At 64.2% G+C, this 107,935-nt stretch carries 116 protein-coding genes, 1 tRNA gene and 1 other RNA gene (1 of these 118 cut by a window edge); 63 read left to right on the top strand and 55 right to left on the bottom strand.

What is annotated here, in order from left to right; translation table 11 throughout:
• From MRBLMA1_RS00005 to MRBLMA1_RS00040, 8 genes are all read right to left on the bottom strand, one after another.
• Window positions 1-127, bottom strand: a 127-nt coding sequence (locus MRBLMA1_RS00005; RefSeq protein WP_363735348.1) for an FAD-dependent oxidoreductase, incomplete at its 3' end; no start/stop codon positions are given.
• The gene (locus MRBLMA1_RS00010) at window positions 124-1,083 is read right to left on the bottom strand and encodes a carbon-nitrogen hydrolase family protein (RefSeq protein ID WP_363734391.1); all 960 of its coding nucleotides are present in this window, start codon (window positions 1,081-1,083) and stop codon (window positions 124-126) included. The genes MRBLMA1_RS00005 and MRBLMA1_RS00010, both read right to left, overlap by 4 nt.
• Window positions 1,084-1,214: 131 nt before the next feature.
• The gene (locus tag MRBLMA1_RS00015; RefSeq protein WP_363734392.1) at window positions 1,215-1,814 is read right to left on the bottom strand and encodes a GNAT family N-acetyltransferase; all 600 of its coding nucleotides are present in this window, start codon (window positions 1,812-1,814) and stop codon (window positions 1,215-1,217) included.
• Window positions 1,811-2,215, bottom strand: coding sequence for a ketosteroid isomerase-related protein (locus tag MRBLMA1_RS00020; protein ID WP_363734393.1), 405 nt, complete (start codon window positions 2,213-2,215; stop codon window positions 1,811-1,813). The genes MRBLMA1_RS00015 and MRBLMA1_RS00020 overlap by 4 nt, the downstream gene beginning before the upstream one ends.
• Window positions 2,215-2,526, bottom strand: a complete 312-nt coding sequence (locus tag MRBLMA1_RS00025; protein WP_363734394.1) for a 2Fe-2S iron-sulfur cluster-binding protein — start codon at window positions 2,524-2,526, stop codon at window positions 2,215-2,217. The genes MRBLMA1_RS00020 and MRBLMA1_RS00025 overlap by 1 nt, the downstream gene beginning before the upstream one ends.
• Window positions 2,527-2,529: 3 nt before the next feature.
• Window positions 2,530-3,372: an S-formylglutathione hydrolase gene (gene fghA / locus MRBLMA1_RS00030; protein WP_363735349.1), complete on the bottom strand. Its 843-nt coding sequence runs from the start codon at window positions 3,370-3,372 to the stop codon at window positions 2,530-2,532.
• Between the two features lie 9 nt (window positions 3,373-3,381).
• Window positions 3,382-3,789 (bottom strand): VOC family protein, encoded by a 408-nt coding sequence (locus MRBLMA1_RS00035; RefSeq protein WP_363734395.1) that lies wholly within the window; start codon window positions 3,787-3,789, stop codon window positions 3,382-3,384.
• Window positions 3,790-3,822: 33 nt separating this feature from the next.
• The gene (locus MRBLMA1_RS00040) at window positions 3,823-4,935 is read right to left on the bottom strand and encodes an S-(hydroxymethyl)glutathione dehydrogenase/class III alcohol dehydrogenase (protein ID WP_363734396.1); all 1,113 of its coding nucleotides are present in this window, start codon (window positions 4,933-4,935) and stop codon (window positions 3,823-3,825) included.
• 191 nt (window positions 4,936-5,126) lie between these two features.
• Between MRBLMA1_RS00040 and MRBLMA1_RS00045 the strand changes: the two genes are divergently transcribed.
• Window positions 5,127-6,023 (top strand): LysR family transcriptional regulator, encoded by an 897-nt coding sequence (locus MRBLMA1_RS00045; RefSeq protein WP_363734397.1) that lies wholly within the window; start codon window positions 5,127-5,129, stop codon window positions 6,021-6,023.
• 67 nt (window positions 6,024-6,090) lie between these two features.
• Here MRBLMA1_RS00045 and MRBLMA1_RS00050 read toward each other — a convergent pair whose 3' ends face one another.
• The gene (locus MRBLMA1_RS00050; RefSeq protein WP_363734398.1) at window positions 6,091-7,107 is read right to left on the bottom strand and encodes an LLM class flavin-dependent oxidoreductase; all 1,017 of its coding nucleotides are present in this window, start codon (window positions 7,105-7,107) and stop codon (window positions 6,091-6,093) included.
• 251 nt (window positions 7,108-7,358) lie between these two features.
• Between MRBLMA1_RS00050 and MRBLMA1_RS00055 the strand changes: the two genes are divergently transcribed.
• Window positions 7,359-8,123 carry a FadR/GntR family transcriptional regulator gene (locus MRBLMA1_RS00055; protein WP_363734399.1) on the top strand — a complete coding sequence of 255 codons (765 nt, stop codon included), beginning with the start codon at window positions 7,359-7,361 and terminating at the stop codon, window positions 8,121-8,123.
• A 63-nt stretch (window positions 8,124-8,186) separates the two neighbouring features.
• Here the strand turns inward: MRBLMA1_RS00055 and MRBLMA1_RS00060 are convergent, their stop codons facing one another.
• The gene (locus MRBLMA1_RS00060) at window positions 8,187-9,491 is read right to left on the bottom strand and encodes a sugar MFS transporter (protein WP_363734400.1); all 1,305 of its coding nucleotides are present in this window, start codon (window positions 9,489-9,491) and stop codon (window positions 8,187-8,189) included.
• A gap of 175 nt (window positions 9,492-9,666) precedes the next feature.
• On the opposite strand from MRBLMA1_RS00060, the gene MRBLMA1_RS00065 reads away from it, so the two are divergent.
• From MRBLMA1_RS00065 to MRBLMA1_RS00075, 3 genes are all read left to right on the top strand, one after another.
• Window positions 9,667-10,764, top strand: a complete 1,098-nt coding sequence (locus tag MRBLMA1_RS00065) for an aldose epimerase family protein (RefSeq protein ID WP_363734401.1) — start codon at window positions 9,667-9,669, stop codon at window positions 10,762-10,764.
• Between the two features lie 13 nt (window positions 10,765-10,777).
• Window positions 10,778-11,635, top strand: a complete 858-nt coding sequence (locus MRBLMA1_RS00070; RefSeq protein ID WP_363734402.1) for an SMP-30/gluconolactonase/LRE family protein — start codon at window positions 10,778-10,780, stop codon at window positions 11,633-11,635.
• Between the two features lie 91 nt (window positions 11,636-11,726).
• Window positions 11,727-12,740: a 50S ribosomal protein L11 methyltransferase gene (locus MRBLMA1_RS00075; protein ID WP_363734403.1), complete on the top strand. Its 1,014-nt coding sequence runs from the start codon at window positions 11,727-11,729 to the stop codon at window positions 12,738-12,740.
• A 114-nt stretch (window positions 12,741-12,854) separates the two neighbouring features.
• Here the strand turns inward: MRBLMA1_RS00075 and MRBLMA1_RS00080 are convergent, their stop codons facing one another.
• From MRBLMA1_RS00080 to MRBLMA1_RS00095, 4 genes are read right to left on the bottom strand one after another with little or no spacing between them, the layout of a single operon-like run.
• Entirely contained in the window at window positions 12,855-13,397 is a 543-nt protein-coding gene (locus MRBLMA1_RS00080) for an NUDIX hydrolase (protein ID WP_363734404.1), read from the bottom strand.
• Window positions 13,394-14,071, bottom strand: coding sequence for a TPM domain-containing protein (locus tag MRBLMA1_RS00085; RefSeq protein ID WP_363734405.1), 678 nt, complete (start codon window positions 14,069-14,071; stop codon window positions 13,394-13,396). Before MRBLMA1_RS00085 ends, MRBLMA1_RS00080 begins: the two co-directional genes overlap by 4 nt.
• Window positions 14,071-14,886 carry a TPM domain-containing protein gene (locus MRBLMA1_RS00090; protein WP_363734406.1) on the bottom strand — a complete coding sequence of 272 codons (816 nt, stop codon included), beginning with the start codon at window positions 14,884-14,886 and terminating at the stop codon, window positions 14,071-14,073. Before MRBLMA1_RS00090 ends, MRBLMA1_RS00085 begins: the two co-directional genes overlap by 1 nt.
• A gap of 7 nt (window positions 14,887-14,893) precedes the next feature.
• Complete coding sequence (locus MRBLMA1_RS00095; protein ID WP_363734407.1) at window positions 14,894-15,496, bottom strand: LemA family protein; 603 nt, start codon at window positions 15,494-15,496, stop codon at window positions 14,894-14,896.
• Window positions 15,497-15,597: 101 nt separating this feature from the next.
• Between MRBLMA1_RS00095 and mscL the strand changes: the two genes are divergently transcribed.
• The 11 genes from mscL (at window position 15,598) to MRBLMA1_RS00150 (ending at window position 24,164) form a co-directional block, all read left to right on the top strand.
• A complete protein-coding gene (mscL, locus tag MRBLMA1_RS00100) occupies window positions 15,598-16,026 on the top strand; it encodes a large conductance mechanosensitive channel protein MscL (protein WP_363734408.1) in 429 nt (142 codons plus the stop codon).
• Between the two features lie 135 nt (window positions 16,027-16,161).
• Window positions 16,162-16,437, top strand: coding sequence for a hypothetical protein (locus MRBLMA1_RS00105; protein ID WP_363734409.1), 276 nt, complete (start codon window positions 16,162-16,164; stop codon window positions 16,435-16,437).
• Window positions 16,438-16,581: 144 nt separating this feature from the next.
• Complete coding sequence (locus tag MRBLMA1_RS00110) at window positions 16,582-18,972, top strand: chemotaxis protein CheA (RefSeq protein ID WP_363734410.1); 2,391 nt, start codon at window positions 16,582-16,584, stop codon at window positions 18,970-18,972.
• Entirely contained in the window at window positions 18,969-19,406 is a 438-nt protein-coding gene (locus MRBLMA1_RS00115; protein WP_133654786.1) for a chemotaxis protein CheW, read from the top strand. The genes MRBLMA1_RS00110 and MRBLMA1_RS00115 overlap by 4 nt, the downstream gene beginning before the upstream one ends.
• A 98-nt stretch (window positions 19,407-19,504) precedes the next feature.
• Complete coding sequence (locus tag MRBLMA1_RS00120; protein WP_133654787.1) at window positions 19,505-19,870, top strand: response regulator; 366 nt, start codon at window positions 19,505-19,507, stop codon at window positions 19,868-19,870.
• A gap of 78 nt (window positions 19,871-19,948) precedes the next feature.
• Window positions 19,949-21,028 (top strand): chemotaxis protein CheB, encoded by a 1,080-nt coding sequence (locus MRBLMA1_RS00125; protein ID WP_363734411.1) that lies wholly within the window; start codon window positions 19,949-19,951, stop codon window positions 21,026-21,028.
• A complete protein-coding gene (locus MRBLMA1_RS00130; RefSeq protein WP_363734412.1) occupies window positions 21,028-21,936 on the top strand; it encodes a CheR family methyltransferase in 909 nt (302 codons plus the stop codon). The genes MRBLMA1_RS00125 and MRBLMA1_RS00130 overlap by 1 nt, the downstream gene beginning before the upstream one ends.
• 124 nt (window positions 21,937-22,060) lie before the next feature.
• The gene (locus MRBLMA1_RS00135; protein WP_363734413.1) at window positions 22,061-22,759 is read left to right on the top strand and encodes an N-acetylmuramoyl-L-alanine amidase; all 699 of its coding nucleotides are present in this window, start codon (window positions 22,061-22,063) and stop codon (window positions 22,757-22,759) included.
• 58 nt (window positions 22,760-22,817) lie between these two features.
• An RNA gene (rnpB, locus tag MRBLMA1_RS00140) (RNase P RNA component class A) lies at window positions 22,818-23,204 on the top strand.
• Between the two features lie 100 nt (window positions 23,205-23,304).
• Window positions 23,305-23,853, top strand: coding sequence for a J domain-containing protein (locus MRBLMA1_RS00145; RefSeq protein ID WP_133654790.1), 549 nt, complete (start codon window positions 23,305-23,307; stop codon window positions 23,851-23,853).
• Window positions 23,826-24,164: a (2Fe-2S) ferredoxin domain-containing protein gene (locus tag MRBLMA1_RS00150; protein WP_363734414.1), complete on the top strand. Its 339-nt coding sequence runs from the start codon at window positions 23,826-23,828 to the stop codon at window positions 24,162-24,164. The genes MRBLMA1_RS00145 and MRBLMA1_RS00150 overlap by 28 nt, the downstream gene beginning before the upstream one ends.
• Before the next feature lie 2 nt (window positions 24,165-24,166).
• On the opposite strand, the gene MRBLMA1_RS00155 is transcribed toward MRBLMA1_RS00150, so the two are convergent.
• Entirely contained in the window at window positions 24,167-24,613 is a 447-nt protein-coding gene (locus MRBLMA1_RS00155) for a hemerythrin domain-containing protein (protein ID WP_363734415.1), read from the bottom strand.
• A 122-nt stretch (window positions 24,614-24,735) separates the two neighbouring features.
• Entirely contained in the window at window positions 24,736-25,350 is a 615-nt protein-coding gene (locus MRBLMA1_RS00160) for a superoxide dismutase (protein WP_363734416.1), read from the bottom strand.
• A 214-nt stretch (window positions 25,351-25,564) separates the two neighbouring features.
• Between MRBLMA1_RS00160 and MRBLMA1_RS00165 the strand changes: the two genes are divergently transcribed.
• Window positions 25,565-26,122, top strand: coding sequence for a urate hydroxylase PuuD (locus MRBLMA1_RS00165; RefSeq protein ID WP_363734417.1), 558 nt, complete (start codon window positions 25,565-25,567; stop codon window positions 26,120-26,122).
• A gap of 176 nt (window positions 26,123-26,298) precedes the next feature.
• Here the strand turns inward: MRBLMA1_RS00165 and ispZ are convergent, their stop codons facing one another.
• The 5 genes from ispZ to MRBLMA1_RS00190 form a co-directional block, all read right to left on the bottom strand.
• Complete coding sequence (gene ispZ, locus MRBLMA1_RS00170) at window positions 26,299-26,949, bottom strand: septation protein IspZ (protein WP_363734418.1); 651 nt, start codon at window positions 26,947-26,949, stop codon at window positions 26,299-26,301.
• Between the two features lie 101 nt (window positions 26,950-27,050).
• The gene (ftsY, locus tag MRBLMA1_RS00175; RefSeq protein ID WP_133654796.1) at window positions 27,051-27,983 is read right to left on the bottom strand and encodes a signal recognition particle-docking protein FtsY; all 933 of its coding nucleotides are present in this window, start codon (window positions 27,981-27,983) and stop codon (window positions 27,051-27,053) included.
• Window positions 27,984-28,037: 54 nt separating this feature from the next.
• Window positions 28,038-29,297, bottom strand: a complete 1,260-nt coding sequence (gene mtaB, locus MRBLMA1_RS00180) for a tRNA (N(6)-L-threonylcarbamoyladenosine(37)-C(2))-methylthiotransferase MtaB (RefSeq protein ID WP_363734419.1) — start codon at window positions 29,295-29,297, stop codon at window positions 28,038-28,040.
• A 1-nt stretch (window position 29,298) separates the two neighbouring features.
• Window positions 29,299-30,099, bottom strand: coding sequence for a diaminopimelate epimerase (gene dapF, locus MRBLMA1_RS00185; RefSeq protein WP_363734420.1), 801 nt, complete (start codon window positions 30,097-30,099; stop codon window positions 29,299-29,301).
• 41 nt (window positions 30,100-30,140) lie between these two features.
• The gene (locus tag MRBLMA1_RS00190; RefSeq protein WP_363734421.1) at window positions 30,141-31,541 is read right to left on the bottom strand and encodes an amino acid permease; all 1,401 of its coding nucleotides are present in this window, start codon (window positions 31,539-31,541) and stop codon (window positions 30,141-30,143) included.
• Window positions 31,542-31,653: 112 nt separating this feature from the next.
• Here MRBLMA1_RS00190 and MRBLMA1_RS00195 point away from each other — a divergent pair, with 112 nt between their 5' ends.
• The 9 genes from MRBLMA1_RS00195 to MRBLMA1_RS00235 all read left to right on the top strand — a co-directional run bounded on the left by MRBLMA1_RS00195 (window position 31,654) and on the right by MRBLMA1_RS00235 (window position 39,784).
• The gene (locus tag MRBLMA1_RS00195; RefSeq protein ID WP_363734422.1) at window positions 31,654-32,118 is read left to right on the top strand and encodes a hypothetical protein; all 465 of its coding nucleotides are present in this window, start codon (window positions 31,654-31,656) and stop codon (window positions 32,116-32,118) included.
• 282 nt (window positions 32,119-32,400) lie between these two features.
• Window positions 32,401-33,873 (top strand): signal recognition particle protein, encoded by a 1,473-nt coding sequence (ffh, locus tag MRBLMA1_RS00200; RefSeq protein WP_363734423.1) that lies wholly within the window; start codon window positions 32,401-32,403, stop codon window positions 33,871-33,873.
• 44 nt (window positions 33,874-33,917) lie between these two features.
• Entirely contained in the window at window positions 33,918-34,370 is a 453-nt protein-coding gene (gene rpsP / locus MRBLMA1_RS00205; protein ID WP_133654801.1) for a 30S ribosomal protein S16, read from the top strand.
• 5 nt (window positions 34,371-34,375) lie between these two features.
• Window positions 34,376-34,855: a ribosome maturation factor RimM gene (rimM, locus tag MRBLMA1_RS00210; protein WP_363734424.1), complete on the top strand. Its 480-nt coding sequence runs from the start codon at window positions 34,376-34,378 to the stop codon at window positions 34,853-34,855.
• A gap of 102 nt (window positions 34,856-34,957) precedes the next feature.
• On the top strand, window positions 34,958-35,230 hold the full coding sequence (locus MRBLMA1_RS00215) for a hypothetical protein (protein ID WP_363734425.1): 273 nt from the start codon (window positions 34,958-34,960) through the stop codon (window positions 35,228-35,230).
• Window positions 35,227-35,958 carry a tRNA (guanosine(37)-N1)-methyltransferase TrmD gene (gene trmD / locus MRBLMA1_RS00220; protein WP_363734426.1) on the top strand — a complete coding sequence of 244 codons (732 nt, stop codon included), beginning with the start codon at window positions 35,227-35,229 and terminating at the stop codon, window positions 35,956-35,958. The genes MRBLMA1_RS00215 and trmD overlap by 4 nt, the downstream gene beginning before the upstream one ends.
• An 11-nt stretch (window positions 35,959-35,969) precedes the next feature.
• Complete coding sequence (gene rplS, locus MRBLMA1_RS00225) at window positions 35,970-36,338, top strand: 50S ribosomal protein L19 (protein WP_022681436.1); 369 nt, start codon at window positions 35,970-35,972, stop codon at window positions 36,336-36,338.
• 341 nt (window positions 36,339-36,679) lie between these two features.
• Window positions 36,680-39,157, top strand: a complete 2,478-nt coding sequence (locus MRBLMA1_RS00230) for a TonB-dependent receptor plug domain-containing protein (protein ID WP_363734427.1) — start codon at window positions 36,680-36,682, stop codon at window positions 39,155-39,157.
• A gap of 90 nt (window positions 39,158-39,247) precedes the next feature.
• Window positions 39,248-39,784, top strand: a complete 537-nt coding sequence (locus tag MRBLMA1_RS00235; RefSeq protein WP_363734428.1) for a GNAT family N-acetyltransferase — start codon at window positions 39,248-39,250, stop codon at window positions 39,782-39,784.
• Here the strand turns inward: MRBLMA1_RS00235 and MRBLMA1_RS00240 are convergent.
• The 4 genes from MRBLMA1_RS00240 to rph form a co-directional block, all read right to left on the bottom strand.
• Window positions 39,756-41,075 (bottom strand): MFS transporter, encoded by a 1,320-nt coding sequence (locus tag MRBLMA1_RS00240; RefSeq protein ID WP_363735350.1) that lies wholly within the window; start codon window positions 41,073-41,075, stop codon window positions 39,756-39,758. The genes MRBLMA1_RS00235 and MRBLMA1_RS00240 overlap by 29 nt on opposite strands.
• Window positions 41,075-41,875 carry a TrmH family RNA methyltransferase gene (locus MRBLMA1_RS00245; protein WP_363734429.1) on the bottom strand — a complete coding sequence of 267 codons (801 nt, stop codon included), beginning with the start codon at window positions 41,873-41,875 and terminating at the stop codon, window positions 41,075-41,077. The genes MRBLMA1_RS00240 and MRBLMA1_RS00245 overlap by 1 nt, the downstream gene beginning before the upstream one ends.
• A gap of 110 nt (window positions 41,876-41,985) precedes the next feature.
• Entirely contained in the window at window positions 41,986-42,615 is a 630-nt protein-coding gene (gene rdgB, locus MRBLMA1_RS00250; protein WP_363734430.1) for an RdgB/HAM1 family non-canonical purine NTP pyrophosphatase, read from the bottom strand.
• A 47-nt stretch (window positions 42,616-42,662) separates the two neighbouring features.
• Window positions 42,663-43,379: a ribonuclease PH gene (gene rph, locus MRBLMA1_RS00255; RefSeq protein WP_363734431.1), complete on the bottom strand. Its 717-nt coding sequence runs from the start codon at window positions 43,377-43,379 to the stop codon at window positions 42,663-42,665.
• Between the two features lie 96 nt (window positions 43,380-43,475).
• Between rph and MRBLMA1_RS00260 the strand changes: the two genes are divergently transcribed.
• Genes MRBLMA1_RS00260 through grpE form a run of 3 tightly spaced genes read left to right on the top strand, consistent with a single transcriptional unit; the run spans window position 43,476 to window position 45,630 of the window.
• Entirely contained in the window at window positions 43,476-43,991 is a 516-nt protein-coding gene (locus MRBLMA1_RS00260; protein WP_363734432.1) for a DUF6438 domain-containing protein, read from the top strand.
• Between the two features lie 44 nt (window positions 43,992-44,035).
• Window positions 44,036-45,079, top strand: a complete 1,044-nt coding sequence (gene hrcA, locus MRBLMA1_RS00265; protein WP_363734433.1) for a heat-inducible transcriptional repressor HrcA — start codon at window positions 44,036-44,038, stop codon at window positions 45,077-45,079.
• Window positions 45,076-45,630: a nucleotide exchange factor GrpE gene (grpE, locus tag MRBLMA1_RS00270; RefSeq protein WP_363734434.1), complete on the top strand. Its 555-nt coding sequence runs from the start codon at window positions 45,076-45,078 to the stop codon at window positions 45,628-45,630. The genes hrcA and grpE overlap by 4 nt, the downstream gene beginning before the upstream one ends.
• 18 nt (window positions 45,631-45,648) lie before the next feature.
• Here the strand turns inward: grpE and MRBLMA1_RS00275 are convergent, their stop codons facing one another.
• The gene (locus tag MRBLMA1_RS00275) at window positions 45,649-45,906 is read right to left on the bottom strand and encodes a hypothetical protein (protein WP_363735429.1); all 258 of its coding nucleotides are present in this window, start codon (window positions 45,904-45,906) and stop codon (window positions 45,649-45,651) included.
• Here MRBLMA1_RS00275 and MRBLMA1_RS00280 point away from each other — a divergent pair.
• Both MRBLMA1_RS00280 and MRBLMA1_RS00285 read left to right on the top strand, forming a co-directional pair.
• Window positions 45,862-46,482 (top strand): PadR family transcriptional regulator, encoded by a 621-nt coding sequence (locus tag MRBLMA1_RS00280; protein WP_363734435.1) that lies wholly within the window; start codon window positions 45,862-45,864, stop codon window positions 46,480-46,482. The genes MRBLMA1_RS00275 and MRBLMA1_RS00280 overlap by 45 nt on opposite strands.
• A 2-nt stretch (window positions 46,483-46,484) precedes the next feature.
• Window positions 46,485-46,763, top strand: coding sequence for a DUF2218 domain-containing protein (locus MRBLMA1_RS00285; protein ID WP_363734436.1), 279 nt, complete (start codon window positions 46,485-46,487; stop codon window positions 46,761-46,763).
• Window positions 46,764-46,859: 96 nt separating this feature from the next.
• Here the strand turns inward: MRBLMA1_RS00285 and MRBLMA1_RS00290 are convergent, their stop codons facing one another.
• Window positions 46,860-48,191, bottom strand: a complete 1,332-nt coding sequence (locus tag MRBLMA1_RS00290; RefSeq protein WP_363734437.1) for a methyl-accepting chemotaxis protein — start codon at window positions 48,189-48,191, stop codon at window positions 46,860-46,862.
• 345 nt (window positions 48,192-48,536) lie between these two features.
• Between MRBLMA1_RS00290 and sdhC the strand changes: the two genes are divergently transcribed.
• The 3 genes from sdhC to sdhA are packed head-to-tail and all read left to right on the top strand — an operon-like array spanning window position 48,537 to window position 51,072.
• Window positions 48,537-48,869: a succinate dehydrogenase, cytochrome b556 subunit gene (gene sdhC / locus MRBLMA1_RS00295; protein WP_414714622.1), complete on the top strand. Its 333-nt coding sequence runs from the start codon at window positions 48,537-48,539 to the stop codon at window positions 48,867-48,869.
• Window positions 48,869-49,258, top strand: coding sequence for a succinate dehydrogenase, hydrophobic membrane anchor protein (gene sdhD, locus MRBLMA1_RS00300; protein WP_133654817.1), 390 nt, complete (start codon window positions 48,869-48,871; stop codon window positions 49,256-49,258). The genes sdhC and sdhD overlap by 1 nt, the downstream gene beginning before the upstream one ends.
• On the top strand, window positions 49,258-51,072 hold the full coding sequence (gene sdhA / locus MRBLMA1_RS00305; protein ID WP_363734439.1) for a succinate dehydrogenase flavoprotein subunit: 1,815 nt from the start codon (window positions 49,258-49,260) through the stop codon (window positions 51,070-51,072). The genes sdhD and sdhA overlap by 1 nt, the downstream gene beginning before the upstream one ends.
• A gap of 360 nt (window positions 51,073-51,432) precedes the next feature.
• Here sdhA and MRBLMA1_RS00310 read toward each other — a convergent pair whose 3' ends face one another.
• The 7 genes from MRBLMA1_RS00310 to MRBLMA1_RS00340 form a co-directional block, all read right to left on the bottom strand.
• The gene (locus MRBLMA1_RS00310) at window positions 51,433-52,428 is read right to left on the bottom strand and encodes a sensor domain-containing diguanylate cyclase (protein WP_363734440.1); all 996 of its coding nucleotides are present in this window, start codon (window positions 52,426-52,428) and stop codon (window positions 51,433-51,435) included.
• Between the two features lie 118 nt (window positions 52,429-52,546).
• Window positions 52,547-52,819 carry an HPr family phosphocarrier protein gene (locus tag MRBLMA1_RS00315; RefSeq protein ID WP_363734441.1) on the bottom strand — a complete coding sequence of 91 codons (273 nt, stop codon included), beginning with the start codon at window positions 52,817-52,819 and terminating at the stop codon, window positions 52,547-52,549.
• Entirely contained in the window at window positions 52,816-53,220 is a 405-nt protein-coding gene (locus tag MRBLMA1_RS00320; RefSeq protein WP_363734442.1) for a PTS sugar transporter subunit IIA, read from the bottom strand. The genes MRBLMA1_RS00315 and MRBLMA1_RS00320 overlap by 4 nt, the downstream gene beginning before the upstream one ends.
• A 32-nt stretch (window positions 53,221-53,252) precedes the next feature.
• On the bottom strand, window positions 53,253-54,185 hold the full coding sequence (gene rapZ, locus MRBLMA1_RS00325) for an RNase adapter RapZ (protein WP_363734443.1): 933 nt from the start codon (window positions 54,183-54,185) through the stop codon (window positions 53,253-53,255).
• Window positions 54,182-54,631, bottom strand: coding sequence for an HPr kinase/phosphorylase (locus MRBLMA1_RS00330; RefSeq protein ID WP_363734444.1), 450 nt, complete (start codon window positions 54,629-54,631; stop codon window positions 54,182-54,184). Before MRBLMA1_RS00330 ends, rapZ begins: the two co-directional genes overlap by 4 nt.
• A gap of 137 nt (window positions 54,632-54,768) precedes the next feature.
• Entirely contained in the window at window positions 54,769-56,364 is a 1,596-nt protein-coding gene (locus MRBLMA1_RS00335; RefSeq protein WP_363734445.1) for a stimulus-sensing domain-containing protein, read from the bottom strand.
• The gene (locus MRBLMA1_RS00340; RefSeq protein WP_363734446.1) at window positions 56,330-57,037 is read right to left on the bottom strand and encodes a response regulator transcription factor; all 708 of its coding nucleotides are present in this window, start codon (window positions 57,035-57,037) and stop codon (window positions 56,330-56,332) included. The genes MRBLMA1_RS00335 and MRBLMA1_RS00340 overlap by 35 nt, the downstream gene beginning before the upstream one ends.
• A gap of 260 nt (window positions 57,038-57,297) precedes the next feature.
• Between MRBLMA1_RS00340 and MRBLMA1_RS00345 the strand changes: the two genes are divergently transcribed.
• The 4 genes from MRBLMA1_RS00345 to MRBLMA1_RS00360 all read left to right on the top strand — a co-directional run bounded on the left by MRBLMA1_RS00345 (window position 57,298) and on the right by MRBLMA1_RS00360 (window position 61,109).
• Window positions 57,298-58,893 carry a phosphoenolpyruvate carboxykinase gene (locus MRBLMA1_RS00345; protein ID WP_363734447.1) on the top strand — a complete coding sequence of 532 codons (1,596 nt, stop codon included), beginning with the start codon at window positions 57,298-57,300 and terminating at the stop codon, window positions 58,891-58,893.
• Window positions 58,894-59,025: 132 nt separating this feature from the next.
• Window positions 59,026-59,343 (top strand): hypothetical protein, encoded by a 318-nt coding sequence (locus tag MRBLMA1_RS00350; protein ID WP_133654826.1) that lies wholly within the window; start codon window positions 59,026-59,028, stop codon window positions 59,341-59,343.
• Window positions 59,344-59,893: 550 nt separating this feature from the next.
• Complete coding sequence (locus MRBLMA1_RS00355) at window positions 59,894-60,709, top strand: ferredoxin--NADP reductase (RefSeq protein WP_363734448.1); 816 nt, start codon at window positions 59,894-59,896, stop codon at window positions 60,707-60,709.
• Between the two features lie 100 nt (window positions 60,710-60,809).
• Window positions 60,810-61,109 carry a hypothetical protein gene (locus tag MRBLMA1_RS00360; protein WP_363734449.1) on the top strand — a complete coding sequence of 100 codons (300 nt, stop codon included), beginning with the start codon at window positions 60,810-60,812 and terminating at the stop codon, window positions 61,107-61,109.
• A 162-nt stretch (window positions 61,110-61,271) separates the two neighbouring features.
• Here the strand turns inward: MRBLMA1_RS00360 and MRBLMA1_RS00365 are convergent, their stop codons facing one another.
• Window positions 61,272-62,876, bottom strand: a complete 1,605-nt coding sequence (locus tag MRBLMA1_RS00365) for an alpha-amylase family glycosyl hydrolase (RefSeq protein ID WP_363734450.1) — start codon at window positions 62,874-62,876, stop codon at window positions 61,272-61,274.
• Window positions 62,877-63,015: 139 nt separating this feature from the next.
• Between MRBLMA1_RS00365 and MRBLMA1_RS00370 the strand changes: the two genes are divergently transcribed.
• From MRBLMA1_RS00370 to MRBLMA1_RS00385, 4 genes are all read left to right on the top strand, one after another.
• Window positions 63,016-64,599 carry a Na+/H+ antiporter gene (locus MRBLMA1_RS00370; RefSeq protein WP_363734451.1) on the top strand — a complete coding sequence of 528 codons (1,584 nt, stop codon included), beginning with the start codon at window positions 63,016-63,018 and terminating at the stop codon, window positions 64,597-64,599.
• A gap of 156 nt (window positions 64,600-64,755) precedes the next feature.
• Entirely contained in the window at window positions 64,756-65,646 is an 891-nt protein-coding gene (locus MRBLMA1_RS00375) for an ImuA family protein (RefSeq protein WP_363734452.1), read from the top strand.
• Complete coding sequence (locus tag MRBLMA1_RS00380; protein ID WP_363735351.1) at window positions 65,543-67,132, top strand: Y-family DNA polymerase; 1,590 nt, start codon at window positions 65,543-65,545, stop codon at window positions 67,130-67,132. Before MRBLMA1_RS00375 ends, MRBLMA1_RS00380 begins: the two co-directional genes overlap by 104 nt.
• Window positions 67,129-70,707 carry an error-prone DNA polymerase gene (locus MRBLMA1_RS00385; RefSeq protein ID WP_363734453.1) on the top strand — a complete coding sequence of 1,193 codons (3,579 nt, stop codon included), beginning with the start codon at window positions 67,129-67,131 and terminating at the stop codon, window positions 70,705-70,707. The genes MRBLMA1_RS00380 and MRBLMA1_RS00385 overlap by 4 nt, the downstream gene beginning before the upstream one ends.
• 86 nt (window positions 70,708-70,793) lie before the next feature.
• Here MRBLMA1_RS00385 and MRBLMA1_RS00390 read toward each other — a convergent pair.
• Together MRBLMA1_RS00390 and recJ are read right to left on the bottom strand one after the other, a co-directional pair.
• Window positions 70,794-70,869: transfer RNA gene (locus MRBLMA1_RS00390), tRNA-Glu, on the bottom strand.
• Window positions 70,870-70,989: 120 nt separating this feature from the next.
• Window positions 70,990-72,756: a single-stranded-DNA-specific exonuclease RecJ gene (gene recJ / locus MRBLMA1_RS00395; RefSeq protein ID WP_363734454.1), complete on the bottom strand. Its 1,767-nt coding sequence runs from the start codon at window positions 72,754-72,756 to the stop codon at window positions 70,990-70,992.
• Window positions 72,757-72,893: 137 nt separating this feature from the next.
• Between recJ and MRBLMA1_RS00400 the strand changes: the two genes are divergently transcribed.
• A complete protein-coding gene (locus tag MRBLMA1_RS00400; protein ID WP_363734455.1) occupies window positions 72,894-74,987 on the top strand; it encodes an autotransporter assembly complex protein TamA in 2,094 nt (697 codons plus the stop codon).
• The gene (locus MRBLMA1_RS00405; protein ID WP_363734456.1) at window positions 74,987-79,174 is read left to right on the top strand and encodes a translocation/assembly module TamB domain-containing protein; all 4,188 of its coding nucleotides are present in this window, start codon (window positions 74,987-74,989) and stop codon (window positions 79,172-79,174) included. The genes MRBLMA1_RS00400 and MRBLMA1_RS00405 overlap by 1 nt, the downstream gene beginning before the upstream one ends.
• Window positions 79,175-79,240: 66 nt before the next feature.
• Here MRBLMA1_RS00405 and MRBLMA1_RS00410 read toward each other — a convergent pair whose 3' ends face one another.
• Window positions 79,241-79,879, bottom strand: a complete 639-nt coding sequence (locus MRBLMA1_RS00410; protein ID WP_363734457.1) for a hypothetical protein — start codon at window positions 79,877-79,879, stop codon at window positions 79,241-79,243.
• Window positions 79,880-79,982: 103 nt separating this feature from the next.
• Window positions 79,983-81,431: a sigma-54-dependent transcriptional regulator gene (locus MRBLMA1_RS00415; RefSeq protein ID WP_363734458.1), complete on the bottom strand. Its 1,449-nt coding sequence runs from the start codon at window positions 81,429-81,431 to the stop codon at window positions 79,983-79,985.
• A 170-nt stretch (window positions 81,432-81,601) separates the two neighbouring features.
• On the opposite strand from MRBLMA1_RS00415, the gene MRBLMA1_RS00420 reads away from it, so the two are divergent.
• From MRBLMA1_RS00420 to MRBLMA1_RS00450, 7 genes are all read left to right on the top strand, one after another.
• Entirely contained in the window at window positions 81,602-81,709 is a 108-nt protein-coding gene (locus MRBLMA1_RS00420) for an aa3-type cytochrome c oxidase subunit IV (RefSeq protein ID WP_363734459.1), read from the top strand.
• A gap of 214 nt (window positions 81,710-81,923) precedes the next feature.
• Window positions 81,924-82,193 carry a proton-translocating transhydrogenase family protein gene (locus MRBLMA1_RS00425; protein WP_363734460.1) on the top strand — a complete coding sequence of 90 codons (270 nt, stop codon included), beginning with the start codon at window positions 81,924-81,926 and terminating at the stop codon, window positions 82,191-82,193.
• Entirely contained in the window at window positions 82,190-83,002 is an 813-nt protein-coding gene (locus MRBLMA1_RS00430) for an NAD(P)(+) transhydrogenase (Re/Si-specific) subunit beta (RefSeq protein ID WP_363734461.1), read from the top strand. Before MRBLMA1_RS00425 ends, MRBLMA1_RS00430 begins: the two co-directional genes overlap by 4 nt.
• 59 nt (window positions 83,003-83,061) lie before the next feature.
• Window positions 83,062-83,754: an aspartate/glutamate racemase family protein gene (locus MRBLMA1_RS00435; protein ID WP_363734462.1), complete on the top strand. Its 693-nt coding sequence runs from the start codon at window positions 83,062-83,064 to the stop codon at window positions 83,752-83,754.
• A 158-nt stretch (window positions 83,755-83,912) separates the two neighbouring features.
• Window positions 83,913-85,370, top strand: a complete 1,458-nt coding sequence (gene guaB, locus MRBLMA1_RS00440) for an IMP dehydrogenase (protein WP_133652362.1) — start codon at window positions 83,913-83,915, stop codon at window positions 85,368-85,370.
• 45 nt (window positions 85,371-85,415) lie between these two features.
• Window positions 85,416-86,591, top strand: a complete 1,176-nt coding sequence (locus tag MRBLMA1_RS00445) for an RsmB/NOP family class I SAM-dependent RNA methyltransferase (protein WP_363734463.1) — start codon at window positions 85,416-85,418, stop codon at window positions 86,589-86,591.
• A gap of 77 nt (window positions 86,592-86,668) precedes the next feature.
• Window positions 86,669-87,187 (top strand): tetratricopeptide repeat protein, encoded by a 519-nt coding sequence (locus MRBLMA1_RS00450; protein ID WP_133652360.1) that lies wholly within the window; start codon window positions 86,669-86,671, stop codon window positions 87,185-87,187.
• A gap of 54 nt (window positions 87,188-87,241) precedes the next feature.
• Here MRBLMA1_RS00450 and MRBLMA1_RS00455 read toward each other — a convergent pair whose 3' ends face one another.
• A complete protein-coding gene (locus MRBLMA1_RS00455) occupies window positions 87,242-88,393 on the bottom strand; it encodes a hypothetical protein (protein ID WP_363734464.1) in 1,152 nt (383 codons plus the stop codon).
• A gap of 65 nt (window positions 88,394-88,458) precedes the next feature.
• A complete protein-coding gene (locus MRBLMA1_RS00460; protein ID WP_363734465.1) occupies window positions 88,459-88,617 on the bottom strand; it encodes a hypothetical protein in 159 nt (52 codons plus the stop codon).
• Between MRBLMA1_RS00460 and crcB the strand changes: the two genes are divergently transcribed.
• The 6 genes from crcB (at window position 88,616) to MRBLMA1_RS00490 (ending at window position 92,767) form a co-directional block, all read left to right on the top strand.
• Window positions 88,616-88,999 (top strand): fluoride efflux transporter CrcB, encoded by a 384-nt coding sequence (gene crcB / locus MRBLMA1_RS00465; RefSeq protein ID WP_363734466.1) that lies wholly within the window; start codon window positions 88,616-88,618, stop codon window positions 88,997-88,999. The two genes, MRBLMA1_RS00460 and crcB, sit on opposite strands and share 2 nt — an antisense overlap.
• Window positions 88,996-90,318, top strand: coding sequence for an RluA family pseudouridine synthase (locus MRBLMA1_RS00470; protein WP_363734467.1), 1,323 nt, complete (start codon window positions 88,996-88,998; stop codon window positions 90,316-90,318). Before crcB ends, MRBLMA1_RS00470 begins: the two co-directional genes overlap by 4 nt.
• Window positions 90,315-90,989 (top strand): HAD-IA family hydrolase, encoded by a 675-nt coding sequence (locus MRBLMA1_RS00475; RefSeq protein ID WP_363734468.1) that lies wholly within the window; start codon window positions 90,315-90,317, stop codon window positions 90,987-90,989. The genes MRBLMA1_RS00470 and MRBLMA1_RS00475 overlap by 4 nt, the downstream gene beginning before the upstream one ends.
• Window positions 90,986-91,252 (top strand): hypothetical protein, encoded by a 267-nt coding sequence (locus tag MRBLMA1_RS00480; protein ID WP_363734469.1) that lies wholly within the window; start codon window positions 90,986-90,988, stop codon window positions 91,250-91,252. The genes MRBLMA1_RS00475 and MRBLMA1_RS00480 overlap by 4 nt, the downstream gene beginning before the upstream one ends.
• On the top strand, window positions 91,249-91,944 hold the full coding sequence (locus tag MRBLMA1_RS00485) for an ATP12 family chaperone protein (protein ID WP_363734470.1): 696 nt from the start codon (window positions 91,249-91,251) through the stop codon (window positions 91,942-91,944). Before MRBLMA1_RS00480 ends, MRBLMA1_RS00485 begins: the two co-directional genes overlap by 4 nt.
• A gap of 94 nt (window positions 91,945-92,038) precedes the next feature.
• Window positions 92,039-92,767, top strand: a complete 729-nt coding sequence (locus MRBLMA1_RS00490; protein WP_363734471.1) for a hypothetical protein — start codon at window positions 92,039-92,041, stop codon at window positions 92,765-92,767.
• Between the two features lie 99 nt (window positions 92,768-92,866).
• Here MRBLMA1_RS00490 and MRBLMA1_RS00495 read toward each other — a convergent pair whose 3' ends face one another.
• The 3 genes from MRBLMA1_RS00495 to MRBLMA1_RS00505 all read right to left on the bottom strand — a co-directional run bounded on the left by MRBLMA1_RS00495 (window position 92,867) and on the right by MRBLMA1_RS00505 (window position 95,446).
• Window positions 92,867-93,547, bottom strand: a complete 681-nt coding sequence (locus MRBLMA1_RS00495; RefSeq protein WP_363734472.1) for a murein L,D-transpeptidase catalytic domain family protein — start codon at window positions 93,545-93,547, stop codon at window positions 92,867-92,869.
• A 139-nt stretch (window positions 93,548-93,686) separates the two neighbouring features.
• Complete coding sequence (locus tag MRBLMA1_RS00500) at window positions 93,687-93,971, bottom strand: hypothetical protein (RefSeq protein ID WP_363734473.1); 285 nt, start codon at window positions 93,969-93,971, stop codon at window positions 93,687-93,689.
• Window positions 93,972-93,976: 5 nt separating this feature from the next.
• A complete protein-coding gene (locus tag MRBLMA1_RS00505) occupies window positions 93,977-95,446 on the bottom strand; it encodes a L,D-transpeptidase family protein (RefSeq protein WP_363734474.1) in 1,470 nt (489 codons plus the stop codon).
• A 58-nt stretch (window positions 95,447-95,504) separates the two neighbouring features.
• Between MRBLMA1_RS00505 and MRBLMA1_RS00510 the strand changes: the two genes are divergently transcribed.
• Complete coding sequence (locus MRBLMA1_RS00510) at window positions 95,505-96,428, top strand: histone deacetylase family protein (RefSeq protein ID WP_363735352.1); 924 nt, start codon at window positions 95,505-95,507, stop codon at window positions 96,426-96,428.
• 98 nt (window positions 96,429-96,526) lie between these two features.
• On the opposite strand, the gene MRBLMA1_RS00515 is transcribed toward MRBLMA1_RS00510, so the two are convergent.
• From MRBLMA1_RS00515 to hisB, 7 genes are all read right to left on the bottom strand, one after another.
• The gene (locus MRBLMA1_RS00515; RefSeq protein ID WP_363734475.1) at window positions 96,527-97,102 is read right to left on the bottom strand and encodes a hypothetical protein; all 576 of its coding nucleotides are present in this window, start codon (window positions 97,100-97,102) and stop codon (window positions 96,527-96,529) included.
• Between the two features lie 76 nt (window positions 97,103-97,178).
• On the bottom strand, window positions 97,179-97,499 hold the full coding sequence (locus MRBLMA1_RS00520; RefSeq protein WP_133652349.1) for a phosphoribosyl-ATP diphosphatase: 321 nt from the start codon (window positions 97,497-97,499) through the stop codon (window positions 97,179-97,181).
• A gap of 42 nt (window positions 97,500-97,541) precedes the next feature.
• The gene (locus MRBLMA1_RS00525; protein WP_363735353.1) at window positions 97,542-97,781 is read right to left on the bottom strand and encodes a PEP-CTERM sorting domain-containing protein; all 240 of its coding nucleotides are present in this window, start codon (window positions 97,779-97,781) and stop codon (window positions 97,542-97,544) included.
• Between the two features lie 160 nt (window positions 97,782-97,941).
• Window positions 97,942-98,706 (bottom strand): imidazole glycerol phosphate synthase subunit HisF, encoded by a 765-nt coding sequence (gene hisF / locus MRBLMA1_RS00530; RefSeq protein WP_133652348.1) that lies wholly within the window; start codon window positions 98,704-98,706, stop codon window positions 97,942-97,944.
• Window positions 98,703-99,440, bottom strand: a complete 738-nt coding sequence (gene hisA, locus MRBLMA1_RS00535) for a 1-(5-phosphoribosyl)-5-[(5-phosphoribosylamino)methylideneamino]imidazole-4-carboxamide isomerase (protein WP_133652403.1) — start codon at window positions 99,438-99,440, stop codon at window positions 98,703-98,705. The genes hisF and hisA overlap by 4 nt, the downstream gene beginning before the upstream one ends.
• A gap of 16 nt (window positions 99,441-99,456) precedes the next feature.
• On the bottom strand, window positions 99,457-100,074 hold the full coding sequence (gene hisH, locus MRBLMA1_RS00540) for an imidazole glycerol phosphate synthase subunit HisH (RefSeq protein WP_363734476.1): 618 nt from the start codon (window positions 100,072-100,074) through the stop codon (window positions 99,457-99,459).
• The gene (gene hisB / locus MRBLMA1_RS00545; RefSeq protein ID WP_133652346.1) at window positions 100,071-100,658 is read right to left on the bottom strand and encodes an imidazoleglycerol-phosphate dehydratase HisB; all 588 of its coding nucleotides are present in this window, start codon (window positions 100,656-100,658) and stop codon (window positions 100,071-100,073) included. The genes hisH and hisB overlap by 4 nt, the downstream gene beginning before the upstream one ends.
• Before the next feature lie 99 nt (window positions 100,659-100,757).
• On the opposite strand from hisB, the gene MRBLMA1_RS00550 reads away from it, so the two are divergent.
• Genes MRBLMA1_RS00550 through gmk form a run of 4 tightly spaced genes read left to right on the top strand, consistent with a single transcriptional unit; the run spans window position 100,758 to window position 103,797 of the window.
• Window positions 100,758-101,234, top strand: a complete 477-nt coding sequence (locus MRBLMA1_RS00550; protein WP_133652345.1) for an SspB family protein — start codon at window positions 100,758-100,760, stop codon at window positions 101,232-101,234.
• Between the two features lie 52 nt (window positions 101,235-101,286).
• Entirely contained in the window at window positions 101,287-102,687 is a 1,401-nt protein-coding gene (fumC, locus tag MRBLMA1_RS00555; protein WP_414714743.1) for a class II fumarate hydratase, read from the top strand.
• Between the two features lie 49 nt (window positions 102,688-102,736).
• Window positions 102,737-103,078: a hypothetical protein gene (locus MRBLMA1_RS00560; protein WP_363734478.1), complete on the top strand. Its 342-nt coding sequence runs from the start codon at window positions 102,737-102,739 to the stop codon at window positions 103,076-103,078.
• Between the two features lie 53 nt (window positions 103,079-103,131).
• On the top strand, window positions 103,132-103,797 hold the full coding sequence (gene gmk, locus MRBLMA1_RS00565; RefSeq protein WP_363734479.1) for a guanylate kinase: 666 nt from the start codon (window positions 103,132-103,134) through the stop codon (window positions 103,795-103,797).
• Between the two features lie 17 nt (window positions 103,798-103,814).
• Here the strand turns inward: gmk and MRBLMA1_RS00570 are convergent, their stop codons facing one another.
• From MRBLMA1_RS00570 to MRBLMA1_RS00585, 4 genes are all read right to left on the bottom strand, one after another.
• Complete coding sequence (locus MRBLMA1_RS00570) at window positions 103,815-104,882, bottom strand: class I SAM-dependent methyltransferase (RefSeq protein ID WP_363734480.1); 1,068 nt, start codon at window positions 104,880-104,882, stop codon at window positions 103,815-103,817.
• Complete coding sequence (gene lgt, locus MRBLMA1_RS00575) at window positions 104,872-105,774, bottom strand: prolipoprotein diacylglyceryl transferase (RefSeq protein WP_363734481.1); 903 nt, start codon at window positions 105,772-105,774, stop codon at window positions 104,872-104,874. Before lgt ends, MRBLMA1_RS00570 begins: the two co-directional genes overlap by 11 nt.
• A gap of 228 nt (window positions 105,775-106,002) precedes the next feature.
• The gene (gene wrbA / locus MRBLMA1_RS00580; protein WP_363734482.1) at window positions 106,003-106,602 is read right to left on the bottom strand and encodes an NAD(P)H:quinone oxidoreductase; all 600 of its coding nucleotides are present in this window, start codon (window positions 106,600-106,602) and stop codon (window positions 106,003-106,005) included.
• Window positions 106,603-106,727: 125 nt separating this feature from the next.
• Window positions 106,728-107,447, bottom strand: coding sequence for a pirin family protein (locus MRBLMA1_RS00585; RefSeq protein ID WP_363734483.1), 720 nt, complete (start codon window positions 107,445-107,447; stop codon window positions 106,728-106,730).
• 108 nt (window positions 107,448-107,555) lie between these two features.
• Between MRBLMA1_RS00585 and MRBLMA1_RS00590 the strand changes: the two genes are divergently transcribed.
• Window positions 107,556-107,935 carry the beginning of a LysR family transcriptional regulator gene (locus MRBLMA1_RS00590; RefSeq protein ID WP_133652337.1) on the top strand. 514 nt of this gene lie beyond the right edge of the window, so the window shows 380 of its 894 coding nt (coding positions 1-380); it begins with the start codon at window positions 107,556-107,558; its stop codon lies beyond the right edge, outside the window.

Consider the following 107,935-nt stretch of genomic DNA (forward strand, 5'->3'; position numbering starts at 1 on the left):
CATAGGGCGGATCCTTCTCATCGCCGATCATCCCGATCGACCCTTCAAAGCCAAGCTGCCGCAGCGATATCCCCGCCTGGGCACCAGCATGACCCGCGCCCACGATCAGAACGTCATAATAACTCATTCGTTCAGCCCTTCAACCAACGGCAGGGTGCTGCCATTCTGCCTCTCTACAGGTTCCACCGCATTGTCATTGGCGATGCCGGCGGGCATCGATGCCTGGCCGACCATTTGTTCGGACCAGTGCCGGAAAGGCAGGACGCTGCCGTTCCGCCGCCACTCATCGACTTGAGTCAGATCGACATCCGCGAACAACCATTGACCGTCATTGGCATGGCCGATGGCAAAGATGCCGTCATCCGGGGTGATGCCATCCGGCGGGCCATAGACGCCCGCCGCGCCGTAATTTTCATCGAGCGAGGGTAACCAGGGGGCAAGTCCCACCGTTGGCGCCTGTACCACATAGCATTGATTTTCGAGCGCGCGCGCCTGTCCGCCGATCCGCACCCGCCAATAGCCCTGCATGCTGTCGGTCGCCGAAGGTACGAGGATGATCCGCGCTCCGGCCTCAGCCTGCGCGCGCGCGATCAATGGGAATTCCGAGTCGTAGCAGATGGAGATGCCGACCGGGCCGAAGGGCGTGTCCAGAGTGTTGATCCGCGTGCCGCCCGAAATACCCCAGATTTCGCGTTCGAAGCGGGTCATCACGATCTTGTCCTGCCAGCCCATGCTGCCGTCAGGACAGAAAAGCCGCGCGCGGTTGACGATCAACCCGCGGTCGTCGCGCACCGGGCCGCTGCCCGCCACGATCACCAGCCCATGGCGTCTGGCGAGACGCCGGTGCAGTTCGTCCGCCCGGTCGCTGAGTGCCATCACCAGTTCCAATGAGCGCTGAAGGTCGGATGCAGCCGCCGGATCGCAGCCAGCCAGTTCCATCGCTGCATATTCTGGGAAAAGCAGCAGTTGAGCACCCTGGCCAGCCGCCTCTGCCACCCATAGGCTGATCTTGGCTTCCCACGCTTCATAGCTTGGCAGCAGCTCGATCGGATATTGTGCCGCCGCGATCCGAACTTCTTCCACCTTCGTCCCGTTCCCCCGGTTAATGCCTTTCCGACGGCGGATTTTGATCTGATGGGATCAGATCACCGCCCGAATGCTACATTCCTCGTATTTCCTGACCGGCGATCGGTTCGGATCGCCTGGAAATCATTCTAGAATTTCTTGATCCAGAAGCGCATGAGATGTTCGCTATCCTGCACATCCCCGACCTCCTTCCACCACAGATGCGTGTCGTAGTGAGGGGCAAGGCGATAGCCGCGCTTTTGCCAGAAATCATGCAAATCCCGCGTGTCATCGGGACGGCGCGGATCGTTTTCCTCCCGCACCACAGCGCAAAAGGCGGTGCAATCCGCACCGGCTGCTTTAGCTGCGGCTTCCCGTTCGTCGAAAAAGCGATGGCCGATGCCCTGTCCGCGAAATTGCGGAAGCAGAACCGATTCCCCGAAATAGTGAGTCGTTCCGATATCGACCCCGGCAGCCAGAAAGGGTCGCTTGATCACGTCCGATTGCGTCGCCATGGGTGAAGCGGTCGCCATGCCGACGGGAATGTCGCCGACCCGCGCGACGATGACGATCGCGTCGTCAGCGCTCAGAAATTCGTCCAGATAGGCCGCCTCATAATCCAGGCTGCCATCATAGAGATAGGGCCACGTCCTGAACACAGTCATGCGCAGCGTCGCGAGCGCGCGCAGCGACAGGTCGTCGCGGCCGATCCGCTCTACCACCAGCGGCGCGGCCTGATCGGCCATCATGCCGCTTCGCTGACCTGCCGCAGCCAGTCGGCGAGGTTGTAATGGTTGCTGACCCGCGCGATCCGGCCGTCGACAATGTCGAAAAAGGTGCCGACCCGAAGCCGATAGCGTTGACCGTGCGCGGGCGGCAGATCGCTGTCGGTCAGGAGATATTCGCCCTCCAGCTGGAATTCGGCCGCCGCGCGGGTACCGTCCGACGAGCTCAGGAAGACCGGATCGATCACCTGCTCGCGGTAGCAGCGGTTCATGTGATCGAGAAACGCAGCGAAGGCGGCCTTGCCATGGCGCGGTTCGCCCTGCGAGGGCTCATGCACGACATCCTCCGTCAGCAGGTCGAGCATGGCCCCGGCATCGCCACGGTTGAAGGCGGCATAATAGCGGGACAGAAGGGTTTCGTTCATCAGTCCTCCGGCGCGATGGTGACGCGCAATCCATCCAGTTCCGCCGTCAGCGCAATCTGGCAGGATAGGCGCGACAGGCCATTGCGATGGTCGCTGCTGTCGAGCAGGTCATTCTCGTCTTCGCTGACCGACGAGGTTTCGGGGCCTTCCTCCACATAGACATGGCAGGTCGCACAGGAACAGCATCCGCCGCAAAGCGCGAGCAGCTCGTCAAGGCCATTGTCCCGGATCGCTTCCATCAGCGACAGACCAGCCTCGGCCTGCACTGCATGTTCGGTGCCATCGCGACCAGTCACGAAAATCTGAACCATCAATCAATCCTTGCTGAGGCGGGCCGCATGCCAGCGCAAATGGTCGGCCATGAAAGTTGAAATGAAATAATAGCTATGGTCATAGCCTTCGCGCAGGTTGAGCGTCAGGTCGATGCCTGCCGCCTCGCAAGCGCTTTTGAGAAGTTCCGGCCGCAATTCCTTTTCCAGGAAAGGATCCGCGCCGCCCTGGTCGACCAGCAGGTCCGGCACGCGGGCGCCGTCCTCGATCAGCGCCACCGCATCATGCAGGCGCCATGTCGCGCGATCTTCGCCCAGATAGCCGGTCAGCGCCTTTTCCCCCCAGGGCACCTGGCCGGGCGCGACGATGGGCGCAAAGGCCGACACCGATGCATATTTGCCCGGATTGCGGAGCGCGACGGTGAGGGCACCGTGACCACCCATGCTATGGCCCATGATCGACTGGCGATCCATGTCCACGGGGAAATTTTCCGCGATCAGGGCAGGCAGTTCTTCGGTCACATAGGACCACATCCGATAATGGCGGTCGAAGGGCGGCTGCGTCGCGTCGACATAGAAGCCGGCACCCAGACCGAAATCATAGGCTCCAGCCGGATCATCCGGCACGCCTTCTCCGCGCGGCGAGGTGTCGGGCGCGACGAAGATCAGGCCGAGTTCCGCGCAAGCCGCACGAAACTCGCCTTTTTCCGTAACATTGGCGTGGGTGCAGGTCAGCCCGGACAGATACCAGACGACCGGCAGCTTCGTCCCGGGCTGATGCGGGGGAACGAAGACCGAAAAGGTCATCTCTGTCCCGGTGGCGGCAGAGGCATGTTTATACACGCCCTGCTCACCGCCGAAGGACCGGTTCGTGCTGACCTGCTCCATCGCCATGGGTCAGTTGCCGTCCGTGAAGGTGTAGGCGCAGACCTTGTTGCCTGCCGGATCGCGCAGGTAACCGGCATAGGCGCCGGGCAGGTGGCCGCGCGGACCGGCCGCACCCTCATCCGTACCGCCGGCGGCCACTCCCGCCGCATGGAAGGCATCGACCTCTGCCGGGCTGGCAGCGGAGAAACCGATCGTCACGCCGTTGCTGCTGGGCTCGCCGCCATTGCCGGGCTTCAGCACCAGGAATGCGGGCTTGTCCTTGCCGTAGAGGAAGCAGCTGTCGCCAAAGGGACCCATGTTCTTGATGCCGAGCGCACCCAGCGCCGCGTCATAGAACTTCGTCGATGCGGCAAGATCGCTCGCGCCGATGCATGTATGCGAAAAGACCTCGTTTCCGGAAATCACTGGATCGGCCATTTTTTCTCTCCTTGCAGGTGGAAGTAACTAGGGTCAGAAGACGACGACCGAGCGGATGCTCTTGCCGGCGTGCATCAGGTCGAAAGCGGTATTGATCTCTTCCAGGCCCATGACATGGGTGATCATCGGGTCGATCTCGATCTTGCCGGTCATGTACATGTCGACGATCTTGGGAACGTCGGTGCGGCCCTTGGCGCCGCCGAAGGCGGTGCCGCGCCAGTTGCGGCCCGTCACAAGCTGGAAGGGACGGGTCGAGATTTCCTTGCCCGCCTCGGCCACGCCGATGATGATCGAGGTGCCCCAACCGCGATGGCATGCCTCCAGCGCGGTGCGCATCACCTCGGTATTGCCGGTCGCGTCGAACGTATAGTCGGCGCCGCCATCAGTCAGCTCGACCACCTTCGCCACCGTTTCCTCGCGCGACAGGCCCTTTGAATTGAGGAAGTCGGTCATGCCGAACTTGCGGCCCCATTCCTCGCGATCGGGGTTGAGGTCGACGCCGATGATCTTTTTGGCGCCGGCAAGGCGCGCGCCCTGGATCACGTTGAGGCCGATGCCGCCGAGGCCGAAGACGACGACATTGTCGCCGACCTGAACCTTGGCCGTATTGATGACCGCGCCGACGCCCGTCGTCACGCCGCAGCCGATGTAGCAGCTGGACTGGAAGGGGGCGTCCTCACGGATCTTCGCCACTGCAATCTCGGGCAGGACGGTGAAGTTCGAGAAGGTCGAGCAGCCCATATAGTGGAAGATCGGCTGGCCCTTGTAGGAAAAGCGCGTCGTGCCGTCAGGCATCAGCCCCTTGCCCTGCGTGGCGCGGATCGCGGTGCACAGGTTCGTCTTGCCGGACAGGCAGCTTTTGCACTGGCGGCATTCGGGCGTGTAGAGCGGGATCACATGGTCCCCCGGCTTCACGCTGGTTACGCCGGGGCCAACCTCACGCACGATGCCCGCGCCCTCATGGCCCAGGATCGAGGGGAAGATGCCCTCGCTGTCGAAACCGTCCAGCGTATAGGCGTCGGTATGGCAGATGCCGGTCGCCATGATCTCGACAAGAACTTCACCGGCCTTGGGGCCTTCCAGGTCTACTTCCACGATCTCTAGCGGCTTTTTTGCTTCAAAGGCGACTGCGGCGCGGGTTTTCATGTCTCAGTCCTCATTCCGTTCTGATTTTTTTAGAAGCGAGCATGCCGTGGCATGGCTGGTAAGCTTCGCGCCCATGCGAATGATGGCAGCAAACCACGGAAGGCCCTCTTGATGCCGGACACTAGCGCTTTTTCAGCGAAGTGATAATATGATCTTTTCGCAAAAGTTTATTTCTCTGAAGGGATAATGAGATGTCCGCCTGGGACGGTATCGACGAGTTCATCAGCGTCGCTACGACGGGGTCCTTCACACACGGTGCAAAGAGCCTGGGAATGTCGACAACCCATGTCAGCCGGTCGATCATGGCCCTGGAGCAACGGCTCCAGGCGCAACTTTTTCACCGCACCACCCGCACCGTCAAACTGACGGACACAGGTCGCATTTTCCTGGAGCGATGCGAGCGCATTGCTCAGGACAGGGATGAGGCAATTGCGCTTGTCGGGGACAGTGGAGACCTGTTGGGCGAACTGCGCGTTACGTGTTCGACAGCGCTGGGCGAGCGGTTCGTGGCGCCGATCATCCGACGCTTTGCCATGCAGCATCCCAAGCTGAACGTGATCATCGAACTGTCCAATCGTGTCATCGACCTGGTTGGCGAAGGGTTTGATCTCGCGATAAGAACAGGTTCGGTAAGTGATACCCGGCTGATAGCGACACAGGTGGCGTCTCGAAGCCTCTACACCTGCGCCGCGCCAAGCTATCTTGCATCTGCGGGGCGCCCGAAGCGTATTGAGGACCTGGCGTCCCATGAATGCATCGCCGGTACGGCGGCGACATGGCATTTCAAGGTCAGCGAACGCGAAATCATCCATCGACCCAGGGGGCGCTTCAGGTGCAATAGCGGCCATGCCGTGATGGAAGCCTGCGTTTCGGGTCTGGGCATTTGCCAGTTACCTGATTTCTACGTCCTGCCCTATCTCAAGCATGGCATGGTGGAACTGCTTTTCGATGATCTGCAACCCAATGACGAGCCGATCTGGGCGGTCTATCCGCAGCGTCGTCATCTGTCGCAGAAGGTCCAGCAAGTCGTGAATTGCCTGGTGCACGAGCTTGGGCCGGCCATCAACAGTCGTCGAACGTTGAGTTGATACACGCTGCGCACTGCGTCGGAATTGACGCAGTGCGCGCGCTCCAGCCGCATCGGCGCCTGCCCGGTCAGCGCCAGCCCAGCGCGGGCGCGACATGGGTCAGGATAGCCTCCAGCACATGGGCGTTATAGTCGACGCCAAGCTGGTTAGGCACGGTCAGCAACAGGGTGTCGGCCTCGGCAATGGCTTCGTCCTCCCGCAACTGTTCGATCAGCCTGTCGGGTTCGGCGGCATAGGATCGACCGAAAACCGCGCGCATATTGTCGATCACGCCGATCTGGTCCGCGCTGTCATCCCGTCCGAAATAACGCCTGTCGCGTTCGTCAACGAGCGCGAAGATCGAGCGCGACACGGACACCCTTGGCTGGCGATCATGACCGGCAGCGGCCCAGGCTTCGCGGTAGGCCCGTATTTGCCTGGCCTGCTGAATGTGAAAGGGTTCGCCGGTCTCGTCGGCCTTGAGTGTCGAGCTTTGCAGGTTCATGCCCATGCGCGCTGCCCATTCCGCGGTTGCGTTCGATGCCGAACCCCACCAGATCCGGTCGCGCAGCCCAGCCGAATGTGGCTCGAGTCGTAGCTTGCCGGGCGGATTGGGAAACATCGGGCGTGGGTTGGGCTCGGCAAAACCCTCGCCCTTGAGCAATCTGAGGAATACCTCGCCATGCCGGCGCCCCATGTCGGAGCCGCTTTCGCCTTGAGCCGGCGCATAGCCGAAATGGCGCCATCCATCGATCACCTGTTCCGGCGATCCCCGGCTGATGCCAAGCTGTAGCCGCCCGCCGGCGATGAGGTCCGCCGCCCCGGCATCTTCGACCATGTAGAGCGGGTTTTCATACCGCATGTCTATGACGCCGGTGCCGATTTCGATCCGCTTCGTGCGAGCGCCGACGGCCGCCAGCAATGGAAAGGGCGAAGCGAGCTGGCGCGCGAAGTGATGCACGCGAAAATAGGCTCCATCGAGTCCCAGTTCCTCAGCCGCGACCGCGAGGTCGATCGATTGATGCAGGACATCCGATGCTGTGCGGGTCTCCGAGAAGGCTGCGTCGGACCAGTGACCGAAGGAAAGGAATCCGATCTTCTTCACAAGCGCTCCCATTTTTCAAATGGTGGCGGTCAATATGCGCCGCCCGCCAGCGTGGCAATGCCTTTTCGAGCAGCTTCGGTCGAGTTGAATCGGATCGCCGTTCCGGATTGGGTTATGCACGTCCAGCATGGCAAACCGCCTCTGGCCCTGCATGATCCTGGCCGCCTTGTGATATCGGTATGATCGAAAAGACTATGACATGTTTCGCCTTATCCGATGGACTGCTAGGAAAGCGGGGCGGAGGCGCATCAATGGCTAAAGAAAAACAGCTTTCCAAGGGGACGGCAGAGGGTGCTGGAGGTGCATCGAAGGAGGTGCGTGGTCCTGGCAGGCGCTTGCATGGCGCGATTGCGCACAAGCTGGGAACGGCGATATTGTCCGGCCAATATGCTCCGGGCGATGTCTTGTCGGGTGAAGTCGCCTTTTCCGAGGAACTGGAAGTGTCGCGCAGCGCCTATCGCGAGGCGATACAGGTGCTGACCGCAAAGGGGCTGGTCGAAAGCAGGCCCAAGGCGGGGACCCGGGTATTGCCGCGCAATCGCTGGAACCTGCTGGATCCCGAGGTGCTGGCCTGGGCCTTTGCCGGGGAACCGGACGTGCAGTTCGTGCGCGATCTGTTCGAACTGCGGGCCATAGTCGAACCCGCGGCGGCTCGACTCGCGGCGCAGCGACGGACCAAGGAAGACATCAGGCTGATGAAGGACGCCCTGGCTGCCATGCGCCGCCATACGCTGGCGACCGATGCCGGGCGCGGGGCGGACCGCGACTTTCACAATGCGATCCTGAATGCGACGCGCAACGACGCATTGCGGACGCTATCGGCCAGCATCGGCGCGGCGGTGAACTGGACCACCCAATACAAGCAAAGGGCACGCGCCTTGCCGCGCAATCCCATTCCGGACCATGCGCGCGTGTTTGACGCTATTGCGGCCGGAGACGCAGCCGCAGCGGCGGAGGCTATGGGCGTGCTCGTCGACCTGGCGCTGGAGGATACGGCGAGTGCCATGGCACGGTGACGGGATAAGGAAAAGGCCGAAGCGGACATCCCGCTTCGGCCTTTTCCGACTTCGAGCTTTCCGTCACCCGATCTGCTGATCAGGCAGCGCGTGGGTCGGCCTGGACCCCCAAAGTGCGTAGAAGAGGATATAGAGTTCGCACAGCGCCGTCAGCAGGAAGCTGGTCTGCAACCCGAAATGGTCCGCCAGCCAGCCCTGCACCACCACCAGCGCGCCACCGGCGATGGCCATGATCAAAAGACCCGATCCTTCCTCGGTCAACGGTCCAAGCCCCTTGATGCCGAGGGTGAAGATCGTCGGGAACATGATCGAGTGGAACAGGCCGACCAGGATCAGCGACCACATGGCGACAGGCCCTTGAGCGAAGACGGTGATCATCATCACGATGAAGGCGCCGACGGAAAAGGCAGCCAGCACCTTGCCCGCATCGATCCGCTGCATGATCGCCGATCCCGCGAACCGGCCGACCATCATGCCGCCCCAGAGGAAGGTCAGGTAACGGCCCGCCTGTTCATGGGTAAGATTGGCGATGTCGGGTTGGCTGACGAAGTTCACGAACAGGTTGGCGACGCCGATTTCCGCGATCAGGTAGATGAAGATCGCCGGAATGCCGAACACCAGGTTGCGGTGCGCCCAGAGCGAATGTTTCTTCCGCTCCTCCTTGGCGAGGCGCGTCGCGGCCGCGCCCATGGCGGGCAGCGGGAAACGCGCGATCACCACCGCCAGCACGACCAGCACGACGGCAACCAGGCCATAGGGCAGGATCACCGACTGGGCATCGGCCAGCCGCTCAGCCTGCGTCAGCACGATGTCGCCCTGCGCGGTGCCGCCCTTCGATCGGCCAAGGATCAGGTAAGCGCCGAACATCGGAGCGAGCATGGTGCCGGCCGAGTTCATCGCCTGGACCAGGTTCAGGCGCGAGGACGCGGTTTCCGGTTTGCCGACCACCGCTACATAGGGGTTGGCAGCCACCTGAAGCAGGGTGATGCCGCTGGCGATCACGAACAGCATGATCAGCGTCACGCCATAAGAGGGGATGGACGCCGCCAGCATCATGCCCAACGCGCCTGCCGCCATGATCAGCAGGCCGGTGACCAGCGACTTCTGGTAACCGACGCGTTCGATCAGCTTGGCCGAGGGAATGGACGCGACGAAATAGGCGATGAACCATACCGACTCGATCAATGTCGTCTGCGTATAGCTGAGCTCGAACACGCTGCGCAGGTGCGGCAGCAGCGTGTTGTTGATGACCGTGATGAAGCCCCACATGAAAAAGAGGCTGGCCAGCAACGTCAGGGCAGGGCCGTAGCGCGTGCCGGGATTATGGGCCGCGGCGGGCGCCGCAGTGGGGGAAATGGGTCCTGCCATTCATCCTTCTCCGGAAGAGTCGAAACGGGGCGCACCTGAACGGGGTTGCGCCTGATTATTTTGTATGAGTATATCTCCTCCAACGGCGCGTCAATCGCGTCAAGGGAGGAACCGCATGCGAAAGGCCTTTATGAACAGATCGGTGTTGTCAACGTTGTCATACGGTGCTGCCCTCATGATGACAAGCTCGACAGTGCTGGCGGCGGAGGCGAGCCGCGCGCCGGCCGGCACGCTGGCCGATGGAACCGCGATCGAGTCAATCACGCTGAAGAACGGGCAGGGCGTGTCGGCCACCATCCTTACCTATGGCGCGACGCTGCAGAAGCTGACCGGGCCGGATCGCAATGGCCGGATCGCGGACGTCCTGCTGGGCTATGATGATCTTGCCGGCTATGTCGACCATCCCAATTATTTCGGCGTGACCGTCGGCCGTTATGCCAATCGCATCGCCGGCGGCAGGTTCACGCTGGACGGCAAAAGCTATCAATTGCCGCTCAACGACAAGGTCAATTCGCTGCATGGCGGCGGCAAGGGCTTCGACAAGCAGCCATGGAGAGTCGTGTCGCTGAAGGATGGGCCGACCGCCACGCTGGTCCTGGCCCTCACCAGCCCGGACGGCGACGCCGGCTATCCGGGGCAGCTCGACGCCACCGTCACCTATACGCTGGACGAAGCAGGTAATCTGGGCATCGCCTTCGACGCGAGGACCAGCAAGCCGACCATCGTCAACATGACCAACCATGCGATCTTCGATCTGGCAGGTGAAGGGTCGAGGGACGGCGCGCTGGGCCATCTGCTGACCATCCCGGCCAAGGCGTTCACGCCCGTGGACGCCAATCTGATCCCGACCGGCGAACTGAAGCCGGTGGAGGGTACGGTTTTCGATTTTCGTGCGCCGCGCCGCGTCGCGGACGGGATCCGCGACGGGCGCGATGCGCAGATCGTCGCTGGACGCGGCTATGACCATAATTTTGCATTGGACAAGGGTGCGACCAAGGCGCCCGAACTTGCCGCGCGTCTGGAAGATCCGGCTTCGGGCCGCGTGCTCGACGTGCTGACCACAGAACCGGGCGTGCAATTCTACACGGGCAATTTCCTCGATGGCACGCTGATCGGCAAGCAGGGGCATCTCTACCGCATGGGCGACGGCATTGCGCTGGAGCCGCAGAAATTCCCCAATTCGCCCAACCAGCCCAAATTCCTGTCGGCGCGGGTGGATCCGGGCAAGCCCTATCACCATCAGATGGTCTACCGCCTGTCGGTCAAGCGCTGAAGGGATGTCCGGCATGGCTGAATGGCGCAAGATCGACCGCGGCGTGCGTGATACGCTGGGCGAGGGGACTTTATGGTCGGCTCGGGAGAATGCGGTCTATTGGACCGACATAGTCGCGCCGGCGCTCAATCGTCTGTCGCTCGCCGACGGCGTCATCCAGCGCTGGGCCATGCCCGAACCGCTCGGCTGGGTGGTTCAACGGGCGGGCGGGGGCTTCGTTGGCGGCTTCCAGAGCGGGTTCAAATGGTTGACGCTCGATCCTCTGACGATCACGCCGCTGGGCGATCCCGAACCGCATCTGCCCGGCAGCCGCATGAACGACGGCAAGGCGGATGAGAGCGGCGCCATCTGGTGCGGCACCATGGACATGACGGGAGGGCAGGACGTTGGCTTGCTCTACCGGCTCGATCCTGATGGCGGCTGGGCGATCGCGGACAGCGGCTATCGCGTGCCCAATGGTCCCGCCTTCTCGCCCGGCGGTGACTGGCTCTATCACAGCGACACGGCGCGGCGGCAGATATACCGTTTCTCCCGGACGGCCGGCGGCGGCCTGGCAGACCGCCAGCCTTTCATCCGTTTTGCCGAGGAGGATGGCTATCCCGATGGCATGACCGTCGATGCCGACGGGCATCTTTGGGTCGCCCATTGGGGCGGCGGACGGATCAGCCGATTCACGCCGGAGGGCAGGCTCGATCGATCGATAGCGCTGCCTGCCGGACAGGTGACGAACATCTGTTTCGCCGGAGAGAGACTGGATCGCATGTTCGTCAGTTCGGCGGCAATCGGCCTGCCGGAAAGCGAGTATGATGGTGCGCTTTTTGAAGTCTTCCCCGGCACGCATGGGCTGCCGACCAACCTGTACGCGGGGTAGGCGGCAGGCCGGACGAGTCGATGGCGATCATTTTCCGCCATCAAGCCTGTCCTGCTTCCCCTTCATCCGCCAAAGGTCTAAAGGCGGCGGCATGAACGACCTTGCCATATCATCGCCGCCAGCCGTCAGGGGGCAAAGCTGGAAAGTCACCTTCCCTTGCACGCGCGCCGAGGCCGAGGCGCTGGATGGCGACATCGCCGCCTTTGCCCTGATGGATCGGCCCCCCGTGCTGATGACCAGCGAGGCGGAACCCGACAATGAACATAGCTGGCGGCTGGACGCCTATTTCGAAGGTCGGCCCAGCCAGGCCGCGATCCGGCTGCTCCGTTCGCTTGTGCCCAGCGCCGCCGGCGTCAAGCCGCTGGTCGAGCAATTGCCGGACGAAGACTGGGTAACGCTCAGCCAGCAGGGGCTGGAACCCGTCACTGCCGGGCGCTTCCACGTCCGCAACCTGCCCAGTGATCCTGCGGCGCCCGGCCATGTCAATTTCCTGATCGAGGCGAGCCGCGCGTTCGGAACCGGCCAGCATGAAACGACGGCGGGTTGTCTGATCATGCTCGACCGCATGCGCCGGATCGGCATGCGCTTCGGCAATGTCGCGGACATCGGCACGGGAACAGGCCTGCTCGCCTTTGCCGCGCTGCATCTTTGGTCGCACGCCTATGCAACCGCGTCTGACATCGACCCGGTCGCGGTCGAGATCAGCGCAGCCAATGCGGCAGTGAATGGCGTTACCCTTGGCAAAGGCCAGGGGCAACTGGCGCTCTACGCGGCGGCGGGGGTGGATCACCCGGCGATCGCTACGCGCGCGCCTTATGACCTGCTGATCGCGAATATCCTGGCCGGTCCGCTGATCGAACTTGCCCCGTCGCTCTGCGCGATGGTGGAGGAAGGCGGCACCATCCTGCTTGCAGGCTTGCTGCAGGAACAGGCCGACGCGGTGCTCGCCGCCTATCGTGCCCAGGGGATGCGTCTGGCCGAGCGTACCGACCGGGGCGATTGGCCCACGCTCCGCCTGCGCAAGCGGCCCCGGATCGGGTGGAAACGACCGACGCGCATAGACGGCAATGCTCGCGGAGAAGCCCCCGGCTTTGGCAGTCTCTGATCCGACGGCGGGAGGCATTTGGAGCGCCGTTGCATCAGATGCAGGTGGCGCGCTCCGGATTCATATTGTCGCATCGTCATAAGTGGATGATCGATTTCCACTTGTGACAATGTCCTAATCCACAAATCCTGCGCCAAGCAGCAGAAGCAATTTCACGTCGATGGCGAAACCGTCCTTCCGCCATGCCGCGATCCTTTCATGGATGGCGTTCAGCGGAACGCGATGAACCCGGATGTCCTCGCCCTCCACACCGCCGCCTTCCCCGGTTTTCACCAGGTCATGCGCCCGGAACAGGCTGAAGCTTTCCGACACCATGCCGGGTGAGCTATAATATTCACCCAGATTTTCCAGACGGCCCGGACGGTAGCCGGTCTCCTCCTCCAGTTCCCGGGTAGCGGCCAGCATGGCTTCCTCGCCTTCTTCCTGGTCGCCCACCAGCCCGGCGGGAAGTTCGATGCAGCGGCGGCCCAGCGGTACGCGGAATTGGTCGACCAGCAGCACGTGCCGTCCATCTGCCGCCTCATCCACGGCCAGGATGACGGCGGCATGGATGCCCCGTGCCCTGCCCACATATTCCCAGCGCCCCCGCCGCTTGGCCGTGATGAATCTCCCCTCCCACATGATCTCTTCGGGGGAGGTTCCGTCATGTTCGCTCATAGTTCGATCAGCCTGTCGGGCAATTCGTTGGGATTGTCGCCGGTCGCGGGAAAATGTTCGGCCAGCACCCGGCCGACCTGCCGTACAGCTTCCGCCATGCCTTCAGCGGCGCGACCTGCCTGTGCACCATCCACCAGCGCGGCCATCGCCTTGCCCCAGACCTCGGGCGCGACCTTTTCATTGATCGCTGCATCCGCGACGAGTTCCGCCCGATGTTCATCCAGCGAGAGATAGATGAGCACGCCGGTCCGCCCGCGCGTTCGTCCCTGCGCAACAGCGCGGAACAGCGTGATGGCGCGGCGGCGCACACGGCGGGCCTTGGTGGCCTTTGGCGTCAGCGCCATGCGCAGCGGCATCCAGGCGAGCGCATAGCGGACGATCAGGAATTTGAGGATCAGCAGGCCCAGCAGGACCGTCAGCAGCTTCCAATCCTCGATCTCATGTTCCCAGCTTTGCAGCAGCCAGGAACAGAGGCGGCGAAACTGCTGCGGGAAGGCTGCCGCCACCGAAAGGGCCAGGAACACCACGCCTATCGCCCAGTGCAGTCCGGCGTCATGATAGGCGTCGGACCGGCGTGCCACGATGGTGACGATCTCACCATCGGTAGCCTTCTCCGCTTCGACGACGGCGGCCGTTACGTGGTCGCGATCGGCTTCGTTCATGATCAGGCGCATCACCAGTCTCCCGAGGCGCCGCCGCCGCCGAAGCTGCCGCCGCCGCCGGAGAAGCCGTCGCTTCCGCCGCCCCAGCCGCCCCCGCCCCAGCCCGATCCGCCCCCGCCGCCCCAGCCGGAATCGCCGGGCCCCCAGAGGATGATCGGTCCTGACCCGCCCCGATAGCGGCGTCCTTTGCCTCGTCCGGCAAGCATGGCGACGATGATGATCGCGACGACGATGAGCCAGAATATCAGCATGAATGTCCCGCCATCGTCCGACGCGTCGCGTGCTTTGGCCTCGGCCTGCGCCGCAAGTGCCCTGGCTTCTTCAGGCGGCAGGCTCAGCAGCTTGCCAATCGCATCCACCCCTGCATCGATGCCGCCCGGCAAGTCGCCTGCCTTGAATCGGGGCGTGATGTCGTTCCGGATGATCTGGGAAGAGAGCGCATCGGTCATGATGCCCTCCAGACCGTAGCCGACCTCGATCCGGACCTTGCGCTCCTTGGGGGCAATGATCAGCAGTGCGCCGTCATTCCTGTCCTTGGAGCCGATGCCCCAGGCGCGGCCGAGCTGATAGCCATAATCGGATATGTCATAACCCTGAAGGTCCGGCAGGGTCGCAACCACCAACTGACGCCCGCTCTGCTTTTCCAGCGCAGCAAGCTTGTCGGTCAGGGCCTGTTTCTGCTGCGCGGACAGCAGGGAGGCGTCGTCCACCACCCGCCCTGTCAGCTTGGGAAAGGTCTGGGCCTGCGCGGCAGGCGCAATTCCCGCCATCCCCGCGGCAGGCAGGAAAGCCAGCAGCGCGAGGATCAGGAGCAGGCGGCGGAGCATCACCGGCTCAGTTGCCGAAATCGACCTTCGGCGCCTCTTCCGCGCCTGGCGTCGTGGCCTGGAACGGGGTCATGGGTTTGGCGCCATGGATGATCTTGGCGCCGATCGCATCGGGGAAGGTGCGGATGCGGGTATTATAGGCGCGCACCGCTTCATTATAGTCGCGGATGGCGACAGCGATGCGGTTCTCCGTTCCTTCAAGCTGCGACTGCAGATCAAGGAAATTCTGGTTGGTCTTGAGCTCGGGATAGGCTTCGACCGAAGCGAGCAGACGGCCCAGCCCTTGGCTCAACTGCGCCTGCGCCTGCTGGAACTGCTGCACCTTGGCTGGGTCGGACAGATCGGCCGCAGTGACCTGGACCGAAGTCGCCTTGGCGCGGGCTTCCGTCACCTTTACCAGCGTGTCCTGTTCCTGCTTGCCCGCGGCCTTCACCGTGGCCACGAGGTTGCCGACCAGATTGGCCCGGCGCTGATATTGGGCCTGCACGTCGGCCCATTTGGCCTTGGCGACCTCTTCTGCGGCAGGGACGCTGTTGATGCCGCAGGCGCTGAGCGCAAAGGCGCCCAACAGAGGCAGGAGGAAAAGTCGGAACTGGCGCAGGATCGTCATGGAACATCCTCAGGCTTGTTTCGTGTGACGAAATAGGCGGTTGTTGAAGCCTGCGCAACGGTCCATGCTGTCAATATCGCAATCAGGACAAGGGGTTCGCCATGGGGCTGATTTCCGAATTCAAGACGTTCATCAATCGCGGCAATGTCATGGACCTGGCCGTCGGCGTGATCATCGGCGGCGCATTCGCAACCATCACCAAGTCGCTGACGGACGATCTGATCATGCCGGTCGTCGGCTATATCTTCGGGGGCGCCGACTTTTCCGGCTATTTCATCCGGCTGGGAGAGATTCCCGCCGGGTTCAAGGGCAATCCGAACAGCTATGCCGATCTGAAGGCCGCCAATGTCGCCATGTTCGGCTGGGGTGAATTCCTGACGGTCTTCGTCAATTTCCTGATCCTGGCCTTCATCATTTTCCTGCTGGTCAGGGCAGTGAACAAGCTGATGCCCAAGCCCGATGAGGCGCCGGCGGCCACGCCGGAGGACGTGCTACTGCTGCGCGAAATTCGGGATTCCCTTAAAAAATAGGTCGTTTCTGCGACGAAAGGAGCCTGCGGCGGGAACCATATTTCCCGCGACCAGTTGATGGGCGTCAGGGTTCCGGGCATCCGGTCCCCTTGCCGAATGACGTCAGCCCATGGGGGCGCAACAGGAGAAAACGCCGTGAAAACCTTCGTATCAGTCCTTGGCCTTGCCAGCCTGATCGCACTTGCTGCGTGCGATTCCAAGCAGGAGAACAAGGTCGAGAACGCGTATGAGAATCAGGCGGACGCCATCGACAACCAGGCTGACAATATGGAAGCGATGGCCGACAATCTGAGCGGCAATGCCGAAAATGCCGCTGAAAACGCTGCCGACGCGCTGGAGAACAAGGCGGATGCCACCCGCGAAGCCGGCGAGAAGGCGGCCGACGCGGTTGAGAAGAACCAGACGCACTGATCCAGGCTTTCTACCCGAGCCGCAGGGGGCGTCGCGACGGTCTGTCGCGGCGCCCCTTTCTTTTGCATTGCGGGATCGGTCCTCTTTAACGGGGATTTAACCACGGCTGCTTCATGGTCCGCCGCCTATCCATGAGGCGGTGGAATGGACGAGTTACTCCAGGAATTCATATCGGAAACGCGCGAGACGTTGGAAGCGTTGGCGGGGGAGGTCGTCGCCTGGGAAGCGGACCCTGCGGACCGCGATCGCCTGGATGCCATTTTCCGCTTCTTCCATACGGTGAAGGGGAGTTGTGGTTTCCTGAACCTGCCGCGCTTCGAACGGTTGAGCCACGCCGCCGAGGATGTTCTTTCGGAAATCCGGGCGGGCAAGCGGATTGCCGATCCTGCTACTGTCAGCGCCGTGCTGGGCATCATGGATCGCATCGCGGAACTTGCCGAGGCGGTGGCCATTGGCGCCGCGTTGCCGCAGGAGAATGACGATTATCTGATCGCGGCCCTGACCGGCAGGCTCGCTGAGACGGAACCCACCGTAACGGACGAGGAGATGTCGGCGCCGATTGTCATGCGGACTTCCGCGGGACAATCGGCGCCGCGTACGATCCGCTTGCCGCTGTCGCTGATCGACCAATTGATGAATGGCGTGTCGGACATGGTGCTGGCGCGGAACGAACTGTCGCGCAAGCTCCGAGAACGGTCGACTGATCCGGAACTGGAAAGCGCCTTCGAACGGCTGTCGACCTGCGTCGCTGACATGCGTGACGCCATTTCCAAGACTCGGATGCAGCGCGTCGATCGATTGTTCACTGCCATCCCGCGCATGGTTCGCGACCTCAGCAGGGAATTGGGCAAGCGCATTGACCTCAGCCTTGAGGGCGGCGATGTCGAAATGGATCGCGAAATGGTCGAGATGGTCGTCGACCCGCTTACCCATATCGTCCGCAACAGCATCGACCATGGCATAGAAGCGCCCGAAAAGCGCCGCGCGCTGGGCAAGCCCGAGGCGGGGCGGCTGAGGCTGGAGGCGCGTCAGTCGGGCAATCAGATCGTCATCGAGATTTCCGACGATGGGCAGGGCATCAATACCGGCCGCCTGGTCGACAAGGCGGTGGCGGCGGGTCGCCTGACGCCGGATGGCGCAGCGCGAATGAGCGAGGCGGAAAGGCTCGACCTGATCTTCCACCCCGGCCTTTCGACCGCGAACCAGGTCACGGCCATTTCCGGACGCGGCGTCGGCATGGACGTGGTCCGCGCGAATGTGGAGCGGATCGGCGGGGTCATCGCGCTCGACAACCGTCCGGGCTGCGGGCTGACCATAACCTTGCGGGTGCCGCTGACGCTGACGATCATTCCGGGACTGATCGTGCGAGCAGGCGACCTGCATTTCGCCATTCCGCGCGCTGCGGTCGTGGAAATATTGCATGACAACAATGAGATGCTGACCATCGCGGAAGTGGGCGGCGCCAAGATCGCGACGATCCGGTCGGTCCGCCATTCCATGATCGACCTGGAAGATGTGCTGGGCATGGAACGGGTCGCGCAGCCCGGACCGCGCGTATTGATGGTGGTGCGTTCCGCAACCGGCGTTCCCTTTGCCATGGGCGTGTCGGCGGTCGAAAATCACGAGGAATTGGTGATCCGTCCCGCCTCGCCGCTTGTGATGGCGTCGGGTGTCTATGCCGGCATGACCTTGCCCGACAATGGTAAGCCGATGCTGTTGCTGGATGCGGCGGGACTGGCCAATGCGGCGCGTTTGCCCAACATCGTCGACGACCAGGCGGAGGGCCGGGTGGGGCAAAAGGAAGAAGCGCAGGGCGTCGAGATGGTGTCCGCCTTGCGGTTCGAGGAATATTCGGGGGAGCGGCGACTGCTCAAGCTTTCGCTGATCGAGCGGGTGGAGGACATCGATGCCCGGCTGTTCGGCCAGTCGGGCGGGCGCGGCTTCGTGCGGCTGGACGGACGGCTGGTGCCGGTGGCCAATGGCCATCACGCCTTTGCCGGGGAGAAGGTCGCCGCGCTCCGCCTGCGCGATGGTACGCGGGAGGCCTGCTACCCGGTCGCCGCGGTTCTGGATATCGTGGAAATGCCTGCCGTGCCGGACATGGTGGCGATGCACGGCTTGTTGAGCGGCGTCGCCGTGATCGATGGCGAGCATCTGGAGGTGATCAACCCGTTCGCCCTCTTCGCTGGACTGCCGGAACAGCCGATGGTGGAGCGGACTGGGGGGCGCTGTCTGCTGGCCGACAGCGAGGATGGCTGGACCCGTGAAATATTGGCGCCGCTGCTTCGCCAGGCCGGGCATGAGGTGGTGATGGGCCTGCCCGCTGGCGAGGCGGTCGACCCGCAGGATGTGGTATTGTTCACCGGATCGGACACGTCGCCGGCCAACGAACTTCTGGGCTGCCGAATTGTCCAGTTGCGCGCGACGCCTCGTCCGACCGGCCCCCAGGACAGCAGCATCTATCGCTACGATCAGGACGCGCTGATGGCTGCGCTCGCTGGATCGGGGCGTCAGGCCGGGAGGACAGCCCAATGAACCAGCTTTACCTCTTCGCCACGTTGGCCGGTACGAGAATCGCGGTAGAGACCCGGGAGGTCGAGGCGGTGGTCAAGCTCACCGACATTTCGCCCGTGCCTGGCATGGGCGCACATGTCGCCGGCCTTTCCGCGCTGCGGAGCCGCGTGTTGACGGTCATCGACGTCGCGGCGCTGGTACGGGGGCGCAAGACACCCGCACAGCAGCGTGGCTTTGCGATCATCGCCGACATCAGTGGCCATAGCTATGGGTTGATGGTCGACGCCGTGCACGACATCTGCCAGGTGCCGGTGGGCGAATTGCCGCTGCGGGGCCAGTTGGACCCTGCCTGGATACCCTATGCTCGCAGCCTGGTGGAGCATGAGGGGCAACCCTATCTGCTCGTGTCGCTGAGCGGCTTCATTGAGGGCGGCTCGGTCACGCAGGCGGCATGATTTCGGATGGGCATGACGATCTCGTGCCGGCGTTTACCAAATCCTCGCCTTTGCTGATTAGGACTTGCACGGATGGGACGCAAAATAAGGGACGCATTATGAAAAACTGCCTGGTGGTGGATGATTCCAAGGTCATCCGCAAAGTCGCCCGCCACATATTGGAATCGCTCGACCTGTCGGTGAGCGAGGCGGTCGACGGCCGTGACGCCCTTACGCAATGCGAGACATCGGTCCCCGACGTGGTGCTGCTGGACTGGAACATGCCCGTGATGAGCGGCATGGAATTCCTCCAGGCGCTGCCGGATGCCAAGCTCTCCTCTCGGCCCAAGATCATCTTCTGCACCACCGAAAATGGCATCAGCCATATCAAGGCCGCGGTCGAAGCGGGCGCAGACGAATATGTCATGAAGCCATTCGACCGCGAAACTCTGGAAAGCAAGCTGACGATCGTCGGCGTCATCTAGGCATCGCGTCCGGATCCGGTGCCCCCGCCGGCACTCCTTGCTTGTTCAGTTCGCCTTTGTTCAGAAAGACTTGCTTCGATGACCGTTCACGTGCCGATCATGGCCTTCAGCCGGGGTGAGGATGCGCCGCTGCGCACCCTCATCGTCGACGATTCGGTCGTGGTAAGGACGGTCATAGAGCGGATATTGAATGCCGATCGCAGATTTTCCGTCACGCACAAGACCAATAGCGCCGAACATGCGCTCGGCTATTTGCGGGACCATGAGGTCGACCTGATCCTGCTCGACATAGAGCTGCCGGGACAGAGCGGCCTCATGGCACTGCCGGCAATCCTGAAGACCAATCCGCGGGCCAAGGTCGTGATCCTGTCCGGTAATTGCGGGGAGGGGAGCGCCGCGGCAGTCGAAGCTCTGGCCCTGGGTGCCAGCGACATACTGGCAAAGCCAGGTAGCGGCAGTTTTGGCGAGCAGTTTCCGCAGGCGCTGATGGACCGGCTGTCGCGCCTGTTCAGCGGCAACCCCATGGCTGTCGCGGTTCAGCCGCCCCAGCATATCGGCCCGCAGCAGGTGACCCAGCCACTCGCCTGCCTCGGCATTGGTGCATCGACCGGAGGCATCCACGCGCTGGGGCGGCTTTTCGCGGGCCTGGTTGATCCATTGGGTGTGCCGATCCTGCTGACCCAGCATCTTCCCGCCAGCTTCACCCATTATTTCGTCGAGCAACTGGGACGCATGACATTCCTGCGCGTCAAGGTGGCGGAACAGGGAGAAATACTGGTCCCGGACGTCGTCTATGTCGCGCCGGGCGACGCCAATCTCCAGCTTCGACCAGGTCTTTATGGCCGGGTTTCCGTGGTGCTGAATGCGCAGCGCACGCCCACCGGCAACCTGCCGGGCGTCGACCCGATGTTCGCCAGCATGGCCCAGGCCTATGGCGCCGGCGCGGCGGGCGTGGTGCTGACGGGCATGGGGCGGGACGGGACGGCGGGTGCACGCGAAATCGTCGCGGCCGGCGGATGGATCGTGGCGCAGGATGAAGCAAGCAGCGTCGTTTGGGGAATGCCCGGATCGGTCGCCGGAGAAGGATTGAACTGCGCCCTGCTCGAACCCCATGCGATCATGGACTTCGTGGCGCGAAGAGGAAAGAACAGAAACTGATGGCATTGCCCCCTTCGGCCGACTCCCTTTCGTCCGGTGCCGCTTCGCCGGTCCCTGCGGCACGCGGCGCGGCGCGCATTTTTTCCGGCCTGCTGGAGGCGCGCACCGGGCAGGTTTTGTCCGAAAACCGGGCATGGCGGATGGAGACGGCGCTGAAGCCCGTGCTGCGCGCCCACGGCCTGGGTGACATGGATGCGCTGGCGGCCCGGCTGATCGCACATAAGGACGCGGCGCTGGAAAACGACGTGGTCAATGCGCTGCTGAACAATGAAAGCAGTTTTTTCCGCGACCTCCAGATTTTCGACATGATCCACCGCCATATCCTGCCGCGCATTCATGCCCAGCGATCCGACAGGACGCTGCGCATCTGGAGCGCAGGCTGTTCGACAGGGCAGGAAGTCTATTCGCTGGCGATCCAGCTCTGCAACGATATGGCGAAGTGGCGCGGCTGGCGGATAGAGATATTGGCGACCGATATTTCCACTGCGGCCATAGCCCAGGCAAAAGCAGGCATCTTCACCCAGATGGATGTGCAACGCGGCTTGCCGGTGGGCGATCTGCTCAAATGGTTCGATCCTGCGGGCGATGACTGGCGAGCCAATTCGGCTCTGCGGCAGATGATCGATTTTCGAACCGACAACCTGTTCGACGCACGTGCGCCGCTGGGGGAATATGACCTTCTGCTCTGCCGCAACGTGCTCCTCTACTTCACCCCCGAACGCCGGCAGTCCGTACTGCGCCTCCTCGCGCGGCACAGCCATTCCGGCTCGGTCCTGCTGTTGGGCGCGGGCGAGACGGTGATCGGCCACAGCGAGGACTTTGTGCCTCATGCGGAATTTCGCGGCGGCTATGGACGCCGCGCCGAGGCGGTGGGGCAGGGGAATGAAGAGCGGCGGCGGGCGATCTGATCGATCTGATAGCTGCCGCGGGAAAATGCCCCAGCCCGCTTGATTGGCCTGCCGCTGTCGGCCATGGTCTGTTCGCGCCCTATCGAGGCGTTGACGGACGAATGCGAGCGACGGGCCTCTGGCGATGAACGACTTTCCCATGATCGACACGCCATCACCCAATTTCGACGAACGCGGCCTGCCGGTTTCGATGCTGGTGCTGCACTATACCGGGATGGTGGATGCGGCGACGGCGATCAACTGGCTCGTCAGCCCGGAATCCAAGGTTTCCGCCCATTATGTCGTGACCGAGGACGGGGAGGTCATTCGCATGGTGGATGAAGAAAAGCGCGCGTGGCATGCGGGCCGGGCCCATTGGCGCGGCATTGACGATATCAATTCCGCCAGCATCGGGATCGAGATCGTCAATCCAGGCCATGAATGGGGCTATCGGCCCTTTCCGGACGCGCAGATGGGGTCGCTGATCCCGCTGATCCACCAGATCGTGCAGCGCCACAAGATCACCCGCGGCAATATCGTCGGGCACAGTGACGTTGCTCCGGCCCGCAAGCAGGATCCTGGCGAGTTGTTTCCCTGGGCCCAGTTGGCGCGGCTGCGGCTGGCCCTGCCGCGCCCCACCAGGAATCTCATGGACCCGCATTGGAGCGACGGGGGCTTCATGCTGGCGCTCGAACGCTTCGGCTATGACATTGCCGAGCCGCGGGCGGCGGTGGTGGCGTTTCAGCGCCGGTTCCGGCCGGAACTGATCGACGGGATCATCGACGGAGAATGTCGCGCCATCCTGTTGGCCCTGCTGTTGCCGAAGCCGCAGGGCGACGATTGAGCGGAATGATGATGCAAAGGGATGACGAGCGCCGCTGACCTGTGTATAGGCGCCTCTGCCAGAGGGCCGGGCGGCCGCGGCGTGGCGGGTAACTTCCACGGCGAGGAAAGTCCGGGCTCCACGAAATGACGGTGCCGGCTAACGGCCGGCTGGAGTGATCCAAGGGACAGTGCAACAGAAAGCAGGTCGCTACAGCTTCGGCTCAGCGAAATTGAAAGGGTGCGGTAAGAGCGCACCGCGCCTCCGGCAACGGAAGGCGGCACGGTAAACCCCACCGGGAGCAAGACCGAATAGGGGCGGCGCGCAGTTTTAGGCTGCTAGGCCTGTTTCGGCTGAGACCGCCCGGGTTGGTTGCTTGAGGGACGGAGCGATCCGTCCCCTAGAGGAATGGTCGCCACCCCTCGCAAGAGGGGGACAGAACCCGGCTTACAGGCCCTCTGGCATTGGGATTCTCGCCATCCGACGATGGGGAGGATTTGAAATGAAGGCAATTTTCATCAGCAGCCGGGGTGGTCATCCGCCTGCGGCCTGCCTAATTTGGAACCATGGCAAGAAGCAGCCGATCCAATGACTGGGGCTTTCCCCGCTGGCGCAGCTATGGCGCATCGCGTGAGGCGCAGCAGGTGCGCCTGTGCGACCGGCATGGCTGCGACCGGCCTGGCGACTGCCCCGCGCCCAAATCGCCGAACAGCCGCGAGCGCTGGTATTTCTGTACCGATCACGCGGCGGAATATAATCGCAACTGGGATTATTTTCAGGGTCTCGACCAGGAAGAACGCGATCAGCGCGAACGTACCGAGCGGCGTGATGCGGGCGGCTATCAGAACAGCGCCTATCATGGCTGGGGCGGGCCGGGAGACGGCACCCGTTCCCGTGACGAACTGCATGCGCTGCAGGCGCTGGAACTGGAGGACGACGCCGATTTCGATGCCGTGAAGAAAAGCTGGCGGCGTCTGGCCAAGGAATATCATCCCGATGTGAAGCCTGGCGATGCACAGGCCGCCATACGCTTCCAGACGATCCAGGCCGCCTATGAAGTGCTGAGGGCCGCGGAGGAGCGTCGGACATGGAAACCGCGGGGGCGGACGGATTGAAGGATCGCATCGGGTCGAACTGGGATCATGCGGTGCTTGTCTGCCGTAAATGTTCGAAGAAGCTGGACGGTGGCTTCGGTCCTGAGGGCGACGAGCGGCTCGCCAAGGCGTTGCGGCGGCATCTTTCGCTGAAGAAGGGACGCAAGGCGGCGGCGGGGATCGTGGAGGTGAATTGCCTGGGCGTCTGTCCAAAAGGGGCAGTGACGGTCGTCGACGGCGCGCAATCCCGTGACTGGTTGCTGGTGCGGGCTGGCGCTGACCTGAATGAATTGGCCGAGGCGCTGAATCTCGTCCCGGTGGGGGAAGGCTGAGTTCAGCCTCCGCGCATTATCCGGGCCGGTTCGATCAATCCGGCATCGGACAGCAGGGGCATCAGCAATCCTTCTTCCTGGTGCAGCCGATTCATGATGCTGGCCAATATCTCACGGGTTTCGCGACAGAAGCCGGTCCATTCGCGTTCGATCCGGTCATCGCTCCATCGTGCCATATAGGCGGCAAAATCGCCGGCGATGGGAGCCATTTCGCTTTCGAGACGGGCGGCCGTGCTTCGCAGCTTTTCATGTCGCTGCCGCTGCATGTTGGGATAGAAAATCCGGTCTTCCAGCGCCAGATGCGCCATCAGCAGCCGCGCGAACTGCCAGCGCAGCGTACCCAGTCTTTGCGGAACATTGTCATCCGCGATCGCCTGACGAAAACGGACGGCCATCGCCTCTATCTCATCATGCTGCTTCTGCAAATTCTGCAAACTTTCGAGGTCCATGCGCTGTTCCCTCATCCCCGTGGGATATTCCCCCAAGCCGGGTTAAGAAACAGTTGTCGGGACTTCAAAGGTTCGAGGAGCGGGAGGCCCGCCGCGCACTGCGAGCGGCGGGCCTTCTCCAATCAGGCCGGCTGGTCGGCGCGGCTGACGCCTTGGCCGTCGAGATTCTGCGCGGCGAAGTCCCAGTTGATCGCTTCCTTGAGGACGCGGTCGGCATAGTTGGGACGTGCGTTGCGATAATCGATATAATAGGCATGCTCCCACACATCGAGGATCAGCAGGGGCTGGTGGCCCTCATGCGCGACGGGCGTGTCCGCATCATGATAGCTGGTGACTTCCAGCTTGCCGTCCTTCAGGATCAACGCAGCCCAGCCGCTGGCGAAATGACCCACCGCCTCGGCCTTCAGCTTTTCGATCAGCGCATCGACCGAATCGAAACCCTCATTGATGAGGTCCAGCAACTGGCCCGACGGCGCGGTCTTGGTGGGAGAGAGCGACTGCCAATAGAAGCTGTGGTTCCAGATCTGGCCAACCTGGTTGAACAGGCCACCCTTGCTGGACTTGATCAACTCGACCAGCGACTTGCCCTGGAGAGAGGCGTCGGCCGCGACCAGTTCATTGGCCTTCACGACATAGGCATTGTGGTGCTTGCCATGGTGGAAGTCGAAGGTTTCGGCGGTCAGGATGTCGCCAAAGGCATCCTTGGGATAGGGCAGGGGGGGCAAAACAAAGGCCATGTCGGAACTCCTCGGGTTCTTGGATCGGATGGCCGCATAACGATGATGCGGCCGGAAGGCTCCCCGCCCCTAGCAGTGTTATCGATTGACGAAAAACAGGATATTTTCGTCTAAGATACGGAAATATCCATGTGACATCGGCGTAACGATCGCATAGCATCATCGGTCAGGCCGTCAGGAGAATGCGGCGGTCGGAACTTTGGGGGAAGGGTCCATGGCAAAATTCTTCGGCAATCTGCATCTTGTCCTGGCTGCGGGGCTGCTGCTCGCGATCATAGTGATGTTCGGCGCGCATGCGGGGATGGTGGATGCGAACACGATCTTTCGATGGCTGCACCTGTTCTTCGGCATCACCTGGATCGGGCTGCTTTATTATTTCAACTTCGTCCAGATCCCCACCATGCCGAAAATTCCGGCTGAACTGAAGCCGGGCGTTTCCAAGCATATCGCGCCTGCGGCCCTGTTCTTCTTCCGCTGGGGCGCGGCCATGACGGTGCTCACGGGTCTGATCGTGGCCTGGCTGGCGGGTTATGTCGTCCAGGCGCTGACCTTGCAGCAGCCTTATCTGCTGATCGGCATCGGCATGTGGCTGGCGCTGATCATGGCGTTCAACGTCTGGTTCGTGATCTGGCCGAACCAGAAAAAGGCGCTCGGCATCGTTCCGGCAGAGGATGACGTGAAAGCGAAGGCGGCGACCACCGCGATGATGTTCAGTCGCATGAACACCCTGCTTTCGCTGGCGATGCTCTATTGCATGGTCAATTTCAGCTGATGCCTGATCAAGGGGGCGGGTGTCTGGTGACGCCTGCCCCCGGGCAGGTTTCGATCTGATCAGATCCACCGGCCTTAGAGCGCGTTGCGTTAAATCCGAATCATGCAGCGCGCTCTATGCTTTTGATGTCGCATCGTTTTTGCGCAAAACCGGTTCCCACTTTTGCGCACGATGCTCTAGCCCTGCGGCGGGGTCGTTTCGCCAACCTCGTCACTGTCGAGCGTTTCGCCCAGGTCGAGGCCGTGGCGCATCAGCATCGGGATGTTTGCGGCGGCGAACAGGACCGACACTATGGTAACGCCCCAGACCTTGACGGCGAGCCAGCTGTCGAAGCTCATCGTCCGGCGCATCACCTCATTGGCGAGCGCCATGGCCACGAAGAAGAAGGCCCAATTGCGCGACAGCTTTCGCCAGCCGGTCTCGGTCAGGCCGTCATAGGCGGCCTGGAGGAGATATTTGAGTAGCGCCTTGCCGCGCATCAACCCGGCAAACAGCATCAGTGCGAAGAAGGCGTAGATGATGGTCGGCTTGATCTGGATGAAGCTCTGGTCGCGGAAATAGATGGTGAGGCCGCCGAAGAAGAGGATCAGCAGAGCCGACAGCCAGAGCATGGGGGAGACCCGGCCGAGCTTCACGCGGGAGATGATCACGGCGATGACGATCGCAGCCATGAAGGCGGCCGTGCCGAACATCATGGCGGTGATCGGATTGCCCGGACCCCAGAGCCAGCCCGCGCCCTTGTAGGTGAGGAAGAAGACGAGGAGCGGGCCGAAGTCGAGCGCGAGGGACAGGTTGCCGTTGTGGGTGGTTTTTTTTCGATTATCCATTGTGCGCTTCCGTGCTCCTGCGAAGACAGGAGCCCAGGCCTGCCGTCTGAACTGGGCCCCTGCCTTCGCAGGAGCACGTTGTTGCCTTGGGAGGGGTCGGTTCACCGCGCATAGGCGGTTCCCGCTATCGCCCGCGCCATGTCGCCTGGATCGAAGGGGCGCAGATCCCCGATCTTCTCACCGACACCAATGGCATGGATGGGCAGGCGGTATTTCTCCGCCGCCGCGACGAGTACGCCGCCGCGCGCCGTGCCGTCCAGCTTGGTCATGACAAGGCCTGTTACCTGCGCGAATTCCTTGAACACCTCGATCTGGTTCAACGCATTCTGTCCCGTCGTCGCATCCAGCACCAGCACAACGTCATGCGGCGCCGCCGGGTTCAACCGGCCGAGCACGCGGCGAATCTTCGCCAGTTCATCCATCAGTTCGGTCTTGTTCTGGAGACGGCCCGCCGTGTCGACGATCAGCACGTCGATGCCGGTGGCGGTGGCCTGCTTGACCGCGTCGAAGACGATGCCCGCCGCGTCGCCGCCTTCCTTGCCCGCGACGATGGGAATGCCCAGCCGCTCGGCCCACACCTTGAGCTGGCCGATGGCGGCGGCGCGGAAGGTGTCGCCCGCCGCCAGCATCACGCCATAATCCTGCTCCAGGAAGAGGTTGGCGAGCTTGGCGATGGTGGTGGTCTTGCCCGATCCGTTAACGCCGATGACCAGGATCACCTGCGGACGGGGGAAAGCCTCTATCTCCAGCGGACGGGCAACGGGAGCGAGAACCTTCTCGATTTCCTCCGCGATGATCTCCCGCAGATAATCTTCGGTCAGTTCGCGATTGTAGCGGCCCTCGGACAGGCGGTCGCGCACGCGGGCGGCCATGGCGGGGCCAAGGTCGCTGATAATCAGCGCTTCCTCGATCTCGTCCAGCGTCTGTTCGTCCAGAGCCGCCTTGGTGAAGAGGCCGGTGAGATTTTCGCCGAGCTTGTCGGACGTGCGCTTGAGGCCGCCGAAGAGCCGATCGCGCCAGGATGTTTCAGCCATGTCTATCCACCAGCGTCATCCTCACCTGCGCGGGAATGAGCGAAAAATTGTCTTTCACGCCGCCTCTTGCGCGATCAGCGCGCCATTCTCAAGGGCCGTGATGGTCGCAGGGACGATGGAGGAGGGCGATTGCGGCGTCGCAAATCGCACGGGCGCGAAATTTTCGGCATGGCCGGAAAGGCCGTTGCGCTCCACCAGCACGGATTGCCGGCTGCCGATCAGGCTGCGCAGCCAGCTTTCCCGTTGCGCCTCGCAGGCCGAACGAAGGCGGGCGGCGCGGGCTTTTATCACGGCCCGGTCAACCTGCGGCATGCGGGCGGCGGGGGTGCCCGCGCGCGGGGAATAAGGAAAGATATGGCCATGGACGACGGCGCATTGCTCGATCAGCCTGACGCTGTTTTCGAACATGGCATCATCCTCTGTCGGAAAGCCGGCGATGATGTCTGCGCCGATGCTGATGTCCGGACGGGCAGCCTTGAGGCGTTCGACGATCGCTATGGCTTCGGCGCGGCTGTGACGGCGCTTCATGCGCTTCAGGACCATGTCGTCCCCGGCCTGGAGCGACAGATGCAGATGCGGCATCATGCGCGGCTCATGGGCGAGGAGGTCGAACAGCCGTTCGTCGATCTCCACGCTGTCGAGCGAGGAAAGGCGCAGGCGGGAAAGGTCGGGCACGCCCTTCAGGATGCGTTCGACAAGCAGGCCGAGCGAGGGCGCGCCGGGCAGGTCCGGGCCATAGCTGGTGACGTCCACGCCGGTAAGCACGATTTCCCTGTACCCCGCGCCGACCAGTTCACGCGCCTTGTCGATCACCGCGCCTGCGGGCACGGAACGGCTGTTTCCCCGGCCAAAGGGGATGATGCAGAAGGTGCAGCGATGGTCGCAGCCATTTTGGACTTCAAGGAAGGCGCGGGCATGTTCGGCGAAGGCGCTCGCCATATGCGGCGCGGTTTCGCGTACCGCCATGATGTCGGATACCCGGGCCTTCTCCGACGCGTGGGCCGTGTAGTGGGCGGGGTCCATCTTGTCGCGGTTGCCGATCACCGCATCGACCTCGGCCATTTTCGTGAAGGTTTCCGGCTCCGTCTGCGCGGCGCAGCCGGTCACCATGATTCGCGCATCGGGTCGGTCCCGGTGGGCGCGGCGGATGGCCTGGCGGGTCTGGCGAACCGCCTCGGCCGTCACCGCGCAACTGTTCACGACGATCAGGTCATCCTGTCCGTCGGCCATTTCGCGGCCGATAATCTCTCGAATCGCCTCGCTCTCCGCGATATTGAGGCGGCAGCCGAGCGTGATGATCTGCGGCCCGCTCATCTCAGAAGCGGGCCCAGTCAGCCTCGCCGTCGAAGACATGGGTGGCAGGTCCGGTCATCATGATATGTCCGCCCGGCGCCCAGTCGATCACCAGATCGCCGCCCGGCAGGCTCACCGTGGTCGGCCCGTTCACCAGCCTGCGCCGCACCGCCGCCACCGCCGTCGCGCAGGCGCCGGTACCGCAGGCGCGGGTCAGCCCGGCGCCCCGTTCCCAGACGACCAGGCGGATGTGATTTTCCCCCACGACCTGCGCGAAGTTCACATTCACGCGCGCGGGGAAGAGCGGATCATGTTCGATCAGCGGCCCCAAACGGTCGAAGTTCACACCGTCCAGACGGTCCACGAAGAAGATCACATGCGGATTGCCGACATTGACCGCGGCCGGGGCGGGCAGGTCTTCCCAGCTTGCCGGCATGGTCAGCGTGTCCATGGCATAGGCGAGCGGGATCGCGTCCCATTCCAGCCGCGGGGCGCCCATGTCGACGCTCGCGCCGCCATCGACGCCCTTCGCGTCGAGCAGGCCCGCCTTCGTCTCGATCAGCACGTCCCGGCCGACGAACAGGGGCACGCAACGGGTCGCGTTGCCACAGGCCTCCACCTCGCTGCCGTCGCTGTTGAAGATGCGCATCGATACATCGGCGCCTTCGCTGTTGCCGATCAGGATGAGCTGGTCGCAGCCGATCCCGGCATGACGGTCGGCAATGGCCTGCGCGCGCGCAGGCGTCATGTCGATCGCGGCTTCCCGCGCGTCGATCACGACAAAGTCGTTGCCCAGTCCATGCATCTTCGAAAAACGGCCCATAGTGCGCGCGCATGTAAGGCCTGCAAGGGCAAAAGGCCAGACTATCCTGCGTTCAGCGCGGCACGCCGGCGCCCATAGAGGAAATAGACCGCCAGACCGACGGCGTTCCAGATCAGGCAGGCGAGGATGGTCTTCACCGGCAGGCTGATGAACAGATAGGCGCAGCCCAGCACCGCGCCCAGACCGACCAGCGTGGCAGCAGGCGTGCGGAAGGGTCGTTTCAGGTCGGGCATCCGCCGCCGCAGGATCAACAGGCATGCACCCACCGCGGTGAAGGCGATCAGCGTTCCCGCATTGGCGAGCGCCGCGATCTCGTCAATGGGCAGCAGGCCGGCGATGATGGCGACGAGCATGGCGGTGACGGCGGTGATCCGGGCGGGCGTGCCGCGCCGGGAGATCAGCGCCAGCCTTTGCGGCAGGAAGCCGTCGCGCGCCATGACAAGGAAGATGCGGCTCTGGCCATAGAGGAAGCCGAGCAGCACCGTGGGCAGCGCGATCACCGCCGCGATGGCGACGATCCGCGCCACCTGCCCCTGGCCCATTTCGCGCAGGATGAGCGCCAGCGGTTCCGGGCTGTCGGCAAAGCGGGTGAAGGGCATCGCGCCGATCGCCGCCGCGGCGACGAGGACGTAGATGAGGGTGCAGACGACCAGCGATCCGACGATGCCGATGGCGAGGTCGCGATCAGGGTTCTTCGCTTCCTCCGCGGCGGTGGAAATGGCGTCGAAGCCGTAAAAGGCGAAGAAGATGATCGCGGCGGCCGCCATGACGCCCCGCTCGACGCCGTCCGGTCCCGTCGACTTGGCGAAGCCGAATGGCATGAAGGGGTGAAGATTCTGCGCGTCGAAGGCGGGCAGGGCGATGGCGACGAACAGGCTGAGGGTGGCGATCTTGATGAGGACGAGCAGGCTGTTCAGCCGCGCGCTTTCATGCGTGCCGAGCATCAGCAGGCCCGCGACCACGGCGATGATGAAGATGGCCGGTGCGTTCAGGAGCCCGCCCAGTTCCGGCCCCCTGGTCAGTAACTCCGGAAAGCCCGCCGAGATCAGCAGTGGTGCGGCATAGCCCGACCAGCCCACCGCCACCGTCGACACCACCAGCGAATATTCGAGGATCAGGCTCCATCCGACGATCCATGCAATGCCTTCGCCCAGCACCGCATAGCTGTAGCTGTACGCGCTGCCGGCGGCGGGCATCATGGTGGAAAGCTCCGCATAGGCGAGGGCAGCACAGGCGCAGATCGCGCCCGCAATGGCGAAGGACAGCAGCACGGCGGGACCGGCCCGATCCGCGCCGACGCCGATCAGGGTCAGTATGCCAGTGCCGACGATCGCGCCGACGCCCAATGCCAGCAGATGCGGCCAGGACAGGGTGCGCGCCAGCCGGTGCCCTTCATGGCTGGGCATCATTGCTTCCATCGGCTTGCGGCGTGTCCAGCTCATTGGCCAAATTTCCTTTGTTCTTGGGCTATAGCCGCTCCGGGTGGATTGCGGACCTTCCATTTTCGGATTGTAAAGCGTTATAGCAGCCGTCCGAATTACCTACGAGGCTAGCGTGAAGATAGTAATCGCGGTGGCAGTGATGCTCTCCATGTTGGTCGCCACTCCGGCGGACGCCAGCGATATTGTGGGGCCGGGACGGTTCTGCGGCTATTCGCCGATGATCGATCTTCGCGATGGTGAGAAGGTCACGACTTTGGAAGGCGGGATACACGGAGGAAGCTTCCGGTGGGAAGGCGTTTTCGGTACCCTTGAAGTGTATGGGATAGGCTGGGCCCGTCGTCCTAAAGGGCGGATTGTTAAGGCTCATTCTTCCAACAGTCCTGCACGATTTGCACAAAAACGCGTGGAAGGCCTCTACCAGATAGCAATCTGGAACGGCGAACATGGCGCTGCCTATTTCACATCGCCAAAGCCGTTCACCTCGCCTCAGTTGGAGGCAATTGATCGGGTGGAGCTATTTGAGGAGGGGCAGTCCCCATCTGACTGCAAATTGCGTACTATCTTCTCTTGGGAGTGACCACGGTCTGGGCAAGTTTGGTCGCGGTTTCATCCGCCACGAACGGCAACAAATGATCGAAAGCCATCCTCCCCTTCCCAGATCGCGCCGGTTGCATCTCCCCGGTCGTTGCGCTAAAGGCGCCCTGCAATCGGGCGGTTTGCCGTCTGATACCCTGACAGATCCAGGACGCTCAAAATGGGGCATCGGATGGACGCTGGCCGGCGAGGTTTCGCCCGCCGGCGATTTTGTCGTTTGGCAGGGTAGGCACGATTTTCCGGGCCTTTCGGCCCATATGAGGTGATGATGTTCGATTCGCTAAGCGATCGTCTCGGTGGGGTATTCGACAAGCTGCGTGGGCGCGGTGCGCTGACGGAGGACGATGTCCGCGCCGCGATGCGCGAGGTGCGAATCGCGCTGCTGGAGGCCGACGTCGCGCTTCCGGTGGTCCGCCAGTTCGTCGATCAGGCGACGGAACGGGCCGTTGGCAGCGATGTGCTGCGTTCGGTCACGCCGGGGCAGATGGTCGTCAAGATCGTTTCCGACACGCTGACCGAGACGCTGGGCGCCGAAACTTCCGAACTGCTGATCGACGTGACCCCGCCCGCCGTCATCATGATGGTCGGCCTGCAGGGGTCGGGCAAGACCACCTCCACCGCGAAGATCGCCAAGCGCCTGAAGGAAAAAGAGCGCAAGAAGGTGCTGATGGCGTCGCTCGACGTTCAGCGCCCGGCGGCGCAGGAGCAGCTGGCGGTGCTGGGTACGCAGACCGACGTCGCGACCCTGCCGATCGTGCCGGGCCAGCAGCCGGTCGATATCGCCAGGCGGGCGCTGCAGTCCGCGAAGCTCCAGGGCTTCGACGTGGTGATGCTCGACACCGCGGGCCGCCTGCACGTTGACCAGGCGCTGATGGACGAGATGAAGGCGGTCGCCGAAGTCTCCAACCCGGCGGAAATCCTGCTGGTGGTGGACTCGCTGACCGGGCAGGACGCGGTCAATGTCGCGACCAGCTTTTCGGCGCAGGTGCCGCTGACCGGCGTGGTGCTGACCCGCATGGATGGCGACGCGCGTGGCGGTGCGGCGCTGTCGATGCGTGCCGTGACGGGCCGTCCGATCAAGTTCGCGGGCACGGGCGAAAAGCTGGACGCGATCGAGCCCTTCCATCCTGCGCGCGTGGCGCAGCGCATCCTGGGCATGGGTGATGTCGTATCGCTGGTCGAAAAGGCCGCCGAGACGATCGACGCCGAGGAAGCCGACAAGCTGGCCAAGAAAATGGCCAAGGGTCAGTTCGACATGAACGACCTGCGCGCTCAGCTCAATCAGATGCGCCGCATGGGCGGGCTGGGCGCGCTGGCGGGCATGCTGCCGGGCCTCAAAAAGGCGCAGCAGGCGATGGCGAACAGCGGCGCGAACGACAAGACGCTGATCCATCTGGACGCGATGATCGGATCCATGACGCCCAAGGAGCGGGAGAAGCCCGCCCTGATCAACGCCAAGCGCAAGATTCGTATCGCCAAGGGGTCCGGCACTACGGTGCAGGAAGTCAACCGGCTCCTGAAAATGCATCAGGAAATGGAAACGGCGATGAAGAAGATCCGCAAGATGGGTGGCCTGAAAGGGTTGGCCAAGATGTTCACCGGCGGCGGCATGGACAAGCTGATGGGCGGCGCGGGTGGCGCGCCGGACCTTGGCGGGCTTGGCGGATTGGGTGGTCTTGGCGGCGGCGGCAACATGCCGAACCTGCCGCCCGGTTTTCAGAATTTCATGAAGAAATAAACAGTTTCAACAGATTAGATTAGAGTAGAAAGGTCAATAACAACATGGCAACGTCCATTCGTCTTTCGCGCGGCGGTTCCAAGAAGCGTCCCTATTACCGTATCGTCGTGGCCGACAGCCGCGCCCCGCGTGACGGCAAGTTCATCGAGCGCATCGGCAGCTACAACCCCGTCCTGCCCAAGGGCGACGAGAAGCGCGTCGTTCTGGACGTCGAGCGCGCGAAGCACTGGGTTGCCGCTGGCGCGCAGCCGACCGACCGCGTTGCCCGCTTCCTGGACGCAGCCGGCGTGAAGGAACGTGCCGCCCGCAGCAACCCGAAGAAGGCCGAGCCGGGCCAGAAGGCCAAGGATCGCGCCGAAGATCGCGCTGCCAAGGCCGCTGAAGCCGTTGAAGCTGCCGAAGCCGCAAAGGCTGCCGCCGCCGAGGCTGCTGCCGCTCCCGCCGAAGAAGCCGCTGCTGAAGAAGCTGCTCCGGCCGAAGAATCGGCGGAAGGCTGAGCTCCTTGACCGACAAGCCCGTCACTCTTGCCGTCATCATCGGCGCGCATGGAGTGGCGGGCGAGGTTCGCCTGAAACTGTTCGGGGAGGGGGCCGAGACGCTCAAATCCTATGACGGTTTCGATGCGGCCGGTGCCAGGCTGACGCTGAAGTCGGTGCGCCCCGGTCCGAACGGTGCCGTCGCCCGCTTTGCAGAGATCGGCGATCGCACCGCTGCGGAGGCCCTGCGCGGCACGGAACTGACCGTCCCGCGCGCGGCTTTGCCTCCCTTGGGGGAGGGCGAATATTATCATGCCGATTTGATCGACCTGCCTTGTTTTTCCAGCGATGGCGAAGGGCTGGGGCATGTCGTCGCGGTCGAGAATTTCGGCGCGGGCGACATCATCGAGGTGGAGCGGCCCAACGGCAAGCGCTTCATGGCGCCGATGCACGCCGTGACCATTGCCGAAGGACGGGCTGTCGTCGAGGCGGCGTTCGCTATTTGATTTTTCGGTTGGCGTGCTCCTGCGAAGGCAGGCGCCCAGTCCTGCCGTCTGAACTGGACTCCTGCCTTCGCAGGAGCGCGTTGTGTAGTTCGAGGGCGAACCATGCCGAAACTTCTTGCCGCTCTCTATCTGCTCCTGATGGTCGCCGCCGGCTGGCGCCTGTTCGGCATGGCATGGTCGCGCGGGCTGAAGATCGCGGCTGCGGCGGGGCTGGTCATTCCCATCCCCATGCTGTTCCTGTTGCCCGCGTTGATGCAGCCTGACCGGCCCTTTGCGGGCCTGCTGCGCGCCATCGGCATCGCGCTGATGCTGGGGGGCGCCGTATCGCTGCTGGGCGGCATGGCGGGCGCCTGGCTGAGGGCGCGGCGGGCGTGACCTTTCGCGCGCAGATATTGACGCTCTATCCGGAGATGTTTCCTGGGCCTCTGGCGGTGTCGCTCGCCGGGCGCGCGCTGGCGGAGGGCAAATGGGCCTGCGATCCCATCCATATTCGCGACTTCGCCACGGACCGGCATCGCACAGTGGACGATACGCCCGCGGGCGGCGGTGCGGGGATGATATTGCGCGCCGACATATTGGGCCTGGCGATCGATCATGCGCTGCAAAAGGCGTCCGACCTGCCGGTCATCGCCATGACGCCGCGGGGCGCGCCGATCACCCAGGGGCGGATTCGCGAACTCGCCGCCGGTCCCGGAGCGACCATCCTCTGCGGCCGGTTCGAGGGTTTTGACGAGCGGATTTTCGAGGCGCGGCCGGTCGAACAGATCAGTATGGGTGACATCATTCTTTCCGGCGGGGAAATGGGCGCCCTGATGCTGCTGGATGCTTGCATCCGCCTGCTTCCTGGGGTAATGGGCGCCGCTTCCAGTGGGGATGAGGAGAGCTTCGAAAGCGGCCTTCTCGAATATCCCCACTATACCCGGCCCGTCATATGGGAAGGGCGCGCGATCCCCGAAGTGTTGCGATCGGGGGATCATGCGAAGATCGCCGCCTGGCGGAAACAAAGGGCGGAAGAGGACACACGGCTAAGGCGGCCGGACCTTTGGGAACGCCATATCGGCGTTCGGGACCAGTCGCCCTCTGGTGCGCAACGCGAAGAGTAGGACTTGAAGTCATGAACCTGATCCAGCAGATCGAGGCCGAGAATATCGCGGCCCTCGCCAAGGATATCCCCGAATTCCGTCCCGGCGACACGCTGCGCGTCGGCGTGAAGGTCATCGAAGGTGACCGCAGCCGCGTCCAGAATTATGAAGGCGTGTGCATCGCCCGCTCGAACAAGGGCATGGGCAGCAACTTCACCGTGCGGAAGATTTCGTTCGGTGAAGGCGTGGAGCGCGTCTTCCCGCTCTATTCGCCGAACATCGATTCGATTACCGTCGTCCGCCGTGGCGTCGTGCGTCGTGCGAAGCTCTATTATCTGCGCGGCCGCACCGGCAAGCGCGCTCGCATCGCCGAGCGCCGCGATGTGCGCAGCGAGGATTGATCGCTTTTACGCTGGCTTGACAGTTGTAAAAAAGAGACAGGCGGCGCCCCATGCGGGCGCCGCCTTTTTTATGAATTTCAGGGATTTGACGGATGAGTCCGCACCCTTTTAGATTTCCATGGCGAAACGATTTTGGGCGGCAGCGGAAATTCGTTTTTCTCTGATGGCGGTTTTGTGTCAGCACTCCGTTTCCACATATTGCTGAATATTTCTGACGATCAGGCCGCGTGGTCTGACGTACCGGTCGTGCTTACCCAAGAAACGGAAAGAAGATGAACAAGGGAAAATAAGAAAATATCGGTCGGGAGAGGCTCTCTTCATTGGAAGCAAGGGGGCTGTTCATGAATTGCAAGAGTTTCGTTTCTCGCGCCGCCATGGTTGTCGCAATCTCGTCTCCGATGGCCGTTCTGGCCCAGACCAGCGACCCGCAGGCAGCCTCCGCCACGGATGGCGCCGCGATCATCGTCACCGGCACACGGGCGACCGGCGTCACTGCGGCGGAAAGCGCAGCGCCGATCAAGGTTCTCGACAGCGAGGCGCTGACCAAGGTCGGACAACCCAATCTCAACCAGGTGCTGACGCAACTCGTCCCCTCCTTCACCGCGGAAGCCTTTGGCGGAGATACCGCGAACCTGACGCTGGCGGCCCGTCTTCGCGGCCTCAGCCCCAATCATGCGCTGGTGCTGGTCAACGGGAAGCGGCGTCACGGCACCTCCAACCTGCATGTGTTGAGTGGCCCCTACCAGGGCGCGGCCTCACCCGACCTCGACCTGATTCCGCCGGGCGCGATCGGCCGGATCGAGGTGTTGGAGGACGGCGCGGCCGCCCAATATGGGTCCGATGCGATCGCGGGCGTCATCAACATCATCCTCAAGGAGGACAAGGGCCTGATTTCCGGCAACCTGACCGCCGGGCAATATTACAAGGGCGACGGCGAAACCTATTCGGGCAGCGTCACCTTTGCGCCCGACATGGGACCGGACAGCTATCTGAATTTCACCATGTTCCACCGTTTCCACGATTTCTCGCAGAGGGGCGGCGTGGATCGCGGCATCTACAATCGCGACGGGTCGATCCGCACCGATATTTCGGCCGAGCATCAGGAGATGGCGGCCATCGGATTGCCGGGTGCGCCCTATACCAACCGTATCGTCGGGGATGCGCGATCGGAACTCACCACCATCGTCTACAATGCCGGTCATGATTTCGGCGGCGTGGAACTCTATGCCTTTGGCAGCTACGGCCGTCGCGATGCCAGCGCCTATGAAAATTATCGCCAGCCCTGGCGCGTGTCGCGGTCCCCGGTCCTGGGCGTCGCGGGCGAGCAGATCCTTTACAGCGCCGCCGGCTTCAGCCCGCGCGAGGCGATCAAGGAAGATGATTTTTCCAACACCGGCGGCATCAAGGGCGAGACGGCCGGTTTCCGATGGGACATCAGCACCACCTATGGCCAGGACTATGCCAAGCTCTACACGCTGGGTTCGGCCAACCGTTCGCTGTTCATCGACACCGGGACCACGCCTGCCAACTTCTATGACGGCTTCCTGAAGGCGTCGGAATGGACCAGCAATATCGATATCGCGAAGGAGGTCGATCTGGGCATGGCCCAGCCGGTCAATATCGCCTTCGGCGGCGAATATCGGGAAAATCGCTTCCAGATCGGCAAGGGCGACTTCGGATCGACCTATTTCGAGGGTGGCCAGTCCTATCCCGGCTTCCTGTCCACCGACGCGGGCAAGCACAAGCGGAACAACAAGGCGGCCTATCTGGACATCGCGATGAACCCGATCGAGATGTGGAAGGTCGATGGCGCCGTCCGCTATGAGGACTACAGCGATTTCGGTACCAAATGGACGTGGAAGGTGACCAGCCGCCTCGACCTGTCCGAACAGTTCGCGGTGCGCGGCACGGTCAGTTCCGGCTTCCGCGCGCCGTCGCTGCTGGAGGAATATTATTCCTCGACCAACGTCGGTCCGACCACGGCCTATGTACAGTTGCCGCCCAACTCTGCCGCCGCCAAGCTGCTCGGCTATGAAGATCTGAAGCCCGAAACCTCGCAGAATTACAGCCTTGGCCTGGTCATCCGTCCCGTGCCCAAGCTGAACATCACCATCGATGCCTATCAGGTAAAGGTGAAGAACCGGATCGTGGGAACCGGATCGATCCAGGGTCTGGCCGGCGGTGTGGTCACCAACCAGGCCGTGCTGGATGCGATTGCCGCGCATGGCAATGTGCTCGATCCCTATGTTCTTCAGAATGGCGATGCGGGCATCAACTTGTTCACCAATGGCGCCGACACCCGGACCCGCGGCGTCGATGTAACCGCCAGCTACCCGACGCCGGTGGGCAGCGGTTCCATCCTCTGGTCGCTGTCGGCCAACTATAATAAAACCAAGATCACCAGGCTGCGCATTCCAGCAGCGCTGTACGCGGAAGATGCCCGTTCGACCCTGGAAGACGCATCGCCCAAATACAAGATCATTGGCGGGGCGCTGTTCACCATGGGCGGCCTGAGCATCAACCTGCGCGAGACGATCTATGGCAAATCGTCCGAGGTCGTGATTTTCGGCACGACCAATCCGACGGTCAGGGTGCCCGAGGCTGCCATCACCGATCTGGAAGTCGGCTATGACCTGAGCAAGGCGATCAAGCTGAGCGTGGGCGCGAACAACCTGTTCAACAAGAAGGCACCGACCATGCCCAATGATGCGAGCGATATGCCGATCGACGGCGCTCGCGTGCTGGACGCCCCGCTGTCCTTCACCCCCTATGGCATCAATGGCGGCTATTATTACGCCCGCATCAATTTCAGCTTCTGACGGGCCTGACGCGGCCGCCGGGCCTTCGGGTGCGGCGGCCCTGTCCTTTTTCATTGGACCTGACGGCGGGCCACCGCGATAGGGACGGCCATGCCGCTGAACCACAGACTTGCCACGCTGGCGGATGAAACCGCCCTGGGCGCCGTCATGACATTGGCGATCGACCGCCTCCAGTCCGATTTCCTCACCCCTGGCCAGGTGCGGGCCAGCCACGGCTTCATGGGTCTCGACAGTCGCCTGATCGAAGACGGCACCTATTTCGTGATCGAGGATGGCGGCGCGATCGCGGGTTGCGGCGGGTGGAGCCGGCGCGCGACCGCCTATGGCGGCAACCATAGTGGGGGACGGGACGACCGGTTGCTCGATCCAGCGACCGACGCGGCCAGGGTGCGGGCGATGTACACCCATCCCGATCATGTGCGGAAGGGGGTGGGCACGCTGATCCTGTCGCTTTGCGAAGCGGCGGCGCGGGCGGAGGGCTTCGTGGCGCTGGAGCTGTCCGCCACCATGGCGGGCGTGCCGCTCTACCGCAGCTTCGGTTTTGTCGAGATGCGCGCCTTCGAGGACAGCGGCGTGCCGCTGATCCTGATGCGAAAGCCTATTGCCGGCCCCGATTCCGGCTGGTGAACCAGAGGCCGATCAGACTGAGCGCCGCCGCCGCCGACATATAGATGCCGACAAGCTCCACGCCCCGGACCTGGATGAGCCAGGTCGCGACGATGGGCGCCAGGGCGCCGCCGATGATCCCGCCCAGGTTGAAGGCGAAGGAGGCGCCGGTATAGCGAAGCTGCACGGGGAAGAGATGCGGCAGATAGGCGCCGAGCGGGCCGTAGACGAAGCCCATCAGGAACAGGGCGAGGCTGAGTATCAGGAAGATCGGCAGCAACTGCCCGGTGCCGATTGCGGGACCGAAGATGACGCCCATCGCCACCGTGCCGATGCAGCCCGTGGCCAGCACGCGCGTCGGGCTGCTCTTGTCCGCCCACCAGCCGGCAAGAATGATGCTGAGCGCCATGAACAGGATCGCGCCCAACTGGATCGCGAGGAAGGTCTCACGGTCGATCCCGAGCGTGGTGGTGCCGTAGCCGAGCGCGAAGGCGGTCGCGATATAATAGACGGCGAAGCAGGCCGCGCATGCGAAGGTGCCGGCGACCGCAGCGCCCAGATGGCTTTGGAGCAACGTGGCGAGCGGCACCGCGGGCGGGGGCGCTTCGGCACGGGCGGCGGCGAATTCGGGCGTCTCGGTCAGCTTGAGGCGGATCCACAGGCCCAGCAGCACCAGCACGGCGCTGCCCAGAAAGGGCAGGCGCCAGCCCCAGGCGAAGAAATCCTTGTCCGTCAGGAACATACCAAGGACCAGGAAGAGGCCGTTGGCGGCGAGGAAGCCGACCGGCGCGCCCAGTTGCGGGAACATGCCGAAACGCGCGCGCCATCCGGGAGGCGCATTCTCGACCGCCAGGAGCGCCGCGCCGCCCCATTCGCCGCCCAGCCCCAGGCCCTGGCCGAAGCGCAGCATGCAGAGGATCAACGGTGCCCACCAGCCGATGCTCTGATAGGTCGGCAGGAATCCGATGGCGAGCGTCGATCCGCCCATCAGCATCAGCGATGTCACCAGCGTCGCCTTCCGCCCGATGCGGTCGCCATAATGGCCGAACACCGCCGCGCCGAGCGGCCGGGCGAAGAAGGCAAGCGCAAGGCTGCCATAGGCCGCGAGCAACTGCGCCGAAGGGGAGGAGGCGGGGAAGAAGAGCGGCCCGAAGACCAGGCTGGCGGCCGTGGCGTAGATGTAGAAGTCGTAGAATTCGACCGCCGTGCCGATCAGGCTCGCCGCCAGTACCCGCTTGTGCCGCAGCATCGCACCGATGCCGCTCATGTCCCTCGCCCCTGCTTCCAAGGCCTGCGCGCCCCCCGATGCCATCATGTCCTCGCCCGTTTCTGGTTCAGCAATTCATAGGCCATGACCGCACAGGCGACCGCGGCGTTCAGGCTGTCTGCCTTGCCCAGCATCGGCATCTTGACCAGCAGGTCGCATTCGGCCTCATAGCTTTCGGGCAGGCCCTGCGCCTCATTGCCGACCAGCAGGAAGCTGGGGCTTTGATAATGGGGTTGCTGATAGTCGTGGCTGGCCTTCAGGCTGGTGCCGATCAGCTCGCCCGGCCCCTGGCGCAGCCAGTGCATGAATTCGCCCCATCGCGCCTGGGTGATGCTCTGGGTGAAAAGGGCGCCCATGCTGGCGCGCACCGATTCGACCGAAAAGGGGTCGACGCAATCGTCGATCAGGATCAGCCCGCCCGCCCCCACGGCGTCGCCGGTGCGTAATATGGTGCCCAGATTGCCGGGATCGCGCAGCGACTGGGCGACGATCCAGATGTCCGCCTTGCCCCGGTCCAGCTTCGCCAGCGGGGTCAGCCGGTCGCGATAGACGCCGACAACGGCCTGGGCATTGTCCTTGCCGCTGATCTTCGAGAGGATGTCGGGCGTCGTTTCGATCACGTCGCCGCCCGCCGCCTCCATCGCCGCGATCAGCTCGGCGGCGAGGGGATGGGTGGAGCCGGCATGGAAGAGCATTTCCGGCAGCACCCCTTCCTCCCGCGCTTCAGTCAGGATACGCAGCCCCTCTGCCAGGAAAAGGCCCTCCGCCTTGCGGAACTTCTTTTCGCGCAGGGAGCGGACGCGCTTCACCAGCGGGTTGGAAAATCCGGTGATTTCTCGCGCCACGATCCTGTCTCTTGCCCTTTGCCCGAAGGTCCGCCGAAACGGCCTCTCTATAGGGGGAGCGCGGAAAAGGGTAGGGGGCTTGGGCGGTGGATGCCAGGCCCCCTGACCCTTCAGAAGACCGTCGCCACCAGTTGCGTGAACGCATCGGCGCGATGGCTCATGCCATGCTTTTTCTCCGGGTCCATCTCGCCAAAGCTGATGCTGTGGCCATGCGGCTGGAAGATCGGATCATAGCCGAAACCCCGGTCCCCGCGCGGCGGCCAGGTGATGGTGCCGTCCACGCGGCCTTCGAACGCCTCCACATGGCCGTCGGGCCAGGCGAGGGCGAGGGCGCAGATGAAATGGGCGCCATGGCCCGCTTCCGGCCCCTTCGCCTGGATATTGTCCCAGACAAGCTGCATGGCGAGGCCGAAATCCTTGGTCGGACCGGCCCAGCGGGCGGAGAAGATGCCCGGATCGCCGTTCAGCGCCTCCACGCACAGGCCGCTGTCGTCGGCCAGTGCCGGGAGGCCGGCAAGGTCCGCCGCCTGCATCGCCTTCAACTCCGCATTGGCGATGAAGGTGGTGCCGGTCTCCTCCGGTTCGGGCAGGTCCAGCGCGGCGGCGGACACCGTCTCTATGCCATAGGGCGCCAGCAATTCGCCGATTTCCCGCACCTTGCCGGGATTGTGGCTGGCGATCACCAGTCGTCCCGGACCCAGTTTGCGGATCGCCTGTTCCTGCCCGAAATCGTCGCTCATTCTGTAGTCCCATATCGTCGCTCGCCGGAAACGAGCGGAAGGAAGGATTATCTCCCGGTCGCCTTGTCCTGCGCCGCGAAAATCTGCGCGCAGCCGATGCGGGCGAGGCGCAGCAGTCGCAGCAGCTCCTCCTCGTCATAGGTCGCGCCCTCGGCCGTTGCCTGCACTTCCGCGAACTTGCCGTCGCCGGTCAGGATCAGATTGGCGTCCGCCTCGGCATTGCTGTCCTCCGCATAGTCGAGGTCCAGCACCGGGGTGCCGTTATAGATGCCGCAGCTTATCGCCGCGACCTTCTGCACGATGGGATCTTCGGTAAGCGCGCCGGAGGCCAGCAGCTTGTCGATAGCGATGCGCAGCGCGACCCAGCTTCCCGAAATGGCGGCGGTGCGGGTGCCGCCATCGGCCTGGATCACGTCGCAGTCGACGACGATCTGCCGCTCGCCCAGCTTCTGGAGGTCGACCACGGCGCGGAGCGACCGGCCGATCAGGCGCTGGATTTCCTGGGTGCGGCCCGACTGCTTGCCCTTGGCGGCTTCGCGGCTGCCGCGGGTATGGGTGGCGCGGGGCAGCATCCCATATTCCGCCGTGACCCAGCCTGATCCCTTGCCGCGCAGGAAGGGCGGCACCTTTTCCTCGATGGAGGCGGTGCATAGCACGCGCGTGTCGCCGAAGCTGATCAGGCAGCTGCCCTCGGCATGGATGGTGAAGCCGGGCTCCATGGTGATTTCGCGCATCTGGTCGGGCGCGCGGCCGGAAGGACGCATAAATATTCTACTCCGAAGCGTTGTGTCGAGCGGGCTTAGCGTCGGGCGGCCCATCATGCCAGTGGCGATGCAGCCGAAAGATGCTAGAGAGCGGCCATGGGGACGAAAGCATTATCGATCGTGGCGGCCACGCTCCTGCTGGGCGGATGCGCCATGGAGCAGGCGGAACTGGAAAAGCCGACACTGGCGGGCGACACGATCAGATTTTCCGCTGGTCCCTGTTTTGGCGTCTGCCCCAGCTACACCTTGCGCGTGACCCCGGACGGGTCCGGCCTGATCGAGCCGCAGCGTTTCACCGCCATTCCCGGTCCGACCCGTTTCACCGTGACGCCGACGCAATATCGTCGCTTCCGTGCGGCGCTGGCGCAGTTCCGCCCAGCGCAGGGCACGGCCAGGCGAATCGGCCAGGGGGAAAACTGCGTCCGCTTCGCCACCGACATGCCCGCCTATGTGATAGAATGGACACGGGAAGAGGCGCCGCCCACCCGGCTGGAATTCCAGTCAGGCTGCATGGATGCCCGCTATGGCAAGCTGCGCGCCACCATTTCCGCGATTCCCAGGATGCTGGACGTAGGCCCCATGGTGAAGCCGACGAATGCGAAGGGTCGGTGACGGACGGGCTTGAGCCGCGATCGATGCTTGCCTAGATAAGGGTCATGGCGGTCACCCCGATCACCGAACTTAACGAACGCGCGCGCGACGTTTTCCGTCTGGTGGTGGAGAGTTATCTCGGCACCGGGCTGCCCGTCGGCTCGCGCACGATCAGCAAGATAGCCTCGCTCAGCCTGTCGCCAGCCTCGATCCGCAATGTCATGCAGGATCTGGAGGAACTCGGCCTGCTCGCCGCGCCGCATACGTCGGCTGGACGGATGCCGACGGAAACCGGCCTGCGGCTGTTCGTCGACGGCATGATGCAGGCTGCGGAACCCTCTTTCGAGGAACGGCGCGCGATCGAGGCGGGGATCAGCGAAGGTGGCCCGATCGAGGATGCGCTGTCCGCCGCGACCGCCGCACTGTCCGGCCTTTCGGCCTGCGCCGGCATCGTGATGGTGCCCAAGCGCGAGCCGGTGCTGCGGCAATTCGGCTTCGTTCCCCTGAACGACCGCCAGGCGCTGGCAGTGCTGGTGGGCCAGGACGGATCGATCGAGAATCGCGTCGTCGACCTGCCCGCGGGCGTGACGCCGATCATGCTGAACGAAGCGGCCAATTTCATGTCGGCGCGTTTCGGCGGGATGACGCTGGCGCAGGCGGGCGAGGCGCTGCGGCGCGAGGTGGAGGGCGATCGCAATGCCCTGCAGGGCGCGGCGCGGGTGCTGGTGGAGCAGGGCATTGCGCTCTGGTCGCGGGATGCCGACGACCGGCCGGTGCTGATCGTGAGGGGGCAGGCGAACCTGCTGGACGACGGCACCGCCGCCGATCTGGAGCGCGTGCGCCAATTGCTGGAGCAGCTTGAAGGCAAGCAGGAGATTTCCCGGCTGCTGGAAGGCGCCCTGGCGGGCAGCGCGACCAAAATATTCATCGGTTCGGAAAACAAGCTCTTTTCCCTGTCCGGTTCTTCGGTCATAGCCGCGCCCTACCGGAGCGGTGACGGCCGGGTGGTGGGCGTGGTCGGCGTCATCGGCCCGACCCGCTTGAACTATGCACGGGTGATCCCCATGGTGGATTTCACCGCACAGACGCTGTCGAGATTGATGAGATGAGCGAAGACAAGCAGAATATCGAAAATATGGAAATCGTGGACGAACTGCCCGAAGATGCGGCGCCTGGCGGCGATGCGGCGGCGGAACGGATAGCGGGCCTGGAAAACGAGCTGGCGGCCGCGAAGCAGGACGCGCTCTACGCCCATGCCGAAACGCAGAATGTGCGGCGGCGGCTGGAAAAGGAACTGGCCGATGCGCGCGCCTATGCCGCGACGGCCTTTGCCCGCGACATGCTGTCGGTGGCGGACAATCTGGGCCGCGCGCTGCAGGCGATCCCCGCCGATCTGCGCGAGGACGAGAAGTTCAAGGGCCTGGTCGCCGGGCTGGAGGCGACGGGACGGGAGCTGGAGGCCGTGTTCGGCCGTAACGGCATCGAGAAACTGGTGTCGGTCGGCCAGCCGCTCGATCCCAACAAGCATCAGGCGATGATGGAGGTGCCCTCCACCGACGCGGAACCGGGTACAGTTCTTGTGGAGATGCAGGCGGGCTATATGATCAAGGATCGGCTGCTGCGCCCGGCGCTGGTGAGCGTGGCGAAGAAGCCCGACTGATCGCTTCGGAAAACGCAATCAAGTGCCCGCCGGATCAGCGTCCGGCGGGTTTTTTCGTGGGCGAATGTCCGCCACGATCCCGTTCCCGATGCGGGCGGGAACCTGCCACGGTCGGATCAGGCCGCCTGACACCCAATATCGGAACTCGAATAAAGATATATCGTAGATCTTGACGATTGCTGTTTTTAAGATATATCTCAAACTATCATGAAACAGTTTAGAGATTCGAATATGCATCAACATCATCATCACCGTGGACATCGCCGCTTCGGCCATGGCGCCATGTTTGGACCAGGGCGCCCGGAACGGGGCGGCTTCGGGGGCCATTTTGGCGAAGCCCCCCATGGCGGCGGAAGAGGCGGACATTTTGGCGGCGGCCGGGGCGGCGGGCGTCGACGCCTGTTCGGCAACGACGCGCTCAGGCTCATCCTGCTCAAGCTGATCGCGGACGCGCCGCGCCATGGCTACGACCTGATCCGGGAGATCGAAACCCTGTCGGGCGAGGTCTATGTGCCCAGTCCGGGCGTCGTTTATCCGACCCTGACCCTGCTGGCCGACATGGGCCTGATCGCCGAGCAGCCGGGCGAAAGCAGCCGCAAGCTGTTCGCGATCACCGAGGCGGGCGCGGCCCATCTGTCCGACCATGGGGAAGGGGTGGCGCTGGTCATGGACCGGCTGCGGTCGCTGGCCCGCAAGGCGGAGCGCACCGACGGTGCGCCGATCCGCCGGGCCATGCACAATCTGGGGATGGCGGTCCGGGCGCGCCTTGAAAAGGAGGGCGCCGATGCCGAAACCATGTTCGACGTCGCTGCATTGATCGACGATGCAGCCAGCAAGATCGAAAGGCTTTGACGATGACCTTGACCGCGGATGTGCCGACCGTGCACGCCAGCCGCTATCTCCAGCAGCTATGCAAGCATTGGAGTCACAAGTTCGAAACCGCTTTCGACGCGCAGCAAGGCAGCATCGCCTTTCCCATGGGACCGATCCGGATGACGGCCGGGGCCGATGCCCTGACCGTGACGATCGAACCGCAGGAGGGCGCCGATGTGGAGCGTTTCAAGAGAGTGGTCGCGGACCATCTCGACCGCTTCGCCTTCAGGGAAGCGCCCCTGGCCTTCGACTGGCGCTAGGGGATATTGGGAACAGGGCTGAGGCGGCGGACAGCAGTTTCGGCAGCCTGATGCGCGGGATTGGCGGATACGAGCATCCGCCAGCCCGATTGCCTCTCAGGCCACTTGCCGTCCGAAATCAGTGGACGCCGCGCGCAGGGTGGACAGCTTGCCTTCCACGCTCATGAAGCCGCGTTCCAGCTGGTCGATTTCGGAGGCCACCACTTCGGTATCCTGACGGATCGCGCTGATGGTCGACGACATGGAGTCGGCGGCCAGCGCGGTTTCGTCGACTGCCGCAGTGATCATCGTCACTGTCTGCGCCTGCGCGTCCATGGCGTGGCGGATGCGTTCCGCGCTGGCCTGCACTTCGCCGACCGTGTCGCGAATGCGTTCGTTGGTTTCCACAGACTGGCGGGTCGAGGCCTGGATGTCCGCGATCTTGCCGGCGATTTCGTCAGTGGCGCGGGCCGTCTGGTTGGCGAGGCTCTTCACCTCCTGCGCGACCACCGCAAAGCCGCGGCCGGCATCGCCTGCACGGGCGGCCTCGATCGTGGCGTTGAGTGCGAGCAGGTTGGTCTGACCGGCAATATCGCGGATCAGGCCAAGGATCGATTCGATCGATTTCGCATGATCGGACAGGGTGGTCGACATGGCCACCGCGTCGCCCGACTGGCGCGCCGCGCGCTGCGCCACGTCGGCTGCGCTCTCTACCTCCGTCCGGGCGTCCTCTATGGCGCGGATCAGCCCGGCCGAGGTCCGGGCGGCTTCGCGCATGGCAAGCGCGGATTGCTCCGCAGCGGCGGCGACTTCCGAAGCCTTGCCCAGCATGCCGCGGGTCGCGGCCGATGCGTCCTTTGCCTGCTCGCGCAGTGATTCGCCGAGCTGTGACGCGCCGTCGATTTCGCCCATGATCCGCTGTTCGAACATCGTGCCAAAGCGCTGGCGCTCGTTCCGCTGCGCTTCGGCCTCGTCGCCCGCCACCACATTCGCGATCAATCCGGCATCGACCATGCTGACCTGCATCATGATCTGCACCAGCCGGCGGCGGCTGGCTTCATCCTCGGCGCGTTCCCAGATGAGGTCGACCAGCTTCTCGTTGGCGATCGCGACCGGCATCAGAACGGCGCGCAGGGGCGAGCCGTGCTTGCGCGCATGGCGGACGCAGGCAACCGAGGAAAGCGCCCATTCCCCGGCCTCATAATGGCCCAGCTTGTGGCGCACATATTCCGTCGCTTGCGTCTCGATCTTGGCGAGGGTGGCGGGACTGAGCCTGGATCGCAGTCCGTTCTGCTCGACATAGACATCATAGAAGGTGCGCGCGGCCAGGGTCGCCTGTTCACCCAGCAGGTCGCGAATCTGGCGCAGACCCTGCGCCAGCTCTCCATGCGGGTCGATATCCCTGATCATGGCAAGCAGGGCGTTTTGGGACGTGGCGGCGGAATTCATGTGCGGCAAAACCCCGATCTGGTCTTATTGTCAGCTCGGGTGATAGCGCCATTTGGTTAATCACTTCTTAGGACCGACGGATATCGAATGCGCCTGACCGGCAGGAAGCCGCTGGTCCGCATCAGGCGGCGCAAAGTCGGCATTTGCAGTGGTCGGACGGCAAAATGTTCCGCCTGTTGTGGAACGAACGGTCGATCGCGCCTTCGGGGCGGCTTGCCCTCCCGGCATATCGCTCTTAAGGGGACGAGACTCGAGGGACAACATCAGGGACGTAGGGAAGATATGGCGCGAACCACGAGCCGGCCGCTCTCGCCGCATTTGACGATCTGGAAATGGGGGCCAGCCATGGCTGTTTCCATCATGCATCGCGTGACCGGCAACGGTCTGGCGACGGTGGGCGCGATGGGACTGGTGTGGTGGTTGATGGCCGCCGCCATCGGGCCGGATGCCTATGCGACCTTCGTCGCCTGCGCGACTTCGCCGATCGGCTATCTGGTGATGGCGGGCATTAGCTGGTTCTTCTTCCAGCATCTCTGCTCTGGGCTTCGCCATTTCGTGCTCGATCTGGGCGCGGGCTATGAGCTCAAGAACAACAAGACCTGGTCAGTGCTGACCTTCGTCCTCTCGACGCTCCTCACCGTCGCCTTCTGGGCGGCCATCTGCACGGGGAAATTCTGATGGGAACCGGAACCGGAATCGGCCGCGTCCGCGGTCTTGGATCGGCCAGGCATGGCGCGCATCACTGGCTGGCGCAGCGCTATACGGCCGTCGGCAACCTGGCTCTGGTGCTGTGGCTGCTGATCAGCCTGATCGCGCTGCCGGGCCTTGACTATCAGAGCGTCCATAACTGGATCGCGCAGCCGCTGGTCGCCGTGCCGCTGATGCTGATGCTGGTCAGCATCTTCTATCACCTGCGCCTGGGCATGCAGATCATGCTGGAGGACTATGTCCACGACAAGGGCCTCAGCTTCTTCTGCATTCTGCTGCTGAACTTCTATGCCATCGGCGGCGCGTCCGCGGGCATCTTCGCGATCGCAAAGATCGCCTTCACGGGGATCGTCAAATAATGAGCGAAGCCTACAAGATCATCGACCACAGCTATGACACGGTCGTCGTGGGTGCTGGCGGTTCCGGTCTGCGCGCCACCATGGGCAGCGCGGAGGCGGGCCTGAAGACCGCCTGCATCACCAAGCTGTTCCCGACCCGCAGCCACACCGTGGCGGCGCAGGGCGGCATCGCGGCCAGCCTTGGCAACAATTCGCCCGACCACTGGACCTGGCACATGTACGACACCGTCAAGGGGTCGGACTGGCTGGGCGACCAGGACGCGATCGAATATATGGTGCGCGAAGCGCCGGCGGCCGTGATCGAGCTGGAACATGCCGGCGTGCCGTTCAGCCGCAACGACAATGGCACCATTTACCAGCGTCCGTTCGGCGGCCACATGCAGAATATGGGCGCCGGCCCGCCGGTGCAGCGCACCTGCGCCGCCGCCGACCGTACCGGCCACGCCATGCTGCACGCCCTGTACCAGCAGAGCCTGAAGTATGACGCGGACTTCTACATCGAATATTTCGCCATCGACCTGATCATGGAAGACGGCCCGAACGGCAAGGAATGCCGGGGCGTCATCGCGATCTGTATGGAGGATGGATCGATCCACCGCTTCCGCAGCAAGGCGGTGGTGCTGGCGACGGGCGGTTACGGCCGCGCCTATTTCTCCGCCACGTCGGCGCATAGCTGTACCGGCGACGGCGGCGGCATGGTACTGCGCGCGGGTCTGCCTCTCCAGGACCTGGAGTTTGTGCAGTTCCACCCGACCGGCATTTACGGCGCGGGCGTGCTGATCACCGAAGGCGCGCGCGGCGAGGGCGGGTACCTCACCAACTCCGAGGGTGAGCGCTTCATGGAGCGCTATGCGCCGTCGGCCAAGGATCTGGCGTCGCGTGACGTCGTGTCCCGCTCCATGGCGATGGAAATGCGCGAAGGGCGCGGCGTGGGTCCGAACAAGGACCACATCTACCTGCACCTCGACCATATCGATCCCAAGGTGCTGGCGGAACGCCTGCCGGGCATCACCGAAAGCGGCAAGATCTTCGCGGGCGTCGACCTGACCCGGCAGCCGTTGCCGGTGACGCCGACCGTCCACTATAATATGGGCGGCATTCCCTGCAATTATCATGGGCAGGTGGTGACCAAGGTCGGCGACGATCCGGAAGTGGTGGTGCCGGGCCTCTATGCGGTCGGCGAAGCGGCCTGCGTCTCGGTCCATGGCGCGAACCGCCTGGGTTCCAACTCGCTGATCGACCTGGTCGTGTTTGGCCGCGCAACCGGCCTGCACCTCAAGGAAACGATCAAGCCCAACGGCACGCACCGTCCGTTGCCCAAGGATGCGGCCGATCTGGCGCTTTCGCGCCTCGACCACTACCGCAATGCCAAGGGTGGCTCGCCCACGGCGAAGATCCGCCTGGAAATGCAGCACACCATGCAGAAGCATGCTGCCGTGTTCCGCGACAGCGCGCTGCTGTCGGAAGGCGTGCAGAAGATGGTGCAGGTCAATGCCAGCATGCAGGATGTCGGCGTCAGCGACCGCTCGCTGATCTGGAACACCGACCTCATCGAGACGCTGGAGCTGGACAATCTGATGAGCCAGGCGGTCTGCACCATGGTCAGCGCGGAAAACCGCAAGGAAAGCCGTGGCGCCCATGCGCATGAGGACTTCCCGAACCGCGACGACGAAAACTGGATGAAGCACACCGTGAGCTGGTTCGAGGGCTGGGGCGGCACGGGCGGCAAGGTGTCGCTCGATTACCGTCCGGTGCACGATTATACGCTCACCGACGAGGCGGAATATATCAAGCCGAAGGCGCGCGTTTACTAATACTAAGGACGGATCGACATTCAGCCCTGATGGCCTGCAAATGGCGGCCTTTCGTGCTTCCGGAACTCACCTACTGGAAGTAGGCTGCGCGCCGGGTCACGAAAAACCACCATTTTCGGCTCGTCATCATCTGAACGTCGATCCGTCCTAAAGGGCTTTCCAGGCGATCGGAACGGTCGCGAGGGACCCGGCAGATCGCAATCGCTTGAAGCTGTTATGCGGAGAGGGCGGGCTTTACAGCTCGCCCTTTTCTTTCATGCGGATATTACTGTGTCGGAACGATGGTCGCCTAAGCTGCGCTTCTTCCGTCCATGATCAGGCGGGGCCAAGGCCTCCATTCCGTCCCATCAAGGCAGCGTTTCAGGTGGCGTGGGAGCTTCCGTGCCGCGCGACGGCGACGCGGTTCCGGCCGGAACGCTTGGCCTCGTAAAGGGCCATGTCCGCGACCGCCAGCCAGCTTTCGCCGGTCGGCCAGTCGCCGCGCAGTTCCGCCACGCCGAAGCTGGCGGTTGCGCGCAGCGGCGGGGTGCCGGCTATTTCCGCGGCGGCGATCGCGTCGCAGAAGCGTTGCGCCGCCCTGGCGGCGTCCTCTATGGGCGTTTCGGGCAGCAATATGCCGAATTCCTCCCCGCCCAGCCGGCCGAGCGAATCGCTGGGTCGTTGCAGGCCGGTGCAGAGCTGGGCGATGCCGCGGATCACCTGGTCTCCGGCAGGATGGCCATAGGTGTCGTTGATATGCTTGAAATGGTCGATGTCGAACAGCAGCAGGCTGGCGGGCCGCTGATGACGTTCGAACAGGGCGATGGCGCGGTTCATTTCGCCCAGGAAAGCGCGGCGGCTGAGCGCGCCGGTCAGATGATCGCGCTCCGCGATGCGGCGCAGTTCGAGCTGTTCGACCACCAGCGCCGCGAGATTCCTGAGGATGGCGATCTGCGCCGGGTCGAACTCCCGCGGCACGGTGTCGATCGCGCAGAGCGAACCGATATTATAGCCGTCGGGCGTTTCCAGCGGGATGCCGGCATAGCTGCGGATATTGGGATCCCCCGTCACCAGCGGATTGTCGCGGAAGCACTCATCCTCCTGGGCGTCGGCAATGATCAGCGGCGCCCGCTGGCGGATGGTGTGCGCGCAGAAGGCGACATCGCGCGAGGTTTGCGTTGCGTCGAGTCCGGCCAGCGACTTGAACCATTGCCGGTCCGTATCCACCAGCGAGACGGCGGAAATCGGCACGCCCAAAATGCTGCGGACCAGATCGGTGATGCGGTCGAAAGAGGGCTCTCGCGGCGTGTCCAGAACCTCATAGCGGTTGAGCGCGGCCAGCCGCGCCGGTTCGTCCATCAGCTTGGGATCGAGCATTGCCAACCGTCCTCAACCGGCGGCGCGCCCCTTCCGCGCACCGCGATTCTCGTTCGCCATTAATCTGTGATAGTCGTTTTTGCCCCGGCTGACAAAGACTTGACGGGTGCAGCCTGTCCTATTCCTCGCCGAATTTGTCTTCGACAAGGGTCACGAGCTTGCCCAGCGAATCGGCCGCCTCAGGCCCGCTGGCGCTGATCGTGATGCTGTCGCCCATCGCCGCGCCCAGCATCATCAGGCCCATGATGGAGGTTCCGGTGACCTCGCTGCCATCCTTGCGCACCGTGATCTGCGCGGGCAGGCCGCTGGCCAGGGTCACGAATTTCGCACTGGCCCGAGCATGCAGGCCGCGCCGGTTGCTGATCCTGACTTCCTGGCTGATTTCGCTCATGTGGTGCTGCCCAACAGTTCCGATGCGACGCTGATATATTTCTGACCTGCTTCCCGCGCGGCGGCGACGGCCTGGCGCACGTCCATGACCTTGCGCGCGCTTTCCAGGCGGATCAGCATCGGCAGGTTGATGCCCGCGATCACCTCGATCTCGCCGGCCTTCAGCAGCGATATGGCAAGGTTGGACGGGGTGCCGCCGAACAGGTCGGTCAGCAGGATGACCCCGGTTCCATCGTTCACGCGCGCCACCGCGTTGGCGATGTCGGTGCGACGCATTTCCATGTCGTCCTCAGGCCCGATGCAGATGGTTTCGATCTGCTGCTGCGGACCGACCACATGCTCCATCGCGACAACGAATTCCGTCGCCAGCGCCCCGTGGGTGACGAGTACCAATCCAATCATCTTGCTTGCGTGGCCCACCTGTTTTTCATGAATTACGCTTTCGGGCCTCCCGGTCCGCGCTTCTCCAGGGCGTCCTGGGGCGCTGATTCCATATTTCGGTGCGAGACCGTGGGCGAAAAGCCCGCATCTTGCAAGTATCTGGCGACGCGTTCGGCCACATGGACCGACCTGTGGCGGCCGCCCGTGCAGCCGAACGCTACGGTAACATAGCTTTTTCCGCCCTCCGCGTAGCGGGGCAGCAGCAGGGCCAGCAATTGTTCGATGCGCCCGACCGCCTCATCATAGGCGGGATCTTCCTTGATATAGGCGGCGACGTCGGGATCGAGCCCGGTCTTGGGCCGCAGCGCATCCTCCCAATGCGGGTTGCGCAGGAAGCGCATGTCGAACAGCAGGTCCGCGTTCAGCGGCACGCCGCGCGAATAGCCGAAGGACATGATCGTCAGCACCGGGTCCGACAGCCCCTCCTGCGCGAAGCGGTTGCGAATTTCCTGCTGCAGCCCGTTGCTGGTGAGGCTGCTGGTGTCGATCACCTGATTGGCCCAGCGGCGCAGCGGTTCCGTCAATTCCCGTTCGCGGGCGATGCCATGACGGGCGGGACGGTCGGTGGCCAGCGGATGGCGGCGGCGCGTCTCCGCGAAACGGCGCTCCAGTTCCTGGCCGGAACAGTCGAGGAACAGGGTGTCCACATCATGGCCATGGCGCGTCCGCAGCGCCTTGATCCGCTGGACGATGGCGGCCGCGTCAAAGCCGCGCGTCCGCGCGTCGATGCCCAGCGCCAGGGGACGGTCCGTCCCTTCCTCATGCCCCTCCGGCAAGGGCGTGTCGAGCAGCCGGTCGAGCAGGACGAGCGGCAGATTGTCGACCACTTCCCAGCCCATATCCTCCAGCGTCTTGAGCGCGGTCGTCTTGCCCGCGCCCGACAGGCCGGACACCAGCAGGATGGTCTTCGGCGCGATTCGGCTCACAATGGGTCCGCGCCTTTCAGGCCGAGCTTCCTGACGGCGAGTTCGACCTTGATCGGGGTGGAGGCTTCGAACGGGGCGAGGCGGACGACAGGGATGTCGACGCCCGCAATCGCGCGCTGCGCGGTCTCAAGCGGCATGCGCTCCACATCGTCGCTGAGGTCGACAGCCAGGGCAACGGGAGCATTGTCGGCATGGGGCATGCCGACGAGGCCCAGGCCCCGCACCTCCATCATGCCGGCGATCCGGTCAGGCGCGCGGGCGAACAGCTGTCCCTCTATTTCCAGCAGGCGGGTATAGTCGTCGCTCACCAGCACGGCGCCGCGATCGATCAGGCGCAGCGCCAGGTCGGACTTGCCCATGCCGCTGCTGCCGCAGAGCAGGACAGCCCGGCCGTCAATCGCCACGCTGGTAGCATGCAGGGTTTCGGAAGATTGTGTCGACGCCATATCGCCTTATCGCTTTGGCGCCATATTAGCCCCTGTTGACGCTGGTGGGAATCGAATTAACCGACACGTTCTCATTATGACGCAGTTGGCCCATTACGACGCAGTTGGTGGGGCGGATCGGCTCCCGCTTTGCATCCTTATTCCGATATGATGCCCGGATCGCGCTCGACCGCCATGGGCAGCCGCACGATGAAGCAGGCGCCGCTCTGCGCGTCCTGGCGGTCCGCAATGCTGATCTTGCCCTGATGCCCCTCCACGATGGAGCGGGCGATGGCGAGGCCGAGGCCCGAATGCTTGCCGAACGCTTCATTTTCCGGCCGCACGCTGTGGAACCGGCGGAAGACATGTTCGCGTTCCGATTTCGGGACGCCTGGCCCCTGGTCCTCGACGCTGACCAGCACTTCATTGTCCGCCACGGTCGCGACGATCTGGACCAGTCCGTTGTCGGGGGAGAAGGAGATCGCGTTGTCGATGAGGTTGTCGAGCACGCGGATGATCCGCTGTTCCTCGCCCAGCACCACGGCGACATTCTTGCGCGGACGGGCAAAGGCGAGGCCGACGCCGCGAGGCACGCCGCGCGCTTCGCGGGCAACGACCATCTTTTCGATCAACAGGCCAAGGTCGATCGGCTCGAAACGGGTGCGGGACAATTGCGCATCGATGCGGGACGCTTCGGCAATGTCGGTCACCAGTCGATCGAGCCGGAGCACATCGTCCTGCGCGATCGCCATCAGTTGCGCCCGCAGATCCGGCTTGTCCACCCGGTCGAGCGCATCGAGGGCGGAGCGCAGCGAGGCGATGGGGTTCTTGAGCTCATGGCTGACATCGGCGGCGAAGGCGTCAGTGGCGTCGATCCGCTGGCGCAGCGCATGGCTCATGTCGGAAAGGGCGCGGGCGAGCATGCCGATCTCGTCCCGCCGGTCGGGCAGGCGCGGCACGGTCACCTCGCGCGCCCGGCCCAGCCGTACGCGCACCGCAGCGCGGGCGAGGCGCTGAAGCGGTTGCACGATCGTGCGCGCCAGGAACAGCGACAACAGGATCGAGGCCAGCACCGCCGCCGCCAGGACCATGCCCAGACGGAAGCGCTCTGCCCGGACAGTGCGGGTGATGTCGCGGGCATTTTCGGTCGCGAGCAGGCTGGTGCCGTCCTTCACGTTGACGGCGGCCGAAATCATGAAGGTGCGATCGGGCGCATAGCGGTTCACCGCCTGTGTGTGGCCGCTACCGCGCGCCGCCACCAGTTCGGGCCAGGCCTGCGCCCGATCGACCGCCGGTTCCTCGAAATTGGGCGGCCGGTCGGCGGACACGACCCGATCGATCACCCTGTCGAGGAAGCGGGCGACATGGCGCTGCCATTCCTCCTCCTCCGGCAGGCGAAGACGATAGCGCGGCGCGTTCATGGTGAAGCTGTCCGCGATCAGCCGTCCGGCTGCGTCATAGCGGCGGACCCGGTCCTCCGTCTGCCGCGCATAGGCGGCGATCAGCGCATTCTGCCGGTCGGCCGGTGCGTTTTCCAGGCCGATGGCCAGCAGCTTCAATTCCCGCGCCGACTGCTGCAACCGGTCGTCGACGATGCGCGTGCGGTAGCTGTCCAGGTAGAAGAAGCCGCCCGCCAGCAGCGCCAGCGCGAACACATTGACCGCCAGGATGCGCGGGGTCAGGCTGATCCGGCCGGACCAGCTCCACCCGGCGCCCGCGTCATGCTTCTTCGGAGAAACGGTAGCCGGCGCCATAGAGGGTGTCGATCGCGTTGAATTCGGGGTCGACTTCGCGGAACTTGCGGCGAAGGCGCTTGATGTGGCTGTCGATGGTGCGGTCGTCGACATAGACGTCGTCCTGATAGGCGGCATCCATCAACTGGTTGCGGTTCTTGACCACGCCGGGGCGGGTGGCAAGCGTTTCCAGGATCAGGAATTCCGTGACGGTCAGGGTCACGTCGCGGCCCATCCATTTGACCCGGTGGCGGGCGGGGTCCATTTCCAGCCGGCCGCGCACGATGGGTTCGGCGACCGGCTCGTCCGGTGTGGCGTCCACCTTGCGGGCCTCCGACCGGCGCAGGATCGCCCGAATGCGCGCGATCAGCAGCCTTTGGGAGAAGGGCTTGCTGATATAATCGTCCGCCCCCATGGCAAGGCCCAGCGCCTCGTCCAGCTCATCGGCCTTGGACGTCAGGAATATGACCGGCATATGGCTTTTCTCACGCAGCCGCCGCAGCAGTTCCAGCCCGTCCATGCGGGGCATCTTGATGTCGAACACGGCCAGATCGGCCGGGTTTTCGATCAGCGCCTTCAGCGCCGCTTCCGGATCCGAATAGAGGCGTGTCAGGAAACCTTCCGTCTGCAACGCGATGGAGACGGAGGTCAGTATGTTCTTGTCGTCGTCCACCAGGGCGATGGTTGCGGTCATGCTGCGTCCCGAAAATCGTCGGCAAGAGGAATGTCCCTGCGTTAGACGAACCCGGCTGCCCCCGCAAGGAAGGTCGGCAGGGGGGTTATGCGGTGTAGTCATGGGAATTCGGGATAAATGCAGCAGGCGTGAAGTTTTCGGGGGTTTGACGCGCTTTATGCAAAGGCCTATGCCCGATGCGTCTGCAGCAGACGGCGCCAAGCGGCAGGAAGATCGCGGCGTTGGGAGGCGGACCGATAATGATATTCAGGAGTATAGGCGTGCAGGCCAAATCCCCTTTCACCCTCGATCAGCAGGGTATTTCCACCGGCGCTGTTCAATATTGGAATCTGGGTACCGCGCCGCTGGTCGAAGCCGCGCTCGCCAATGGCGAAGGCATTTTGGCCAAGGACGGCCCGCTGGTCGTAAAGACGGGCAAGCATACCGGCCGGTCGGCCAGCGACAAGTTCATCGTCAGGGACGCGGGAACCGAATCCACCGTCTGGTGGGGCAAGACCAACGTCCCCATGACGCCGGAGCATTTCGCCGCTCTCAAGTCCGACTTTTTCGCGGCGCTGGGACAGAAGGACAAGCTCTACATCGCGGACCTGTTCGGCGGATCGCAGCCCGAGCACCGCGTCAATGTGCGCATCATCAACGAATTCGCGTGGCACAACCTGTTCATCCGCACGCTGCTGGTCCGTCCGGGCGCGGATGAGCTGGCGGGCTTCATGCCTGAATATACGATCATCGACCTGCCGACCTTCCGCGCCGATCCGGCGCGCCACGGCAGCCGCAGCGAAACCGTCATCGCGGTCAACTTCACCGAGAAGCTGATCCTGATCGGCGGCACCCGCTATGCCGGCGAGATGAAGAAGTCGGTGTTCGGCATCCTCAACTATCTGCTGCCCACGCGCGGCGTGATGCCCATGCATTGTTCGGCGAATATCGGCCCGAACGGCGACACCGCCGTCTTCTTCGGCCTGTCGGGCACGGGCAAGACCACCCTGTCGGCCGATGCCAGCCGCACGCTGATCGGCGATGACGAGCATGGCTGGTCGGACACCGCCGTCTTCAATTTCGAGGGCGGCTGCTATGCCAAGATGATCAACCTGTCGGCCGAGGCCGAGCCGGAGATCTTCGCCACCACCAAGCGTTTCGGCACGGTGCTGGAAAATGTCGTGATCGACGAGGAAACGCGCGAGATCGACCTGGACGACAACAGCCTGGCCGAGAACAGCCGCGGTTCCTACCCGATCGACTTCATCCCGAACGCGTCGGAGAAGAATCTGGGGCCGGTGCCGAAGAACATCATCTTCCTGACCGCCGATGCCTATGGAGTGCTGCCGCCGATTGCGCGTCTGACGCCGGACCAGGCCATGTATCACTTCCTGTCGGGCTATACCGCGCGTGTCGCGGGGACCGAGATCGGCGTGACGGAGCCTTCGGCGACCTTCTCCACCTGTTTCGGCGCGCCCTTCATGCCGCGCCATCCGTCGGTCTACGGCAATCTGCTGAAGGAGAGGATCAACAAGGGCGGCGTCACCTGCTGGCTGGTCAATACCGGCTGGACCGGCGGCAAATATGGCGTTGGCCAGCGCATGCCGATCAAGGTGACCCGCGCGTTGCTGAACGCGGCGCTGGACGGCAGCCTCAACGATGCCGAATTCCGCACCGACCCCAATTTCGGGTTCCAGGTGCCGGTGGCGGTGCCGGGCGTCGATAAGACCATCCTCGATCCGCGGGCGACCTGGAACGACAAGGCGGCCTATGACGAGACGGCGGGCAAGCTGGTAAAGCAGTTTGTCGACAATTTCGCCCAGTTCGAAAATCATGTCGACGCCTCCGTGCGCGAGGCGGCACTGACGGCCGCCTGACAGGCGCGACCCCTTTCGAAGGAGGCCGGTGGAGAGATCTTCCGGCCTCCTTCGTTTTCGGCCAACCTCTTTCGCTTTCGATCTGCCGGCCGCAATGCTATCCTGTGGCAAATCATTGGCGGGACATGAGCTATGGCGCTTTTTGACGATTTGATCGGAAATATGGGCGGACTGGAGGCGGTGGCCGCCAGGATCGGCCTTCAGCCTGAGCAGATGCAGGCCCTGATGAGCGAAATAGGCGGCAAGATCGGGGCGGGCGAAACCGATGTCGCTGCTCTTGCGACCACGGCTGCCGAGCATGGCGTGTCGGCCGACAAATTGCAGGAACTGTTTGCGCAGTTCGGCGGACCTGAAGCGATATTATCGAAGATCGGTGGGCTGTTCGACCGGGACGGCGACGGCAATCCGCTCAACGAACTGGGCGGCCTTGCAAAGGGTCTCTTCGGCTGACAATTCGCGCGGCCTTCCCTGTCCAGGGGCCGGGATCGCGATGGTAAGCGGGCATTTTCGACCGGCTTTTGCTGCCGATGGTGAAAGCATACCCCCGATGGGGTATGCTTTTGGATAGAGAATCCCTTATAAGCTGGCCCTGGGGATGGACGTGTCGGTGTCCGAAGCAGGGGAAGTCATCATGCCGGGGGGTCTGCTGCGCGGCGCCGCCGCCATTGCCATGCTGTTGAGCGGCCAAGCGCAGGCGCATGGCCTATCTTCCTTCAGCGAGCGGATGTGGGACGGTGCGTGCACGCCCGCCTATCGTGCATTGCTTGGGCCGCGACCCGGCGATCCTTCCTGCTGTGTTCCCGGACGCCGGGCCGTGCCGCCCCTTTGCCCGCGGTCCTGAACCGAGGCGGATGGCCATCAGCTTTCGCCCCGACAAGTTTTTTTCACCTTGCCTTGGAACGCCCCAGGGGGCATTCGCGCTGCATCGCCTATTGCGAAGCTGACGCAACTGACGCTCTTGCCCAGCGACAGTCGCCCTGAATCTGGCAGGGGAAAAGGTTTGAACGACGTGACGATCGAAAAGCCGGCATTGGAACCGACCGGCGCGCTTTCCGTGGAAACCGTGCTGTCGGTGCGGCATTGGAACGAGCATCTTTTCAGCTTCCGCATCACGCGGCCGGCCAGCTTCCGCTTCCGGTCGGGCGAGTTCGTGATGATCGGGCTGCAAGGCGATAATGGCAAGCCGTTGCTGCGCGCCTATTCCGTCGCCAGCCCCGCCTGGGACGAGGAACTGGAATTCCTGTCGATCAAGGTGCAGGACGGCCCGCTGACGTCCAGGCTGCAATTGATCCAGCCGGGCGACCAGATCTATCTTGGGCGCAAGCCGACCGGGACGCTCGTCACCGACGCCTTGTTGCCCGGCAAGCGATTGTTCATGCTGTCGACCGGCACGGGCCTGGCGCCTTTCCTCAGCCTGGCGCGCGATCCGGACGTCTACGAATTTTATGAGCAGGTCGTGGTCGTGCATTCGGTGCGCCGTGTCAGCGACCTTGCCTTTCATGACGAGCTGTCAGGCAAGCTGGCGGAAGATCCGCTGGTGGCTGAGCAGGCGGCAAACCAGTTTCACTATGTGCCGACCGTGACGCGCGAACCGTTTCGGAACAATGCGCGCATCGACAAGCTGATGGAAACCGGCACCTTGTTCGAAGGCATTCCGGGCGAGGCGAGGTTCAATCCGGAAACCGACCGGATCATGATGTGCGGCAGCATGGAGATGATCAAGCAGTTCGGCGCCTATTTCGAGGAACAGGGCTTTGCCGAAGGCTCCAACGCCGCGCCGGGCGCCTATGTGATCGAGCGCGCCTTCGTAGGCTGATCGCACCGGGACGGACTTCCGTTCCGACGGACTGCAAAGGGCGGATTTCCACTTCCGGCGCTTGCGCGGCCTCCTATTGGCCGCGCGCGTGGAGGCGGTCTTGCGGCTGGCGTACGAGCAGCTCAAGAGCGCCAAGGAGCAGGCGGCGATCCGTGCTGCGGTCGAGGCGCAGCAATTTGCGGATACGGTCATTGGCGAGAGTCGCCAGCGCGCCGACGCCGACGCGCAGATGCAGGCTTCCACCGCGGCGGTCGCGCAACAGGATGCCGCAGCAGCCAATGCACGGGCCGAGGCCGCCGAGCGTGCAGCCACCATGTTTTGCGTGATGGAAAAGAGTGACCCGGAACAATCGCGGATGGCGCGCTTTTTCCACTTGCCGAATGCAAATCCGACCAGATGACAGCGAACGGCACCGCCGGTCCCCCTTCTATGGGACCGACCGGCCAGGAAATTACGGAAAGCCGAAAGTTCGCGCGGCGATCTGATCTGGATTAAGAAAATATCCGCTTTCCGCATGTCTGTTGCGCGCCGACCGCTCGGTGCAGCATGAGGGCGATGGATATTATCGTGCCGGGGTGACGATCCTTGCAACCATGCCGGACGCCGCCGGGAAGAGCCGGTTTTCCACTCCGCCTGTCGTCAGCAGTGGCTGGCACGGCTCCTGGAGGGCCCAGGCGACTGGCTGGCTGCCGAGGTTGAAGGCGCAGAGCAGCCGTTCATCCTCATGCGCGCGTTCGAAAAGGAGCAGGTCATCGGGAGCGTCCCGGAAATGGATGGCGCCCGCCCGCAATGCAAGCGACCCGTTGCGCAGCGCCAGCACCCGTCGCGTCCAGTGCAGGAGGGAATCCGGCCGCGCCTCCTGCACGTCGACGGCAAGGGCGCGATGCGTTTCCCCCATTGGCAGCCACGGCCTGGCCTCGGAAAACCCCATATAGGGCGCATCGGACCGCCATGGCATCGGCGTTCGCGCGCCATCGCGGGATAGGGTCATCGGCCAGTTGGCGATGGCTTCGGGATCCTGCAGATCTTCGAAGGCGATGTTGACCTGCGGCAGCCCCAGCTCCTCGCCATAATAAAGGAAGATATTGCCGCGCAGACAGGCCAGCAGCAGTATCTTCATCCGGCAATAGGCTTCCGCATCCAAGCCCTTGGCCCAACGCGAGACGGCGCGGGGAGCATCGTGATTTTCGAACGCCCAACTTGGCCAGCCCGCATGAGTCTGGGCTGGCCATTTGACAAGCGCCGCCCTCAGGAAATCGGCGCTCAGGTCCGGCGCATAGAGAAAATCGAAGCCATAAGCGGTGTTCAGCCGGCTATTCCCCTGGGTGAAGGTCTTCATTTCGATGTCGCTGTTTTCGCCGCCGACTTCGGCCACGGTAAAGCGGTCTTCATATTCGTCGAAGACTTTCCGGACCTTTTCCAGAAACAGCGGAATGTCGGGATGGCTCTGGCTGTATTTCTTGATCTGGAAATCAAAGGGGCGCGTGCGGACCTTGCCGTCTTCGGGGGCGGGCGGGTTGTCGCGCAGTCCCGGGTCGTGCATCGAATGGTTGATCGCGTCGATACGAAAACCGTCGACGCCCCGGTCCAGCCAGAAGCGGATGATGTCGAACACGCTTTCCTGCACCTGAGGATGATGCAGGTGCAGTTGCGGCTGCTGCGTCAGGAACTGGTGCATATAATATTGGCCGCGCCGCGCATCCCAGGTCCAGGCCGGGCCTCCGAAAACCGACTGCCAGTTGTTGGGCGGCGTTCCATCCGGCTTTGGATCGGCCCAGACATACCAGTCCGCCCTGGCATTGTCGCGGCTTGAGCGGCTTTCGACGAACCAGGGGTGCTCATCGGACGTATGCGCCCAGACCTGATCGACGATGATGCGCAGGCCCAGTTCATGCGCCCGTGCCACCAGGGCGTCGAAATCCGCAAGCGTGCCGAAGATCGGGTCGACATCGCAATAGTCCGACACGTCATAGCCGAAATCGCGCATGGGGCTCTTGAAGAAGGGAGAAAGCCAGATGGCATCCACCCCAAGCGATGCGACATAGGGCAGATGCGCGGTGATGCCCGGAAGGTCGCCTATGCCGTCACCATTGGAATCGGCGAAGCTGCGGGGATAGATCTGGTAAATGGCGGCGCCGCGCCACCAGGGCAGTTTTTTCTCCGTCATGGGGCAGGACCACTCCACGCATTGATTGCATATATTGCCTTTCTGGATGGACTGTGGCGCTTTTCATAGGGGTCTTGATCGCCGCCCGCTTGGTCCGGGGTCCGCCAGCGGCTATCCAGCCCGCTTGGAAGAGGGAGATATGCACCCGATGGAGATGTTCGAACTGGTGATCGTGATGCTGCTGGCGATCATCGTCCTGCATTATGCGGCCAACAGGCTGGGCCTGCCGCCGGCCGTCGCGCTGCTGGCCGGGGGCGCGCTGTTCGCCTTTTTGCCGGGCTTGCCGGTGATCTCGCTCGACCCGCAACTGGTGCTCGTGATCTTCCTGCCGCCGCTGTTGATGGATGGCGCCTGGTTCATCGCGCTGCGGCACCTTCGGCGGCATATGTTCGGCATAATGGCGCTTGCCCTGGGGGCGGTGGTCTTCACCACGGTCGTCGTGGCCGTGGTTGCGCACTGGCTGGTGCCGGGCCTGCCCTGGGCAGCCTGCGCGGCCCTGGGCGCCATTGTCTCGCCGCCTGACGCCGTGTCCGCCCGCGCCGTGTTGCAGCGTGTCCATCTGCCCCGCCGCCTCTCCATCCTGCTGGAAGGGGAAAGCCTGTTCAACGACGCCACGGGGCTGGTGCTCTTCCGCTTCGCTATAGCTGCGGTAGCCACTGGCGCCTTCAGCATGGTCGACGCCTTGCAGAGCTTCGTCATCCTGGCCGCGGGCGGCGCGCTGATCGGCATCGCCGTCGGTGCGCTCTGGGTGCTGGCGGTCAAGCGGCTGGACGACAAATATCTGATGATCGCTTCCTCGCTGCTGGCGCCATGGGCATCCTATCTGCTGGCGGAATCCATCCATGTCTCGGGCGTGATCGCGACGGTCACCACCGGCCTTATCTGCGGCTGGTACCAGCATGTCGTCTTCCCTGCCATGGTCAGGATGAACGGCACGGCCTTCTGGGCGGTGATGATCTTCCTGATGGAGGCCTTTGTGTTCCTCCTCATCGGATCGTCGCTGCGCGACGTGATCGAACGCGTGGGCGGTTTCGGGGTGGTGCTGGACGAGATGGCATTGCCTGTCCTGGCGATCCTGGCGGCGCTGACCGTCGCCCGTTTCCTCTGGGTTTTCGGATCGGACGCGGTGATCGCCGGGCTGAGGGCGACCGGCCTGTGCGGTTATCGCCCTATGGGGTTCCGGGCGGCCACCATATTGAGCTGGGCGGGGATGCGCGGGGTGGTGACGCTGGCCGTGGCGCTCAGCGTCCCGGCGGACTTCCCCGGCCGCGACTTCATCCTGACGGCGTCTTTCGCTGTCATCATCGGCACCGTGCTGCTGCAGGGAACGACGCTGGGCGCCGTGATCCGGCTGGTGAAGCTGGAGGAACCGGAAAGCGACCGCCCGCGCATGACGATGAGCGAGGCCGAAGCCGCCATAGCACAGGCGCAGGTCGGCGTCGTGGAGCGGCACGCCTATGATGCGGAGGGCACGCTGCTTCATCCAAGGCTGCTCGAACGGTATCGGCGCCATGCCGAATTGTCGGCCGACTATGCCGGGCAAGAGGAACAGTTTTCGGAGACGCTCCACGCTCATTTCGATCTGGTGCTGAAGGCGATCGCCGCGGGTCGGGCGGAATTGCTGCGCCTCCACCGGACCGGAGAGATTGACGAAAAGACGCTTCAGGAACTGGAGCGCGACCTGGACCTGGAGGAACTGAGCGCTCTTTCGGCCAAGGCATGACCTGCCGGAGCCTGGCCTCATGGCATAGGGTGGGCACATTCCCATAAGCGCCGCGCGGCTGCATCGTCCGTCGCCCGCATCTTTCCGGCTCGTCCCTTGCGCGCCCGATTGACAGGACGCGTCATCGGGACGAAAAGAACAAATAGGGAACATTATATGGCTGAGTCGGTGAAGACCCTTGCTGCCCTCAGGCGGCATATCGCATCGCTGGAGAGCGTTCCAGCCGCGCAGCCGCATGCGCGCGTGGAAACCGGATATGCCCCGCTCGACCAGGCGCTGGATGGAGGTTTGGCGCGGGGCCGGGTGCATGAATTCTTCGCCGCGACGGAGGAAATGGCGGCGGCGGCAGGCCTGGCCTCCATCCTCGCGAGGTTGGCGGCAGGAGAAGCGCCTTTGCTCTGGCTGCGCACGGCGGCGGCCGGTCGATCCGGAGGGATGCTCTATGGCCCCGGATTGGCGGCATTGGGCATTGATCCGTCGCGGCTGCTGATCGGCATGATGGCCGATGATGCCATGCTGTTGCGGGCGGCGGTCGATGCGCTGCGTTGCCCCGCCTTGGGATCGCTGGTGGTGGAATTGCGCGGTCCGGCGCCTTTGCTCGACCTGACGGCCAGCCGACGGCTGGCGCTGGCGGCGGAGGCATCCGGCGTCACGGCCTTCATGCTGCGCGTGGGCGGCGACCCAGTGCCCAGCGCAGCGGACACGCGCTGGCGCGTGGCGGCGGCGCCCTCACCGACCTTGCCGGGAGGCGGGCCGGGAAGAAGCGCCTTCGACCTGTATCTGATGCGGCGGCGGGCGGGGCGGGATGGGCTTGGCTGGCGGCTGGTCTGGAACAATGGCCTGGGCATGTTTGAACAGAGTGGAGGTGGGCGCGATGAACGCCATGACCTTGGAAAGGGCGCTTGGGAACAGGATGCCTGGGAACGGAATGGCAGCGGGCAGGATGCAGGCGGAAAGGACGGCGCAGGACGAGATCGGCAGGCGCCGCTATCTGGCGCTGTGGTTCCCGTTCCTGCCGATCGACCGGCTGCGGATCGCGCGGCCTGATCTCTGGACGGCGCAGGGCGAAGGGCCGGGCGTCGTCGTTGAGCAGGTGCGCGGCGCGATGCGGCTCGCGACGCTCGACGCGGATGCCCTGGCACTGGGCCTGACGCCCGGCATGACGCTGGCCGATGCGCGTGCGCGCGAGCCCGATCTGCGCGTGTTCGATGCCGATCCCCATGGCGATCAGGATTGGCTGGAGCGGCTGTGCGACGGTTGCGCCCGCTATACGCCGGTGGCGGCGCTGGATTCGCCCTTCGGCCTGATGCTCGACATTACCGGCTGTGCGCATCTCTGGGGCGGTGAGGAGATGTTGGCGCGCGAAGCGACAAAACGGCTGGAGCGCCATGGCATGCGGGTGCGTCATGCCCTTGCCGGAACGGCGGAGGGTGCGCACGCCCTGTGCCGTTTTCCGGTCGGGGCGACGGCGGATGAGGATGCGGCGCTGCGACGCCTGCCGGTGGAGGCATTGCGGCTGGAGGAGGGAAGCGCGGTGGCGCTGCGTCGCGCGGGGCTTCGTACCGTGGGCGATCTGGCAGCGCGACCGGCGGCGGTGCTGGCGTCGCGCTTCGGCGAGGAGGCTGTGGATGCGCTGAATAACCTGCTCGGCCTTGGCCGGCGGCCGCTCGCGCCCCGGCAGTTGCGCCCGGCGATCCGGATCGAGCGGCGTTTTGCCGAACCCATGGGCAGCACCGCCTTTGCCCTCAGGACGCTGGAGGAGATGGCGGCCGAGGCGGGGGATCGCCTTAGCGAACGCGGCCAGGGGGGGCGGCGCTTCGAGGCGCTGTTCTTTCGCAGCGATGGCCTTGCCTTTCCATTGCGGGTGGAAACGGGCCTGCCGGTGCGCGATGCGCCTGCGATCATGCGATTGGTGCAGGAACGGATCGATGCGCTGTCCGATCCGCTCGATCCCGGTTTCGGTTTCGACATGTTGCGCCTCACGGTGCCGCAGACAGAACCGATGGCGCCGACGCAACTGGCGCTGGAGGGTGGAGAAGCACGTCGCGAGGAAAGCGTCTCCGCCCTGGTCGACCGGCTGTCGATCAGGGCGGGCCGGGCGCGCATCCAGCGGCTTCATCCGAGGGACAGCCATATCCCCGAACAGGCCCAGCTTGCACTGCCCGCAGTGGAAAGCCGGGCGCCCATGAACTGGCCGCAAGGCGCGCAGGAGGAGCCGCCCATGCGCCCGCTCCATCTATTCGATCCGCCCCAGCCGATCGATGTGGTGGCAGAGGTGCCCGACGGCCCGCCCCATCGTTTCCGGTGGCGCAAGGTATTGCATGAAGTGACGCGCTATGAAGGCCCCGAACGCATCGCGCCCCAGTGGTGGACCGCCAGCGATGGCGCGCTGGGAGGCGAAAGCGTGGGGCTGACCCGCGATTATTACCGGGTCGAGGATGCGCGTGGACGGCGTTACTGGATTTTTCGTCATGGACTTTACGGCGCCGAGGCAGAGCATCCCGGCTGGTACATCCATGGCCTGTTCGCATGAAACGGCATGGCAAGGGGCCTGATCCGTCCAGGCCCAGATCAATCGACAGGCGCGAACGGAATGCGCTGGAAGCCGGGCGGGAAAAGGGGCGGCGCAAATCGCGCGGCGAGCCTCCGCCGGTCGAGCCGGAGGCGCCGCCCTTTGCCGAGTTGGTGGCGGCCACCAATTTCTCCTTCCTGCGCGGCGCATCCCATCCGCAGGACATGGTGACATGCGCTATTGCCCAGGGGCTTGAAGGGTTGGGAATAGCCGACCGCAATAGCGTCGCCGGAGTAGTTCGCGCCCATGTCGCGCGCAAGCATTGGCCCGAACGGATGCGCGCCGGCTTGCTGGAGGCGCGCAAGGAAGCGGGACAGCCGCTGGAACTCGATGCAGAGGAGGAGCGCGCCTGCCGGACCGACCTGCGGCTGATCGTCGGCGCCAGGCTGGTCTTCGTGGACGGCACGCCGGACATCGTCGCCTATCCGGCGACGCGGCGGGGCTGGGGCGAACTCACCAAATTGCTGACCGTCGGCAATCTCCGATCGGTGAAGGGCGATTGCATCCTGCGTTATGAGGATCTGACGGCTTATCTGGATGACCTGCTGCTGATCGTGATGCCTGGCTCGACCGCGACCCGGCAGACCGCGCATCGCCAGCCGGTGAAATATGATTATGACGACCGGCCGTCGAAGGAAGCGATCAGACAGGGTCATCTCAGCCTCGTGCCGCCGCCTGCTCCGTCCGACCTGGAAGGATTGCTGGCCCGATTGTCGCGCCTTGCCCCGCGCCGGGTCTGGCTGGCGGCGGCATTGCGCCGGGACGGACGGGACGCGCGGCGGCTGGCGCAGTTCAAGGCTTTGTCCGTGGCGACGGGCGTACCATTGCTGGCGACCATGGACGCGCTCTATGCCGGCGCGGCGCAGCGCCCCTTGCAGGATGTGCTGAGCTGTATCCGCGAAGGCACCGGCATCGCCAAGGCAGGACGCTTGCTGGAGGCGAATGCGGAAAGGCATATCCATAGTCCCGCCGAAATGGCCCATCTGTTTCGCGATTGCCCCGAGGCGGTGGCGGAAAGCATAGGGTTCCTGAACCGGGTGCATTTCACGCTGGATCAGCTTTCCTACGAATATCCCCATGAGCCCGTGCCGGAAGGATGGACGGCGCAGCAATGGCTGGAGGAATTGACCTGGTCCGCCGCTCACGCCCGCTATGGCGCGCGTCTTCCCCGGAAGGCGCGCCAGTTGCTGGAAGAAGAGTTCGGTCTCATCGCCAAGCGCAACTATGCCTATTATTTCCTGACCGTGCATGACATCGTCGCCTTCGCCCGGACGAAGGGAATCCTTTGCCAGGGACGCGGATCGGCGGCGAACAGCATGGTGTGCTTCCTGCTGGGCGTGACGTCCATCGACCCTCTCAGGCACGATCTGCTCTTTTCGCGCTTCGTATCCGAAGAACGCAATGAACCGCCCGACATCGACGTCGATTTCGAGCATGAGCGGCGCGAGGAGGTCATGCAATATATCTATGAACGCTATGGCCGCCATCGTGCCGGGATCGCCGCGACCGTCATCCATTACCGTTCGCGCAGCGCCGTGCGGGAAGTGGCGAAGGTGCTGGGCCTTAGCGAGGATGTAGCCGCCCGCCTCTCCAGCACGGTCTGGGGCAGCTATTCCAGCGACATGAACGATGCGCGGATCGTGGAGGCGGGCTTCGCGCTCGACAATCCGCAGATCGCGCAGTTGAAGGCGATCGTCGACCAATTGCTGTCCCAGCCTTTTCCGCGTCATCTCTCGCAGCATGTGGGGGGATTCGTGCTGACGCAGAACCGGCTCGACGAGACGGTGCCGCTGCACCATGCGGCGATGGAGGATCGCAGTTTCATCGAATGGGACAAGGATGACATCGACGCCCTTGGTCTGATGAAGGTCGACGTGCTGGCGCTGGGGATGCTGAGCTGCATCCGCCGGGCGTTCGACCTGATGCGGGAACAGGGGCTGGGCGACCATCAGCTGACGGTCGATCTCGATGCGCAGGATGAGGCCGTCTACGACATGCTGTGCAAGGGCGACAGCATCGGCGTCTTTCAGGTCGAAAGCCGGGCGCAGATCAACATGCTGCCGCGCCTGAAGCCGCGTTCGATCTATGACCTGACCGTGCAGGTGGCGATCGTCCGCCCCGGACCGATCGAGGGCAATATGGTCCATCCCTATCTGCGGCGACGATGCGGGGATGAGAAGGTCAGCTATCCGCGACCGTCGCCGCATCATGGGCCAGCCGATGAGCTGGAGAAACTGCTTGGCGAGACCTATGGCGTGCCGCTGTTCCAGGAGCAGGCGATGAAGCTTGCCATCGTTGCGGCGGATTTCACCCCGACGGAAGCCGATGCCCTGCGCCGCGCCATGGCGACATTCCGCAATGTCGGCACCATTCACCATTTTCGCGAGAAGATGATCAGGGGCATGGTGAAGCGGGGTTATGAAGCGGAATTCGCGGAACGCTGCTTCAGGCAGATCGAGGGTTTTGGCAGCTACGGCTTTCCCGAAAGCCATGCGTTGTCCTTCGCGCGGCTGGTCTATGTGTCGGCCTGGATCAAATGTCATCAGCCCGCGGTGTTCGCCTGCGCGCTGCTCAATTCGCAGCCCATGGGCTTTTACGCTCCCGCCCAGATCGTGCGGGATGCGCGGGATCATGGCGTCACCGTGCATGATGTCGATGTGAATATGAGCGGGTGGGACAATGCGCTCGAACCGCTGCTGCGGTCGCGGGACAGCGGGCGGGGCGAGGGGGAGGGACGGGCTCTGGCGCTGCGTCTGGGACTGCGTCAGGTGGATGGTTTTCGACAGGATTGGGCGAAGCAACTGGTCGCGGCGCGGAAGGAAGGGCTGTTTTCCACCATGGAAGAACTGGCGCGGCGCGCGGGATTGCCGGCACGGGCGTTGCGGTTGCTGGCAGATGCCGATGCCTGCCGGTCGCTGGGACGGGACCGGCGGGCCGCCCTCTGGGAAGCGCGGCGGACGCCCGCGAATGAACTGCCCCTGTTTGCCGCCGCCAAGGCGCAGGAATTGGGGGAAGAGCCGGATGCGATGCTGCCCGCCATGGCTCTGTCCGAACATGTCGAGGCCGATTATCTGGTGACGCGCCTGTCGCTCAAGGGGCATCCGATGCAATTCCTGCGCCCGGTCTTCGCGGCGGAGGGGGTGCTGAGCTGTGCCCGGACTTCGGCGGCGAAGAACGGGACGCTGGTGAAGACCGCCGGTGTGGTGCTGGTGCGGCAGCGGCCGGGCAAGGGCAATGCGGTCTTCATCACCATCGAGGATGAGACGGGGATCACCAATGTCCTGCTGTGGGCACGGCTGTTCGAACTGCAGCGGCGCCCGGTCATGGCGTCGCGACTGATGCTGGTCGAAGGGGAAGTGCAGCGCAGCAAGGAAGGCGTGGTCCACCTGATGGCTTCCCGCGTGCACGACCGGACTGCGGAATTGTCGCGGCTTTCTCAAACCGATGTGCAGGAACCTTCCCGCATGCGCCACGATCACGCCCGCGGACATCCGCGCGATGTTCGGATATTGCCGCAATCGCGCGATTTTCATTGAGGGGTGGCTGTCGCAACAGGCCACAGGAATGCGCCACGGCACTTCTGCTTCTTTCCGCCCAAGAAGTATCAACTCCTTGAGTTTATTGGTGACCCCTACGGGAATCGAACCCGTGTTTCAGCCGTGAAAGGGCCGCGTCCTAGACCGCTAGACGAAGGGGCCACAGCAGGTTCGCTTGGGCGTCGCTGCGAAGCGAGGCGGGCATTAGGCGGTGGCTCCGGAACGGTCAACCCCCTTTTCGTCATGAAAATGACGCAGGGCAAAAAATTGCCGATCCGCTGCTCAATCGGCCCAGGCGGCATCCTCCAGATGCAGTTCGGCGGCGGGGCGCGGCCCCCAATCGTCGATCTTCGCCCGGCCCGCGATCCACAGGCGCCGGTCGCGGGGCGCGCCAAGAATGGCCTGACCCAGATCGGATTCCGCCTGGCGGAAGGCGATGGTCTTGATCGAGCGGCCGTCATCGCCCGCCATGATGGCGCGCAAATGTCCGTTGCCGACGATGTCCGCCTTTACCACCCGCATCGGTCCGGACGCGATGAGCGGTGCAGGCCATCCCGCGCCATAGGGACCGCCGGCGTCGATGGCGGCGACGAAGTCCGGATTGACGCCCGCAGGCGCCAGCACGGCGTCGATCAGCAACGCGCGGTCGTCCCGCGCCCTCGCCACCGCATTGGCAAGGCGCTCGTCGAGAAAGTCGGCCAGCGCATCGATCTTGTCCGCCGCGACCGTCAGGCCGGCAGCCATGGCATGGCCGCCGCCCGCGACCAGCAGGCCGCTGTCCTTCGCCGCCAGGACCGCCGCGCCCAGGTCGACGCCGGAGATGGAGCGGCCCGATCCCTTGCCGGTCCCATCCTCATCGATGGCGACGACGATGGCGGGACGTCTGGCCTTCTCCTTGATGCGTCCTGCGACTATGCCGATCACGCCGGGATGCCAGCCTGCGCCCGACACCAGCGCCACCGCCCGATTGCCCTGCGCGGCAAGACGCTCTTCCGCCTCCGCCTGCACGGCCGCCTCTATGACCCGGCGTTCCTCGTTGAGCTGGTCCAGTTCCCGGGCGATGCTGGCTGCCTCCGCCGGGTCTTCGGTGGTGAGCAGCCGCACGCCCAGATCCGCCTTGCCCACGCGTCCGCCGGCGTTGATGCGGGGGCCAAGCGCGAAGCCCAGATCATGGCAAAGCGGCGCCCGCGTCAGGCGGCTGGCGTCGATCAGGGCGGAAAGGCCGATATTGCGGCGCTTCGCCATGATCTTGAGGCCCTGCGCGACGAATGCGCGGTTGAGCCCCTTCAGTTGCGCCACGTCCGCCACCGTGCCGAGCGCGACGATGTCGAGCAGTTCCATCAACGGCGGCTCGGCGCGCTGGGCGAACCAGCCGCGCCCGCGCAGCACGCGGATCAACGCCGCACCAAGGAGGAAGGCGACGCCCACCGCCGCCAGATGACCATGCGCTGCTGCTTCTTCCGCTTCGTCAAGGCGATTGGGGTTCACCAGCGCCAACGCTTCGGGCAGGGCGGCGGCACATTTATGATGGTCGACGACGACGACATCGACGCCCGCCGATTTGGCCATGGCAAGCGCGTCGAACGCCTGCGCGCCGCAGTCCACCGTGACGATCAGCGTCGCGCCCTCTCGCGCCAGCCTGACGAGCGCCTCGCCGGATGGGCCATAGCCTTCCATCAGCCGGTCGGGGATATAGGGTCGCGCCGCAAGTCCCAGATCGCGCAGCAGGCGGATCAGCAGCGCTGCGCTGGTCGCGCCGTCCACGTCATAATCGCCGAAGATGCGCACATCCTCGCCGCGCACCACCGCATCGGCCAGCCGTTCGGCGGCGGCGTCCATGTCGCGGAACAGGCTGGGGTCGGGCATGAAATGGCGGATGGTGGGGTTGCGATGCGCCTCTACCGCATCGCGCGGGCAGCCGCGCGCCAGCAGCAATTGCGTGACCAGATCATCCGGGCGATAGCCGGGATCGCGCCCGTCGCCATTGCCCCCGCGCCACCGCCAGGGCTGGCCAAGGATAGAACGGGTGATGTTGAGCGCGATGGTCATGCGGCCGGTCTAGACCGGTTGGGATTCGGAGGGAAGCACCCCTCTTCATGACGCGGGCGGAACTTTGGCAACCCGCTGCGCGTATTGGCTGTTCCCGCCCTGCATGGGCGAAGGGCAAAAGGGGCAAAGCGGTTTCCATGGGTTCAAGGCAGAAGCGGGTCCGGCGAGCCTTGGGTCTGATGATGATGGCGTCCTCTTCCCTCCCACTGATGGCGCAGACGCCGCCTCTGTCGCAACAGCAGGAAGAACCGATCCTGCCCGATAGCGAGTTCGAGGCGCGCCTGCCCGGCGTGGAAGAGGTCCCCGCTGACAAAAGCGCGCCTTTGCCCTCGATCGATCAGTGGATCGATGAACAGATGCCGGCAGCCGGCGCTGCGCAGCAATTGCCTCCGCCGACCGAACCGCAGGAGGAGCGTGAACTGGCGCAGCCGCTGCCCCCGCTCGACAGCGTGCAGGTTCCGGTACAGGTCGCGACCGACAACAGCCCTGATGAAAAGACGCAGGCGGTACGTTATTCGGTCGTGGTGGATGGCTTCGGCAAGACGGGTCTGGAGCCGGCGTTTCGCGATTCTTCCGCCCTGATCGATGGCGACGGCAAGGCTGATACGGCGGCCATGGTGCAGGCCCGCGCCCATGAGGATGAGGCGCTGGCCGTACGGCTGCTCTATTCGGAAGGCTATTATGACGCGACCGCGCTCGCATCGCTCGACCAGGCGAATGACGGGGCGTTGAAGGCGGTCATCTCGGTTACGCCGGGCAAGCGCTACCGGATCGGGGACATTGTGATCAATGCCGGGCAGACCGTGCCGCCTGGCCTGATCCGCGACAGCCTGCCGCTCAGGACCGGCGATTATATCGTCGCGGCCGCGGTCGAGGGGGCGGAGGCCAATGTCGGCGTCAAGCTGCCGGAAAATGGCTATCCCTTCGCCAAGCTGGGGCAGCGGGACATATTGCTCGATCCCGCAACCACGACGGGAGACTATACCCTGCCGGTGGAGACGGGACCGCGCGGATCGTTCCGGGGGATCACCACCACGGGCGAAAGGCAGGCGTTCGGCGCCGATCATATGAAGGTCATCAGCCGGTTCAAGCCGGGCGAGCTCTACGACAGCCGCAAGGTGGACGACCTGCGCCGGGCGCTGGTGGCGACGGGGTTGTTTTCCAGCATCTCGGTCGATCCGGTCAGGACGAACGAGCCGGGGCCCGACGGCACCGAATATGTCGACCTGACGGTCGCGCAGGAAGCAGGCAAGCCGCGCACGCTGGCGGGCGAGCTGGGCTATGGCACGGGCCAGGGCTTCCGCGCCGAGGGAAGCTGGACCCATCGCAACCTCTTCCCGCCCGAGGGCGCGCTGATCGCCAGCGTGATCGCCGGAACGCAGGAACAGGGCGCGTCGGGCACCTTCCGCCGTTCCAATGCGGGCAAGCGCGACAAGACCTTCCAGGCTGGCGTCACGCTCAACCACCAGAATTACGATGCCTATGAAGCCTATACGGCGGGCCTCAACATCGGCTGGTCGCGCCAGTCGACACCGATCTTCCAGAAGCGCTGGACCTACAGCTATGGCGCTGAAGTCCTGCTGACCAACGAACAGGTGGTTGTCGATCCGGCGACGGCGGACAAGGTGCGGCGGACCTATTTCATCGGCGGCCTGCCGCTGCAGCTCGGTTATGACAGGTCCAACGACCTGCTCAATCCCACACGGGGGTTCCGCGCCAATCTGCGGGCCGAACCGGAGGGATCGTTGCAGGGCAGCTTTTCGCCCTATCTGCGCGCGACTTTCGACCTCACCGGCTATTATCCCTTGTCGGACAGCCTGGTGATCGCCGCGCGCACGCGCGTCGGCACCATCAGCGGGGTGAACCGGGATGACGTCGCGCCTTCCCGGCGCATCTATGCGGGCGGCGGCGGGTCGGTTCGCGGCTATGGCTATCAGGAACTGGGGCCCAAGGACGCGAACAACGACCCCATAGGCGGCCGGTCCGTCAATGAGTTCGCGGTCGAGGGCCGCTACCGCTTCGGCGATTATGGCGTGGTCGCCTTCGTCGATGCGGGCCAGGTCTATGAAAGCTCCATGCCGCAATTTTCCAACATCCGTTACGGCGCGGGCGTGGGCGGGCGCTTCTACACCAATTTCGGACCCTTCCGCGCCGACATAGCCATGCCGATCAACCGGCAGCCGGGCGAGTCCAAATTCGCGCTCTACATTGGCATCGGGCAGGCATTCTGATGGTTGAGGAAACCCCGACCGTCGTCGTCAGTCGCCCGCTGTGGCAGAAGATCCTCCTGTGGGTCGTCGGACTGGTCGCAGCCCTCGTCCTGCTGGTGGCCGGGCTGCTGCTGTTCCTGAACAGCCAGCCGGGCAAGGCCTTCCTGATCCGTCAGATCGCCGGGCTGAAGCTGGAATCCGGCATGGGCATATCGGTCGGCCGGATCGAGGGGTCGATCTACAGTGACATGGTGATCCATGACCTGGTGCTGCGCGACCCGAAGGGGCCGTTCGCCGCATCCCCGCGCGTCCATATGGTGTGGAGTCCCTTTCGCTACATCAACAACCATATTTCGGTGCGGCTGCTGGAAAGCCCGCTGGTGGTGCTGGCGCGCAGTCCGCAGTTCAACCTGACGCAGAGCGACCCCAATGCGCCGATCCTGCCGGACCTCGACATCGATGTCGACCGGCTGAAGATCGCAAGGTTCCTCGTCGCCAGGCCAGTGATCGGCCAGAAGCGGGAGATTGCGATCGACGGCGTGACTCATATCGCCGACGGCCGGGCCATAGTGTCGGCCAATGCGGTGGTGGACAGCGGTGACCGTCTTCAGGCCAGGCTGGACGCCGTGCCCGCGCAAAATCGCCTGTCCATGAAGGGTATGCTGACCGCGCCCAGGGGCGGCGTGATCGCGGCGATGAGCGGCCTTACCGACGGCTTCACCGCGACGCTGGACGGGAAGGGCACCTGGCAGGCGTGGAACGGGCGGCTGGTCGCAACGTCGGGCAAAGGCGAGCTGGCGAATGTCGCGCTTGCCGCCCGCGACGGCAATTTCACGGCGAAGGGACCGCTGCGGCCGGGACTGGTCTTCGCCGGGACGGTCGATCGGCTGACGGTGCCCGCGCTCGACCTGGACGTGTTCGCGGGACTGAACCAGCGGCGCGTGAACCTCAAGGGTTCATTGAAATCCCGCGCCTTGTCCGCCACCGCGCAGGGTCTGGTCGACCTGGGCCAAAGTCGGTTCAGCGCGCTCAGGATCGACGCCGCCCTGCTCACGCCCGGCGCGATCATGGAGAAGGTGAGGGGCCGGGACGTGCGCGCTTCGGTGATCCTGGACGGGCCGATGGCGACGCCCTTCATCGATTATGACGTCACGGCGAAGGAGATTGCCTTCGACGCCACGGGCATCGAAAACCTGAAGTCCAGCGGGCGCGCGGTGATCGATGCGGACCGCATCCGCATTCCGGTAAGCGCCACCGCCAGCCGCGTCACCGGCCTCAATGCGGCGGCGGGCGGCCTGCTCAACAATCTGCGTGTGAAGGGCGATTTCGCCTATGCCGCGGGCAAGCTCATCAGCGACAATCTGAAGATCGACAGCGACCGGGTGGACGCCACGGCCATCGTTCTGGCGGACATGGACAATGCCATCTATCGCGGCGCGCTCAAGGGCCGGGTCAACGACTACAGGATCGACGGGGTCGGCATCGTCAATCTCAACACCGATGTGAAACTGGTTCCAGGGCCCAAGGGCGGCTTCGGCCTGTCCGGCCGTTTCGGCGTGCGCACGGCGCGCTGGGACAATGCATCGGTTCGCGATTTCCTGGGCGGCAATGCCATTGCTTCCGGCACCATCGGCATGACGCCGGAGGGCAGGTTCACGCTCAACGGCTTGAAGGGCGCAGCGCCCAACTTCCGGATCCACAGCGGTTCGGGCAGCTATGACACCGACGGTCGGATCGCCTTCGACGCCAGGGCGACATCGAACCAATATGGGCCGCTGGCGCTGACCGTGCGCGGCACGATGGAGCGGCCCAATGCCGTGCTCCGCGCCGCAAGGCCCAATGTCGGCGTGCAACTTCATGACGTGGTGGCGAAATTGAATGGCGAGGCGGAGGGCTATCGGCTCGAAGCGACCGGCGGGTCGGCCTATGGCCCGTTCTTCGCCAATGTGCTGATCCATACCGCCAGGGGGCCGCTCACCATCGACATAGCCAAGGCGCGCTTCGCCGGTATCGACATGAACGGTCGCGTGCAGCAGAGCGCCGCCGGTCCCTTCACCGGGCAGCTTGCCATGAACGGTTCCGGCGTGACCGGCGCGGTTCGCCTGACGGCGGTGGGCAAGGCGCAGGGCGCGCAGTTGAACGCCACCGCCAGCAATGCCAAACTGCCGGGCGAAGCGGATGTCGTGATCGGCCGGGCGTTGATCACGGCGAACATGGTGCTGGCCGACCAGCCGCAGATCACCGCCGATGTGCAGATGGCGAATGCGGCCTATGGCGATTATGTCGTGCGCAAGGCGCGGGCGCGGGTCGACTATCGCGGCGGGCGCGGACGGGCGCAACTGGTGGCGGACGGATCGACCGGCGTGCCTTTCTCCATCGCGATGAATGCCGCGCTGCGACCCACCCTCTATGCCGTCGCGCTGGAGGGGCGGGCGAGCAACGTCCCCTTCCGCTTCGCCCGGCCGGCGATCATCCGCGTCGAGAAAGCCGGATATCGTCTTGACCCGGCGACGCTGGTGCTGCCGCAGGGGCGCGTCGACCTGGCCGGGCATTTCGGCCAGCAAATGGCGATGCAGGCGCGGTTCAAGGATTTTGACCTGGCCGTCGTCAACATGGCCTCGCCGGGACTGGGGATTGGCGGGAAAGCGACCGGCACGCTGGATTTCGCGCAGAATGGGTCCGCCTTCCCGACCGCGACCACGCGCCTTGCGATCACCGACTTCCGCCGGTCCAGCCTGACCGCCGTTTCCGATCCAGTATCCATGGCGATCGAAGGCAAGCTGTCGAGCGCGGGCGGGGACATGCGTGGACTTATCCGGCGGGGCAATGCGACGCTTGGGCGCTTCGTCGCGACCCTGGCGCCGCCGGGACCGGGCGCCGGCTGGGCGGAGCAGCTTGCGTCCGCGCCCCTGGGCGGCGGCATTCGCTATGCCGGGCCGGCCGATGTGCTCTTCTCCTTCGCGGGCTTGGCCGACCAGCAGTTGACCGGGCCGATCGCGGTCGCGGCGGATTTTGGCGGACGGCTGACCGCGCCCAGCCTCAACGGCATCGTCCGCGCCAATGCGCTGAGTTATGAAAATGAGACGTTCGGGACGCGCGTCACGCAGATGCGGCTGGACGGGCGCTTCACCAATGACCGGCTGGACCTGCGCGATTTTTCCGGGCGGGCGGGCGAAGGCACGGTGCAGGCCAGCGGCACGGTGGGACTGGCGGCGGAAAGCGGCTATCCGATAAACATCGCCGTGAAGCTGAACCGCGCCCGCCTGGCGCGCAGTGAGGCGATCACCAGCGTCGTCAGCGGCACGCTCTCCATCACCAACGGCCCGACCACTGGCGGCCTGATAAAGGGCGACCTGTCGCTTCCCGAAACCCGTTATCGCGTCGCCTGGCAGGGGGGCAGCGACATCCGGCAGTTGACAGGCGTGCGCCGCAAGGGCGAGGGGACCGACCTGCTGGACCGCCGCGTGGCGGCACGGCAGGCGGCCGCCAAACCGACGGCGTGGAATCTGGACGTGCGCGTGCGGGCCGATAACGAAATCTACGTGACCGGCATGGGGCTCGATTCCGAATGGAAGACGAACATGCGCGTCACCGGCACGGCGACCGATCCGCGCGTGGTCGGCAAGATAGAGGTTATACGCGGCCGTTACAGCTTCTCAGGCCATCAGTTCGATCTGGAGCAGGGCGTCATCACCTTCAACGGGCCGATGATGAACCCGACACTGGCGATCCGCGCCGAAACGCGGATCGATGATGTGACGGCGGGCATCGCCGTGGGCGGTTCGGCGCAGCGGCCCGACATCGCCTTCGTTTCCACGCCGACGCTGCCGCAGGACGAGATATTGGCGCGGATCCTGTTCGGGGACAATGTGGCGAATCTGTCAGCCACCCAGGCGATCCAGTTGGCGGCGGCACTCAATGGGCTGCGCGGCGGCGGCGGCGGACTCAATCCGATGGGCAAGCTGCAAAATGCGTCGGGCGTGGACCGCATCGGCATTGTCGGTGGGGATGAGGCGACCGGGCGCGGCACGTCGCTCGCGGTCGGGCAGCATATCTCCAACAACATCTATGTGGAGGTGATCACCGATCCCAAGGGCTTCACCGCCACCCAGCTCGAAATCTCCCTGTCCAAGACGCTCAGCCTGTTGTCGAAGACAGGCACGAATGCGGGATCATCGGCCAATTTACGCTATTCGAAGGATTATTGATGCCGTTTCAGGGTCGGGTGCGGCTGGATCAGCCTTCCACGGCTGGTCATGGCATGACCGGTCGGCTCAGCGCGTGCCTGCATTGTCCGCCGCCGCCGGAACCGCGGCGCCCTCGGGCGTCTGGGCCTTGGACGCGAAGATTCGCAGGCTGTCGAGCGTCTTTTCCGCCATGGTCTGATATTGCTCGCTCAGCATTTCGGGATAGACGAAGCTGGCCGTGACGATCGAACCGTCCGGCTGTTGAATCATGCGCAGCGCGACATTGTTGCCTTCGCCGTCATTGGCTGTCCCGCGATACTCCCTGTCGCCGATATAATCGCCGCTCACCCCTTCGGAGCCCTCGCTCACGGTCGAGACGATCTGTTGCAGTGTCTGGTCGCCGTCCTTCTTCTGCCAGAAGATGCGGACGTCCGCGCCTGCGCCGGGATCCTGGTAGACGACGCCGTCCGCATTGCTGGAAGCCGCATCCTTCTGCCAGCCTTCCGGGAAGGTGATGGAGAAGCCCCGTTCGACATTGACGTAATTGCGCGATTCGGGCGTGTCCGCCTTCGCCTCGGCCATCGCCTTGGCGGCGGCGGCATTGGCGGCGGCGGCGAGTTGGTCCTGGCTCGGCAGATCCTCCACCGGTTCCGCGCGGCCGCAGGCGACCAGCAGGAGCAGGGGCAGGACGAGCGACGAGGTGGCGGCGAGGGTGGCGCTTTTCATCGCTCTCCCAAAGCATAGGTGCCGCGATAATTCAACGTCGCAACCGATCACGGCGCGATGGGGTGATGGCGGTGCGGGGCGTTCAGTCCGAACCGGTGGCCGGTCAGGCGGCGCTGTCGATGCCCAGTTCCGCCAACTTGCGATAGAGGGTCGAGCGACCGATGCCTAGCCGCCGGGCCACTTCGGTCATGCGCCCGCGATAATGGCCGATGGCCAACCGAATGACGTCCGCCTCGATCTCCGCCAGTTGGCGGATATGGCCGTCCCCTTCGAACAGGGTAATGCCCGCGACCTCCCGATGCGGTTGCGGCACGATGCGCAGCCGACCATGGGGCGCATCGCCATGGGCGCGCCCGCGGATCTGCGCGGCGATCTGCGGAAAATCCTGGGGTGTCAGGGCATCGCCCTCGCACAGCACGGCGGCGCGGAACAGCGCGTTCTGAAGCTGGCGCACATTGCCCGGCCAATCATGCTGCATCAGTAGGGCCAGCGCGTCGTCGGTCAGGCCAAGGCCGCGCAATCCCGGCTGCGTCGCGATGCGGGCAAGCAGATGGCGGCACAGCGCCGGCACGTCGCCCAACCGCTCGCGCAGCGGCGGAATGGTGAGTTGCACGACGTTGAGGCGGTAATAAAGGTCTTCGCGGAAGCGCCCTGCTTCGATCTCGTCATGCAAGCGCTTGTTGGTGGCGGCGATGACGCGCACGTCGACATGGATCGGGCGGCGCGCGCCGATCGGCTGGACTTCGCCGTCCTGGAGCACGCGCAGCAGCTTGACCTGCGCGTCCAGCGGCATTTCGCTGACCTCGTCGAGGAAGATCGTGCCCATGTCGGCGGCAACGAATTTGCCGATCTGCCGGTCGAATGCGCCGGTGAAGGCGCCGCGTTCATGGCCGAACAGGTCGGATTCCACCAGATTGGCAGGGATGGCGCCGCAATTCACGGTGATCATGGCCTGCTTGTGGCGGGGCGACGCCGCGTGGATGGCGCGGGCGATCACATCCTTGCCGACGCCGCTTTCGCCCTCGATCAGCACGGGCACGCGGGCGCGGGCCGCCTTGGCCGCTATGGCGAGCGCGGCGCGGAACTGCGGTGCGGCGCCGACCACGTCCTCGAAGGAGAGGGCGGCGGGGATCTTCTCCGTCAGCGGGCGCAATTCGCCCTTGCCATGCTCCCCATTCAGCGTGGCGTTAAGCGCGGCGAGCAGCCTTTCAGGCGCGATCGGCTTGGCAAGATAGTCGGTCGCGCCGGCCCGCATCGCTTCCACCGCTACGGCGACATTATTGTGCGCGGTCAGGATCAACAGGGGCAGTGCCGGGCGACGGGCCCGCAATTCTCGGATCAGGCCTGCCGGCTCATAATTCGGGCTCCATTGATCGAGCAGGACGGCATCCAGCCGCATTCCATCCTGCGTGCCCAGCATCGCGATCGCGGTATCGCCGTCATTGACGAAGATGGTGCGCCATCCCGCCCTGGCGGCGAGAGCGGACACCAGCCTGCGCTGTGCCGGCTCGTCGTCGATCAACATCAGCATGGGAATGCCGTCGCGCGCCATCCTTACCCCTCATATGCGAACTGGCGCTGAAGTTAGGGAGGAGGGGTAAAGACCGCCTTAACCGCAAAAATTTTCTTGTTCGCTGAAGGCTTGAGGGGGACAAGGCTTGACGATAAGAGGATGCCCGCGAAACGGACAGAGAGGGACAGTGCATGGCTTCGGACGGCAATATGAAGAGCGCAACCCAGACCTATGAAGGGTTTGTCGCCCTCATCAAATGGGGAACCATCGCCTGCGCCCTGGTCGCGGCATTGGTCATATTGCTGATCGCCAGGTAGGGCATTCTGCGCAAAAGCGGGCATTGAATGTCCGCTTGAAACTGATGCGACGACTGGATCCGGAGCGTGTCGCCTGCAGTTCGCGCAATGCGGTCCCAGTTCCCCGGACATCTGGCCTGTTCCTGAACAGGGCGGTTCGTTCCTCCACCTGACCGCTGCGGTTCCAGAGCAACAGGACTGCCGGTCCCGGAATCCCGTCATGAGGGGGGAGCAGATGATCCCGTTCCTTCTCCTTTCCTTTTTGGCGGCTTCCATTGTCGGGGCGTTCGTCTCATCGCGGGCGCGGCCTGATGACGGCTGGGCGCTCGTTTTCGTGCTTCAGTTGCTCTCGTCCGCCATTCTTGTCGGCGGATTGATCGTCTCGGCGGAAGCGGGCAGCAGCATCGCTCGAACACTGGGCCTCCTGTCGATCGTCGCGGGCAGCGCCGCGTTTTGTGGGGGTTTCGTGGCAGCGCAGCGGCTGGACGTGCCGCCGGGGCCATGATGGAAGGCGCGAACGCGACGATCCTCGTCGGTTGGTCGCTGTCCGCCATATTATCGGCGGCGGCGTTGCTGGTCTCGATTGCGGGTGATCTCCGGCGCGGCACGCATCTGGCGGCTGCCGCGTTGATGGTCGCAGCGGCCTTGGCCCTCTATACCCATGACGTCATGGCTCTTCCGCAAATCTGCGCGGCGTTGATCACCGGAGGCGCCGTGGGCCTTGTATTGGGTCGTGGCATTCCCCGATCCCGGATCCCCTTGCTGATGAGCGGTCTTGTCGGCCTGGCCGGTCTGGCTGCCGTGCTGGTCGGAGGAGCGGCTTTGCGCGATCCCCACGCCTTCGGCCTGCTGGACGATGTGTCCGATCGACTGCGCATCGTGGGCGCCACCGGCATTGGCGCTGGCGTCTCGTGCGGGGCGATGGCTTGCGGAGGGGCGACCGCCATGTTGCGCGGCGGACGGGCGGATCGCTGGCATATTCTCATTATCGCCGTCCTGCTGCTGGCGGCGGGCGGAGCCACGGCGGCCTTTATCGCGGCGCCGGATCCGGCCCGGCTCCTCGCCTGCATCGCCGTCGCGCTGGTGGCGGGCTGGGCGGTCACGAAACGAGCCTTGCTGGCGGGAATGGGGCCAGCGCTGGCGGTAGTGAGCGGCTTTGCCGGCTGGGCCGTGGCGGCATCCGCTTTCCTGATGGAAAACATGCCGATGGCCGTCGCGGGCGGACTGGCGGGCGCGGCGGGCAGTCTTTTCGGCATTCGGCTTTGCGTCTTTGCGGAGAGGAAGGGGCTTGCCCATGCGGGGCGCCGTCCCTAACGGTTTGCGTCAAGGGACAGGCCCGTCCGGCCTTGTCGGCGTATGGGATAAGCGGATCCATGAAGAAGCTCGGTCTGATAGGCGGTCTTAGCTGGACGTCGACGGCGCGCTATTATCAGATCATCAACCAGGCCGTTTACCGCGCCCGGGGTGGCCAGCACAGCGCGCCGCTGCTGATCGAGAGCCTGGATTTCGCGGACATAGGCCGCTCCACCACAGAGGAGGAGTGGGCTCATGCTTCCGACGTGTTGACCGCGTCGGCCCGGCGGCTGGAGCAGGGCGGCGCGGCAGCGTTGCTGATCTGCGCCAATTCCATGCATCGCGTCTATGACGAGGTGCAGGCGGGCGTCGGCATTCCGATCATCAACATCGCCGACGCCGTGGGACGCAAGATGAAGGCCGACGGCATCGAAAAGGCCGCGCTGATCGGTACGCGCAATGTCATGACGGAGAAATTCTACCGCCAGCGGCTGGTGGCGCATGGCATATCATTGCTGCCGCCCGACATGGAACTAGCCGAGAGAATCGACCGCATCGTCTATGATGAGCTGACCATCGGGAAGGTCAGCCGCGAGTCCGAACGCTATATGAAGTCGGAACTCACCGATATTGCCAAGGAGAATGTGCAGGCGGCGATCCTGGCCTGCACCGAACTGGAGATGATCGTCGACGTGCGGGCGAACGTGCTGCCGATTTATGACGGCACCAGCATTCATGCGCGGGCGGGGGTCGACGTGATCCTGGGCGATTGAATCGGTCGGCGCATGCCGCGCGGCGCCGATCTTCCCCAGCAATAAAATGCTTTCGGGGGTCTGGCTGTTTTGCCGCTTAATGGTTACATGGGCCGCCACGAATCCCCCAGCAATCATGCCCAGCCCCGCATGAGACGCGCAACAGAAAGTGGCTTTACATGGACATCCGCCTCGGCCTCACCTTCGACGACGTGCTTTTGCAGCCCGCCGAATCCGACGTGCTGCCCAGTCAGGCGGATACCAGCACCCATGTGACCCGCGCGATCAAGCTGAACATCCCGATCCTCTCGTCCGCCATGGACACGGTGACGGAGGCGGACATGGCGATCGTCATGGCGCAGCTTGGCGGCCTTGGCGTCCTGCACCGCAACCTGTCCGTCGAGGAACAGGCGGACGCCGTACGGGCGGTCAAGCGCTTTGAAAGCGGCATGGTGGTGAACCCCATCACCATCACGCCCGACGCCACGCTGGCCGATGCGCAGATGCTGATGACCCGGCACAAGATCAGCGGCATTCCGGTGGTCGAGGCATCGGGCAAGCTGGTCGGCATCCTCACCAATCGTGACGTGCGCTTTGCCGAAAATCCGGCGCAGCCGGTCAGTGAACTGATGACCCATGACAATCTGGCCACGGTGAAGACCGGCGTCGGCCAGGACGAGGCGAGGCGCCTGCTGCACCAGCGCCGGATCGAAAAGCTGCTGGTGGTGGACGATAATTATCATTGTGTCGGCCTGATCACCGTCAAGGACATTGAAAAGGCCGTCACCTATCCGCAGGCGACCAAGGACGCATCGGGCCGCCTGCGCGTGGCGGCGGCATCGACCGTCGGCGACAAGGGGCTGGAACGCAGCAAGGCGCTGATCGATGCGGAATGCGACCTGATCGTCATCGACACCGCCCATGGCCACAGCCGGCAGGTGGCCGTCGCGGTGGAGGCGGTGAAGAAACTGTCCAACCATGTTCAGGTGGTCGCCGGCAACGTCGCCACCGCCGAGGCGACCAAGGCCCTGATCGGGGCCGGTGCCGACTGCGTCAAGGTGGGGATCGGGCCAGGCTCCATCTGCACCACACGGGTCGTCGCTGGCGTCGGCGTGCCGCAGTTGACCGCCGTCATGGATTCGGCGGAGGAAGCGGCCAGGCACGGCGTTCCGGTGATCGCGGATGGCGGCCTGCGCACCTCCGGCGACGTGGCGAAGGCGCTCGCTGCGGGCGCGGGCTGCGTCATGGTCGGATCGCTGCTCGCCGGTACCGCCGAGGCGCCGGGCGAAACCTTCCTCTATCAGGGCCGCGCCTATAAGAGCTATCGCGGCATGGGCAGCGTCGGGGCGATGGCGCGCGGCTCCGCCGACCGCTATTTCCAGGCCGACATCAAGGACCAGATGAAACTGGTGCCGGAGGGGATCGAGGGCCAGGTTCCCTTCAAGGGGCCGGCCAAGGACGTCATCCACCAGCTTGTCGGCGGCGTGAAGGCGGCGATGGGCTATACCGGCAGCGCCACCATCAAGGATTTGCAGGAGCGGGCGCGCTTCGTCCAGATCACCAATGCGGGCCTGTCGGAAAGCCACGTCCATGACGTGACCATCACGCGGGAAGCCCCCAATTATCCGACGCGGTAATCCCATTTTGAATGCTGTTCCCTTCGCGGGACAGGGGCATGGCGCATGACCCCGTCCGCGCGAGTCCAGGCCGCGATCGAACTGCTCGACGCCATCATATCGTCGGCGCGGGATGGCGGCCCGGCCGCCGACACGCTGATCGCGCGCTATTTCAAGGATCGGCGCTATGCCGGGTCGCGCGACCGGCGGGTGGTGCGCGACCATGTTTATGACGCCGTGCGTCGCGCGGCGGAGCGTCCCGAAAGCGGGCGCGCTGCGATGGTCGGGCTGGCTCGCGAGCGTCCGGAACTGGTCGCGCTGTTCGACGGATCGACCCATGCGCCGGCGCCGATTGCCGATGATGAAGTGGGATCGGCGGCGGGCGTCGTGCCCCGCTGGATCGACCCGTTGCTGGCGGTGCCCGTGGAACGGGACGCCTTGTTGGGCCGGGCGCCCGTCGATCTGCGCGTCAACAGGTTGAAGGCCGATCCTGACAGGGTTGCGCCGCTCTATCCCGATGCAGTGAGATTATCCGGCTTGCCCGACGCGCTGCGCCTGCCCGAAGGCGCGCCGGTCGAGCAGAGCGACCCCTGGAAATGGGGGCAGGTCGAGGTGCAGGACGCCGGGAGCCAGCTGATCTCCGCCGCTTGCGGGGCGCAGCCGGGGATGACCGTGATCGATCTCTGCGCCGGGGCAGGGGGCAAGACGCTGGCGCTGGCGAGCGCCATGGCGGGCAAGGGCATGCTGATCGCCGCCGACACCATCCGATCGCGGCTTTCGCGGCTTGATCCGCGGGCGGAGCGGGCAGGGGCCACCTTCATCGAGACGCTGCTGCTGGATCAGGGGCATGAGGCGGGCGCGCTGGAAAGTCTGCACGGCCGCGCAGACGTGGTGCTGGTCGATGCGCCCTGTTCGGGCACCGGCACCTGGCGCCGCAATCCGGAGGCGCGCTGGCGGCTGACTCCCGCGCGGCTCGACCGGCTGGTGGCGGAGCAGGCGCGGATACTGGATTTTGCCGCGCCCTTGTTGGCGCCGGGCGGCTTGTTGGTCTACGCTACCTGCGCGCTGACGGACCGGGAGGGGCGGGATCAGGTGCGGGCATTCCTGGCACGGCATGTTGGATGGAGGGCCGAACCCTTCGATGCGCCGATGGGCCGGCCCCATGGCGACGGATTGCTGCTGACGCCGGGGCATGACGGGACGGACGGTTTCTATTTCGCGCGGCTGCGACGGGCAGCGTGAAAGAGTCGATGGACAAGCGCCCGCAAAATCGCGAGACTTGGACGGAATCAGCGCCTGAAACATGGCTGGAGTTGTGCATGCGTTTTACCCCCGCCTCGATCGCCCTGGCACTATTGTTGACCACCGTTTCCAGCGTTGGGCTGACGCAACGGCCGGATTCGCAGATTTCACCGCTGTCCGTCGAATGGCAGAAGGCGGGGGAAGCGGCGCGCAAGACGGGTAATTATCAGGGTGCCACGGATGCACTGGAAAGCGCGCTGGCCGTCGATCCGCGCAACCGCATGGCCTATATCGAACTGGCCGAAGTGGCGCGGGCGCAGGGGCTGCAAGGCAAGGCGATCCGCCTGTATCGCGAAGCGCTGCTGCTGGAGCCCAATGACGTCGCCGCCCTGGTCGGCCAGGGCGAAGCGATGGTCGAGAAGGGCGCCATTGCCAAGGCAAAGGAGAATCTCGCGCAGGCACAAGGGCTGTGCAAGGCCAATTGCGCGGCTGTGGGCCAACTGGCGGTGGCGATAGAGAAAGGTCCGCCCGCTACCGTGCTGAGCGCCAAGGACAAGGTGCCCGCGCCCAAGGCTGCCGAAACCGAGACGCCTTGACGCGTTTGTCGGGGGTGTTTTTGGCCATTTGTCCTTGTCGGGCGGATTCAAATTTTACTTCTGCGATGATACAATCGGGGTAGCCCAGAAACCCAAGGTCAGCCATTTGGCGGGCGGTCGAAAATCAGCTTCTGTCAGCTTACCGACGGAAGCGGAGGCGGCGGTCAGCTCCGTCACTTGGCTGATATATCGGTCGGCATTTTTCAGCAGCATGCCGTTAGCTGTCCTGCACTCACGGGTGTCGCCTTCGGAAGCACGGATGGTCGTTCGCCAACTACAGCTGTAGCCGCGAATAAACTCGGATTTCCTGGGATTTTCGGCCTCCCATTTCGAAGGTGAGTACAGCAAACTTCCTCCGGTTCGCGATATCGCAAGTTCAAGTGGAACCCCGTCTTCATCGCTGTCGAACCGCACCATAGCGCCGGGCCATTTCAGCAGCATCTGTCGGAGATTTCGCTGTTCCCATTTCCAGGTCGCGATGTTGTCTCCCAAGCGTCTTATCATTTGCGCCTTTGACGCTCCGTTCCAGGCGTTTCGCCCATAAAGGATGACCTGGTCATTGGGGCCGTGCTTCGCATCCGGATCGAGGGGAGCCATCCATGTGGGCCATTCCAGCAGGTCGACAGGAACAGAAAGCTCATCTCGGCCCAAAGCGCGGCGAACCAATGAAACCGCCCTGTAATGCCTTTCGATTGACCCTCGGCGATCATAATTTTTCTGCCAAAGAACAATCCCATCGTCCGTCAAACATTTGTCACTATACCGATCGGTTCCGTCGAAGGACCAGATATGGCATTTTTCATCAAGAACCGTATCTTCACGCTTGCCAAGATAAACCGTTGTTCCACGAGATTTTGCGGATCCACTGATTATCAGCGTCTCTCGATGCCTTGGCGGGCCAGAATATTGAATGGATATCCCGCTTTTGAGGTCCGTTATATTGGTGTGGGTCCAACCAAACTGATATCTATCTTCTCTCAGGACATTCGCGGACCGATAGACGATAACCTTGTCATCAGGTGCATCCGTTCGTTCCATAACGGCAACATAGTCGGTTGCGCCGGGGCTGCTGAAGACTGTTTTGTCTCCCTCTTTGATGAAGAACGGGCCATTGCCGGAGAATGTGCCGAAGCTTGTGTCTCGGGGCAGCATATCCTTGCCAGACGAACCGCTACACCCGGCGACAGCCAAGGCGATGATGATCATTCTCAACAAACAGGCCCACTTCGATAAGTTGTTCGTTATCTACGCAAACTTGAATTACCAAATCCTCACTCCGGCTGACCAAGGACGTTTGGCAGGCTGATACGATTCAGTTCGTCATCACCCATAGCTGCCGCTATTGCCATCCATTTCATGAACGCGGTGGCCATCCTCAGGCCAATGACCGCTTCCCAAGCCTTGCAAAAATGCTCTAGGGCGGGCGGCATGACCAATATCTTTCTCGTCATGGCAGGGGGCGCTGTCGGATCGGCCTTGCGCTATCTGACCGGGCGTCTTGCTTTCCACATGATGCCCGGTGCGTCCTGGCCATGGGGGACGTTCGCCGCTAATGTCGTTGGCGGGTTCGTCATGGGCCTGCTCGCCGGGTGGCTGGCGCGCTTCAACACCTCGGCGGGCGAGCCGATCCGTCTGCTGCTGGCGGTCGGTCTGCTCGGCGGCTTCACCACCTTTTCTTCCTTCAGCCTGGAAACCGTGCTGATGATGGAGCGCGGGCAGATGGGCGTCGCGCTCGCCTATGTGGTCCTTTCCGTCATCGGTGCGGTGGGCGCGTTGGCCGGCGGCCTGGCCTTTATGAGGAGCATCGCATGAAGGGCCGACCTCCCGCCAAGGGCTCTGGCCCTCGCAAACCGGGCGCTGCGGCTCCGGGCCGTGCGCGCGGCGCGGCGAAGGCCGCTCGCGCCCGCAAGCCAGATGCGCCCAAGGCTGCCGCCCGATCCGCTGCAAAGGCGCCGGCCGCCAAGGCGTCCGGGGCAAAGCCCGCCGCCCGGCCCGCCGCCTCTTCGCCGGCGAAGGGCGTGTCGCTGGACGTGCGGCAGTTCCGCGTGGCGGCAGATGACGATGGCATACGGCTCGACCGCTGGTTCCAGCGGCATCTGCCTGACATCGGCTTCAACAGCGTCTCCCGCTGGGCGCGCACTGGCCAGTTGCGCGTCGATGGCGCCCGTGCCGCGCCGGGCGACCGCGTCGCCGAGGGACAGACCATCCGTGTCCCTCCTGCCGAGCCCAAGGCCCCCGAAACCGCGAAGCCCAGACGCGTCCGCCCGCAACTGACGGACGATCAGGCGGCCTTTGCCCAGGGGCTCGTCATCCATCGCGACGCGCAGGCCATCGTCATCAACAAGCCGCCCGGTCTTGCCACGCAGGGCGGCACGAAGACGGAAGATCATGTCGACGGCCTGCTCGACGCGCTGGAGTTCGACCTTGACCAGCGGCCCAAGCTTGTCCACCGGCTGGACAAGGACACGTCCGGCGCGCTGCTCATCGCGCGCACGGCCCGCTCGGCCGCCTTCTTCGCCAAGGCTTTTTCCAGCCGTACGGCGCGCAAGGTTTATTGGGCCATCGTCATGGGCGTGCCCTCCATCGAGGATGGCATGATCGAACTGCCGATCGCCAAGCAGCCGGGCACCGGCGGCGAGAAGATGCATGTGGATGAGAAGGAGGGGCTTCCCTCCCGCTCGCGCTATCGCGTGATCGAGCGTGCGGGCAATCGTGCCGCCTGGGTCGAACTGCAACCCTATACCGGTCGCACCCATCAGTTGCGCGTCCATATGGCGGCGATCGGCCATCCCATCGTCGGCGACGGCAAATATGGCGGCAAGGAGGCCTTTCTGAGCGGCACGATCAGCCGCAAGATGCACCTTCACGCCCGTCGCATCCGGGTCGATCATCCCGACGGTGGCCGGGTCGACGTGCGCGCCGACTTGCCCGATCATTTTGCCGCCAGCCTTGCCTCGCTGGGCTTTGACTTCTCCGCCGGTGACCTGCCGCTGGACGAGGAAATCGCCCGCGCGCCCACGCGGGAGGATGAGAAGAAGGCGGCCCGCGCCCACGCCAAGCAGATCCGCAAGGACCGCAAGGGCGAACGGCGGGCGCGTGGTTCTGGCGGAGCGCCGCGCAGGAAGTCATGACCAACAAGCTCGCCGTATTCGATTGCGATGGCACGCTGGTCGACAGCCAGCACAGCATCTGCGCGGCCATGATCCGCGCATTCGAGGGCGAAAATCTGGTCGCGCCGGATCGCGCGACGATCCTGTCGGTGGTCGGCCTTTCGCTTCCGCTAGCCATGGCGCGCCTGCTTCCCGATGCGGAGGTCGATTATCATGATCATCTGTCGGACCGCTACAAGCTGGCATTCCAGCAGCTTCGCCACGAAAATGCGGTGTCGGAACCCCTTTATCCCGGCATTGCGGAACTGATCCGCGAACTGGATGCCGATGGCTGGCTGCTGGGCGTGGCTACCGGCAAATCGGACCGCGGATTGCAACTCTGCCTTGGGCATCATGGCATCCACGCCCATTTCGTGACGTTGCAGACCGCCGATCGCCATCCCTCCAAGCCGCATCCCTCCATGCTGCTTACCGCCATGGCAGAGGCGGGGGCAACGCCCCAAAGCACGGTGATGATCGGCGATACCAGCTTCGACATAGACATGGCGCTGTCTGCCGGTACGCGCGCTCTGGGCGTCGGCTGGGGCTATCACACGCCGCAGGAACTGGTCAGCGCAGGGGCGCACAGCGTTGCCATGGACAGCGCCGAACTGCGCGGCCATATCCACGCTTGCCATATGGATGCCCGATGACAGGCACGCCGCCCGTTCCGCCCGTTCCGCCCGTGGACCCGGACCGGGTCGCCCGCCAGCGCTTCTTCGCGCTTGGCCTGTTCCGGCTGTCGGGCGCGCTGCTGGTGATGTTCGGCTTTCTCGTGCTGATGCAGCGCTTTCATTGGGTGCAGGGAAACAGGGCGAAGGCCATGGGCGCGATCTTCGTCATCGTCGGCCTGTTCCAGTTCGTCATCGTTCCGCGTCTGCTGCTCGCATTGTTCAGGAAACCGCCGCAATCATGAAACGCTTCTACCAGGATGCTGCCGTCGTTGCGGGCGAATCCGGTTTTGAAATCCACCTTGACGGCCGCCCGGTCCGTACGCCGGCTCGTGAGCCACTGGCGTTGCCCACCCATAGGCTTGCAGAGGCGGTTGCGGAAGAATGGCGCGCGCAGGGCGATGTGGTCGACCCCCGATCCATGCCGTTCACCGGCCTCGCCAACGGAGCCATCGACCAGATCGCGCCCAATCGGGAGAGCTTTGCCGCTGGGATTGCCCGCTATGCCGAGAGCGACCTGCTCTGCTATCGCGCGGAAGGTCCGACGGAGCTTGTCGTCCGGGAGTCGGCGGCCTGGGATCCGCTGCTGGAATGGGCCATGGCGCGCTACGACGTCGCCTTTCGGGTGACGCAGGGTATCATTCCGGTCGCTCAGCCCGACGAGACGCTGGCACGGCTGACGGCGGTCGTGACAGCCTTTGATCCTTTTACCCTGGCAGGCCTTTCGACGCTGGTGACGCTGTCCGGCTCGCTGGTCTGTGGTCTGGCGGTGGTGGAGGGCGGCCACGATGCCGACCTGATCTGGACGGCTGCCGAGATCGACGAAGCATGGGAAGTCGAACAATGGGGCGAGGACAAGGAGGCGGCGGCCCGGTCAGCGCAGCGCAGGCACGAATTTGCCATGGCACGAGCCTTTTGTGAGACGACTCGCGCCTGACCGGGTGGGAATGACGCGGCGTCTTCGTTCAATATCAACAGGCGGGCCATCCCCTCGCGCCCGCATTCGTTGCATGACCGAGGAGTGCGCCATCTTGCTGTCCCGTTTTTCCCTCTTTGCCCTGATCACCCTGTCCGCGCCGCTTGCGCTATCGGCCCCTGCGCTGGCCCAGCAGGCGGCCCAGGCCGCTCCCGCCGCGGGGCAGATGAGCTCGGCACAGATCGCCGCCTTCAACCAGGCCGTAACTGATTTCACCGCCGGACAGACCGCGCAGCAGGCTGGCGACAATGCCGCCGCCGCCGCGAAATATGAAGCCGCACTGCCCGCCATCCGCACGGCGGTGCAGGCCGATCCCGCCAGGATCGACAATGTGAATTTCCTCGCCAATGCGCTTTATGCAGATGCGGCGGCGCAGGGCGCGCTTGGTCGGATGGACAAGGTGATCGCGCTTTACACCGAATCCGCGCCCTATTGGCGCAAGCTGGCGGAAGCGAAGCCGACCGACGCCGCCAGCCGCAATATCTTCGCTGGCATATTGATCCAGATGGGCAATCAGAAGCTGGTCGGCGGTGACAAGACGGCTGCGGACCCGCTCTATGAGGAGGCCCTTGCCCTCGCGCGCAAGTCAGTCGCGGAAAATGGCAAGGATGCGGTGTCCCGGAACATCCTGCTGTCCGCGCTGATCGGTGCCAGCCAGACCGCAAACGACCCGGCCCTGTCCGCCGAGGCGCTGACCATGGGCAAGGCCATGCTGAGCGACGGCACCATCGATGCGATGAACAAGCCCTCGATCGAGGCGATGACGGGTACGAAAGCGGGCTGACGCCGCTTTCGTACTTTGGTTCAGTCGTGCTCCCGCATCGGCTTGCGCCGTAGCGCGGGTCGCGGGAGCAGGCCGTATTTCAACCAGGTCAGTCCCGCTTCAAGCCGCTATGCCCACGATCTTGTCGGCATAGAGCAGGCGACCGGGACCCATCAGGCCGATAAATTGCGGCAGCATATGGCGGGCAAGCGCGAAACAGCCCTCGCTGCGGCCAATCTTGCCCCAGGTGGCGATATGGTTTTCGCTGACATAATCGGCGCCATGTACAACGATGGCGCGCATTTCCGCATTGTTGTTCTGGGGATCCAGGCCCGCCAGGCGCATTGCCCGGCCATGTTGGCCCTCATAGATTTCGCTGGTCTTGAAGGCACCGGAACTGCTCGCCATCGAATTGGGCTCATTGGAAAAGCTCTGGAGCCAGCCCGAATGTTCCGGGTCGGAACCGCGGCCATGGGCGACGAGATAGGAGCTTGTCTGGCCGCCGATCAGATCGACGACATGGAAGCGCAATTCGCGTGACGGCGCGTTGAAATCGGCCAGTGCGACCCGGTCGCGCAGGGTGAACATGTGACCGTGCTGATCCAGAGCAGCCTTTGCGCGCTCCAGCAGTTGTGCATAGGGCTGGGTAGCGAGCGGTCCGGTCGATGCCGGGCGTGGCGCAGGGGGAACAGCCGGTTGCGGCTGCATTTCGCCCAGCGGAGCGGCGCGCCCCGCACTGTCGGCCAGAAACGAAAAAGCCAGCCCGCTCAAAGCGAGCTTGGTAAAACTGCGACGATCCATGAATCGCAATATAGCAAAGGAGCAGCGCCAGTCCAAGGGCGGGGCAGTGTCGTCCCCGCCGTCAGTCCCGGCAATGACCGTAAAACCGCCGTCCCGCCTCCTTTTCGGGGCGGGGCGATCGCGAAGGGGACGCCGGGTCCTATTCCGTGGCGTTGGCGCCTTCGTCTCCGCCGAGGCGCGCGGTCATGCCGGTCGCGGCGGCATCGTCCTCGATTTGCTGCTGTTCGGAAATGCTGGGCGGCGGCGCGGGTTCCGGCGCGGCATTGTTGCTCGGCTCGGGCGCCGGCGCGACGGGTTCTTCCTGGATGACGTTCTCCGCAGGCGGCTCGACCAGATTATTGGTCACTGGCGCCTCTTCCTCCTTCTTGCCGCAGGCGGCGAGGACGAGCGTGCCGGCGAGGGCGACAAGGGCGAATTTGCGCATGAAGATCAATCCTTGGATGCGATGGAGGTGGCGGGCGCGGCGGTCGGATCCACGCGGCGGCTGGACGCTTCGATCTTCTCGGCCAGCAGCTTGTCCCAGCCATAGGGATCGGAACGGAAGCTCATCGTGCCATTATTGCCGGCAAAGGCTGTCCAGTAGAGCAGGTACACGGCCACTTCCTTGGGCAGCGACACCCTCTGGGTCTTGCCGGTATCGATCAGCGACTGGATCTTGCCCGCCAGATCGGGATTGCCGGCCACCATCAGTTCCGCCAACGGAACGGGCTTTTCCAGGCGGATGCAGCCATGGCTCGCCAATCGGTCATAGCTCGAAAACTTCGCCCGTGACGGCGTATCGTGCAGATAGACGGCGAACGGGTTGTTGAAGTCGAACTTCAACCGGCCGAGCGCGCTGTTGGGGCCCGCCGGCTGCACTATCCGCTCGCCAGTCTCCGGCGTGCCGACAATCTTGTAGCCTTGCCGGATCAGCGTGGCGCGCCCCTTGGGCCACAATTCGCGCTTCGCGATGGAGGCGGGGACGTTCCAGGGCGGATTGACGACGATCGAATGGATGCTGGACGACAGCATCGGCGTCGCATTGTCCGGCGCGCCGGTGACGGCGCGCATCGACGTCACGGGTTCATCACCCTCGAACACTGTCAGCACCGCCGCGGCGATGTTCACCTGCACCCGGTTAACCGGCAACTCGCGGGGCATCCAGCGCCAGCGTTCCATATTCGCCATGATCGCGGCGATGCGGTCGTCCACCGGCACGTTCAATTCCTTGAGCGTCCGCGCGTCGAGCAGGCCGGTGGGATTGAGACCATAGCGCCGCTGCGCCCGCTGCAGAACATCAACCAGCTTCTCGGTGGGCGTGACGCTCTTGTCCTCGATCGCGATGCGCGCGCGCACGACGTCGGGGGAGGAGTGCGCCGTCAGGGTCGGCCAGCCTCCCGCGTCGCGAATCCGCTCGTAATTGGCCAGGCCCTTGCGAAGTCCGTCATAGCCGGCATAGGGCGGCGTCAGGCTGAGCGCCCATTGCGGCAGCCTGTCCTCGCTGATCGCCTTGGCAAGGCCGGGGCGAGGATCGAAGCGCGCCGGCCGCAAAGCCCAGATCTCCAGGAAATCGGCGGTGTCCACGCGGCCCGTGCTCAACGCCTTCGCTCGATCCAGCACGGCGGACAGAAGGGCATCGCCCTTGAGCGTCTCGGTCGCTCTGGCTCGCGCCATCAGCCCCTGAACCGCGCCACCCCTGAGCCAGTCGTTCAGCCATTTTTCCTGCGCTGCCGTCGGTTGCGGTAGTGGCACGGGCGGCGGCGTCACCATCGCGGGCGGCAGTATCACCTGAGGCGCCGGCGGTTGAGACGAGGGCGCCGGGATGGTCGGCGCGACCGTCGGCGGCTGCGCCACTGTCGGGCTCGCGACAGCGCTCAGGAGGGAAATAATGGAAAAACGGATCAATTCGGGACGGTTCATGCTGGACCAGATAGCGCAAAGCCCGCATCGTTCAAACTCGAAGATAGCGGATAAGATGATGCTGCATGTCGTTCACCATCCGGCTTATGTCTCTCCGGCAACAGAGGGCAGTTCCTTTCGCTTCGACAAATATGGGCTTGTGATGGAAGCGCTGAGCATGGCGGCGACAGCCTTTACCGTGCATGAACCCGCCCCGATGCCGCGCGCGTGGATAGAGGCGGTTCACGATCCGGCCTATGTCGAAGAGGTGGCGACGCAGACTGTTCCTCGGGAAAAGGAAAGGCGCATCGGCTTTTCCGTGACGGAGCGGGTGTCGCGCCGCTCCATGCTGTCGCCCGGCGGCACGTGGCTGGCGGCGCGGCTCGCCATGCAGCATGGCTATGCTGCCAATGCGGCGGGCGGCAGCCATCACGCGCTGCCCGACAGTGGGGCGGGATATTGCGTGTTCAACGACCTTGCCATCGCCGCCCACCGGCTGATCGAGGAGCGGGGGGTGAACCGCATATTGATCCTCGACCTCGACGTCCATCAGGGCGACGGTACGGCGGTGATGACTGGGGGACGGAGCGAAATCTTCACCCTCTCCATCCATGCGGAACGGAATTTCCCCGTGCGCAAGGCTCGCTCGACACTTGATATCGGCCTTCCCGATGGAACGGGCGATGAGGCCTATATGGATGCGTTGATGAAGGTTTTCCCGCGAACGCTCGACGATTTCCAGCCTGACCTGATCCTCTATCAGGCCGGCGTCGACCCGCATGTGGATGACCGGCTGGGGCGGCTGGCGCTCAGCGACGCAGGGCTGGACCGCCGGGACCGCGCGGTGATGCGCTGCGCGCGCAGTCGCGCTATTCCGCTGGCCAGCACCATGGGCGGCGGCTATGGCGAGGATCGAATGGCCGTTGCCCGCCGACATGCGGAATGCATGATCCGCCTGGCGGAAGAGGCGATGGGGGCTGGGGGCTATAGCCCGACCCTTTAGAGCGGATTTCGATCTGATTGAATCAGATCCCCGCTCTGGTTTCCTTGTTTTCCGCGATTTCTTAACCAGCGATCGGTTCCGATCGCTTGGAAATCGCTCTAATGCACCGTATCGGGGTTCACCGATTGGGCTTCGGGCGCATGCCGGCTTTCCATGATTTTCGCGGCAACCAGTCCCGCCGCGACCAGGGCGACGAAATCGCTGAAGGCCAGATAAAGAATGTAGCCCCACGGCGCATGGTTGAACACGGCCTGGCCGATATGCAGCCACAGCACCGCCGCCAGTGCGAACAGGACCGTTGCTCTCATCCTGCTGTCTGCGTCCACGAACCGCAGCATCAGCGCGATGATGACGCCGACGACCAGCGCCAGGATCAGGCCGCCGATCAGCGCGCTGGCGTCAGTCACGGGAAATCCGCCATTATTGTAGAAGATCGTTGCGACCGGACCCTTGCCGTAAAGGATGGTGCCCTGGGCGGTGGACGGATCGGGAATCACATAGACGCCGGTGCCGGATGGCGTCAGCGCCTGCGCGAGGGCGGCCTGCAGGTTGCTGCCGGCGGCGGCCTCCGCACGGTGAAAGGCGAGGGCGCTGAGCGGCGTCCCCCAGAAGATGAAACCGACAATATAGAGTGTGACGCCGCCGATCAGGCCGCCCAACAGGGTCTTGAACATATGCCCTCCTGTCCTCTCAATGGCTGAGAGGCTGACGGACAAACGCCAAAGCCGCAATATCTTTCCCGACGGGCGATCAGTCGGCCGTGCGGGAAGCCTTTTCCGCGATGCCCGACACGCCCTCTCTCCGGTCGAGTTCGTCCAGCACATCGTCCAGGGAAATGTCGAGATCGGCCAGCAGCACCAGCAGGTGGAACAGCAGGTCCGCGCTTTCGCCTATCGCTCCGTCGCGATCCGACGCCATGGCGGCGATCACCGTCTCCACGGCCTCCTCGCCGACCTTCTGCGCGATCTTGGCCCGGCCGCGTGCGGTCAGCCTCGCCACATAGGACTGGTCGGGATCGGCCTCCCGCCTTTGGCGGATGGTTCGTTCAAGGTCGAAAAGGGTCGCGCGCATGGCGCCATGAAGCGCCACGCGCGCGAGCCGTCAAACGAAAATTTACTTGCGCTTGCGCCGGGCAACGAAAACCCGTGCGCCGAGCGCTGCGGCGCCAAGGCCGAACAGCGCCATCTGCTCCGGTTCGGGCACTGGCGTCGGCGCGCCGCCGGACGACGAACCGCCGCCGGAGCTGCTGGAACCGCCGCACTTCTTGCCCCAGCACCACGTCGCTTCCGCCGGAGCCGCCGCACCCATCAGAGCGACCACGCCGGCGGCCAGAAGCAGCTTGTTCACATTCATCATCTTCACCCCGCTGTTGATTAGGTCAGGTGGGCGAAGAGATGCAGGCATCGTGCCATTCGAGCGAATTGCAGGCCTCGCGGGGCCGTCATGGTTAATGCCGATCTGCCTTCATTGGTTAATGTAAAGGCAACCGACATTTTCGGAGCAACCGGGTCGATCAGGTGGCCCGAACGGCGATGCCCGCGGCAGCCAGCGCCTGATGCGCTTCAGCAATGCTATGTTGACCGAAGTGAAATATGGAGGCCGCGAGCACCGCGCTGGCATGCCCCTCGACAACACCTTCGACCAGATGATGCAGCGTGCCCACGCCGCCGCTGGCGATCACGGGTACCGACACCGCGTCGGCGATGGTACGGGTAAGGGCAAGGTCATAGCCCGCCTTGGTGCCGTCCCCATCCATGGACGTGACCAGCAGTTCGCCGGCGCCCAGTTCGGCAAGACGCACCGCATGCTCCAGCGCATCGATGCCGGTGGGCTTGCGGCCGCCATGGGTGAAGATTTCCCAACGGCCGTCGCCCACCCGTCGCGCATCGACCGAGCCGACGATGCACTGGCTGCCGAAGCGGTCGGCAATGTCGGCCACCACCTCCGGCCGGGCGACCGCCGCGCTGTTCACCGCGACCTTGTCCGCGCCGGCCAGCAGCAAGGCGCGGGCATCCTCCGGGCTGCGCACGCCGCCACCCACGGTCACCGGCATGAAGCAGACCTCCGCCGTGCGCCGGACCACGTCGATGATCGTGCCGCGCGCCTCATGCGTGGCGGTGATGTCGAGGAAGCAGAGCTCGTCCGCACCCGCCGCGTCATAGATCTTCGCCTGCTCGACCGGATCGCCCGCATCGCGCAGATCGATGAAGTTCACGCCCTTGACCACGCGGCCATTGGCGACGTCCAGGCAGGGGATGACGCGGGTGCGGACAGTCATGCCGCCGCCTGCGCCACCGCCAGCGCCGCCTTCAGGTCCAGCCGCCCGTCATAGAGCGCGCGGCCCGTGATCACGCCCTCAATGCCCTCGTCGGCATGCAGGCTCAGCACGCGAATGTCCGCGATCCCGGCGACGCCGCCGCTGGCGATCACCGGAATGTCGGTGGCGCGGGCCAGATCGACGGTCGCGTCGATATTGCAGCCCTTGAGCAGGCCGTCGCGGCCGACATCGGTGAACAGCAGGCTGGCCACGCCCGCATCCTCGAACCGGCGGGCAAGGTCGACCACTGGCATGTCGGACTTCTCCGCCCAGCCATCGGTCGCGACGAAGCCGTCCCGCGCATCCACCGCCACCACGATCCCGCCGGGGAAGTCCCGCGCGGCCGCCTTGACGAAGTCCGGATCCTTGAGCGCCGCCGTGCCGATGACGATGCGCGATACGCCGAGGTCGAACCAGCGTTCCACCGCCTCCCGATTGCGGATGCCGCCGCCCAGTTGCACATGGCCGGGAAAGGCCGCGACGATCGCCTCGACAGCCTCGGCATTGACCGCGCGGCCCGCAAAGCTGCCGTCCAGGTCCACCACATGCAGATGCTGCGCGCCCGCTTGCGCGAACAGCACCGCCTGGGCGGCTGGATTGTCGCCATAGACGGTGGCGCGGTTCATGTCGCCCTCGGCCAGGCGGACGACCTGGCCGCCCTTGAGGTCGATGGCGGGGAAGACGATCAGGCTCATATTATCCTCGGCGGTTTCAGGGACGCCAATCCAGAAAACGGGACAGGAAGGAAAGGCCATAGCTCTGGCTCTTTTCCGGGTGAAACTGGCAGCCGATGATCGTGTCGCGCGCCACCGCGGCGACCAGCGGCCCGCCATGATCGGTGACGGCGGCGACATCCGCCTGGTCGGCGGCCTCGAAATGATAGCTGTGCAGGAAATAGGCCTCGCCCGCATGTAGCAGCGGCGGCGTGCCGCGCAGCATCACGTCGTTCCAGCCCATGTGCGGCACCTTGATCGCGGGGTCGCTCGGCTCGATCAGCCTGACGGTGCCGGCTATCCAGCCCAGGCCTTCATGGCGGCCGAACTCTTCCCCGGCATCGGCCAGCAACTGCATGCCCACGCACACGCCCAGGAAAGGCACGCCGCGCTTGTGGACGGCTTCGTTCATCGCCTCCACCATGCCGGGGATCGCGACCAGCGCGTCGCGGCAGGCGCGGAAGGCGCCGACGCCGGGCAGGACGATGCGATCCGCCCTGGTTACGACTTCCGGATCGGCGGTGATGACGGCGTGATCCGCCCCCGCCTTGCGCAGGGCGTTATGCACCGAATGAAGGTTGCCCGCGCCATAGTCGATCAGGGCAAGCGCTGTCACAGCATCCCCTTGGTCGAGGGAATGGCGTCTGCCTTGCGCGGGTCGATCTCCACCGCCTGCCGCAACGCGCGGGCGAGGCCCTTGAAGCAGCTTTCGACGATATGGTGATTGTTGCTGCCGTAGAGATTTTCGATGTGCAGCGTGATCCCGGCGGCCTGGGCGAAGCTGTGGAAGAAATGCTCCACCATCTCGCTGTCCCATTCCCCGATGCTCTGGACGGTGAGGCCCACCTTGAACACCAGCCAGGGGCGGCCGGAAATGTCCAGCGACACGCGGGTCAGCGTCTCGTCCATCGGGGAATAGACGCTGCCGTAGCGGGAAATGCCGCGTTTGTCGCCAAGCGCCTTCGCCACCGCCTCGCCAATGGCGATCGCCGTGTCCTCGGTCGTGTGATGCTGGTCCACATGCAGGTCGCCGACCGTCTTCACGTCCATGTCGATCAGCGAATGACGAGACAGCTGCTCGATCATGTGATCCAGGAAGCCAATGCCCGTCGAAACGGTATAGATGCCGGTGCCGTCCAGGTTGACGGTCACGTCGATCTGCGTTTCCGCAGTATTGCGGTGAATGTCGGCCGTGCGCATGGCTGCGCCCTATAGCGCACTGTGCCCGTCTTGCAATGTGCTCGGGCAATCTTTGGCGCGGACTTGACCCGCGCCGCTGCGCCGTTAGGACATTGGCGCATGAGCGACGACCTGCCCGACAGCCTGATTCCCTATGATGAAATCGTGCAGGAGGCCCTGCGCGCAGTGGTTGGCCGCGTGCTGGGTGAGATCGAGCGGTCCGGTGGCCTGCCGGGGACGCATCATTTCTACATCACCTTCAAGACTCAGGCGGCCGGAGTGGATATTCCCCGCCATCTGGTCGAGCGCTTTCCCGACGAAATGACCATCGTGCTCCAGAACAAATTCTGGGATCTGAAGGTCAGTGACGACGAATTCGGGGTCAGCCTGACCTTCAACCAGGTGGCGGCGCACCTGACGATTCCGTTCGCCGCGATCACCGCCTTCGTCGATCCGGCGGTGAATTTCGCGCTTCAGTTCCAGGCGCAGGCCGACATTGCCCCAGAACCGCATGAAGAGGCGGAAAATGACGCGCCGCAGGTGACGACGGAGGACGGCTCCAACGTCGTGACGGTTGACTTCGGCAAGAAGAAATAAGGCTGGAATAACGGGTCGAGCCTCCCCAGATTGACGGCACTCCGGCGATTTCATGGGAGTGCCCGACTTGAACGACAGCCGCATCGAAACCGACAGCATCGGCGCCATTGACGTGCCGGCCAGCGCCTATTGGGGCGCGCAGACCCAGCGAAGCATCGAGAATTTTCCCTTCGGCGCGGGCGAACGCATGCCGATCGGCATCATCCATGCGCTGGCCATCGTGAAACAGGCGGCGGCGCGGGTGAATCGCGGCCACGGGCTTGAGTCGGGCTTGGCCGATGCCATAGAGGCTGCCGCGGCCGAGGTCGTCGCAGGCAGGCATGACGACCAGTTCCCGCTCGTCATCTGGCAGACCGGCAGCGGTACCCAATCCAACATGAACGTCAATGAGGTGATCGCCGGCATCGCCAACGAGGGCATGACGGGCAGGCGCGGCGGCAAGAGCCCCGTCCACCCCAACGACCATGTGAACGTGGGCCAGTCGTCCAATGACAGCTTTCCGACCGCCCTGCACATCGCGGCGGCGCGGGCCGTAACGGCGGAACTGTTTCCGGCGCTCGACCGGCTCCACGCCGCGCTCGACGCCAAGGCGAAGGCCTGGGACGGCATCGTCAAGATCGGCCGCACGCATTTGCAGGACGCGACGCCGCTCACGCTGGGTCAGGAATTTTCCGGCTATGCCCATCAACTCTACCGCGGCCGCAAGCGGATCGAGCCGGCGGTCATGCACGGCATGATGGCGCTGGCGCAGGGCGGTACGGCGGTCGGCACCGGCCTCAATGCGCCCAAGGGCTTCGACGTGGCGGTGGCGAAGGAGATCGCTGCGCTGACCGGCCTGCCGTTCCGGGCCGCCGACAACAAGTTCGAGGCACTCGCCTCCAATGACCCGCTGGTCCATCTGTCCTCTACCCTCGCGACGCTGGCGGTGGCGCTGACCAAGATCGCCAATGACATCCGCCTGCTCGGCAGCGGGCCGCGCTCCGGCCTTGGCGAACTCGACCTGCCGGCCAATGAGCCGGGCAGCTCCATCATGCCGGGCAAGGTCAATCCCACCCAGTGCGAGATGCTGACCATGGTCGCCGCACAGGTGATCGGCAATCACCAGGCGGCGACGGTAGGCGGCCTGCAGGGGCATCTGGAACTCAATGTCTTCAAGCCGATGATCGGCGCTGCGGTGCTGCGGTCGATCCATCTGCTGAGCGTGGGGATGGAGAGCTTTGCCGAACGCTGCATCGATGGGCTGGAGGCGAATGAGAGGCGGATTGCCGAGCTGGTCGACCGCTCGCTCATGCTGGTCACTGCGCTGGCGCCGGAGATTGGCTATGACAATGCCGCCAGGATCGCGAAACATGCGCATGCCGAAGGGCTGACGCTGAAGGAGGCGGGCCTGCAACTGGGGCTGGTCGACGAGGCAAGCTTCGACCGGCTTGTTCGACCGGAAAATATGGTTTGATCCACATCACCATGGTGGAACCCGACGCGCTGCGGTACATTCATGTCCCATGAGGAAAAAATCGTCTGACAAGCCCGTCATCGCCGTCCGCTCGCCCCGCAAGGACGGGCTGCTGAGAAAGGTAGCCCGCGTCGGCGCGACCGTCGTTGCTGCGCGTGTGGCCGCCGATACCGGCAAGAAGGGCGTGATCGGCCTGTTGGCGGGCATGGGCGCAAAACGGCTCATCATGCGCCATCCCATGGGCACGCTGTTCGTGACCGGCGCCTATATGGCCGGCAAGGTCTATGAGGCGAAGCGCGAGGCGGATCGCAAGCGCATGGCCAAGGCCCTGCCGGACGCCAGCCCGCCGCCCATCCTGATCGAGGAGGCGCGCAAGGCTCGCAAGGGCTGACGGCGCGACAGAGTCCCCCTTGCCAAATCCCGTCCATGGCGCCAAGAGCGGCCATGGCCGACAGCAGCTCCATAGAGACGCCCGATTTCAAGCGCCGCGGCGTCCTGTTCGTTCTTTCCTCCCCGTCCGGCGCCGGTAAATCGACCATTGCGCGCAAGTTGCTGGCCGCCGAGCCGGATCTTGCCATGTCCGTGTCGGCGACGACCCGCCCGATGCGGCCGGGAGAGGTCGACGGCAAGGATTATCATTTCGTCGATCTGGAGGAATTCCGGCGCATGACCGCCGATCATGAGTTCCTGGAATGGGCGCATGTCTTCGGCCAGCGCTATGGCACGCCCCGCGCTGCGGTGGAGGCGATGTTGAAGTCGGGCCGCGACGTTCTGTTCGATATCGATTGGCAGGGCGCGCAGCAGCTCCACCAGATTGCGGGCGGGGACGTGGTGCGGGTGTTCATCCTGCCGCCGTCGATGGAGGAACTGGAGCGTCGCCTGCGCGGACGGGCGACCGACAGCAATGAGGTGATCGAGGGTCGCATGTCCCGCGCCGCTGGAGAGATCGCGCATTGGGACGGCTATGATTATGTCCTGTGCAATGTGGATGCGGACGATTGTTTCCAGCGCGTCCAGACCATCCTGCATGCCGAGCGCATGAAGCGCAGCCGGCAGACGGGCCTCATCGGCTTCATCCGCAGGCTGAGCCGCTATCACCAGGAAGATTGAGGGAAGCCAGGCCAGGCCTATCCCTCAAAACCCGCTGGTTCAGCCCAATCGGGATGGACCCAGGCCATCGCCTTGAACAGCGTTCCCATTGCATCGTCGGCGGTCAGCCGCAGGCGCGCTGCCTCCACCTCTTCCGCGCGGGCCGGCGTCGTGCGGGCCAGTTGATCGGCGCGGGCGTCGATGCCGAGCTGACGCAGGAAGGCGCCCTGACCGACCGGTCCCAGCACCCGCAGCCCTGCCTGTCGCGCCATGTTGCCGATCATGGTGAAGTCGACATGGGTGGTGAGGTCGCTTTCGCCCGGCTCGATGAAAGGGTCCGCGAAACGGTGCGCGCGCACCGCCTGCAACGTATCCCCCAGAGCCGGCCCCTCATAGCCATAGTCTATGATGATAGCTGCGCCGCCCTGCCGCGCGATCCTGTGTGCGAGTTCCAGCGCGATCGCCGTGCCCGCCAGCGGCATCTCCAGTATCGCACCTTCCGGCGCTTCGGTGGCAAGGGGCGGGATGCCCGATTCGACGCGGCGATAGCCGGTGACGGGCGCGAAGCGATCGGGCTGGTCCGGATCGGGGCAGATCACCACCCGTTCGCGCCATTCCCCGCCGCTGCGCACGATCTGCCGCACGGGCAAGGCGTCGAAAAATTCGTTCGCGACGACCAGCAACGGACCCTGTTCTGGCAGGCCGGAGACGGCATCGTGATGCAGGACATTGGGGATCAGCGTCCTTTGCCGTTCACGCAGGCTGGGGCTGGTCTCCACGAAATGGACCCGGGGGACGAAGGATATGCTGGCCATCGCCCGTAGCGCGTCGGAGGCGAGCGTAGCGCGACCGGGGCCGAGTTCGACATAGCCGATATCCGGCCGGCTGCCCGACCGCATCCAGACGTCCGCCAGGCACAGCCCCACCAGTTCTCCGAACATCTGGCTGATTTCCGGCGCGGTGGTGAAGTCGCCAGCGGCGCCCAGCGGGTCCCGCGTGCCGTAATAATGCTGGTTCGCCTCCGCCATATAATGGGCGATGGAAATCGGTCCGCCTGACGCGATCTGGCGCGCCAGGCGTTCCGACAGGCTCAGCTCAACTGACACTCGCGCTGCCCGCTATCGGTTCCACGCGTATGCGGCGGCTCCGGGCGGTGAAGATCAGGTACAGGCCGCCCAGGATCATCGGCACGCACAGCCACTGGCCCATGTGCAGGCCGGTGCGGGCCGCGAATTCCATGAGCTGCGCGTCGGCTTCACGGAAATATTCGACCCCGAAGCGGAAGATGCCATAGCAGAGCAGGAAGATGCCCACCAACATGCCGGGCTTGTAGCGCGCGCGGGTTTTCCAGAAGGCAAAGGCAAGGATCAGGAACAGCACGATGCCCTCCAGGAAAGCCTCGTAAAGCTGGCTGGGATGGCGGGGGAAGGGGCCGCCGGTCGGGAAGACGATCGCCCAGGGCACATCGGTTTCCTTGCCCCACAGCTCCCCGTTCACGAAATTGGCGAGCCGGCCGAAGAACAGGCCGAACGGTACGCAGCAGGCAACGAAATCATGGATGCGCAGCCAGGAGAGCTTTTCCTTGCGCGCCATGTAGAGAATGCCGAGCGACACGCCGACCGCGCCGCCGTGAAAGGACATGCCGCCGTTCCACAGCTTGAAGATGTCGAGCGGATGGCGAAGGATTTCGGGCTGGTAGAAGAACACATAGGCCAGCCGCCCGCCGATGATGATGCCCAGCGTCGCATAGAAGATCATGTCGTCCGCATGGCGGCGCGCCATGGGGGAACCGGGCTGGGCAATCAGCTTCAGCAGATACCAGTAGCCGATCAATATGCCCGCCAGATAGGCGAGGCTGTACCATTTCAGCGTGAAGAAGCCGAGGTCGAGGGCAACCGGGCTGAGGCCGAGCTGGTCGAAGCGGATGGCCCCCGAAGCGGCGGCGGCAAGGTCAAGGATCAAGTTGGCGTTCCCCTTGGGAAATTCGGTCCCCGCCATAGAGCAAGGTGGGGGACTGAGGGAAGGGAGGAAGTTGATCGACCTGCTTCAGGAAGGCTGCATGTCGACCGCAGCCATGATGGGGCGCACCCGCAATGACATGTCCCGTCGCATCCCGGATGCAGAAAGGGAGCCGACGCGCAGTCCAATGCGCCGGCTCCCTCTGCGTTGATGCCCTGCGACCCAAGGCTCTCAACGACTGCACCGCCAAGACGGCGCAGCGATGTGTTACCCGTGCAGCTTCAGCGCCGTTTCCGCTATGCGGCGGCCCTGGTAGCGCGCGCCTTCCAGTTCTTCTTCGCCCGGCTGGCGGCTACCGTCGCCACCGGTCAGCGTGGTCGCGCCATAGGGCGCACCCCCGCGTACCTTGTCGACGCCCATCTGCGCGGCAAAGCCATAGTCGAGGCCGACGATGACCATGCCGAAATGCAGCAGGTTGGTGATGATCGAGAACAGCGTGGTTTCCTGTCCGCCATGCTGGCTTGCCGTAGAGGTGAAGGCGCCGCCCACCTTGCCGTTCAGCGCGCCGCGTGCCCAAAGGCCGCCGGCCTGGTCCAGAAACGCCGCCATCTGGCTCGACATGCGGCCGAAACGGGTGCCGGTGCCGACGATGATCGCGTCATAGTCGGCCAGATCGGCGACGCTCGCAATCGGGGCTTCCTGATCGAGCTTGAAATGAGCAGCCTGCGCGACTTCCAGCGGCGCCGTTTCGGGCACGCGCTTGATGTCGACCTGCGCCCCTGCGGCGGCGGCGCCTTCCGCCACGGCCTTCGCCATCGTCTCGATGTGGCCGTAGGAGGAGTAGTAGAGAACCAGAACTTTAGCCATGTGCGTCTCCATTTCATCTAATGCATTGTTAATAAAAAGGTTTCAAAACAGTTGGCCGCCTGCGCCGGGGGAGGGGAAGAGCGCAGGCGGCCTTTCGGCCTGCCCAGAGGGAGGAAGGGCGGGCCTTATTCGCTGTCCACCAGGACGATTTCGGCGTCCTCGATGGCGGTGATGACGATGGGCGCGCCGCCGATGATCGCAGCGCCGTCCCGCGCCTCGAAAATCTGGCCGTCAATCTCGATCCGGCCGGTTGCCGGAACCAGATAGAGGTGGCGCCCCTCGGCACTGTCGTAGGTCACGCTCTCGCCCGCCTTGACGGTTCCGCCGAGCAGCCTGACGTCGGCGCGGACGCGCAACGCCTCGCCATCCTCGGCGTGGCCGCTTGCCAGAACGACCAGCCCGCCCGATCGGTCGCCCTTCGGAAAAGGCTTGGCGCCCCAGCATGGCTGACCGCCCTTGGAGCGCGGCGTGACCCAGATCTGAAAGAGGGTCGTCGTCTCGTCTTCCAGATTATATTCGGCATGGCGGATGCCGGTGCCCGCGCTCATCACCTGGACGTCGCCGGCCTCGGTACGACCTCTGTTGCCCAGGCTGTCCTGATGGGTGATCGCGCCCTTGCGGACATAGGTGATGATCTCCATGTCCGCATGCGGATGCGGCGGAAAACCCGAACGGGGGCGTATTTCATCATCGTTCCAGACGCGGATCGCGCCCCAGTTCATGCGGGCGGGATCATGATAGTCGCCAAAGGAAAAATGGTGACGCGCATTCAGCCAGCCATGATCGGCATGACCGAGGGACGCGAAGGGGCGACGCTCGATCAGGCTCCCTACTGTCATACTCATGATCAATGCCTTTCGATTGCGATGCCGGACGGTTCCGGCTTGCTTAATCCCCATCTAGCGATCAGGATCGTTTCTTGAATAAGCAGCATTGAAACGGATTGTTTCCTTATGCGTCTTCCGGATTTCGAGGCATGGGCGATGTTCGCCGCCGTGGTCGAACATCGCAGCTTCACCGACGCCGCCAAGGCACTGAGCGTGTCCAAGGCCACCGTGTCCAAGGCCGTAACGCGCCTGGAGCAGCATCTGGACACCAGCCTGTTCAGCCGCACCAGCCGTCGCCTCGCGCTGACCGAAAGCGGCAGGCGGCTGGCCGATCATGCGGCGCGCATCCTGTCCGAGGGGCAGGCAGCGGAGGAAGCGGCCAGAGATGAAACGGCCGAACTTTCCGGCATTGTCAGGCTCGGCGCACCGATGACCTTCGGCTTGCTCCGCATCGCACCGCTGGTCGCCGAGTTCACGAAGCAGAACCCGCTGGTCGACATCGACCT

The organism is Sphingobium sp. LMA1-1-1.1, assembly GCF_040676365.1.
GTDB lineage: Bacteria > Pseudomonadota > Alphaproteobacteria > Sphingomonadales > Sphingomonadaceae > Sphingobium.

What these genes read in the sequence shown, in the direction of transcription:
- rpsP (WP_133654801.1), top strand. Translation starts at nt 33,918, where the DNA reads ATGGCAACGTCCATTCGTCTTTCGCGCGGCGGTTCCAAGAAGCGTCCC.
- MRBLMA1_RS00065 (WP_363734401.1), top strand. Translation starts at nt 9,667, where the DNA reads ATGATGACAAGCTCGACAGTGCTGGCGGCGGAGGCGAGCCGCGCGCCG.
- ispZ (WP_363734418.1), bottom strand. Translation starts at nt 26,949, where the DNA reads ATGGATAATCGAAAAAAAACCACCCACAACGGCAACCTGTCCCTCGCG.
- lgt (WP_363734481.1), bottom strand. Translation starts at nt 105,774, where the DNA reads ATGGCGGGGACCGAATTTCCCAAGGGGAACGCCAACTTGATCCTTGAC.
- MRBLMA1_RS00400 (WP_363734455.1), top strand. Translation starts at nt 72,894, where the DNA reads ATGGGTTCAAGGCAGAAGCGGGTCCGGCGAGCCTTGGGTCTGATGATG.
- MRBLMA1_RS00515 (WP_363734475.1), bottom strand. Translation starts at nt 97,102, where the DNA reads ATGTTCAAGACCCTGTTGGGCGGCCTGATCGGCGGCGTCACACTCTAT.
- MRBLMA1_RS00510 (WP_363735352.1), top strand. Translation starts at nt 95,505, where the DNA reads ATGCTGCATGTCGTTCACCATCCGGCTTATGTCTCTCCGGCAACAGAG.
- MRBLMA1_RS00520 (WP_133652349.1), bottom strand. Translation starts at nt 97,499, where the DNA reads ATGCGCGCGACCCTTTTCGACCTTGAACGAACCATCCGCCAAAGGCGG.
- MRBLMA1_RS00160 (WP_363734416.1), bottom strand. Translation starts at nt 25,350, where the DNA reads ATGGCCTTTGTTTTGCCCCCCCTGCCCTATCCCAAGGATGCCTTTGGC.
- sdhD (WP_133654817.1), top strand. Translation starts at nt 48,869, where the DNA reads ATGGGAACCGGAACCGGAATCGGCCGCGTCCGCGGTCTTGGATCGGCC.
- MRBLMA1_RS00420 (WP_363734459.1), top strand. Translation starts at nt 81,602, where the DNA reads ATGAAGAGCGCAACCCAGACCTATGAAGGGTTTGTCGCCCTCATCAAA.
- MRBLMA1_RS00500 (WP_363734473.1), bottom strand. Translation starts at nt 93,971, where the DNA reads ATGCGCAAATTCGCCCTTGTCGCCCTCGCCGGCACGCTCGTCCTCGCC.
- MRBLMA1_RS00085 (WP_363734405.1), bottom strand. Translation starts at nt 14,071, where the DNA reads ATGCGCCTGATCATGAACGAAGCCGATCGCGACCACGTAACGGCCGCC.
- guaB (WP_133652362.1), top strand. Translation starts at nt 83,913, where the DNA reads ATGGACATCCGCCTCGGCCTCACCTTCGACGACGTGCTTTTGCAGCCC.
- MRBLMA1_RS00445 (WP_363734463.1), top strand. Translation starts at nt 85,416, where the DNA reads ATGACCCCGTCCGCGCGAGTCCAGGCCGCGATCGAACTGCTCGACGCC.
- MRBLMA1_RS00375 (WP_363734452.1), top strand. Translation starts at nt 64,756, where the DNA reads ATGGCTGAGTCGGTGAAGACCCTTGCTGCCCTCAGGCGGCATATCGCA.
- MRBLMA1_RS00070 (WP_363734402.1), top strand. Translation starts at nt 10,778, where the DNA reads ATGGCTGAATGGCGCAAGATCGACCGCGGCGTGCGTGATACGCTGGGC.
- fumC (WP_414714743.1), top strand. Translation starts at nt 101,287, where the DNA reads ATGGGAGTGCCCGACTTGAACGACAGCCGCATCGAAACCGACAGCATC.
- MRBLMA1_RS00135 (WP_363734413.1), top strand. Translation starts at nt 22,061, where the DNA reads ATGAACGACTTTCCCATGATCGACACGCCATCACCCAATTTCGACGAA.
- hisF (WP_133652348.1), bottom strand. Translation starts at nt 98,706, where the DNA reads ATGACTGTCCGCACCCGCGTCATCCCCTGCCTGGACGTCGCCAATGGC.
- MRBLMA1_RS00155 (WP_363734415.1), bottom strand. Translation starts at nt 24,613, where the DNA reads ATGGACCTCGAAAGTTTGCAGAATTTGCAGAAGCAGCATGATGAGATA.
- sdhC (WP_414714622.1), top strand. Translation starts at nt 48,537, where the DNA reads ATGGCTGTTTCCATCATGCATCGCGTGACCGGCAACGGTCTGGCGACG.
- MRBLMA1_RS00055 (WP_363734399.1), top strand. Translation starts at nt 7,359, where the DNA reads ATGGCTAAAGAAAAACAGCTTTCCAAGGGGACGGCAGAGGGTGCTGGA.
- recJ (WP_363734454.1), bottom strand. Translation starts at nt 72,756, where the DNA reads ATGACCATCGCGCTCAACATCACCCGTTCTATCCTTGGCCAGCCCTGG.
- gmk (WP_363734479.1), top strand. Translation starts at nt 103,132, where the DNA reads ATGGCCGACAGCAGCTCCATAGAGACGCCCGATTTCAAGCGCCGCGGC.
- MRBLMA1_RS00585 (WP_363734483.1), bottom strand. Translation starts at nt 107,447, where the DNA reads ATGAGTATGACAGTAGGGAGCCTGATCGAGCGTCGCCCCTTCGCGTCC.
- MRBLMA1_RS00045 (WP_363734397.1), top strand. Translation starts at nt 5,127, where the DNA reads ATGTCCGCCTGGGACGGTATCGACGAGTTCATCAGCGTCGCTACGACG.
- MRBLMA1_RS00095 (WP_363734407.1), bottom strand. Translation starts at nt 15,496, where the DNA reads ATGACGATCCTGCGCCAGTTCCGACTTTTCCTCCTGCCTCTGTTGGGC.
- MRBLMA1_RS00215 (WP_363734425.1), top strand. Translation starts at nt 34,958, where the DNA reads ATGCCGAAACTTCTTGCCGCTCTCTATCTGCTCCTGATGGTCGCCGCC.
- MRBLMA1_RS00315 (WP_363734441.1), bottom strand. Translation starts at nt 52,819, where the DNA reads ATGAGCGAAATCAGCCAGGAAGTCAGGATCAGCAACCGGCGCGGCCTG.
- MRBLMA1_RS00165 (WP_363734417.1), top strand. Translation starts at nt 25,565, where the DNA reads ATGGCAAAATTCTTCGGCAATCTGCATCTTGTCCTGGCTGCGGGGCTG.
- MRBLMA1_RS00240 (WP_363735350.1), bottom strand. Translation starts at nt 41,075, where the DNA reads ATGGCATCGGGGGGCGCGCAGGCCTTGGAAGCAGGGGCGAGGGACATG.
- rplS (WP_022681436.1), top strand. Translation starts at nt 35,970, where the DNA reads ATGAACCTGATCCAGCAGATCGAGGCCGAGAATATCGCGGCCCTCGCC.
- MRBLMA1_RS00410 (WP_363734457.1), bottom strand. Translation starts at nt 79,879, where the DNA reads ATGAAAAGCGCCACCCTCGCCGCCACCTCGTCGCTCGTCCTGCCCCTG.
- MRBLMA1_RS00285 (WP_363734436.1), top strand. Translation starts at nt 46,485, where the DNA reads ATGACCTTGACCGCGGATGTGCCGACCGTGCACGCCAGCCGCTATCTC.
- MRBLMA1_RS00425 (WP_363734460.1), top strand. Translation starts at nt 81,924, where the DNA reads ATGATCCCGTTCCTTCTCCTTTCCTTTTTGGCGGCTTCCATTGTCGGG.
- MRBLMA1_RS00015 (WP_363734392.1), bottom strand. Translation starts at nt 1,814, where the DNA reads ATGATGGCCGATCAGGCCGCGCCGCTGGTGGTAGAGCGGATCGGCCGC.
- MRBLMA1_RS00230 (WP_363734427.1), top strand. Translation starts at nt 36,680, where the DNA reads ATGAATTGCAAGAGTTTCGTTTCTCGCGCCGCCATGGTTGTCGCAATC.
- MRBLMA1_RS00485 (WP_363734470.1), top strand. Translation starts at nt 91,249, where the DNA reads ATGAAACGCTTCTACCAGGATGCTGCCGTCGTTGCGGGCGAATCCGGT.
- MRBLMA1_RS00460 (WP_363734465.1), bottom strand. Translation starts at nt 88,617, where the DNA reads ATGCCGCCCGCCCTAGAGCATTTTTGCAAGGCTTGGGAAGCGGTCATT.
- wrbA (WP_363734482.1), bottom strand. Translation starts at nt 106,602, where the DNA reads ATGGCTAAAGTTCTGGTTCTCTACTACTCCTCCTACGGCCACATCGAG.
- ftsY (WP_133654796.1), bottom strand. Translation starts at nt 27,983, where the DNA reads ATGGCTGAAACATCCTGGCGCGATCGGCTCTTCGGCGGCCTCAAGCGC.
- MRBLMA1_RS00370 (WP_363734451.1), top strand. Translation starts at nt 63,016, where the DNA reads ATGCACCCGATGGAGATGTTCGAACTGGTGATCGTGATGCTGCTGGCG.
- MRBLMA1_RS00125 (WP_363734411.1), top strand. Translation starts at nt 19,949, where the DNA reads ATGACCGTTCACGTGCCGATCATGGCCTTCAGCCGGGGTGAGGATGCG.
- MRBLMA1_RS00560 (WP_363734478.1), top strand. Translation starts at nt 102,737, where the DNA reads ATGAGGAAAAAATCGTCTGACAAGCCCGTCATCGCCGTCCGCTCGCCC.
- MRBLMA1_RS00115 (WP_133654786.1), top strand. Translation starts at nt 18,969, where the DNA reads ATGAACCAGCTTTACCTCTTCGCCACGTTGGCCGGTACGAGAATCGCG.
- MRBLMA1_RS00020 (WP_363734393.1), bottom strand. Translation starts at nt 2,215, where the DNA reads ATGAACGAAACCCTTCTGTCCCGCTATTATGCCGCCTTCAACCGTGGC.
- MRBLMA1_RS00405 (WP_363734456.1), top strand. Translation starts at nt 74,987, where the DNA reads ATGGTTGAGGAAACCCCGACCGTCGTCGTCAGTCGCCCGCTGTGGCAG.
- MRBLMA1_RS00550 (WP_133652345.1), top strand. Translation starts at nt 100,758, where the DNA reads ATGAGCGACGACCTGCCCGACAGCCTGATTCCCTATGATGAAATCGTG.
- rdgB (WP_363734430.1), bottom strand. Translation starts at nt 42,615, where the DNA reads ATGAGCGACGATTTCGGGCAGGAACAGGCGATCCGCAAACTGGGTCCG.
- MRBLMA1_RS00310 (WP_363734440.1), bottom strand. Translation starts at nt 52,428, where the DNA reads ATGCTCGATCCCAAGCTGATGGACGAACCGGCGCGGCTGGCCGCGCTC.
- MRBLMA1_RS00080 (WP_363734404.1), bottom strand. Translation starts at nt 13,397, where the DNA reads ATGAGCGAACATGACGGAACCTCCCCCGAAGAGATCATGTGGGAGGGG.
- MRBLMA1_RS00525 (WP_363735353.1), bottom strand. Translation starts at nt 97,781, where the DNA reads ATGAATGTGAACAAGCTGCTTCTGGCCGCCGGCGTGGTCGCTCTGATG.
- MRBLMA1_RS00340 (WP_363734446.1), bottom strand. Translation starts at nt 57,037, where the DNA reads ATGACCGCAACCATCGCCCTGGTGGACGACGACAAGAACATACTGACC.
- MRBLMA1_RS00430 (WP_363734461.1), top strand. Translation starts at nt 82,190, where the DNA reads ATGATGGAAGGCGCGAACGCGACGATCCTCGTCGGTTGGTCGCTGTCC.
- MRBLMA1_RS00075 (WP_363734403.1), top strand. Translation starts at nt 11,727, where the DNA reads ATGAACGACCTTGCCATATCATCGCCGCCAGCCGTCAGGGGGCAAAGC.
- MRBLMA1_RS00280 (WP_363734435.1), top strand. Translation starts at nt 45,862, where the DNA reads ATGCATCAACATCATCATCACCGTGGACATCGCCGCTTCGGCCATGGC.
- MRBLMA1_RS00275 (WP_363735429.1), bottom strand. Translation starts at nt 45,906, where the DNA reads ATGGCCGAAGCGGCGATGTCCACGGTGATGATGATGTTGATGCATATT.
- MRBLMA1_RS00475 (WP_363734468.1), top strand. Translation starts at nt 90,315, where the DNA reads ATGACCAACAAGCTCGCCGTATTCGATTGCGATGGCACGCTGGTCGAC.
- rph (WP_363734431.1), bottom strand. Translation starts at nt 43,379, where the DNA reads ATGCGTCCTTCCGGCCGCGCGCCCGACCAGATGCGCGAAATCACCATG.
- hrcA (WP_363734433.1), top strand. Translation starts at nt 44,036, where the DNA reads ATGGCGGTCACCCCGATCACCGAACTTAACGAACGCGCGCGCGACGTT.
- MRBLMA1_RS00145 (WP_133654790.1), top strand. Translation starts at nt 23,305, where the DNA reads ATGGCAAGAAGCAGCCGATCCAATGACTGGGGCTTTCCCCGCTGGCGC.
- MRBLMA1_RS00320 (WP_363734442.1), bottom strand. Translation starts at nt 53,220, where the DNA reads ATGATTGGATTGGTACTCGTCACCCACGGGGCGCTGGCGACGGAATTC.
- sdhA (WP_363734439.1), top strand. Translation starts at nt 49,258, where the DNA reads ATGAGCGAAGCCTACAAGATCATCGACCACAGCTATGACACGGTCGTC.
- fghA (WP_363735349.1), bottom strand. Translation starts at nt 3,372, where the DNA reads ATGGAGCAGGTCAGCACGAACCGGTCCTTCGGCGGTGAGCAGGGCGTG.
- MRBLMA1_RS00130 (WP_363734412.1), top strand. Translation starts at nt 21,028, where the DNA reads ATGGCATTGCCCCCTTCGGCCGACTCCCTTTCGTCCGGTGCCGCTTCG.
- MRBLMA1_RS00385 (WP_363734453.1), top strand. Translation starts at nt 67,129, where the DNA reads ATGAAACGGCATGGCAAGGGGCCTGATCCGTCCAGGCCCAGATCAATC.
- MRBLMA1_RS00290 (WP_363734437.1), bottom strand. Translation starts at nt 48,191, where the DNA reads ATGAATTCCGCCGCCACGTCCCAAAACGCCCTGCTTGCCATGATCAGG.
- MRBLMA1_RS00330 (WP_363734444.1), bottom strand. Translation starts at nt 54,631, where the DNA reads ATGGCGTCGACACAATCTTCCGAAACCCTGCATGCTACCAGCGTGGCG.
- hisB (WP_133652346.1), bottom strand. Translation starts at nt 100,658, where the DNA reads ATGCGCACGGCCGACATTCACCGCAATACTGCGGAAACGCAGATCGAC.
- MRBLMA1_RS00040 (WP_363734396.1), bottom strand. Translation starts at nt 4,935, where the DNA reads ATGAAAACCCGCGCCGCAGTCGCCTTTGAAGCAAAAAAGCCGCTAGAG.
- MRBLMA1_RS00470 (WP_363734467.1), top strand. Translation starts at nt 88,996, where the DNA reads ATGAAGGGCCGACCTCCCGCCAAGGGCTCTGGCCCTCGCAAACCGGGC.
- MRBLMA1_RS00365 (WP_363734450.1), bottom strand. Translation starts at nt 62,876, where the DNA reads ATGACGGAGAAAAAACTGCCCTGGTGGCGCGGCGCCGCCATTTACCAG.
- mscL (WP_363734408.1), top strand. Translation starts at nt 15,598, where the DNA reads ATGGGGCTGATTTCCGAATTCAAGACGTTCATCAATCGCGGCAATGTC.
- MRBLMA1_RS00480 (WP_363734469.1), top strand. Translation starts at nt 90,986, where the DNA reads ATGACAGGCACGCCGCCCGTTCCGCCCGTTCCGCCCGTGGACCCGGAC.
- crcB (WP_363734466.1), top strand. Translation starts at nt 88,616, where the DNA reads ATGACCAATATCTTTCTCGTCATGGCAGGGGGCGCTGTCGGATCGGCC.
- MRBLMA1_RS00025 (WP_363734394.1), bottom strand. Translation starts at nt 2,526, where the DNA reads ATGGTTCAGATTTTCGTGACTGGTCGCGATGGCACCGAACATGCAGTG.
- MRBLMA1_RS00035 (WP_363734395.1), bottom strand. Translation starts at nt 3,789, where the DNA reads ATGGCCGATCCAGTGATTTCCGGAAACGAGGTCTTTTCGCATACATGC.
- MRBLMA1_RS00110 (WP_363734410.1), top strand. Translation starts at nt 16,582, where the DNA reads ATGGACGAGTTACTCCAGGAATTCATATCGGAAACGCGCGAGACGTTG.
- MRBLMA1_RS00435 (WP_363734462.1), top strand. Translation starts at nt 83,062, where the DNA reads ATGAAGAAGCTCGGTCTGATAGGCGGTCTTAGCTGGACGTCGACGGCG.
- MRBLMA1_RS00380 (WP_363735351.1), top strand. Translation starts at nt 65,543, where the DNA reads ATGCAGGCGGAAAGGACGGCGCAGGACGAGATCGGCAGGCGCCGCTAT.
- mtaB (WP_363734419.1), bottom strand. Translation starts at nt 29,297, where the DNA reads ATGAGCGGGCCGCAGATCATCACGCTCGGCTGCCGCCTCAATATCGCG.
- MRBLMA1_RS00235 (WP_363734428.1), top strand. Translation starts at nt 39,248, where the DNA reads ATGCCGCTGAACCACAGACTTGCCACGCTGGCGGATGAAACCGCCCTG.
- ffh (WP_363734423.1), top strand. Translation starts at nt 32,401, where the DNA reads ATGATGTTCGATTCGCTAAGCGATCGTCTCGGTGGGGTATTCGACAAG.
- MRBLMA1_RS00190 (WP_363734421.1), bottom strand. Translation starts at nt 31,541, where the DNA reads ATGAGCTGGACACGCCGCAAGCCGATGGAAGCAATGATGCCCAGCCAT.
- dapF (WP_363734420.1), bottom strand. Translation starts at nt 30,099, where the DNA reads ATGGGCCGTTTTTCGAAGATGCATGGACTGGGCAACGACTTTGTCGTG.
- MRBLMA1_RS00415 (WP_363734458.1), bottom strand. Translation starts at nt 81,431, where the DNA reads ATGGCGCGCGACGGCATTCCCATGCTGATGTTGATCGACGACGAGCCG.
- MRBLMA1_RS00060 (WP_363734400.1), bottom strand. Translation starts at nt 9,491, where the DNA reads ATGGCAGGACCCATTTCCCCCACTGCGGCGCCCGCCGCGGCCCATAAT.
- MRBLMA1_RS00450 (WP_133652360.1), top strand. Translation starts at nt 86,669, where the DNA reads ATGCGTTTTACCCCCGCCTCGATCGCCCTGGCACTATTGTTGACCACC.
- grpE (WP_363734434.1), top strand. Translation starts at nt 45,076, where the DNA reads ATGAGCGAAGACAAGCAGAATATCGAAAATATGGAAATCGTGGACGAA.
- MRBLMA1_RS00335 (WP_363734445.1), bottom strand. Translation starts at nt 56,364, where the DNA reads ATGGCGCCGGCTACCGTTTCTCCGAAGAAGCATGACGCGGGCGCCGGG.
- MRBLMA1_RS00455 (WP_363734464.1), bottom strand. Translation starts at nt 88,393, where the DNA reads ATGATCATCATCGCCTTGGCTGTCGCCGGGTGTAGCGGTTCGTCTGGC.
- MRBLMA1_RS00505 (WP_363734474.1), bottom strand. Translation starts at nt 95,446, where the DNA reads ATGAACCGTCCCGAATTGATCCGTTTTTCCATTATTTCCCTCCTGAGC.
- MRBLMA1_RS00350 (WP_133654826.1), top strand. Translation starts at nt 59,026, where the DNA reads ATGGCGCTTTTTGACGATTTGATCGGAAATATGGGCGGACTGGAGGCG.
- MRBLMA1_RS00495 (WP_363734472.1), bottom strand. Translation starts at nt 93,547, where the DNA reads ATGGATCGTCGCAGTTTTACCAAGCTCGCTTTGAGCGGGCTGGCTTTT.
- MRBLMA1_RS00260 (WP_363734432.1), top strand. Translation starts at nt 43,476, where the DNA reads ATGGGGACGAAAGCATTATCGATCGTGGCGGCCACGCTCCTGCTGGGC.
- hisA (WP_133652403.1), bottom strand. Translation starts at nt 99,440, where the DNA reads ATGAGCCTGATCGTCTTCCCCGCCATCGACCTCAAGGGCGGCCAGGTC.
- MRBLMA1_RS00150 (WP_363734414.1), top strand. Translation starts at nt 23,826, where the DNA reads ATGGAAACCGCGGGGGCGGACGGATTGAAGGATCGCATCGGGTCGAAC.
- MRBLMA1_RS00120 (WP_133654787.1), top strand. Translation starts at nt 19,505, where the DNA reads ATGAAAAACTGCCTGGTGGTGGATGATTCCAAGGTCATCCGCAAAGTC.
- MRBLMA1_RS00090 (WP_363734406.1), bottom strand. Translation starts at nt 14,886, where the DNA reads ATGCTCCGCCGCCTGCTCCTGATCCTCGCGCTGCTGGCTTTCCTGCCT.